The sequence below is a fragment of the Massilia sp. Root418 genome (assembly GCF_001425265.1).
Lineage (GTDB): Bacteria > Pseudomonadota > Gammaproteobacteria > Burkholderiales > Burkholderiaceae_D > Rugamonas.
Window position 1 is genome coordinate 1 of record NZ_LMEC01000002.1, and the last position, 111332, is coordinate 111332.

The following is a 111332-nucleotide window of genomic DNA, read 5'->3' on the forward strand; positions in this document are numbered from 1 at the left end:
AGTCGCCCATGATGAGGTCTTCAAGAAACTGCACGCAGTCGCTGATGATGCTCAAGCTTGCCCCCTTTCATACTCGGCGCGCGCCTGCTCGACGGCCAGGCGGCCCTGCTCGCGCACGTCGGCTTTCCTGTGCTCGGGTTCCGGCAGCGAAGGCGATTCCCAGTCGCGCGGGCCTACACCGAACTCCGCGGTGTATTCGCCCGGCGGCACGTTGGTGAGCTGGGCGTGGCCTTTGTCGTCGAGCTTGCTTTGCGGACGGTGGAGCCCTGCGCCTCCGCTTCACGCTCACAGGCTTCGACCGCTTCATCAATGTACGGCTGGCACCGCCTCCCCGAAAAATTCGCGTTCTACGATATAGCCCGCCGCGCATGTCTAGACACTAGGGCTCCACTGCCATATTGTCTGGCCGTACTCCGATGCATCGAACGATGGCATATGTTCGCCTTCGTTGAAATGGCGCGCGCTGTCCTCCTTGGCTGGACTAAACCAGTTCCCCGCCCGCGGACAGGTCTGGCCACCCGCGACACGGAGCAACTCTACGCCACCGTCAAGCCTCACTGGCCGACGTGGCATGCTACGGGCATAATCAACGAGATCCTTCGGATACACAACCTCATCCCGGTAACCGGTGTCGTCAATGTCGTAAAGATAAGTGAATGCGGCGGAGCACATTGCCCAGTATCCAGAGTAAGGCGAGAAGTCAGGCTCAATTTTCTCGTGTTTTCCCCAAAAATGCGCCTGCCCTTTCATGGCAGAGTACCACTTGGTGACGTATTTTTTCATGGCTTTAGCGCGGGCTACCGGGCTATCGCAGTCGATGACCTCCACCAGCATTCCATACGGCTTATCCCACAGCCACTCATCCCCAATCGGCCGATCAGGCAGATAGAACTTGAGCAGCTCTTCCACAATGAGGTCGGCGCCGTCGTAATCGGTACCCTCCAACAAAGAACAAATGCGCGGGACAAGCTCTTCCTTATGAAGCAGGATCGCGGCGCACAGAATACCCAAATAGTCGACGTACTCATCAATAGGCTCTCCCAGCGTAAACACAGGGAAGTATTGATCCTCCGGAAGTTCGTCTCCAGACTTCGCTTCGCGCTCGTACGCTTGCACGACAGCAGGCAGCATGACCGCCAGATTCTGAAGTGCAACGCCTGCGGTATATCGCAACTGAAACTCATTCCATAACTGCCCAGCCATGAATCCCAACGCTACAGTTCTTTCATATGGCTTGTCACGCCATTCCACCAAGTTAGCACTATAGATGGCATCATCCGCGCGGAAATGGGCAATGGTATTGGTGAAGCTTTGTTCGTCAATGTATGGCTGCCTACGATTCAAATCGAATTCCTTGCTCATTTTCTTTTTCCCGCTGCTGGTTTTCTTGGTGGTTTGCCATTTTGGCTATACGTTTTGTTCGCATCATCAAGTGCTGCTTCACCGAACTCAAGGGCAATATCGTGACTGGCGTGCTCTTCCGCATATACTTGTGCTCTAACAGGATTGCTTTCCATCTTGTCTTTCAAAATTTTCCCAAGCGCCACAACATGTGAATAGGCTTGGGGCGGAGTTACCACCATCACGTGCCTGGAATAGTTTCCGACTATGCGTGCGCGCAGGCGCTCGAAGTCCCTCTCGATCCGGGCTCGAATCCACTCGTGGCTCATCTGCATCACTTTGGGAGTAGGCGCCTTGGGCGCTTGGCCAGCAGCAGCAAGACGCGTCCCTTTCGTGCTGCTTCGCGAACCCGATACCCGCTGCCCGCCTTTTGGCGCGAAACTGGCATTAGCTTCCCCCAAGAGATTCAGCAACTGAGGGGCAGGATTCATACTGGCCTTCGCCTCGACAACGGCGTATTGCTTTGGCCTTGCGCGATCTGTGAACCAAAGTGAATCTATACCGCTAGTAAGGACATGTGCTTTAGGCGTGCATAAATATATGGGTATCTCATCGTCATTGATTTTCCTATACACTCCCTGCCATCCTGACTTTTTGCCGCCGCTCGCCCTTGCGATCATGTCATGCTTATTCCATTGCAGTCCCCAGCCCTTCTGCTCAATTACGTGGTGGTCAACGATATGCTCTCCCAGCAGTCCTTTAAGGGCGTAATCTAGTTGGGAATAAGCTGTGAAAGCTACTTTCTGTATCACATTGGCTGTGGCTCCCTGTTTCTGCCGCGCCTGCGTGCGAGGCGTTTCCAAATCTTTATGCTTCGGCGCATTAGGTATGTTGCGCGCACCGTTTGCACGTCTGGCGGGGGTACCGCCGCCGCGCGACATGGCAGCGTTCCCTGCCACCGACATCGCCACGGCAGCCGCATGCTCGCCCAGCAGGCCTTCCAGAAATTTGCGGATCTCGGCAGCCGCTTCGCGGATCGGGGCGGCGAGCTTGCCGCGCATGGCGCGCAGGCTGGGGGCGACGTCGCGCGCGAGCTGTTCGATGCGGTCGGGGCACCACCAGTGTTTCTGGCCCAGGTAGTCCAGCATGGCGATACAGCTTTCCAGCGCCATGTTGGCCTGGATGATGGCCGCTTGCGTGTTGCCCGCCCAGTCCAGCGCGCGCACCCAGCGCACGGCACCGCCCTTTTTTTTGCCGAGCATGGTTTCGATCATCGCCACGCCGCTATTGATGACGCCCTTGGCGCGCTTGCGCTGCCGGTACAGGGGCTTGAACACGGTCTTGAAGGCGCTGCCCACNCTTGCGTGTTGCCCGCCCAGTCCAGCGCGCGCACCCAGCGCACGGCACCGCCCTTTTTTTTTGCCGAGCATGGTTTCGATCATCGCCACGCCGCTATTGATGACGCCCTTGGCGCGCTTGCGCTGCCGGTACAGGGGCTTGAACACGGTCTTGAAGGCGCTGCCCACTTCGGGAACCACGCCGAAGGCGGCGAAGCCAAGGTCCACTTTCTGGTCCAGCGAGGCCTTGGCGAAGCCGCCGTGCTTGTTGATGCGGTACAGGGTGCCGGAGATGTCGCGCACGTCCATCACCTGGTCCATCACGGGTATCAGCGAGACCAGGCCGCCAATGATCTGCGCGGAGACCATTTGCTCGTCATTGAAGTCGCCCATGATGAGGTCTTCAAGAAACTGCACGCAGTCGCTGATGATGCTCAAGCTTGCCCCCTTTCATACTCGGCGCGCGCCTGCTCGACGGCCAGSCGGCCCTGCTCGCGCACGTCGGCTTTCCTGTGCTCGGGTTCCGGCAGCGAAGGCNGGTCTTGAAGGCGCTGCCCACTTCGGAACCACGCCGAAGGCGGCGAAGCCAAGGTCCACTTTCTGGTCCAGCGAGGCCTTGGCGAAGCCGCCGTGCTTGTTGATGCGGTACAGGGTGCCGGAGATGTCGCGCACGTCCATCACTTGGTCCATCACGGGAATCAGCGAGACCAGGCCGCCGATGATCTGCGCGGAGACCATTTGCTCGTCRTTGAAGTCGCCCATGATGAGGTCTTCAAGAAACTGCACGCAGTCGCTGATGATGCTCAAGCTTGCCCCCTTTCATACTCGGCGCGCGCCTGCTCGACGGCCAGCCGGCCCTGCTCGCGCACGTCGGCTTTCCTGTGCTCGGGTTCCGGCAGCGGCGGCGATTCCCAGTCGCGCGGGTCTTCACCGAACTCCACCGTGTATTCGCCCGGCGGCACGTTGGTGAGCTGGGCGTGGCCTTTGTCGTCCAGCTTGCCTTTGCGGACGGTACCGTTGGCGAAGGTGACCAGGAAAGGTGCGCCGGGCACGCCGTCCAGGTCGTCGTACTGGAAGCGCAGTTCGATGTCGTTGTTGATGTTGTCCGGGTGCGGCAGTGCGGGCAGTTCGGGACTGGCGCTGGACGGGCCGGTCAGGTCCTTCATGGCGGCCTTGAAGTCCATGGTGCCGGGGCCGTGCACCTCGATGTTGCCGCCTTCGAGCCGGATGTAGGCGCCCTGCGCCGTGAGCAGCACGTGCTGGCGCGCGGCGGCGGTGATGCTGCCGGCGGTGCTGGCCACGGTGATGGCCTTGTCGGCCGTAGCACGCGTGGGGCCGGACTGGCTCTGGCTGCTGAACTTGCCGCTGGCAGCGTGCAGGCGGATGCCGGTTTCCTGGTTGGGCTTGTCGGCGTTGCCGGCTTTGCCGTAGGTGAACAGGGTGATGCCGGATTTGACCTGGTGCAGCAGGTTGCCTTGCGCGGCCTGGTCGATGTCCTGGCCGGCGGTGATGGCGCTGTGGGCCGCTGCGGTGACGATGGCGGAGGCCGGCGTGAGCGCGGCAATGCCTGCGGGGCTGGACAGTTGCAGCAGCGGCTGGCTGTAGGCGACGGCATCGCCCAAGCCGCCTTCGCCCCCCTCGCTGCCGCCACTCATGGCGCTGCCGCCCGCCACCGCGCCCAATGCTTCGGCGTTCTGCGTGGTCTGTTTGATGGCGGGCAGCTCGGCCGGCGCGGGCTTGGCGCCGTTGGCGTCCGGCAGGCCGGCGTTGTGCTGCTGGGCGGTATCGGCCAGCTGGGTTTGCAGCTGGGCAGCGCTCTGCAGCTGGGTCTGCGCTTCGCGCGCGTCCATGTGGGCGCCGATGCCGCCGGCGCGGGCGTCGGCCGACAGCAGCATGCCGGCGCCGGCGCGCAACGCCGTGGCGTGCTCGGCCTTCAGCTCGGCGCCGAAGCCGGCCGGGGCCAGGCGCTGGTTGTCGGTCTGGTGGCGCAAATGGCCGAGGTTGAGTTCGGCCGTGCCGGTGTGCGGGCTGGCGTGGTGCTGCAGGGCCACGCGAGGCTGGCCGGGACTGTCGTCGAACACCAGCTGGCGGTAGCTGCCGTCGCCGCGCTGGCTCGCTTGCAGGGCCTGGCTCTTGATACCGGACAGCACTGCCGGATGCGCGTGGGCAGCGCCTTGGCCGGGGAACCAGGCGCTGGCGTTGCCGGTGGCGCTGCCGCCACCTTGCGCCACCTGGTTGCTTTGCGCGTCCGCAGCGCCTTTGCCGTTGTAGAGCACGCCGATCACGACGGGGCGGTCGATGTCGCCTTCGATGAAGTCCACCAGCACTTCCTGGCCCACGCGGGGCACGGCGTTGCTGCCCCAATTGGCGCCCGCCACGGGTGCCAGCGGCGTGGCGACGCGGACCCAGGTACCGGCCTGATCATCGGCTGGCGCGCCGGTGTGGCTGGCGGGGTCCGGGTGCGCCAGGCGGCTGTGGCTGGCGTCCCCGCGCTGCCAGTGGAACTGCACCTTGATGCGATGGTCGCGGTCGGTGTACACGGGCACGCCGGCCGGGCCCACCACCAGCGCGGTCTGCTGGCCGCGCACGGCGGGACGGGGACGCAGCAGGTGGCCCAGGCCATCGTCGCGCCGCGTGCGATAGGGCACGGCGGCGCGGATGGCGTCGATGCGGTTGCGGTACAGCGGGCGCTCGGCGATGCTGTCGCCGGCAGCGTGTACGCTGGCGGTGCTGTCGAGCAGGCCGGCAGCGCGCCCGGAGGCCCCGGCGGCGGCGGCAGTGGCACTGGCGGCAGCGGTTGGGGCTGCTACGGTGCTGCCGGCAGTACCGGCGCCAACGGCAGAAACGGCGGCGCTGTGCAGTACGGCGCCCAGTTCGCCGTCCAGCAAGGCTTGCAGCGGACTGGCGGGCAGCGCGCGGGCCACGGCGGCGCGCATGTCTGCCGCCAGGTTGTTGTGCATCAGGTGGACGGCGCGCACCACCAGCATGGCGCGGGCGTCGCCGCCGGCGGCGTCCAGCGTCGCTTCGCCGCTCAGGGTGAAGGTGGTGCCGGGGCTAAGGGTGCGCACGGTGCCGGCGCCCACGTGCACTTCCTGCTCCGCTTCCAGCGCCTCCAGCTGGCGCTGCGCGATGCGCTGGCCGTGCTCGCGGCTGACATAGGCGTACTGGCCGGGCGCGTCGCGGATGGCCAGCGGCGCGCCGTCACCGGCCGGGTCCACGCTGGCGGCGCTCACGCCGCGTTCGTCCACTACGCGGTAGTCCCAGCTGAGCAGCTCCACGGCGTTGGTGCCGAGCCGGAATTCGGTGCGCCAGCGGTCCATGCTGTCCTGCTGCATGACGGCGCCCGGCTGCGTGAACCGCACTTCGCCGCAGGGATTGGGCTGGAAGCTGCCGTTGTGGTCGGCGATCACCAGCGTGTGCACGCCCAGGCCCGGGCTGGCCGGGTCGCCGCTGTGCTCGTAGTAGTAGAACAGGCCCTCCTCGCTCATCAGCCGCTCGGCGAAGGCGAAGTCGCTTTCCTGGTACTGGGTGACCAGGCTGCGGCGCGGGTATTGCGCACGGTCCTGGATGTCGAAGCGCCAGGCCGGCGCCAGCTTGCCCTGGCCGTTCCAGCGGGCGAATACGGCGTCCAGGATGTCGAACACGGTGACGTCCTGGAATACGCGGCTGTCGCGGCCGTGGGCCAGGAAGGCGGTCCACGGCTGCACGGTCAGCGCGTAGCGGGCAAAGCCGCCTTCGGCACCGCTCAGCTCGGCTGCCGTGATGTGACCGTGGAAGGCGCGCGGCGCGCCGGCTTGCTGGGTGAGCAGCTGCAGCAGGGCCGGCTGGCCGATCAGCGCCCGCAGGCCCAGGCCGGCATCGGTGGAGAGTGCGTCGATCTGCAGGCGGAAGCCGGCGCCCAGCGCTTCCTCGGCGCGCACGCGCTCGGCCAGCAGCACGTCCGCCCCCAGCGGGGTGAACAATTGCAGCAAACGGCTTGCTTGAGTGAAGTCAGGCGCGGGCATCGGCGGCGTTGGAATGTTAGCGATTTTATATGTACGGCTGAGATTACAACCCAGAAGTACAGATCACGCAAGAACGATTCGATTGCCGCGTAGCAACCTAAAAACTTATTTGAGGGTCAGCTTGAGAGCGGGCTTTTCGCCGTAGTCTTCGTAGCGCTCGTTGATGCCGCCGATGCAGAAGGTGATCTCTTCGAGGATATCCGGCACCGCCGCTTTCATGGCGGCGGCGTCCTTGATGACGATCTCCAGCAGCTCGTTCGGCTTGAGGTGGAACTTCGTCATGCCGTCCTCATCGCGCACATAGCTCAGGCAGTCGATCCACGCGTCCATGGTGTTGCCGTAGCTGTCGGGAAAGCCGAAGGCGGCCTTGCATTCGGCGTGGAAGCTGTCGAAATCCTTGATCGCTGCGCCGTTCAGTTCTGCGGTAGCCATTATTTTTTTTCCTTCGGGTCGGTAACGAAACCCATCTTGCTCAGGCCGCGCGTTTGCGCGGCCGCCATCACTTGCGCCACGATTTCGTAGCGGGTGTCCTTGTCGGCCCGCAGCTGCAGCTCGGGCTGTGCGTCCAGCCTGGCCGCTTCGTCCAGGCGCTGCTCCAGTTCGGGCTGCGTGACCGCTTCATTGTTCCAGTACAGCTTGCCTGCGCCATCGATGGCCACTGTCACCGTGGCCGGCTGCTGCTGCGACTGCTGCGCCTGCGCCTTGGGCAAGTCCAGCTTGACGGCGCTGGTGAAGGCCGGCGCGCCCAGGATAAAAATCACCAGCAGCACCAACATCACGTCCACCATGGGTGTGACGTTGATGTCGGACATCGCTTCCTTCTGCCGGTGGTGGTTGAATGCGCCGAAGGCCATGGCGGTTTCGCTTCCTTCCTTAACGGGCTTTGGTCAGGTAGGCGTGCAGGTCGTGCGCGAACGCGTCCAGTTCGGACAGGGTGAGCCGGTTCACGCGGTTGAAACCATTGTAGGCCAGCACCGCCGGGATCGCCACCATGAGGCCGATACCGGTCATGATCAGCGCCTCGCCCACCGGGCCGGCGATCTTGTCGATCTGCACCGTGCCGTGGCTGGAGACGGCCGACAGCGCATGGTAGATGCCCCACACCGTGCCCAGCAGGCCGACAAAGGGCGCGGTGGAACCGATCGAGGCCAGCAGGGTCAGGCCGCTTTCCAGCTTGATGGTGGAGCGGTGGATGGCGCCGCGCAGCACGCGCGTGACCTGCCCGGCGTGGTCCATGTCGCCGGCCAGGGTGCGCTTGTTCACCACGTCCACCTGCGCCGCGCCCTGTTGCGCCAGCGGCAGGTAGATGCGTTCCGGATCGGCCGCTTCCAGCGCGGCCACGCCGTCGCCCATGGTGGGCGCGTTCCAGAAGGTTTCCACGGCAGCGGCGCTGCGCCGCACCCGCCACGAGGCATAGGCCTTGGACAGGATGAAGTACCAGCTCACCAGCGACATCGCCAGCAGCACGTAAGCCACCGCGTGGCTCAGCGCATCGCCCTGGGCCCAGTAGCGGGCCAGGCTGAAATGGTTCTCCAGGTCGTCCATCGTCAGTTCAGCGACAGCACGTCATTCATGTCGAACAGGCCCACGGACTTGTCGGCCAGGAAGCGCGCAGCGCGCACCGAACCGTTGGCGTAGGACACCCGGCTGCTGGACTTGTGGCTGATCTCGATGCGCTCACCGTCCGCCGCGAACAGCACGGTATGGTCGCCGATGATGTCGCCACCGCGGATGGTGGCAAAGCCGATGGAGGACGGGTCGCGCGGACCGGTCACGCCTTCGCGCGCGTAGACCGCGCAATCCTTCAGGTCGCGGCCCAGCGCTTCGGCCACCACTTCGCCCATCTTCAGCGCGGTGCCGGACGGCGCGTCCACCTTGTGGCGGTGGTGCGCTTCGATGATCTCGATGTCGTAGCCGACGTTCAGGTTCCTGGCCGCCAGCTGCAGCAGCTTGAGGGTGACGTTCACGCCCACGCTCATATTGGGCGCGAAGACGATCGCGGTTTTCTTGGCCGCCTCGGCGATGGCGGCCTTGCCGGCCTCGTCGAAACCGGTGGTGCCTATTACCATCTTGATGCCGTGCTCGGCGCAGTAGGCCAGGTGCTCCAGCGTGCCTTCGGGACGGGTAAAGTCGATCAGCACGTCGGCGCCGGCCAGGCCCTTGGCCAGGTCCGATTCGATGGCCACGCCGGCCGGTTTGCCGGAGAAGGCTGCCGCGTCCTGGCCCAGGCTGGGCGAACCTGCGCGGTCCAGCGCGCCGGCCAGGCGCACTTCCGGCGTGCCCTGCACGGCTTCGATCAGCATGCGGCCCATGCGGCCGCTCGCGCCCGCGATTGCAATGTTCAGTTCAGTCATCACTATTCCTGGCTGCTTATTTCGAGTCGTTTTTGGCTTTGATTTCCACGTCGATGGCGGACGGCGCCGGCTTGTCGGTGCCGGCCGGCAGCGGGTTCTGCTTGCCCGCGACGATCTTGTCCTTGTCCTGGTCCTTCAGCGCCTGCTTGGCGTTCTTGGCGGGACCCGCGATCAGGGCGATGTACTCCTGCTCGGTGGGCAGGTTGCCGCCTTCAAAGCGGTCGACCTTGCCTTCCTTGAAGTAGATCACCACCGTGGAATCGATGGTTTCGCCATTGCCGCGCGCCAGGCGGAAGGGATAGTCCCAGCGCTCGGCATGGAAGATGTCCTGCAGCAGCGGCGTGCCGAGGATGAAGCGGACCTGGTCGCGCGTCATGCCGGGTTTGAGCTGCTGCAGCATTTCCTGGGAAATGAAGTTGCCCTGCTGGATGTCCGGACGGTACGGCGAGAAGAACCACATGAACTTCTGCAGCTGCGAAATGCTGCGGACTTGCGCGCCCTTGCCGGCCACGACCGCATTGTCTTCGACTTTGAGGTCGCCCTTTTTCTCGCCCAGGGTGCTGAGCGAGGCGCAGCCGGAAACGGCCAGCGCGAGGCAAATCGCGCCCGCCATCAGGGGCGTGCGGCGTTTCATACTGTGCAACGTGGACTGCGGTGTAGCCTGGGTGATGCGCATAAATGACCTCAAATCGATTGAGCGGAAGTGCCAAAACACTATATGATAAAGCACATTGTCCCACACACGAGTAAGAAACATGAGCAACAACCCAACCGACCTGAAGGCGAGCGGCCTGAAAGCGACTTTGCCGCGCCTGAAGATCCTCGACATTTTCCAGAATAGCCCGGTGCGCCACCTGACTGCGGAGGATGTTTACAAGATCCTGCTGGCGGACAATATGGATGTTGGCCTGGCAACCGTCTACCGTGTGTTGACCCAGTTCGAGCAGGCCGGCCTGCTCAACCGCAACCACTTCGAAACCGGCAAGGCCATCTTCGAGCTGAACGCCGGCTCGCACCACGATCACCTGGTGTGCCTGGACTGCGGCCGTGTGGAAGAATTCTTCGACGAGGAAATCGAGCACCGCCAGCAAAGCATCGCCGAGGCGCGCGGCTTCAAGATCGCCGAGCACGCGCTGGCCATCTACGGCAACTGCGTCAAGGAAGCCTGCCCGCACAAGCCGTGATGCTGGCGGGTTACGTGCTCCGCACTAACCCGCCCTACGGCATGTCGGTGCCCGCGCTCGCGTAGGGCGGGTTAGCGTAGCGTAACCCGCCGCCTCAGTGCTTGCCTGGTGCTTGCCTGGTGCTTGCCTAGTGGTTGCCTGGTGCTTGCCTAGTGGTTGCTCAGCGCATTCGACAGCAGCTTGGCCGTAATATCCACAATCGGTATCACCCGCTCGTAAGCCATGCGGGTCGGCCCGATCACGCCCAGGGTGCCGACGATCTTGCCGTTGGCCGCGTACGGCGCGGTGACCACGCTCATCTCGTCCATCGGCACCAGGTTGGATTCGCCGCCGATAAAGATCTGCACGCCGGACGCCTTGCTCGACACGTCGAGCAGCTGCATCAGCCCGGTCTTCTGCTCGAACATGTCGAACATCTGGCGCAGCGAGCTCATGTTGGAAGACAGGTCGCTCACCGACAGCAAGTTGCGTTCGCCGGCGATCACCATGTCGTCCGCGCTGTCGGCCATGGCTTCGCTGCCGGCCTCCACCGCCGCCTGCATCAGGCGACCCATGTCGGTCTGCAGCTGGCGCAGCTCGCCCTGCATGCGGCCGCGCACTTCCTCCAGCGCCAGGCCGCTGTAATGCTGGTTGATGTAATTGGCCGACTGCACCAGCTGGGCCGGCGTGTAGTCCACGTCGGTCAGCAGCATGCGGTTCTGCACGTCGCCCGCCGGGCTGACGATCACCAGCAGGATGCGCTTTTCCGACAGGCGCAGGAATTCAATCTGCTGGAACACCGATTCATGGCGCGGCGCCATCACCACCCCGGCGAACTGGGACAGCGAGGACAGCATCTGCGCCGCGTTGGCGATCAGCTTTTGCGGCTGCTGGCTGGGCAGGCGCATGCGCGCTTCCACCGAGCTCTCGTCGATGTGCTGCACGGTGAGCAGGGTGTCGACGAAGATGCGGTAGCCGCGCGGCGTGGGGATGCGGCCGGCCGAGGTGTGCGGGCTGGCCACGTAGCCCAGCTCCTCCAGGTCCGCCATGATGTTGCGGATGGTGGCCGGCGACAGTTCCAGTCCCGAGATCTTCGACAGCGCGCGCGAGCCTACCGGCTGGCCGTCGGCGATGTAGCGCTCCACGAGCGCCTTGAGCAGAGTTTGAGCACGAATATCGAGTTGCATAGGCTTATTATGCACGCAGACGCGCGCCGGCAGTAATCAATCTGCCAGCTGGTTCTCCAGCCAGTCCAGAAGTTCGTCAAAAGTGGCGCAGATGGCGTCCGGCGCGATGCCCGCGTCCAGGTGGGCCGCGCTGCCGCTGCGGTTCATCCACACCGCGCGCAGGCCGGCGCGCTGCGCGCCCTCCACGTCCAGTTTCAAATCGTCGCCGACGTACACCGCTTCGGACGGGTCCACGTTCAGCGCCCGGCAGGCGGCCAGGAAAATGGCCGGATCAGGCTTGGCGCTGCCGAAATGCGCGGCCGCCAGCGACACCTTGAAATGGTGGGCCATGCCGACAACTTCAAGGTCCGCGTTGCCGTTGGTGATGGTGCCCAGCACCAGGCGATCCTTCAGCTTGAGCAGGCCGGGCAGCACGTCGTCGTACAGCTTGACGGCGTTGCGCGCGGCCGAGAAGTGGCGCATGGCGCCGTCCAGGTGGCGTTCGTCCTCGCCCAGCTCGGCGAACGCGGCCTGCAGGCCGGCACGGCGCAGGCTGGCCAGGTCCACGTGCAGCTCGGGCCGCGCCGCCAGCAGCGCCATGCGGCGCGCGCGCAGCTCGTCGATGGAAAATTGCTGCGCCACGCGCGGGGCGTGCTCGGCCAGCCAGGCATGCAGCGTGAGTTCGGCCTGGGCGATTACGGGTGCAATCGGCCACAGGGTGTCGTCCAGGTCGAACAGGATGGCTTTCGGAGGCTTACGGGCTGTCATGGAGATATTGTCGCACGGCTGCGGCTGGCGGGGCTACAGACGCGTGCACCGCGCCAGACACGTCGCACGCGGCACGCGGCACGGCCCGTGCATGTAAAATTGGCAGATCGTCTACAGGGAGTGTGCTTTGCCCCAATTGTTCCGCCTGCCCGCCCAGGCCAAACCGGCCCGACCGCTCAGCCTGTCTGCACTGCCTGCCTTGCGCACCCTGCCGCCGCTGGCCGTGCTTGCCCTGCTGGCGGCCTGTGCCGGCCAGCCCGGCCAGCCCTCGCCAGCGGCCGCGCAGCCCGCCCCGCCACCAGCCGGGGCCGCCATCCTGGCCGCGCCGGACGGCTTTGCCGCCTACGTGCTGATGGGCGAATCCGGCGCTGTGGCGCGCGTGGTGCTGGACGCGCCGGCCTGCCCCGCCATCACCGTGGACGGCGCCAGCCGCCCGATGGCGCTGCGCGCCGCACCCGCCACCCTGCCGCTGCGGCCGACCGCCGGCAAGGGCGACGCCAAGCCGTCCGCCTTCCCGCTGCGGGTGTGCGAAGCGGACCTGCCGCCGGCAGCCGCCAGCGCCAGCGTGCTGGGCCGCGCCTTGCCGCTGCCGCGCGCCGAACCGCAGCGCATTGTCGTCATCGGCGACACCGGCTGCCGCCTGAAAAAAAGCGGCAACGAATACCAGGACTGCAACGACCCGCAAGCCTATCCCTTCGCCACGGTTGCGGCGGCTGCTGCGGCCTGGCGGCCAGACCTGGTGGTGCACGTGGGCGACTACCACTACCGCGAAACCGCCTGCCCCGCCGGCAAGGCCGGCTGCGCCGGCAGCCCCTACGGCTACGGCTGGGACGCCTGGCGCGAGGACTTGTTCCGCCCCGCCGCCGCCCTGCTGTCGGCCGCGCCATGGGTGGTGGCGCGTGGCAACCACGAAAGCTGCGAACGCGCCGGCCAGGGCTGGTGGCGGCTGTTGGACCCGCGTCCCCTGCGCAGCGGCCGCGACTGCATCGACCCCGCCTCCGACAGCGCCGGCGACTACAGCGAACCGTACGCCGTGTCCCTGGGCGGCAACGCCCAGCTGCTGGTGGCCGACACCGCCGCCACGACGTGGAAAGGCCTGAAGCCGGGCGACACTGGCTACGAACAGTACCGCGCCACCTACCGCCGGCTGGACGCGCTGTCGCAGCAGGCCGACTGGAACATCGGCGTGATGCACCACCCCATCCTGGGCGTGGGCGCCGAGCTCAAACCGAATGGCCAGCTCGACTGGCACCTGGGCGACCTCGGCCTGCAGCAAAGTTTCGGCTCGCTCAACCCGCAGCTGCTGCCGGCGCGCGTGCAGGCGCTGCTGTCCGGCCATGTGCACCTGTGGCAGCAGCTGAGCTTTTCCAGCCCGCATCCCACCCAGTTCGTGGCCGGCTTCTCCGGCACCGCCGAAGACATGGCCCCGCTGCCGGCGCGCCTGCCGGCCGGCGTCAGCCCGGCGCCGGGCGCGGTGGCCGACCAGTTCAGTACCTGGATCGGCGGCTTCGGCTTCATGGCCATGGAGCGCGGCGGGCCGGGCGAATGGACGGTGACCGTGCACGACCGGCATGGCGCCGTAAAAAACCGCTGCCAGATCAGCGGCAGACGCTCCGTATGCAGCGTGACACAAGTACAATAGCCGGTTTCGCCATGCCAAAAGTCACAAGCTGTTACAAGTTGCCGGTTCCGGATGCACTAAAATAGGCGCCGATTGCGCCTATCGCCTCCGCAGCCGCAAGGCCCGGCCTTCCTTACCTTAAGTACTTACATCAGTATCTGGAGAGTTTTATGAAAAGTTTGACCTCGCGTTGCGGCGCAGCCCTGCTGTTGGCCAGTGCGCTGGCCGCTTGCGGCGGCAGCGGCAGCGGCAGCCTGCCGGTGAGCGGCAGCATTGTCGGCCTGAACCGTGCCGGCCTGATCCTCAGCAACGGCGGCAAACAGCTGGTGATCGACGGCGCACCGACCACCTTCTCCTTCCCCGACCTGCTGGCGCCGGACACCGCGTTTGAAGTCAAGGTGGACAAGAGCCCGGACGGCCAGCAGTGCACCCCAAGCAACAACAAGAACAAGATCAACTATTACACCTACAGCACCACGGTCATCACCTGCACCACCGACCCGTACCCGCTGGGTGGCAAGATCACTGGCCTGACCGGCTCCGGCCTGGTGCTGGCCAACGGCGACAACACCGTCGCCCCGCTGGCCGGCGCCGCCACGTTCGTGTTCCCCGGCCTGGTGCCCAACGGCGCCCCCTACGGCGTGACCGTGCTCAAGCAGCCGGCCGGCCAGACCTGCACCGTTGCCAACGGCACCGCCACGGCCATGCCGAAGGCTGCCGTCGATACCATCGCTGTTACCTGTAATTAAGCCCGGAGCCATTAATGAAAGCATTCCCTGTACGCACTACCGCCGCGGCGGCCCTGCTGCTGGCGCTGAGCGCCTGCGGCGGCAAAGCGTCGTTCGACGTGGCCGGCGTATTCGTCACCAGCCAAGGCGTGTCGCAGCCGATGGCCAACAGCGGCCTGGTGCTGCTGAACGGCAGCGACCAGTTGCCGGTAAATGTCGGCGCCACCAGCTTCAAGTTCAACAACAGCATTTCCTACGGCACGGCCTACGACATCAAGGTGCTCAAGCAGCCCAACCACATGACGTGCAGCGTGGTCAACGGCAGCGGTTCGGCCGGCCACACGGCCACCATCGCCGCCAGCGTGATCTGCAACCAGAACACCTACTCCATCGGCGGCACGGTGACCGGCATCACGGGCGACTACAACGTCAAGCTGACCAACGGCAGTACCGGCGGCCAGGTCGTGCTGACCAAGGACACGCCGAACTTCACCTTCAGCGTGCCAGTGGCGGACGGCCAGCCCTACGGCGTGACGGTGCTGGACATCACCTCGGCCACGGTCAATCCGGTCAAGCTGGGTTGCACGGTTGCCAATGGCACCGACGTGATGGGCGACGCCAACCGCGCCAACATCGTTGTCACCTGCGCACCGAAGTAAGAAGACATTCAGGAGGAGAATAACTGGTATCGCCAAAATAAATTGGCGATATATTCCGCGGCGCAGCATACTGCACCTGTCTCCTCCATTTCTTCCCAAAGAATTGGATTTAGCCCGCTCCCTGAGCGGGCTTTTTTTTGCCCTCGCAAAACAAAAAATGGGGTCAGGGTTAACTATTCGGGAAACATTTCCCGAATAATTAACCCTGACCCCATTTTCGCGGTGGCGCGGAGTGGCTTAGACTGGCTTGAGCAGGTTGGCGAGGGCGACGTAGCCTTCCAGCGCAACCGTCTCGGGACGGGCGGTGGGGTCGATGCCGGCGGCGCGGATCTGCTCTTCGGTGAACATGCCGGACAGGCAGTTGCGGATCACCTTGCGGCGCTGCGAGAACGCTTTCTGCACCACCGCTTCCAGCGTCTCGCGGTCGCACGGCAAGGGATTGGCGACCGGGATCATGCGCACGATGGCCGAGTCCACCTTGGGCGGCGGGTCGAACGCTTCCGGCGGCACCACGAACAGCAGGTCCATGTGGTAGCGCCATTGCAGCATCACCGACAGGCGGCCGTACACCTTGCTGCCCGGCTCGGCCACCATGCGCTCGACCACTTCTTTCTGCAGCATGAAGTGCTGGTCCTGCACCTGCGGCGCGAACTCGGCCAGGTGGAACAGCAGCGGGCTGGAGATGTTGTACGGCAGGTTGCCCACCACGCGCAGCTTCTGCCCTTCCGGCACCGGAATGCTGCCGAAGTCGAACTTGAGGGCGTCGCCGGAGTGGATGGTGAGCTTGTCGCGCGGGTATTTCTTTTCCAGGCGCGCCACCAGGTCACGGTCCAGCTCGACCACGTGCATGTGCGGCAGGGAACGCAGCAGCTGGTCCGTCATCGCCGCCAGGCCGGGCCCGATTTCCACCATGGCGTCGCCGGCGCGCGGGTTGATGGATTCGGTGATGCTGGACAGGACGTTGTCGTCGTGCAGGAAGTTCTGGCCGAAGCGTTTGCGTGCGATGTGTTTCATGGGTGTTCTTTTAAATGTTGTTGGCGGCGTTGGCCATGGCGGCGGCGGCGGCAATGGCCGCTTCCATGCTGCCGCATTCGGCCAGGCCCAGGCCTTGCGCGGCCAGGTCGAGCGCGGTGCCGTGGTCGACCGAGGTGCGGATCAGCGGCAGGCCGAGCGTGATGTTGATACCGCGCCCGAAGGTGGCGTACTTCAGCACCGGCAGGCCCTGGTCGTGGTACATGGCCAGCACGCAGTCGGCGTGCTGCAGGTATTTGGGCTGGAACAGGGTGTCGGCCGGATACGGGCCGCGCGCGTCGATGCCGCGCGCCTGCGCGGCGGCGATGGCCGGGGCCACCACGTCAATGTCTTCGCGGCCCAGGTAGCCGTTTTCGCCCGCGTGCGGGTTCAGGCCGGCCACCAGGATGCGCGGCGCGGCAATGCCGAATTTGGTCTTCAGGTCGTGCGCAATGATGTCCAGGGTGGTGCCCAGGCTGTCCACCGTAAGCGCGGCGGCGACGTCCTTGAGCGGCAAATGGGTGGTGGCCAGCGCCACCCGCAGCGGCGGCGGCGCGGGCGGCGCGGCTTCGCCGGCCGGCGGCAGGGCCTGCACCGGCTGGCCGGCCAGCATCATCACCACTTGCGCGGTGCCGGTTTTCTCAGCGTAGTATTCGGTGTGGCCGGAGAAGGCCACGCCGGCGTCGTTGATGGTGCTCTTTTGCAGCGGCGCGGTGGCCACCGCGTCGAACCAGCCGGCGGCGATGCCTTCGATGGAGGCGTCCAGGGTGGCCAGCACGGCGCGGCCGTTTTCCTTGTCCAGGGTGCCGGGCACCACGTGGGCCGCCAGCGGCACGTCGATCACGCTGATGGTGCCGGGGCCGAAGTGCGGCAGGCCGCCGTTGCGCACCGCCTGCAGCGACAGCGCGGACAGGCGGATGGCAGGGTCGATATAGCTGGCCGTCATGGCCAGGAAGGCGGCGTCGCCCAGCAGCACGCAATTGACTTCGTTGCGCAGCGCCCAGGCGGCGCGGATGGCGATTTCCGGGCCGATGCCGGCCGGTTCCCCGGCGGTCACGGCGATGGCCGGACGGCTGCCGGGGGGGCGCACTCTGGGGCGCCCGGATTGCAAAGTGGCGCTCATCGAGGCTCCCCTTCCTTTTCCGTTATTTCAGGTCGTCGCCGCGGTATTCCACGTAGGCGCGGTCGCGCACCTGGCGCTGCCAGTCTTCGGCCGCTTCCTCGGTCTTGCGTTCGCGGATGGCGTTGCGGGCGGCGGTGCGCTGCTTCTCTTTGGACAGGTCGTCGGTCTTGCGCTCCAGGACTTCGATCAGGTGGTAGCCGAAGCTGGTTTCCACCGGCGCGCTCACTTCGCCGATCTTCAGCCCATTCATGGCCGCTTCGAATTCCGGCAGCGTGTCGCCCGGCATCAGCCAGCCCAGGTCGCCGCCCTTGGCGGCCGAGGTGTCGTTCGACTGCAGGCGCGCCAGGTCTTCGAACTTGGCCGCCTTGTTGTCCAGGCGCTCCTTCAGTTCCAGCAGCTTGCGCTTGGCGTCGGCGGCGCTGGTGGTGGGCGTGACCTTGATCAGGATGTGGCGCGCGCGGGTCTGCGTGACGGCCGCTGCGGCCTGCGCTTCGGCCATGCTGCGCTTCTCGCTCAGCTTGAGGATGTGGAAGGCGCCCACGCTCTTCATCACCGGCGTGACCTGGCCCGGCTTCAGTTTTTCCAGCGCTTCGGCGAACAGCGGCGGCAGGCGGTCGGCGCTGCGCCAGCCCACTTCGCCGCCTTTGAGCGCGTCGCCGGCGTCGGAATAGGTGGCGGCCATCTTGGCGAAGTCGGCGCCGGTGCGCAGCTGGCGCATCACTTCGTCGGCGCGCGCCTTCTTCTGCGCGATCACTTCGGGCGAAGCGTTTTCCGGGATGCGGATCATGATCTGCGAGATGTTCATTTCGTACTGCTCGGCTGCCATGGCGGCTTCGGCGGCCAGGTGGGCGTCCACCTCGGCGTCCGAGATCTGCACCTTGGAATCGACCTCATGCTCGCGCAGGCGCTGCATGATGATCTCTTCGCGGATCTCTTCGCGGAAGGCGGCAAAAGTGATGCCTTCCTTTTCCATCTGGTTGCGCATGTCCTGCACGGTGAGCTTCTGCTGCTCGGCGATGCGGGCGATGGCGCGGTCGAGCTGGTTGTCGTCCACCCGCACGCCCATTTCCTTGGCCAGCTGCAGCTGCGCGCGTTCGACGATCATGCGCTCCAGGATCTGGCGCTGCAGGTCGGCGTCGCCGGGCAGCTGCACGTTCTGCGCCTTCATGCGCTGCACCACGGTCTTGACGCGGTCGGCCAGCTCGCGGCGGGTAATGACGTCTTCATTGACTACCACGGCGATCGAATCGATCGGCGTGTTGTTGGTCTGGCCCACCGGCACCGGCGGCGTGAAGCCTTTCACGGCAGCGGCCGGGGCAGCCGGTTTGGCTGGTGAAGCAGCCGCTGGCTTGGCGTCCTGCGCCAGGGCGTTGCCGCCGGCGGTGATGGCGCACAGCAGCAGGGCTGCGATCTTGAGTTGGTGCATACGGGCATTACGCATAGATGTGACGCTCATGAGTCAGTGGTGATGGATAAAGCCGGGTTAGCGGCGGGTGCTCTCGTTCAGGCGTTGGTAGCCTGGGATGCTGTTGCGCAGCACTTCCAGCGGATTGCCGACGCCGAACTTGGACAGGCCGTTCAGCTCCAGCTGGAAGAAGATCGGCGTGGACGCTTCCTTGGCGGTGGTCACGAAGCGCTGCGCGCCCATGCGGAATACCCAGCAGTCGTGCGCGTATTCCAGGCCCAGCAGGCCTTCCAGGATCTTCTTGTCCTGCAGCGAGTAGCTGATGCGGCCCACGCCGTACCAGCGCGCCGTCAGCGGCCATTGGCTGGACAGGTCCAGGTTCTTGAACACGTCCTTGTTGCTGACCGTGTCGCGCAGGTAGCGGTAGCCCAGGTTCAGCACCTTTTTCGGGCCGGGGCTCCAGCGCACGGCGTGGTTGGTGCTGACTACCTTGCTGTCGGACTGATTGTACTGCAGCGCGCTGTCGATGGCCCAGCTCTCGGAAATCACGCCGGTGGCCGCCAGCAGGATGTCCGACTTGGCGTCGCGCGTGGGCGTGCTGGCGTTGAGCTGCACGCGCTGGTCGCTGAAGTAGAAGCGCTGGCCAAAGGCCAGGCGCAGGCGCTCGGCGCCGCTGGCCTCCAGGAAGCGCGACACCACGGCTGCCGTGATCTGGTTGGCGTCGCCCACCCGGTCCGAGCCGACGAAGCGGTTCTCGTTGAAGATCTGCGAGAAATTGAAGGTGGCTGCCGCGGTGTCGAAGTTCGGGAACTCTTTCTGGTCGCGGTACGGGGTCTTCACGTAGAACAGGCGCGGCTCCAGCGTCTGCGTGGCGGCGCGCCCGAACAGGGTGGTGTCGCGCTCGAACACCAGGCCGGAATCGAGCGACATGGTGGGCACGGCGCGGGTGAGCGACTTGCCATCGGCGCCGTCGTGCGGATCGAGCTGGTACGCGGCCGCGTTCAGCATCAGCTTGGGCGTAATGAAGTAGCTGGGGCCGATGATGGGGTAGCTCACCTGCGGCACCGCCACCAGGCGGTTGCCGCGCGTCAGGGTCGGGTGCCAGAAGCTGGTCAGCTCGCTGCTCACCTGCCAGTCGAAGCCGGCCACGTCGTAGCGCGCCGCGTGGAAATTGATGGCCGGCAGGCGGTCGTACGGGCGCGACACGAACAGGCTCGGGTCGGTGACGGCGGCCGGGTCCTGCAGCACCTGGTATTTCTGCACCCGCGCCGACAGGCTCCAGTATTCGCCGCGGTAGTCGGTGCGCAGCTCGCGCAGCAGCTGGCGCTCGGCCGAGCCGGACACGGTCTTGGAGAAGTCGTTCGGGTAGTTGTTGTCCGACGCGGCGCGCACGTTCCAGCCGTAGGACCAGTCCTTGGCGATGGCCTGCGTGTGGTTGGACGTGATCATCCAGCGGTCGGCGTCGGCCAGCTTGTCGTTCGGCAGATACTCTATGAAGGTGTCGCCGGCGTAGCTGCCGGCGTCGGTTTCACCGATGTAGCGCGCGTGCGCGCCAAGCTGGATGCCGCGCTGCGCGATCAGGCGCGGGAACAAGGTCAGGTCGCGGTTGGGCGCGATGTTGAAGTAGTACGGCACCGTCAGCTCGGCGCGGCCCTTGGAGCCGAAGCCCGGAATCGGCGGCAGCCAGCCGGAGCGGCGCGCGCCCGAGAGCGAGAACGACATGGCCGGCGTGCCGATGATGGGCACGTCCTTGAAGTAGACGATGGTCTTGCCGGCGACGCCCACGTCGCGCCCGGTGTCCAGGTTCAGGGTGCTCGACTTCAGATACCAGTCCGGGTTCGGGCCCTGGCAGGTGCTGTAGGTGCCGTCGATGACCAGCGCCTCGTCCTCGTTGAGGAAGTTGATGCGCTGGGCCTTGCCCTGGGCCGCGTTCAGTTCCAGCTTGTAGGTCGGATTGAGCATATAGCCCTTGCCCGACTCCATGTTCAGCTTGACCTCGTCGCCCGTGTAGTAGTCGCCGTAGCGCCAGATCTTCACGCCGCCGCGCGCCTCGATCTCGTCCTCGACCTGGCGGAAGCAGGCCGTGTCGGCGGTGACGCGGGTCTTGTCGCGCACGATTTCGACGTCGCGCGCCAGGTTCAGCTCACGGTCGGGACGGCCGTCGAATTCCTCGGCGCGGACGATGGTGGGCGCTTCCGGGTCCGCCACGTGGCTGCGTTTGGGGGCGGTCTGGGCGTAGCCGGGCACCGCCGTGGCGGTGACGAGGGCTGTGAGCGCGAACGCCCAGCTGTGGGGGCTAGGAGGGACTGAGAACCGGCTCATGAAATGAAGGGACGAAACACCATAGACCAGGCGATTTTTTAAGTTGAATCCCTTATTATATGGGAATTGTTCACACCAACCGGATTCCACAGGCTGTTTCATGTCTTTATTGTCTAATTCATCACCCAACGGCGCTCCCACCGTCACCGACGGCGGCGCCGACGCTCGCCTGATCCTGTTGAAAGATTGGCTCGTTTCCCTCAACCTGGTCGATCCGGCTTCCGCGCGTCCCGCCTCGGCCGACGCCAGCTTCCGCCGCTACTTCCGCGTCGACGTGCTGCCCGCGCACCAGGCGGCCCACGGCGCCACCCTGATCGTAATGGACGCGCCGCCCGAACGCGAGAACGTGCCGGCCTTCGTCAAGGTTGACGCGCTGTTCGGCGCCGCCGGCGTGTCCGTGCCCGTCATCGTGGCGCAGGACGTCGAGCGCGGCCTGCTGCTGCTGCAAGACCTGGGCACCAGCACCTACCTGCAGGTGCTGGACCACGACAACGCCTCCACCATGTACGCCGAGGCGCTGGAAGCGCTGGTCAGGATCCAGAAAGCCAGCCAGCCCGGCGTGCTGCCCGAATTCGACCGCGCCTTCATGCTGCGCGAGCTGAACCTGTTCCCGGAATGGTACATCGCCAAGCACCTGGGCGCGGTGCTGACCGACGCCCAGGCGGCCGAGCTGCAAAAGGTGTTCGACGCCATCATCGCCAACTGCCTGGCGCAGCAGCAGGTCTTCATGCACCGCGATTTCCACTCGCGCAACCTGATGTGGATGGACGAGAAGAACCCCGGCATCCTGGACTTCCAGGATGCGGTGTACGGCCCCATCACCTACGACGTGGCCTCGCTGCTGCGCGACGCCTATATTTCGTGGGACGAGGAACTGGTGCTGGACTGGGCCATCCGCTACTGGCAGCACGCCAAGGCGGAAGGCCTGCCGGTCAACAAGGACATCGATTCCTTCTACAAGGACTTCGAGTACATGGCGCTGCAGCGCCACCTGAAAATCCTCGGCATCTTCTGCCGCCTGAACTACCGCGACGGCAAGCCGCTGTACCTGGGCGACCTGCCGACGGTGCTGGAATACGTGCGCAAGACGGCCGGCCGCTACAAGGACCTGAAACCGCTGCTGCGCCTGCTGGACGCGCTGGAAAACAAACAGCCCCAAGTCGGCTACACCTTCTGAGGACGGCGCCATGAAAGCCATGATACTGGCAGCCGGACGCGGCGAACGCATGCGCCCGCTGACCGACGACTGTCCCAAGCCGCTGCTGAAGGTGCGCGGCCGGCCGCTGATCGTCTGGCACATCCTGAACCTGGTGCGCGCCGGGATCACGGAGATCGTCATCAACCATTCCTGGCTCGGCCACATGATCGAGGATGCGCTGGGCGACGGCAGCCAGTTCGGCGCCCAGATCCGCTACTCGCCGGAGCCGGTGCCGCTGGAAACGGCGGGCGGCATCGCGCAGGCGCGCCACCTGCTGGGCGAAGAGCCCTTCGTGTGCCTGTCGGCCGACATCTACTGCCCGTATTTCGATTTCGAGCAGGTCTTGGATGTGCTGCACGATAAGGACATGTGGGGCAATCCCTACCCCAGGGACAAGCGCGACGCGGCCTGGATCTGGCTCACCAAGAACCCCTGGCACAACCCCAAGGGCGACTTTGCGCTGAACATGTACAGCGTGGCCAACGAGGGCGAACCGCTGTGGAACTTCGGGAACATCGGCGTGTACCGGCCCGAGATGTTCGACGGGATTGCACCGGGCCAGCACGCCCGCATGGGCAGCTTGATCCGCAAGTACGCGGACCTGGGCCAGGTGGGCGGCGAGCTGTATGAAGGCGACTGGGTCAACGTCGGCACCGTGGACCAGCTCAATGAGCTCAACGGCCTGAAGGCGGCGCCATGAACGCCCACGCCCTGCGCCGCAAGCGCCTGCTGGCGCTGATGGAGCCGGGCAGCGTGGCCGTGCTGGCCACCGCGCCCGAAGTGCCGCGCAACAGCGACAGCGACTACCCCTACCGCCACGACAGCCACTTCTACTACCTCACCGGCTTCACCGAGCCGGACGCGGTGCTGGTGCTGGTGGCGCCGCACCACGACACGCCGGCGCAGGCCATCCTGTTCTGCCGCGAGAAGAATGCCGAGCGCGAGATCTGGGACGGCTACCGCCACGGCCCGGAAGCGGCGCGCGAGGCCTTCGGTTTCGATGCCGCCTTCCCGGTCGCCGCGCTGGACACCGAGATGGCGCGCCTGCTGGCCAACGTGCCCACGCTGTACGCGCCGCACGGCCGCGCCGTGCAGCACGCACTGCTGGAGCCGCAGATCAAGCGCTGGATAGACGCGGTGCGCGCCCAGTCCCGCACCGGCGTCACGGCGCCCGAAACGCAGCACAACCTGCTGCCGCTGATCGACGAGATGCGCCTGATCAAGGACGAGGACGAGCAAGCCATCATGCTGCGCGCAGCCACCATTTCCGGCCAGGCCCACGCGCGCGCCATGCGCGCCTCGCGGCCCGGCATGCACGAATACGAAATCGAAGCGGAACTGCTGTACGAGTTCCGCCGCAATGGCGCGCAGGCGCCGGCCTACAACTCCATCGTCGCCAGCGGCGCCAATGCCTGCGTGCTGCACTACAGCGCCAACGATGCGCAGACCAGGGACGGCGACCTGGTGCTGATCGACGCCGGCTGCGAACTCGATGGCTACGCCTCCGACATCACGCGCACCTATCCGGTGAACGGCCGCTTCAGCGCGCCGCAGCGCACGCTGTACGAGCTGGTACTGGCGGCGCAGGCCGCCGCGCTGGAGGCGATCCGCCCCGGCCAGCCCTACCAGTCGGTGCACGACGCCGCCGTGCGCGTGCTGGCGCAGGGCATGCTGGACCTGGGCCTGCTGGACAAGGGCAAATACGCCAGCGCGGACGAAGCCATTGCCGCCAAGGCCTACACGCGCTTCTATATGCACGGCACCGGCCACTGGCTGGGCATGGACGTGCACGACGTTGGCCTGTACCGCGACGTGCGTACTGCCGGCACGCCATCGCGCCTGCTGCACGCGGGCATGGTGCTGACGGTGGAGCCGGGCATCTACGTGCGTCCGGGCGACGACGTGCCTGAGCAATACTGGAACATCGGCATCCGCATCGAGGACGACGTGCTGGTGACCAACGAGGGCTATACCGTCCTGAGCGCCGCCGCCCCCAAGACGGTGGACGAGATCGAGCTGCTGATGCGGCAGGCGGCATCGGTATGAGCAGCATGGGCGGCATGGACGGCATGGGCGGCATGGGCACGCGGAGCCGCAGCTACACGAGTACATACACCGGTGCCGCCGAGGCGCCGGCGCCGGACTACGACATCGCCATCTGCGGCGCGGGGCCGGCCGGCATGGCACTGGCGGCGCTGCTGGCCAAACGCGGCGTGGCGCCGCAGCGCATCGCGCTGATCGACGCGCGCACCCTGCAGCAGGCCAGCAACGATCCGCGCTCGCTGGCGCTGTCCTACGGCAGCCGACAGCTGCTGGAAGACATCGGCTGCTGGCCGGTGGCCGCCACCGCCATCCACCAGATCCACGTGTCGCGCCGCGGCCAATTCGGGCGCAGCATGATAGATCGCGAAGAGCACAAGCTGGAGGCGCTGGGCTACGTGAGCCGCTACGGCGCGCTGGTGACGGAGCTGGGCGCCGCCTGCGAGCGCGCCGGCATTGCCGCGCTGCGGCCGGCGCTGGTGACCGGCCTGGACGAGCAGCCGGACCTGGTTGCCGTCACCATCGAGGAAGACGGCAAGCCGCGCACGCTCACCGCCGCCATCGTGGTGCAGGCCGAGGGCGGACTGTTCGGCGAACAGCAGGCCAGGTCCATGCAGCGCGACTACGGCCAGACCGCCATCATCGCCCAGGTGCGCAGCAGCGCGCCGGTGCCGCACCGCGCCTACGAACGCTTCACGGAACAGGGGCCGTTGGCGCTGCTGCCGCAGGACGACGAGTATTCGCTGGTATGGTGCGTGCGGCCGGAGCTGGCGCAAGCCCTGCTCGGCCTGGACGACGCGGCCTTCCTGCAGCGGCTGGGCGAGGCTTTCGGCACGCGCCTGGGCAGCTTCACGGCCGTGTCGCGCCGCCTCGGCTTCCCGCTCGGCCTGAACGCCGGCAAGGCCGGCGATGCAGGATCGGCGCGCATGGCCGCCATCGGCAATGCCGCGCAGACCCTGCACCCGGTGGCAGGCCAGGGCCTGAACCTGGGCCTGCGCGACGCCGCCGTGCTGGCGCGCCTGCTGGCGCAAGGGGCCACGCCGGCCATGCTGGCGCAGTATGACAGCCTGCGCCGCAGCGACCGCAGCGTGACCGTGCACCTGACCGACACCATGGCGCGCGTATTCGCCAACGACTCGCCCGCGCAAGCCCTGCTGGGCGCTTCGCTGGCCGCCATCGACCTGTTCGGCCCCGCGCGCAGCGTGCTGGCCGAGCTGATGATGTACGGCCGGCGCTGAGCCCCCTGCCGGCCGCCACCTGCCCAGCCGCGATCCGCTTGCAGCCACCGCCCACCACCGCCGCCGCCACCGCCACCCCTTCCTGCGCCATGCAAACTTCCACCGCCCAAGCCCGCACCGCCCTTGCAGGGCCCCGGCGCGCGCTGGCCACGGCGCTGCTGGCCGCGGCGCCGCTGCTGGCTGCTCAGCCATCAGCGCGGGCGGGCGAGGTGATGACCTGGCTGATGCCGGACTTCGCGCCCGCCTCGATTCCCGTTGCCGGCAAGCCGGGCCAGGGCGTGGCAGACCAGGCCGTCAAGTTCGTCGTCGCCAGGTGGCCGCAAGCGGAGCACCGCTTCCTCTATGCCAACGCGAGCCGCACCTGGGAGATGCTGGCGCGCGGCGAGCAGGCCTGCTTTGCCGCAGCGCTGCGCACGCCGGACCGTGAGCGCGTCGCCTATTTCAGCAACGCCAACCGCCTGCCGCCGCCCAGCCTGGTCGTGCGCCGCGACGCACTGGCCTCGGTGCCGCTGAACAGTGCCGGCGAAGTGAACCTGGCCGCGCTGCTGGCGCAGCGTACGCTGCGCGGCCTGGTGGTGGAGAAGCGCAGTTACGGCACACTGGTGGACAAGGCCATCGCGCAGCGGCCGGCGCACTCCGCGCTGCACACCACCGCCACCGGCAGCTACGGCAAGAACATTTTCAGGATGATCGCCGCCGGGCGCACGGACTATACGCTGGACTATGATTTCGCCTTCGCCTACGAGCTGGCGCAAACGCCGGAACTGTCCGCGCTGGCTACCGTGCCCATCGCCGGCAGCGGTGCGCCCGTCACCGCCGGCTTTGCCTGCCCGCGCACGGCATGGGGCCGCGCCGCCATAGTCCGCATCGACCGCATACTGGGCACGCCGGAGGGGGCCGCGGCACTGGTGCGGGCGCAGTCGAGCTGGCAGACGGAATCGTCGCGCCGGCGTTACGCGGCCGACATGGCCGAATTTGCGCGGCAGCGCGCCAGGCCCAGCCCTGCTGCGGACTTCGAATAAAAAAAGGCGGGTTACGCGGCTTCGCCGCTAACCCGCCCTACGGTACATCGTTCCGTTTTATTCGACGGCTTTGACCATGTCTTCAATGACCTTCTTGGCGTCGCCGAATACCATCATGGTGTTGGCCTGGTAGAACAGGTCGTTGTCCAGGCCCGCATAGCCGGAGGCCATGGAGCGCTTGTTGACGATGATGCTCTTGGCTTTGTAGGCTTCCAGGATGGGCATGCCGGCGATCGGCGATTTCGGATCCTTGGCGGCGGGGTTGACCACGTCGTTCGCGCCCAGCACCAGCACCACGTCGGTCTGGCCGAACTCGCCATTGATGTCTTCCATCTCGAACACCTGGTCGTACGGCACCTCGGCTTCGGCCAGCAGCACGTTCATGTGGCCGGGCATGCGGCCTGCCACCGGATGGATCGCGTACTTCACGGTCACGCCCTTGTGCGTCAGCTTTTCGACCAGCTCTTTCAGCGAGTGCTGCGCGCGCGCCACCGCCAGGCCGTAGCCTGGCACGATGATCACGGTTTCCGCGTTGGCCATGATGAAGGCCGCGTCGTCGGCGGAACCGGATTTCACCGGACGCGCAGGCTGCGCGCCGCCGCCCGACGAGGCAGCCGCCGCGTCGCCGCCGAAGCCGCCCAGGATCACGTTGAAGAAGGAGCGGTTCATGGCCTTGCACATGATGTAGGACAGGATGGCGCCCGAGGAACCCACCAGCGAACCGGCGATGATCAGCATGGCGTTGTTCAGCGAGAAGCCGATGCCCGCCGCCGCCCAGCCGGAGTAGGAGTTCAGCATCGACACCACCACCGGCATGTCCGCGCCGCCGATGGGGATGATGATCAGCACGCCCAGCACGAAGGCGATGGCGGTCATGATGATGAACGGGGTCCACGCCGGCTCCACGCCGCCGGCGAACACGAAGGCCAGGCCCAGGCCCACCATCACCACGGCCAGCACCAGGTTCAGCATGTGCTGGCCCGCGAACACCACCGGCGCGCCCTGGAACAGGCGGAACTTGTATTTGCCCGCCAGCTTGCCGAAGGCGATCACCGATCCGGAGAAGGTGATGGCGCCGACGAAGGTGCCGATGAACAGTTCGATGCGGTTACCCCTCGGCAGCGCTTCGCCCACCTGGGCAATATTGAACGCGTGCGGCTCGGACACGGCAGCCACCGCGATGCAGACTGCGGCCAGGCCGATCAGCGAGTGCATGGCCGCGACCAGCTCCGGCATCTTGGTCATCTCGACGGTCTTGGCGAGATAGGCGCCGATGCCGCCGCCCACCACCACGCCCAGCGCCACCAGGCCGAGGCCCAGGCCGTTGCCGGCGCCGGCGCTGGCCGCGTCGGCCCGCAGTTTGAGGATCAGCGCCAGCGTGGTAACGGCCGCGATGGCCATGCCGGTCATGCCGAAGGCGTTGCCCTTGCGGGCGCTGGCCGGGGACGACAAGCCCTTGAGCGCCTGGATGAAGCACACCGAGGCGATCAGGTACATCATCGTAACGAGGTTCATGCTGATGAAGCTCATGCTTTGCCCCCCTCGATTGCAGCCGCCGGCTTGGCCTTCGGTTCCTTCTTCTTGAACATCTCCAGCATGCGCTGGGTGACCAGGAAGCCGCCGAACACGTTGACGGCGGCCAGCGCCACCGCGACGGTACCGGCGATCTGGCCGGTCAGGCCTTCGGTCAGGCCGGCCGCCAGCATGGCGCCGACGATGATGATGGCCGAGACCGCGTTGGTCACCGCCATCAGCGGCGTGTGCAGCGCGGGCGTGACGCCCCAGACCACGTGGTAGCCGACGTAGATGGCCAGCACGAAGATAATGAGATTGATGATGGTATGGCTAACTTCCATTTTTATTCTCCTTATTTGCGCAGGACCAGATTGTCGGCGCACACCAGGGTGGCCTTCAGGATCTCGTCTTCGCGGTCGATCACCAGCTTGTCTTCCTTGTCGATGATCAGTTTGAGGAAGTCCAGCACGTTGCGCGCGTACAGCGCGGACGCATCCGCCGCCACGTGGCAGGCCAGGTCCGGCTCGCCGACGATGTGCACGCCGTGCTTGATGACAGTCTTGTTCAGTTCCGACAGCGGGCAGTTGCCGCCCTGGCTGACGGCTAGGTCGACGATGACGGAGCCGGGCTTCATGGCTTTCACGGTCTCTTCCGAAATCAGCACCGGCGCGGCGCGGCCCGGGATCAGCGCGGTGGTGATGACGATGTCGGCCTGCTTGGCGCGCTCGTGCACCAGCGCCGCCTGGCGCTTCATCCAGTCGGCCGGCATGGAGCGGGCATAGCCGCCCACGCCCTGCGCGATCTCTTTTTCTTCATCCGTGAGGAAAGGCACGTCGATGAACTTGGCGCCCAGCGATTCCACCTGCTCCTTCACCGGCGGGCGCACGTCGGACGCTTCGATCACCGCGCCCAGGCGCTTGGCGGTCGCAATCGCCTGCAGGCCGGCCACGCCCACGCCCATGATCAGCACGCGCGCCGCTTTCACGGTGCCGGCTGCCGTCATCAGCATGGGCATGAAGCGCTGGTAGGTGTTGGCGCCCACCAGCACGGCCTTGTAGCCGGCGATGTTGGCCTGCGAGGACAGCACGTCCATCGACTGCGCGCGCGTGATGCGCGGCACCGCCTCCAGCGCGAAGGCTTGCAGCCCGGCCGCCGCCATGGCGGTGATGTTCTCCGCGTCGAAGGGATTGAGCATGCCGATCAACACCGTGCCCGGTTTCATCAGCACCCGTTCCTCCGCGCTCGGGGCGCGCACCTTCAGCACCACCTCGGCGCCGTAGGCGTCCGCCGCGGTGCCGATGGTGGCGCCGGCCGCCGCATAGGCCTCGTCGGTCACGGAAGCCGATACGCCGGCCCCGGACTGGACGATGATCTGATGCTTGGCAGCGAGCTTCTTTACTGTCTCTGGCGTGGCCGCGACCCGGGTTTCCCCAGGCCTCGTTTCCGCCGGTATGCCTATCCTCATGTTGCCTCCAGAAGTTGCTATTAAATTTCGCTATTAAATATTGCCAAATAATGTTGCAAATCTTGCTCTTCCAGAGAACATAGCACGGTTTTCAAGAAAGATAACCTTTTTGGCCGAGCAACAACCATAGCCTGTCGCGCATAAGATACCCCCGGTTTCATACCGTGAAAGCCATATCTCACGTGGTGCAAAACAAGTCCAACAAACCGGTTTTAATCGAAGTTTCCCTCTATTTAGTAGACATCGGAACGCAACACCCCGGAACAAGCTAAAATGGCGGCTCTTTCAAGGAAGAGACACATGCCGCGTACCTGGAGACCCTCTGTAACCGTTGCCGCTGTCATCGAACGCGATGGCAAATTCCTATTGATCGAGGAAGAGACCAGCGACGGGATACGCCTGAACCAGCCTGCGGGGCACCTGGATCCGTTCGAGTCGCTGGAACAGGCCGTGGTGCGCGAAGTGCTGGAGGAAACCGCCTACGATTTCACGCCCACCGGCCTGGTCGGCATGTATATGTCGCGCTACCGTTCGGCCCGCACCGGCGAGCCGGTGCAGTACCTGCGCTTCGCCTTCTGCGGCGTGGCCGGGGCCCTGCACGAGGGCCGCGCGCTGGACGAGGGCATCCTGCGCACCATGTGGCTCACGCGCGATGAAATCGCGGCCTGCGCCGACCGCCACCGCAGCCCTTTGCTGCTCACCTGCGTCGACGAGTATATTGCGGGCAAACGGGCGCCGCTGGACCTGTTGCATACACATGTCTCCGTGTTCGACGAGGTTTGATCGAATTTATGGCAAGTTAGAAGAAGTTTGACGGAAATCAAGAATGAGTAAGAAAAAAGTCGTTATCGGCATGTCCGGCGGGGTGGATTCCTCGGTCGCGGCGTGGATGCTCAAGGAACAGGGTTACGAGGTGATCGGCCTGTTCATGAAGAACTGGGAAGATGACGACGACTCGGAGTACTGCTCCACGCGCCAGGACTGGATCGACGCGGCCAGCGTGGCCGACGTGGTGGGCGTGGACATCGAGGCGGTCAACTTCGCCGCCGAATACAAGGACCGCGTGTTCGCCGAGTTCCTGCGCGAGTACCAGGCCGGCCGCACCCCGAACCCGGACGTGCTGTGCAACGCCGAAATCAAGTTCAAGGCCTTCCTCGACCACGCCATGCACCTGGGCGCGGACCTGATCGCCACCGGCCATTACGCGCGCGTGCGGCAGAACACGGAGCACGGCCGCTTCGAGCTGCTGAAAGCCTTCGACCACACCAAGGACCAGAGCTACTTCCTGCACCGCCTGAACCAGGCGCAGTTGTCGAAGACCCTGTTCCCGCTGGGCGAGATCCCGAAAACCGAAGTGCGCAAGATCGCGGAAAAGCTGCAGCTGCCGAACGCCGCCAAGAAGGATTCGACCGGCATCTGCTTTATCGGCGAGCGCCCTTTCCGCGAGTTCCTGGGCCGCTACCTGCAGCACAAGCCGGGGCCGATGAAGACGCCGGACGGCAAGGTGGTGGGCGAGCACGTGGGCCTGTCGTTCTACACGCTGGGCCAGCGCAAGGGCATCGGCATCGGCGGCGTGAAGACGTACCAGAACGCCGACGGCTCCAGCGACGCCTGGTACGTGGCGCGCAAGGACATCGAGAACAACACGCTGTGGGTGGTGCAGGGCCACGACCATCCGTGGCTGCTGTCGTCCGCGCTGACGGCGGACCAGGCCAGCTGGATCGCCGGCGCGGCGCCCGAGGCGGGCCGCATCTCGGCCAAGACCCGCTACCGCCAGGCCGACGTGCCGTGCGACGTGCAGGCCGGCGGCGCGCTTGAGTTTTCGCTGGGCTTCCCGGAAGCGCAGTGGGCGGTCACGCCGGGCCAGTCGGCCGTGCTGTATGACGGTGACGTCTGCCTGGGCGGCGGGATTATCGCTGGCTCGACCTTCTGATTGTGCGGCGGGTTGCGCGCTGCGCGCTAACCCGCCCTACACGGCCCACACGGCCCACACGGCTTACGCCGTACCTTCTCCGTTCTGATCCGCCAGCGCTTTCTGCTGGCGTTTTACCATGGCGATCACGGTATTGCGGATGGTGTTGAGCACCGTGCCGCCGTTGAAAGGCTTGACGATGAAGCCGTTGACGCCCATGGCGTGCGCCTTCTGCACGGTGGCCGCGTCGAACTCGCTCGACACCATGAAGATCAGCGCCTTCGGCCAGTTCTTGCGCAGCTCGGCGATGGAGGCCTCGTCGGCATCGAACACGTCGCGCGCGATGCAGACGATCTGCGGCTGGTATTTGACCATCAGCGCGATGGCGCTGGCGCCGGTGTGGCCCTGGCCGACCACGTCGTAGCCGCCGTCCAGCAGCACCGTATTGAGCAGGCCGCGCGCCACCGCGCTGGTGTCGACTATCACCGCTTTTAACATCTCTCACCCCATTTGTTCTTGGTTCTCACGCGGACTCCCAGGCCAGCATATTCCAGCTCACGCCGACCCGCACATCCGTCTTCAACTGCACCAGCTGACGAGAAAGATACAGCATCTCGCGCTCTTTTCGTAACGTTTCGCCCAGCGTGTCCTTGAGGATGCCGGCGCCGGCCATGATGGCGTCCAGGGTGCCGTAGGTGCGCAACAGCTTGGCGGCGGTCTTCAGGCCTACCTTGGACACGCCGGGAATGCTGTCGGTGGCGTCGCCCATCAGCGCCAGCAGGTCCGGCAGCTGCTCGGGCGGCACGCCCCACTTCTTCTCGCACCAGGCGTGGTCGTGCCACTCGCTCTTGAAATGGTCCCACACCAGCGCACCCTGGGCAACCAGGCAATGCAGGTCCTTGTCGGTGGTGGCCACCACCGCGGCCCCCCTGTCCTCGGCCAGCCAGCGCAGCACCACGGTGCCGATCACGTCGTCCGCCTCCACGTCGGGCAGGCTGACCACGCGCAGGCCGAAGCCGGCCAGGCGCTGGTAGAACTCCGGCAGCGCCTCGCGCAGCACGCCGGGCATGGGCGCGCGGCCCTCGCGGTAGCCGGCATAGAGCTGGTGGCGCCAGGTGGCGCCGCCGAAGTCGAAGGCCGGCAGCACGTGGGTGGGCTGGTGGTCGGTGATCAGGTTGCGGAACGAGGACAGCGCGTGGCGCAGCGCGATCTCAGCCTTGAGGTCCGAATCGGGTTCGGGGCTGGCTTCATACACGCGGCGCACAATGTTCAAGCCGTCGATGGCGAGGAGTCTACCCATGGGGCTCTGCGTTGCAAAAGCCACATTGTAACTGCGAGCGCCGTTGCAGACTACCCACGCAACTTGCGCAGGTTTTCGAGGAGTACAGGCACTTTAGCAATCGGAACCATCTGCGCCAGTTGCTCATCCGTCATGGGCCGGGCATCCGGATCGGCCAACGCTGCCGCCGTGATCTTCCGGTCTTCTTCCAGAGAAGGCAGGACAAATACCCGTTGCTTCTTAATAATTTTCAACATAGGCGATCGCCTCTCTTCTGGTTGCCAAACGCAGGCTTATGACACGGATGCCTGGACCGCGCTCCCGATCTTCATTCAGCGTAGTACAACGAATAGGCAGGTCAAGCCAGCTTATACGTTGAACTCGCCATCCCCCTTGTGTCAGCGCATGGTTCAGCGCAGCAGCTCGTACGGGCCGCCTTTTTCCAGGGCGCGCTGGTAGGCCGGGCGGGCGTGGATGCGTTCCAGGAAGGCCATCAGCTTGGGCCGGCTGCGCGCCAGGCCGCCGCGCGCGGCGGCGGCTTCGAGCGGGAAACTCATCTGCACGTCGGCCGCGCTGAACTCGGCGCCGGCAAACCATGGGCTCTTGCCCAGCTCGCCCTCCAGGTAATCCAGGTGCTGCTCGATCTGCGGCAGGATGTAGCTGCCCTTGACCTTGGCCGCGATGGCCTTGGCGATGGGCTTGACGAAGAACGGCGCCGGGCTGCTTTCCACCCGGTCGAACACCAATTTCATCAGCAGCGGCGCCATGGCCGAGCCCTCGGCGTAGTGCAGGAAATAGGTCCAGCGGCGCTTCTCGGCCGTGCCGGCCGGCGGCACCAGGCGGCCGTTGCCGTACTTCTCCACCAGGTATTCGATGATGGCGCCCGACTCGGCCACCGTGGCGTCGCCGTCGGTGATGACGGGCGACTTGCCCAGCGGGTGGATGGCGCGCAGCGACGGCGGCGCCAGCATGGTCTTGGGGTCGCGCTGGTAGCGCACGATGTCGTACTCCAGGCCCAACTCTTCAAGCAGCCACAGCACGCGCTGCGAACGCGAATTGTTCAGATGGTGGACCACGATCATGGCGCTTTCCTCATAGTGCGCGGGACGCGGCCCGCAATCCGCCAGCTTAGCATTCCCGCCACGTTTCGGCTGGAACTATCGCTCTAGTGGCGCATTAGTGAATGGGAATGATAACAATTCTCGTTTACATAGTGACTTGCAATTGCTATCATCCCGTTGATCTTTACAAACTTTTACCGAGAAGACACGACATGGCAATCAAAAGCCGCAAACACGCAACTCCAGCCGTCACTCCGATGAACACGCTCCTGGCCGCCATGCTGCTGCCGCTGGCTGCCACCGCGGCCCATGGAGCCGAGGCTGCCGCCGCCGGCAGCAGCGCCGCCGCCCCGATGGGCGAGGTGCAGGAAGTGCGCGTTGCGGGTGCCAAAGAGAACGAATTCAAGGCCGACCACGCCGCGTCCGGCAAGTACACGGAACTGCTGGTCAACACGCCGCAGACCATCACCGTCATCAAGCGCGAACTGATCGAACAGCAGGGCGCCGTCACCCTGACCGAGGCGCTGGCCAACACCCCGGGCGTGGGCGCCTTCTTCCTGGGCGAGAACGGCAACACCAACACCGGCGACGCCATCTTCATGCGCGGCTTCGACGCCTCCAGCAGCATCTACGTGGACGGCGTGCGCGACATGGGTTCCATCTCGCGCGACACCTTCAACGTCGAGCAGATCGACATCCTGAAGGGCCCGGCCGGCACCGACAGCGGCCGCGGCTCGCCGACCGGCTCGGTCAACCTGACCTCCAAGCAAGCCCAGATGCAGGACGCCTATTCCGGCCGCGTCACCGTGGGCAGCGCCAAGCAGAAGCGCGGCACGGTGGACGTGAACCAGGTGCTGAGCGCGGAAAAAGGCGTGGCCTTCCGCTTCAACGCGCTGGCCCAGGACAGCGGCAAGCCGGGCCGCGATGTGATCAAGAACAAGCGCTGGGCCATTGCCCCCACCGTGTCCTTCGGCCTGGGCAGCCCGACCCGCCTGACCCTGAGCTATCTGCACGTGGACCAGGACAACATCCCCGACGGCGGCGTGCCCACCATCGGCCTGCCCGGCTACAGCAGCCCGGACTCGAACTACAAGGACCCGGCCAAGCGCCGCCTGTACCTGAACAGCGCCGCCATGGTGGACCCGGAAGGCTTCTACGGTTCGACCAGCGACTACGACAAGGTAAAAGCCGACATGGCCACCGTGCGCGTGGACCACGACTTCTCGCCGGTGCTGAAGCTGCAGAACACCTCGCGCTTCGGCAAGACCAAGCAGGACTACCTGCTGACCGCCTTCATGGTGACCGGCCTGAACGCCACCACCGGCGCGCTCGGCAACCTGATCACCGAAACCCCGGCCGGCGCGGTGCTGCCTGCCTCGCAGTGGATGCTCAAGCGCAATACCCGCACCATCAAGGACCAGCGCAACGAAATCCTGACCAACCAGACCAACCTGACCGCTGAATTCGACGCCGCCGGCATGAAGCACACCGCCGTGGCCGGCCTGGAGTTCACCAACGAGAAGCAGCTCAGCTATAGCTACCTGGCCGCCAGCCTGGGCACCCTGGCCGACACCCCGCTGTACGCACCGGACCCGTCGGCGGCGCTCACCGGCCTGAACCCCGTCCGCAACGGCGCCTTCAGCGACGGCAGCACCAACACCCAGAGCCTGTACCTGTTCGACACCGCCAAGCTGGGCGAGCGCTGGATGTTCAGCGGCGGCGTCCGCGCCGACCACTACCGCACCACCTACAACGCCGTGGCGCTGTCGACCGCGACCTCGAATCCCACCCTGCCGGTGGGCACCCTGGTGCCGACCAACCTGAGCGTGTCCGACACCCTGGTCAACGGCAAACTGTCGGCGCTGTACAAGCCGACCGCCGACAGCAGCGTGTACGCCACCGTGGCCACCTCCAAGCAGCCGCCGGGCGGCAACAACTTCGCCCTGTCCACCAGCGCCAGCAGCGCGGCCAATCCGAAGTTCGACCCGCAGGAAACCACCACCCAGGAAATCGGCGGCAAGTGGGACCTGCTCAAGCAGAAGCTGGCCCTGACCGGCGCCATCTACCGCACCACCGTGAAAAACGAAGTGGAGCAGGACGCTACCGATTCGACCAAGTACTACCAGACCGGCAAAAAGCGCGTGGAAGGCATTGAAATCGGCGTCACCGGCGAGATCGCCCGCGGCTGGCTGGTCAGCGCAGGCTACGCCCACATGAAAACCGAAGTCCTGTCCGGCAAGACCATCAGCGCCAGCGGCGAGAACCAGCTCACCTACACGCCGAAAGATTCGTTCACCGCGTGGACCTCGTACACCCTGCCGATGGGCCTGAAGATCGGCGGCGGCCTGCGCTACTCCGGCGACATGCTGCGCGGCTCGGACGGCGCGGTCGGCACCCCCGCCTTCGTGGAAGGCTACTGGGTCGCCAATGCCATGGCCGCCTACAGCATCAACAAGAACGTGGACCTGCAGCTGAACATCAACAACATCACCGACGAAAGCTATGTCGCGGCGATCAACAAGTCCGGCTACCGCTACACCCCGAGCACCCCGCGCTCGGCCAGCCTGACCGCCAATATCCGCTTCTAAGCGCAGCGCAGCCCGGCGCTGCCTGCGCCGGCCTCCGCCCCAACGCCACCGCTAACGGTGGCGTTTTTTTTGCTTCGCCCCTACAATCGGCCCACCGTACCGAAACAGGAGCGTCCATGACCATGCTGCGTTATTCCGCATTCGCCGGCGCTGCCGCCGCCCTGCCGCTGTCGCTGGCCGTGGGCGCGCCGCTGTGGGTGCCGGCGGCGGCGGCCGCGCTGACCGCGGTCGGCATCGCCGACGTGCTGCAGACCAAGCGCGCGCTGCGGCGCAACTACCCCATCCTGGCGCACTTCCGCTTCATGTTCGAGGCCATCCGGCCCGAGATCCGGCAGTACCTGCTGGAGGACGACCAGTCGGCCGCGCCGTTCTCGCGCAACCAGCGCAGCATCGTCTACCAGCGCGCCAAGCTCGACACCGACAAGCGCCCCTTCGGCACCCAGCTCGACGTCTACCAGGCCGGCTACGAATGGATCAACCACTCGATCCAGCCGCTGCCGGTGAACGGCCACGACTTCCGCATCGAGATCGGCAACCACCCGGACTGCCCGCGCGCCCAGCCCTACAAGGCCAGCGTGTTCAACGTCTCGGCCATGAGCTTCGGTTCGCTGTCGGCCAACGCCATCCTGGCGCTGAACGGCGGCGCGCGCATCGGCGGCTTCATGCACGACACCGGCGAAGGCAGCATCAGCCCCTACCACCGCGAGAACGGCGGCGACCTGGTCTGGGAGATCGGCTCCGGCTACTTCGGCTGCCGCAATGAGGACGGCAGCTTCTCGGAGCAGAATTTCGTGGCCAACGCCTGCACGCCGCAGGTCAAGATGATAGAACTGAAGCTGTCGCAGGGCGCCAAGCCGGGCCATGGCGGCGTGCTGCCCGGGCCCAAGGTGAGCGCGGAGATCGCCGCCACGCGCGGCGTGATGGAAGGCGTGGACTGCATCTCGCCGGCCAACCACTCGGCCTTCTCCACGCCGCTGGAAATGCTGGCCTTCATCGAGCGGCTGCGCAAGCTATCCGGCGGCAAGCCGACCGGCTTCAAGCTGGCCATCGGCCACCCCTGGGAGTTTTTCGGCATCGTCAAGGCCATGCTGGCCAGCGGCATCACGCCGGACTTCATCGTGGTGGACGGCAGCGAAGGCGGCACCGGCGCGGCGCCGCTGGAGTTTACCGACCACGTCGGCACGCCGCTGCAGGAAGCGCTGCTGCTGGTGCACAACACGCTGGTGGGGGCGGGCCTGCGCGAGCGCATCAAGATCGGCGCCTCGGGCAAGATCATCACCGCCTTCGACATTGCGCGCACCTTGGCGCTGGGGGCCGACTGGTGCAACTCCGCGCGCGGCTTCATGTTCGCGCTGGGCTGCATCCAGAGCCAGAGCTGCCACACCGACCACTGCCCGACCGGCGTGGCCACGCAGGACAAGCTGCGCCAGCGCGCCCTGGTGGTGCCGGACAAGACGCAGCGGGTGGCGCACTTCCACCAGAACACCATGAAGGCGCTGGCCGAGCTGATTGCCGCCGCCGGGCTGACGCATCCGTCGCAGCTCAAGCCGCACCACATCGTGCGGCGCATCTCGCCCAACCAGGTCAAGCTCGCGTCGGCGCTGCTGCCCTACCTCGAACCCGGCCAGCTGCTCGACCCCAGCCTGCTGTCCAAGCTGCCGCCGGTGTTCGGCCTCTACTGGCCCGTCGCGCAGGCCGAGTCCTTCCACCCGCTGCAGTAAGTGGCGGCGCAGCGGCGGGTTACGGTGCTGCGCACCTAACCCGCCCTACGGAACCATGGACGCGCCCGTAGGGCGGGTTAGCGCGCAGCGCGTAACCCGCCAATACCATGGACGGGGCCGTAGGGCGGGTTAGTGCGCAGCACGTAACCCGCCGATGTCAGCGCTGGACGTGCAGCTTGATAACGCGGCGGGAGGCCGGCGGGGATGGCGGCGGGGCGGCGCTGTCCTTGCCGCTACTGCCTGTATCGCAGCTGCCGCACGAACCGCAGCCCGAGCCGCAGCTGTCCTGCACCTTGAAGAATCTGGCCAGCATGTCTTCGTCGAGGCCGCGCCGCGCCAGCGCGTAGACGATGCGCCGGCGCCAGGCCGCCGGCAGGTACTTGGTGCTGGCGTGCAGCAGCGCCGCTGCGACAATCAGGCCGACAATGATCTGCTGCCACATATCAGGCTCCCAGCATCAGGGCGATGCGGTAGGTGAGGAAGGACGCGGTGTAAGCCAGCGCGAACATATAGCCCGCCATGATGAAGGCGTACCGCACGCTGCCGGTCTCGCGCCGCACCACCGACAGGGTGGACAGGCACTGCGGCGCAAACACGTACCAGGCCAGCAGCGACAGCGCGGTGGCCATCGACCAGGTGTGCGCCAGGATGGGTTCCAGCTGCGAGGCCAGTTCGTCGCCGGTCTGCGACAGCGCATACACCGTGCCCAGCGCCCCCACCGCCACTTCGCGCGCGGCCATGCCCGGCACAAGCGCGATGCAGATCTGCCAGTTGAAGCCGATCGGCGCGAAGATGAATTCCAGGCCGCGTCCCAGCAGGCCGGCCAGGCTGTAGTAGATCGGCGGATGGGTGGCGCCTTCGGGTGCGCCGGGGAAGCTGCTCAGCGCCCACAGCAGCACCATCAGGGTCAGGATCACGGTGCCGACGCGGGTCAGGAAGATCTTGGCGCGCTCCCACAGGCCGATGGCCAGGTTGCGCAGGTGCGGCCAGTGGTAGCTGGGCAGTTCCAGCATCAGCGGCTGCTTGCTCTTGGCGCCCATGGCGCGCTTGAAGAACCACGCCACCGCCATGGCCGAGACGATGCCGGCCACGTACAGCGCAAACAGCACCAGGCCCTGCAGGCTGAGGAAGCCCCACACTTCGCGCTCGGGAATGAAGGCGGCGATCACCAGCGCGTACACCGGCAGGCGCGCCGAGCAGGTCATCAACGGGGCGATCATGATGGTGACCAGGCGGTCGCGCGGGTTCTGGATGGTGCGCGCGGCCATCACGCCGGGAATGGCGCAGGCAAAGCTCGACAGCAGCGGGATGAAGGCGCGGCCCGACAGGCCCACCCCGCCCATCAGGCGGTCCAGCAGGAAGGCCGCGCGCGGCAGGTAGCCGCAGTCCTCCAGCACCAGGATGAAGAAGAACAGGATCAAAATCTGCGGCAGGAACACCAGCACGCTGCCCACGCCGCTGATGATGCCGTCCACCAGCAGGCTGCGCAGCACGCCGTCGGCCATGTGCTCCTTGAGCAGGCCGCCGCCGCCGTCCACGGTGTCCTTGATCCATTCCATGACCGGCGCGGCCCAGGCGAACACCGCCTGGAACACCAGGAACATCAGCACCGCCAGGATGATGGGGCCGAGCACCGGGTGCAGCACCACGTCGTCGATCTTCTCGCTCAGGTTGCCCTTGTCGCGGCTGTCGTTGCTGACCACGGACAGGATGCGGCGCACTTCGCGCTGCGTCGCTTCCACCGGCACCGCGTCGATGGCGGCCAGCGGATTGGCCTTGGTGGCGGCCAGCGGCCACATCTGGTCGAGCGCGCGCAGCAGGGACTTCTCGCCGCCGGCCGCCACGGCCACGGTTTCCACCACGGTCATGCCCAGCTCCTGGGCCAGCTTGTCGGCGTCGATCTCGATGCCGCGCTTCTTCGCCACGTCCACCATGTTCAGCGCCAGCAGCATCGGCAGGCCGAGGCGCTTGATCTCCAGCACCAGGCGCAGGTTCAGGCGCAAATTGGTGGCGTCCACCACGCACACCACCACGTCCGGCGCGGCTTCGCCGGCGCGCAGGCCGGCCACCACGTCGCGCGTGATGGCTTCGTCCGGCGTGTGGGCCTTGAGCGAGTAGGCGCCCGGCAGGTCCAGCAGGCGGAAGCCGTGGCCGTCCGGCGACGTGAACTGGCCTTCCTTGCGTTCGATAGTCACGCCGGCGTAGTTGGCCACTTTCTGGCGCGCGCCGGTCAGGCGGTTGAACAGCGCGGTCTTGCCGCAATTCGGATTACCCAGCAGGGCCACCATCGGCGCCTGCGCAACGGCCTGCGCCGGTTTTTCTACTGCACCCATGGTTTATTCCGGTTGTATGGAGATCAGCGCGGCCTCGAAGCGGCGCAATGCGAAAGTGGAGTTGCCGACCTTGATGGCCAGCGGCTCGCCGCCCGGCATGCCGCGCTTCAGCATGCGGATGCGCTCGCCGGGCACGAAACCCAGCTCCATCAGGCGCCGCGCCAGGTCGGCGCCGTCTTCCACCTCCTCCGGGTTGCCGGGCGCCACGTGCACAACCACGGCGCTCTTGCCGGTCTCCAGCGTATCGAGTTGGGTCAGGGGGGGCGCTTGCGTCATGGGGCTTCCAGTCGGATCAGTGATGAATTTCTGTGCGGCCATTATAGAGCCAAATGAGAATGAGTTGGATTTGCAGGAACTTCTTGCATTGTACGCCGGCTTGCGGCAGAATAGGAAACGTAATGATAATGATTCTCATTAAGAAACAATTAAACATGACGAATCGGCATCGATTTAGACCGCACCATCCTAGCCAGAAGGTAACGCAATGATTGTTTGTATCTGCAACAACATCTCAGACCGCGAAATCCGTCAAGCCATCGAACTGGGCATCACTTCCATGGACGAACTGCGCGCCGACCTCGGCCTGGCCACTTGCTGCGGCCAATGCGCAGCGACCGCGGAAGAGATCCTGACCGCACACCAGGGCAGCGTCAACGAAACCGTCTTGAAGCGCCCCACCATGACAACTTGAGGATAGTATGCATGCGTTGACGATGGACGCGCCCGCCCCGTTCGGGCTGGCCAAGCTGGGCAAATTCACGGCGATCGTCGCCATTCACGCAGCGATGTTCTATATGCTGCAAACCGGCATGCTGCGCGACGCCGTGCATGCCGTGCTGCCGCAGGTAGTCAATGTCTCCTTCGTGGCGCCTGCCGCGCCGCAGCCGGAACCGCCGGCCCCCAAGACTGTCCCCGTACTGCAGCAGGCCCCGGCCATCACGCCGCCGCCCCTGCCGCTGCTGAACATCACCGTCGAGAACACCATTACCCCGCCGCCGGCCCAGCCGCGCAGCGAAACCCATGCCGCGCCCGCCCCCGCGCAGCCGCAGCAGGCCGTCGCCGCGCCGGCCCCGCCCGCGCAGCCCGCCGCCCCGCGCCTGGTGCAGGGTGTGGAATACGTGCGTCCGCCAGCCCCGGTCTACCCCACCATTTCGCGCCGCCTGGGCGAAACCGGCGTGGTGGTGCTGCGTGTGCTGATCAGCGAAAAAGGCTTGCCGGAGCAGGCCATCGTTGCCAAGTCGTCGGGCTACGGCAACCTGGACGAAGCGGGCCGCATGGCGGCGCTGCGCGCGCTGTTCAAACCCTATATGGAAGATGGCAAGCCGGCCGCCGTGTACGTGCTGGTGCCGATCAATTTCCAGCAGGCCTGACGCCGCCCTGCCTCGCCGGTTACGAGTACCACCCCTTCAGTCCCCGCCCGGCGCCGTCTTGCGCAGGGCGGGGATTTTTTTTCGTGCCTATACTTCTGCCCACATGCGCAGCAGGTTGTGGTAATGGCCGGTGAGGCCCACCGTGGCCTCGTTGTCGCCCAGCTGGGCGCGCAGCTTCTGGATGTTCTGGTCCAGTTCAAACAGCATGGTGCGGCGCGCATCCTCGCGCACCATGCTCTGGGTCCACAGGAAGGACGCCACGCGCTCGCCGCTGGTCACCGGCATCACGCGGTGCACGCTGCTGGAGGGGTAGACGATGGCGTCGCCAGCCGGCAGCTTCACCTCGTGCGCGCCGTACGCGTCCATCACCACCAGCTCGCCGCCCTCGTATTCTTCCGGTCCGCTCAGGAACACCGTGGTGGACACGTCCGCGCGCAGGGTTTGCAGGGTGCGGCCGTCGGTGCGCACGGCGCCGTCGATGTGCAGGCCGTACTGCTCGCCGCCCGCGTAGCTGTTGAAATACGGCGGCAGGATGCGCAGCGGCAGCGCCGAAGCGAAGAACAGGGGATGGGCGGTCAGCGCGCGGGCGATGATGTCGCCCAGCTCCCTGGCCAGCGGCGAGCCTTCAGGCAGCTGGCGGTTGCGCTTGACCTGCGCGCCTTGCGCGCCCACGCTTTCGCGGCCGTCCACCCAGTCTGCCTGGGACAGGCGTTGGCGGAAAAACAGTACCTGTTCCGGCGTCAGCACGCCGGGAATGTGCAGCATCATGTTGTGGTCCTATCGGTTCTCGCTTGAAGTGGAAGCGATATTATCCGCCAAGGCGCGCTTAACAGAAACGATAATTATTCGCACTTCCAACAGCGTTTTCACCACCACTATTATCTGAGCATTTTTTCATGTTTTCCTTACAGATATCAGCTTGTTCGTGGCAGAATGGCGGCATTTCCTGCTTCAACAACCAGACAAAAAGAGGTATCCCATGAAGGGTGATAACGACGTAATCCGCCTGCTGAACGCGCAGCTGACCAACGAGCTGACGGCCATCAACCAGTACTTCCTGCACGCGCGCATGTACCGCCACTGGGGCTTCGAAAAGATTGCGAAGAAAGAGTACGAAGAATCGATCGGCGAGATGAAGCATGCCGACAAACTGATCGACCGCATCCTGATGCTGGAAGGCCTGCCCAACCTGCAAGCCATGCACAAGGTGATGATCGGCGAGAACACCGAAGAGATGCTGGGCCTGGACCTGAAGCTGGAACTGGGCGCGCACATCATCATCAAGGAAGGCATCGCGCAGGCCGAGAAAGTGGGCGACTACGTTTCACGCGACCTGCTGCTGGCGATCCTGGACGACACCGAAGAGCACATCGAGTGGCTGGAAACCCAGATCGACCTGATCGCCAAAGTGGGCATCCAGAACTACCTGCAAAGCCAGATGGCTGAGTAAGCGCAGCGCTTAGCCCTTGGCCGCCGCCCCCGCTGCGGCGGCCAGCTCGCCCTCCGCCTCCCCTTCCCCCGCCTCACGGCTCCGCGCCGCCTTCACCTTCACCAGCAGCATCGCCGCCGCAGCGCACAGCAGCAGCGCGCCCGCCAGCCGTATCACGTTCTCCGGATGGCCGCCCAGCCAGGCGCGGTAGTACAGCGGCAGCGTGAGGATCTGGATAATCATCGGGATCACGATGAACATATTGAAGATGCCCATGTAGACGCCGGTGCGCTCGGGCGGAATGCTGCCCGCCAGGATCACGTAGGGATTGCCCATCATGCTGGCCCACGCCACGCCAATGCCCAGCATGGGCAGCAGCAGCAAGGCCGGGCTGTGGATCAGCGGGATGGCCAGCATGCCCAGGCCCGCCAGCGCCAGGCACACGCTGTGCATGGCCTTCGGCCCGTAGCGCCGCGTGAACGGCACCAGCGCGAAGGCGGCCAGGAAGGCGATGAAGTTGTAGAAGGCGCCGACCTGGCCGTTCAGCAGGCCTGCTTCGCGGAAGCCGGGCGAGGCCGGGTCGGTACTGTGGAACATGCTGGCCGCCAGCGCCAGCACGATGTACTGCCAGTAGCAGAACATGGCGTACCACTGGAATAGCTGCACCAGCGCCAGCTGGCGCATGGTGGACGGCATGTCGCGCACGGCCGCGCCGATTTCCGCCAGCGTGCTGCGCCAGCCGACCGGTGCGGCACGGATGCGGCGCAGCTCTTCTTCGTCCAGCGGCAGCTCGGGCGTGGTCTTCAGGGTCCACAGCACGCTGCCCAGCGAGAACACGGCGCCGATCAGGAAGGCCGCAATCACCACGTGCGGAATGTGGCTGCCGCTGACCGCGTCCCGGCTCATGCCGAGGAACACCAGCAGCGACGGCGTGAGGTAGGCCAGCGTCTGCCCCAGTCCCGTGAAGGCGCTCTGGGTGAGGAAGCCCAGCGAATGCTGGGCCGGCGCCAGGCGGTCGCTGACGAAGGCGCGGTACGGCTCCATGGTCACGTTGTTGGCCGCGTCCAGTATCCACAGCAGGCTGGCGGCCATCCACAGCGCGGAGCTGAAGGGCATGGCCAGCAGGCCCAGGCTGCACAGGATGGCGCCGATCAGGAAGTAAGGACGGCGCCGTCCCCAGCGGCTCAGGGTGCGGTCGCTGAAGGCGCCCACCAGGGGCTGCACCAGCAGTCCGGTGACGGGACCGGCCAGCCACAGATAGGGCAGGCTGGCCTCGTGGGCGCCGAGGTAGCTGTAGATGGGGCTCATGCTGCTTTGCTGCAGGCCGAAACTGAACTGGATGCCGAAGAATCCGACGTTCATGTTGACGATCTGCCAGAACGAAAGGCGGGGCTTGTGCAGCGCCATGGCGTGCTCCGGTAGGGGTTTCGTATGGAATCTCAGGCGGCGCTGTGCCAGCGCGCGGTCCAGGTTTGGTAGAAGGCGGTGTCCTGCGGGACGGCGCCTGCGATGCCGCAGATGGCACCGGCGAAGGCATTGGCGCGCGCCATGGTGAGCGCGAGCGGCCAGCCCTGCGCGCTGCCGTACAGGTAGACGGCGGAGAAGGCGTCGCCCGCGCCGACCGTGTCCACCATGCGCGGCACCTCGGCCGGGCCGCTGGCGGTGACTTCGCCGCCGGCGCCGTAGTGCACCGCGCCGCGCGGGCCGAGCGTAACGATGATGCTGGCCAACGAGAACCTGGTGATCAGTTCCGCACACGCCAGGCGCACGTCCAGGCTGTCCATGTCCGCAGTGCCCGGGCTGATGTGGGCATACCAGTCGAACAGCTGGACCAGTTCTTCTTCGTTCACCTTGAGCGTGTCGGCCTGGCATAGCGAATCGAATACGGTGGTTTCGGTGGCTTGGCCGTCGCGCAGGTTCAGGTCGAGGTAGCGCGGCGCCTTGCAGGCTTGCAGCAGGGCTTGCAGGGCGGCGCGGCCCTGTGGGGTGCGCTGGGCCAGGGTGCCGAAGTAGACTGCGGCGGGGCCCGGCGCCTGGGTGCCGGAGGCAGCCTCCCGCCGATCCTTCCAGCCGGCCAGTGCCGACAGCATGGGTTCGGGCTGCACCTTGTCGTAGGCCTGGTCCGGCAGGATATGGAAGCGGTGGCTGCCGTCGCCGGTGCGTTCGACCTGCACGCGGCCGGTGGCTTCGCCCGGGCCTTCCTGCAGGCCGGCCTGGCTCATGCCGAAGCGCTGGAACTCGCTGCGCAGCTGGGCGCCGAGCGTGTCGCCGCCGATGCGGGTGACCATCAGCGGCGGCATGCCGAAACCGGCCAGGTTGCGCGCCACGTTGAAGGGCGCGCCGCCAATCACTTGCAGGTCGCCGAAGTCATCCACCAGCGCTTCGCCGAATACCACGGCCGTAGCGGCCACGCGTGCTTGTTTCATCGCTGCTCCTTCTGTGTTTTTCATGGCGCAGCCTCCAGCCACAGCATGGCCCAGGGCGCGAGCTCCACTACACCCGAGCGGGCCTGGCCTGTCAAGCTGTCGCGCCACTCGCCGGGGATGCCGGGCGGAGCGGCGTGCACGCCTGGCTGCGGCAGCGTGTGCTGCTGCGCCGTGCCGGAAAAATTGAACAGTGCCAGGAAGCGCGGGCCGCGCGCCAGCGCCAGCACGGCCGGCGCCGATGCCAGTACGCTGCGCGGAGCACCCGCCGCCAGGGCGTCCAGGCGGGTCCTGGCGGCCAGCAGCGCGCGCAGGCCGCCGTACGCCACGCCGGCCGGCGTGGACGGGTCGTGGCGCTGCGCGAAAGCGTGTTCGTCGAAGACCGGGCGCTGCAGCCAGCGGCTGTCCATGGCGTGCTCCGGCCGGGCGCGGTAGCTGTCGTCGTTGCGCTGGGCCAGTTCGTCGCCCATGTAGAGTACCGGCAGCGCGCCCGCGCTCAAGGCCAGGCCGTGCAGCAGGAGAACACGGCGCAGCGCAGCCTCCTGCCGCGCGTCTTTCTGCCGCACGTATTCTTGCGCAGGCAGTTGCCCCGGCCCCGGGGCCGGCAACCCGGCCAGCGATGCGGCCATGCCGTTGCTGCCGTGCGCCGCTGTCGGGTCGCTGCTCTGGAAGGCGGCGCCGCCCGGCAGCGCGCCGTCCGCATAGGTGCCAGCCGTACCGCTGTAGAAGTTGGCGATGGCGGCCAGCCGCGCGCGGGCGTGCTCCGGGCCGCCCTCCTCGCCCGCCTCCGCGCGCAGCACATTCCAGCCGATGTCGTCATGGCAGCGCACATAGCTCAACCACGACGTGTGCGGCGGCAGCCCGGGGGTGCGGGCCAGCACGGCGCGCAGCAGCGACGCCTCCTGCTCGGCCAGCGCGCCCCACCCTGCCGCCATCAGGCTGCTGTGGTAGGCGATATGGCATTCCGGCGCGGCCGCGTCGCCGAAGTAGGCGGGCAGCTCGCGCATCGGCACGATGGCTTCGGCCTTGAGCAGCACGCCCGGCGCGGCAATGGCAACGATGGCGCGCAGCGCCTGCAGCAGCGCGTGCGCCTCCGGCTGGTTCATGCAGTTGGTGCCCTCGCGCTTCCACAGGAAGGCTGTGGAATCGAGCCTGAACACTTCGATGCCCCGGTTGGCCAGCCGCAGCAGGGCCGCCGCCATCTCCGCGAACACCGCCGGATTGGCGTAGTTCAGGTCCCACTGGTAAGGGTAAAAGGTGGTCCAGACCCAGCCGCCCATCTCTTCCACGTGGCTGAAATTGCCCGGCGCGACCTGCGGGAACACCTGGCCCAGGGTTTGCTCGTAGCGGTCCGGCGCGCTGCGGTCCGGGAACACATGGAAATAGCCGCGCAAGGCTGCGTCGCCGTGGCGCGCGCCTTTCGCCCACGGGTGGTCGTCCGCCACGTGGTTGAGGATGAAGTCCGAACACAGGCTGATGCCGGCGGCGCGCAGCTGCGCTGTCAGCGCGTCCAGGTCGGCATTGCCGCCCAGCCTGGGGTCCACGTCGTCGAAGCTGGCGACGGCGAAGCCGCCATCGTTCTCGCCGGCGCGCGGGCGCAGGAAAGGCAGCAGGTGCAGATAGCGCACACCCAGTTCGCGCAGGTGCGGAATGCGCCCCGCCACGCCGGACAGGGTGCCGCCGAAGCGGTCCGCGTAGGCGCAGTAGCCCAGCATGGACTGGTGCTGGAACCAGTCCGGCCGCGCCAGGCGCTGCGCATCCTGCGCTTGCAGTTCGGCCGGCCGCGCAGCGGCCAGCCGGCCCACCTGCGCCAGCAGGCCGGCATACCACTGCGCGAAGCCGGGCTGCTGCCCGTACAGGCCGGACAGGCGCTGGTGCAGCACGCCCTCCTGCTCGCCGTAGCGGCGCGCAAACTCGGCGCGCCGCGCTGCGGGCAACGCCGGCATGGCGGCCAGCAGGGATGGTAGCGGCGGCAAAGGCTGGGACATCTCGGTCATCTTCTTGTGCTTTTCGGGTGGATCAGAAGCTGTAGCTCAGGCTGGCCTTGACGGCGCGGCCGGTGATGGCGCGCGCGGCGTGGCCGTCGCCTTCCACCTCGGTGTAGCCCAGCTTGTTGAACAGGTTGTTGGCGGTCAGCGACAGCACGGTCTGCGGGTTGACTTGGTACTTCACGAAGGCGTGCACCACGCGGTAGGCCGGCATGTTGATGGTGTTCGCGTCGTCCGCCCACGAGCGGCCGGTGCCGATGATGCTGGCGCCGACAGTGACGTCGCCGATTTCATAGCTAGGCGCCAGCTGGTACACCACCTTGGCCTGGCGGCGCGGCGTATGGCCGATCACCGACTCCTGGCCGGGCGCGGTGCCCGTGATTTCCGCGTCGGTGTAGGTCAGGCCGCCGTTCACGCGGAAGCCGCCCATGCTCCATGCCGCTTCCAGCTCGGCGCCCTTGGCCTCGTAGCGGTTGGCGGTGCTGAGCTGCGTGGTCGCCTCGTAGTTGCTTTCGTTGGTCTTGGCCTGGAACAGCGTGAGGAAGGCGCTGGCGCCGCCCTGGCGCCATTTCACGCCGCCCTCCACCTGCTTCACCGTGTTCAGGCTGATGGGCGCACTGCCATCCAGCGGGCTGCCGAACAGGATGCGGTCGGCGTTGAAGGACACCCCGTCGCTGACGCGGGCGAACAGGGCCAGGTTGCGCTGCAGCTGGTAGTTGCCGCCCACCGAGTAGGAGGTGTGGTCCACCTTGTAGTTCACCAGCTGCTGCGTGGCCGCGTCGTAGCGCAGGCCCGCCGTGGCTATATTGGCGCTGCCGCTGGCGCGCTGGTTGTCCTTGCGTACGCTGGCGTCGATGTTCAGCGGGCCGCTTTCCCAGCCCAGGTTCACGTAGGGCGAGGTGAGCTTGTATTCCATGTCCACGGCGCGCGAGCAGCAGGCGCCGAAGGCTGGGCCGATCAGGCCTGGCGTGGCATTGGCCGTCTGCAGCAGCGCCGGGCTGTCCGCCTTGGCCTGCACCAGGTACTCGTTGAAGTTCCAGGTCAGGCCCAGCTTCTGCAGCGAGTTGTACAGGCCGGCCGTGCCGGTCAGCTTGCCGCCGCCGGCCGTCAGGGACTTGGACAGCTTGACGTCGTTCAGGGTATTGCCCGCGTCGTCGATGGAAGTGTTGAACACCACGGCGTTGAAGGCGCGGCCGTTGTAGGCCTGGCCCTTCTGCGGACCGGTGGCGATGGTGTACGCGCCCATGGCGCCGTTATTGGACGGGAACACGCCGATGAAGCGGCCGCTGTTGTCGCTCTTGCGGAAGTTCTCGCTCAGCGTGACGCCATTGCCCAGGTCCAGCTGCAGGGCCACGCCGAAGCTGTCGCTCTTCACGGCCAGGCCGTCGTTGACGTTGCTGGACACATGGCCGTTGCCCTTGTCCAGCGACACGTCGCGCACCCAGTATGGCGAGTAGAAGCTGACGCTGCGCGGGTCGAGGCCCGGAATCTCTGCGATGCGGCCGTTGTTGACCTGCACCGGCACCGGCAGCGCCGTGGGCGACTTATCGTCCAGGTGCTTGAAGGACAGGCGCAGGTAGCCGCGCTCGAATTCGTGCGTGAGGTTGCCGCGGATCTGGCCGCCCTCTTCCGTGCTCATGCCGGTGCGGCGGATGCCTTCGCCGGTGCGGTAGTGGCCGCCGATGAAGAAGCGGGTCTTGTCGGTGAGCGGGGCGCCGTAGCTGAAGTCGTAGCGGGTCTGGTCGTAGCCCAGGCCGCGCGAGATGCCGATGCTGCCGCCCTTGGTCTCGCCGGTCTTGCTGATGAAGTTGATGATGCCGCCCGGCGAGTTGCTGGCCAGGGTGGAGGCCGAACCGCCGCGCACCACTTCCAGGTGGTCCAGCGTGCCGTCGATCTTCACATAGCTGTCCGGCGTGATGAAGTTGAAGTCGCCCGATTGCAGGATGGGCAGGCCGTCTTCCTGCATCTGCACGTAGCGCGAGCCGCCGGCCGAAATCGGCACGCCGCGCACGGTGATGTTGGCGTTGCCTTCGCCGCCGGACGACTCCGAGCGCAGGCCCGGCACCGAGCGCAGCACCTCGGCGGCGCTGGTGGGCGCGGCCAGGGCGATGGTGTCGGGGTCCATGGTGCTGACGGATACGCTGGACTTCATCTTGGAACTGCCGCGCGCGGTGCCGGTGACCACCACGCGCTCCATGTTCAGGCCGTCGGTGGCGGTGGTGGCGGTGGCGGTGGCTTCGGGAGCGGCAGCGGACTGCGCGGCGGCGCTCAGGTGCATCAGGGCGGCTGCGACGGCCGCAGCCATGCAACCCGGTTTGGCGGGATGGTTTTGCATCGTGTCTCCTGGTTTTCTCGGTGGCGCCGCATCGTTGGCGGCAGGTCTGCGGTGTGCAGTTGCCTCATTATTCACCAGTTCCAAATTTATTGCAATCGATTGCAATAAATATTTGAAAGACACGCAGCAGCTCGGCAAGCATCAGTTGCAAACGGTTGCATTCGCGCCAGGGCGGCGCCGGGAAAGATCAGGCGCTGGCGCGCCGCACCAGCTCGGTAGGAAGTTGCTGAGACACAGCGTCGTGTCCATCGGCCAGGGCCAGCAGCGCGCCCACCAGCGCGCGCCCGGCGGCGGCGATGGGCTGGCGCACCGTGCTCAGCGGCGGATGGAAGTAGGACGCCAGCTCGATATCGTCATAGCCGACCACGGCCACGTCGTCGGGCACGCCGCGTCCCAGGGCGCGCAAGGTATTGATGGCGGCCATGGCCAGCAGGTCGCTGCAGGCGAACAGGCCGTCGAACTGCGCGCCGCGGCGCTGCAGTTCGCGCACGCCCTCTTCGCCGCCGCCCGGCAGGAAGGACACCGGCACCATCAGTTGCGGATCGGCCTGCAGTCCCTGCGCGGCCAGCGCGTTGCAATAGCCCAGGTAGCGCTGCGCCACCTCGGGCAGGTTGGTGTCGCCGAGGAAGGCGATGCGCTTGCGGCCCTGCCCCAGCAGGTGGGCCGTGGCCAGGGCGCCGCCGGCCACATTGTCGCCGCCCACGGTGCAGTACAGCTGCTGCGGCAGCTGCGCACCCCACACCACGATGGGCACGCGGCGCGCGGCCAGCTGGTTCAGCTGGTCATGGTGGCGCCACTGGCCGATCAGGATCACGCCGATCACGCGGCCGCTGTCGAAGGGCTGCGCGGCGGCATCCAGCGTGCCGGCGTCCACCCGCGTGAGCAGCATGTCCAGGCCCTGCTCGGTGAGCGCGTCGGCCAGGCTGCCCAGCATGGCCAGGAAGAAGGGATCGGTGAGCTGCTGGCGGGTGTCCGGATCGTACGGCACCACCACGCCCACGGTGCGGTTCTGCTTCAGGCGCAAATTCTGCGCGCCGATGTTGATGGAATAGTTGAGCGAGCGCGCCAGCTCCATCACGCGCTGGCGCGTTTCGTCGTTGACCAGCTTGCTGCCCGCCAGCGCGCGCGACACGGTGGACGTGGACACGCCCGCCAGGCGCGCGATGTCGGCCATCTGCAGGCGGCGCTGCTGGGCGCTGGGCGCGTCCGGCTTGGTGGGCGGCATGGGTGGGAGGCGAAGCGTGATGGCGAAGCGTTACTGCGGCGCGGTATCGCGGAACGACGGCCGCTCGGACAGCTTGTCGTACAGGCGCGCCAGGTTGGGGTGGGCGCCGCGCCAGTCGATTTCCGGGAAGCGGAACGACAGCCAGCCCAGGGTGCAGCCCACGGCCACGTCGGCCAGCGTGTAATGGATGCCTGCGCAGTACGGCGAATCGTCCAGCTTGCGCGACAGTTCGGCCAGGCCCAGCTCCACCTTCTTCAGCTGGCGCGCGATCCAGTCCGCGCTCTGCTGCTCGGGCGGACGCTGGGTGCGCTCCAGGCGCACCAGCACGCCGGCGTCGGTGACGCCGTCCGCCAGGGCTTCCCAGCACTTGATGTCGGCGCGGTCGCGGCCATTGGGCGGCAACAGCTTGCAGACCGGGGTCAGCGTATCGAGGTACTCGACCATGACGCGCGAATCGATCATCGCCTGGCCGTCTTCCATGATCAAGCAGGGTACCTTGCCGAGCGGATTGACTTCATTGATGCGGGTTTCGGACACCCACACGTTTTCCAGCTCGAACTGGTAATCCAGCTTCTTTTCTGCCAACACAACACGGACTTTGCGTACATAAGGACTGGCGAGGGAACCGATTAGTTTCATAGGGGCCAACAGGGTAGGAGTAGCTGGCAGTATAACATCGACAATCCGGGCCGAGGCGCTGCGGTGGTAGAATGGCGGCCTGCTGCGTCTTCATTAGCTCCGTCTTCCTTAACTTGTTTCCCGCCTCCATGACTACTACGCCCTACTCCACTCTGTCGGCCCTGTCTCCCCTCGATGGCCGCTACGCTTCCAAGACCGACAAGCTGCGCCCCATCCTGTCCGAGTCCGGTTTCATGCACAACCGCGTGAAGGTTGAAATCAACTGGCTGCAAGCGCTGTCGCAAGCCGGTTTCGCCGAGATCAAGCCGTTCTCCGCCGAGGCCACCGCGCTGCTGGACAAGCTGGTATCGGGCTTCACGGAAGCCGATGCGGCCCGCATCAAGGAAATCGAAGCGGTCACCAACCACGACGTGAAAGCCGTGGAATACTGGCTGAAAGAGCAAGTGAAGGACGTGCCGGAGCTGGTGGCCGCCACCGAGTTCATCCACTTCGCCTGCACCTCGGAAGACATCAACAACACCTCGCACGGCATGATGCTGAAAGCGGCGCGCGACAGCGTGATGGTGCCGGCCCTGCAAGGCCTGGTGGCCAAGCTGACCGAGATCGCCCACGTGAACGCCGAGCTGCCGATGCTGTCGCGCACGCACGGCCAGACCGCCTCGCCGACCACCCTGGGCAAGGAGTTCGCCAACGTGGTGGCCCGCCTGCAGCGCGCCGTCAAGCGCATCGAGCAGGTGGAAATCCTGGGCAAGATGAACGGCGCCGTGGGCAACTACAACGCCCACCTGTCGGCCTACCCGTCGTTCGACTGGCCGGCCTTCTCGCAAGCGGTGATCGAGCAGCGCCTGGGCCTGGTGTTCAACCCGTACACCATCCAGATCGAACCGCACGACTACATGGCCGAGCTGTTCGACGCCTTCGCGCGCGCCAACACCATCCTGCTGGACCTGAACCGCGACATCTGGACCTACGTCTCGCTGGGCTACTTCAAGCAAAAGCTGAAGGCCGGCGAAATCGGCTCGTCCACCATGCCGCACAAGGTCAACCCGATCGACTTCGAAAACTCGGAAGGCAACCTGGGCCTGGCCAACGCCGTGCTCAAGCACCTGTCCGAGAAGCTGCCGGTATCGCGCATGCAGCGCGACCTGACCGACTCCACCGTGCTGCGCAACATCGGCGTGGGCCTGGGCTACACCCTGCTGGCCTACGACAGCTGCCTGCGCGGCCTGAACAAGCTGGAAGTGAACCCGGCGCGCCTGGCGGCCGACCTGGACGCCAGCTGGGAAGTGCTGGCCGAGCCGGTGCAGACCGTGATGCGCCGCTATGGCATCGAGAACCCGTACGAGCAGCTGAAGGAGCTGACCCGCGGCAAGGGCATCTCCAAAGACGCGCTGCGCGACTTCATCACCGGCCTGGCGATCCCGCAGGAAGCCAAGGACCTGCTGCTGGCCATGACCCCGTCCAATTACATCGGCATTGCCGACAAGCTGGCGAAGGCCATCTAAACGCCGGCATGGCGGGTTACGGCGTGCCGCCTGACCCGCCCTACGATTTCCGGACGCTGCAACGTAGGGCGGGTTAGCGAAGCGTAACCCGCCAATCGCAATCTAAGGGAGTCTTAAGCACGTTTGGTTTTTCTTTGGTATATTAGTCCTAACACGTACTAATTTCCGAAAGACGCCGATGCAACGCTATTCCAAAACCGCCATGCTGTTGCATTGGCTGGTCGCCATCCTGATCATTGCCGCCTTCTTCCTGGGGCTGACCATGGTCGACATCAAAGGCTTCTCGCCGACCAAGCTCAAGTACTACTCCTGGCACAAGTGGATGGGCGTGACCGTCCTGCTGCTGGCTACCGTGCGCATCCTGTGGCGCAAGGCCAATGTGCCGCCGCCACCGCCGGCCAGCCTGCCGCAATGGCAAGCCAGGGCGGCCGACGCCATGCACTACGCGCTGTACTTCTTCATGTTCGCCGTGCCGGTCTCCGGCTACCTGTACACCACGGCCGCCAACGTGCCGGTGGTCTACCTCGGCCTGTGGCAAATTCCCGCCCTGTTCGAAGGCACGCCCGAGCTGAAGGAATTCTTCAAGCCCATCCATTACTGGCTGAACATGGCCATGGCCGCCTGCGTGCTGGCCCATGCCGGCGCGGCCCTGAAGCACCATTTCCTCGACCGCGACGACGTCCTCAAGCGCATGCTGCCCAAGCTCGGCTGAGTACCGGCCCACCCACCTTTCATTTACCCGGAGTCCCCATGAACACCACGCACCGCGCCGTACTCGTTTCCCTGCTGGGCCTGACCCTGGCCGCCAGCGCCGCCGTCTTGAAAACCGATCCGGCCAAGTCCACCGTCTCGGCCACCTTCAAGCAGATGAACGTGCCGATCGAATCCAAATTCAAGAAGCACAACATCGTCATCGACTACAACGCGGCCGCGCCGGAAAGCTCCAAGGCCACCGTGGAAATCGAGACCGCCAGCATGGACCTGGGCGACGCCGACATGAACAAGGAAGTGGCCAAGAAAGAATGGTTCAACTCGGCCCAGTTCCCGAAAGCCACCTTCACGTCCACCGCCATCAAGAGCGCCGGCCCCGGCAAGCTGACCGTCACCGGCAAGCTGACCATCAAGGGCAAGGCCGCCGACGTCAGCTTCCCGCTGACCGTCAAGGCCGACGGCAAGAACCAGGTGTTCGACGGCGCTCTGCCGATCAAGCGCCTGGCCTTCAACATCGGCGAAGGCGAATGGAAGGACACCGGCATGGTGGCCGATGATGTTACGATCAAGTTCCACGTAGTAGCCCAGTAAAAATCCCCCTTTGCACGGAGACACAATGAAATTCAAGTTCCTGATCGCCGCCCTGATCGCCGCCACCGCCGGTTCGTCCATGGCTGCCGAAACCTTCAACATCGACCCGAACCACACCTTCCCGAGCTTCGAGGCCGACCACATGGGCCTGTCCGTATGGCGCGGCAAGTTCGGCAAGACCACCGGCACCGTGGAACTGGACCGTGCAGCCAAGAAGGGCAGCCTGGACATCGTGATCGACGCCAAGTCCATCGACTTCGGCCTGGAAGCGATGAACGCCCACGCACGCAAGCCTGAAATGTTCAACGTCGAGCAGTTCCCGCAGGTGAGCTACAAGAGCACGTCGATGAAGTTTGACGGCGACAAGCTGGTGGCGGTGGAAGGCAACCTGACCCTGCTGGGCGTGACCAAGCCGGTGACCCTGAACGTGAGCAAATTCAAGTGCATCATGCATCCGCGCTACAAGCGTGAGGTGTGCGGCGCCGATGCGACCGCTGAATTCAAGCGCAGCGACTTCGGCCTGAACTACGGCCTGCCGAACTTCTCGCCGGAAGTGAAACTGGCGATCCAGGTGGAGGCGATCAAGGCCGATTAAGCCTGGGCGCTCCACTCAAAAGCCTCCGCTGCCTTGTGCTGCGGGGGCTTTTTTTATGGGCCGCCGTGCTGCACGCAATGGCGGGTTACGCTGAGCTAACCCGCCCTACACGCCCTGCCCGCCCTATTTTTGCGCCAGCAGGGACTGGATGGCGGCCTCGGTCTGGCCGTACTGGCCTTCGCCGAAGTGGGTGTAGACCACCTTGCCGCTGCGGTCGATCAGGTACAGCGCCGGCCAGTATTGGTTGTGGTAGGCGCCCCAGGTGGCGTAGCGGTTGTCCTGCGCCACCGGGTAGCGGATGTCGAAGCGCTTGATGGCGGTCTGCACGTTGGCGGTGCTGCGCTCGAAGGGAAATTCGGGCGTGTGCACGCCCACCACCACCAGGCCCTGGTCCTTGTACTTGTCGTGCCAGGACTTCACGTGCGGCAGCACGTTGATGCAGTTGATGCAGGTGTAGGTCCAGAAGTCGACCAGCACCACCTTGCCGCGCAGCTGCTGCACCGTCAGCGCGTCGCTGTTGAGCCATTTCTCGATGCCGGTGAATTCGGGTGCTGGCGTGGGGTTTTTCAGCGGTCCGGCCAGGGCACCGCCGCTGGCAATCGCGATGGCGGCGGAAGCGGCGGCCAGCGCCAGGGTGCGTGGGATGTTCATGTCACAGTCCTTTCAGGGTAGGGAAAACGGAAGCGAGTTTGGCGTAGAACAGGATGTCGTATTGCAGGTAGATGGCCGCGGCGGTGGCGATCACCAGCACGCCGAATAGCTGCTGCAGGCGGCCGGCGTGGCGCGCCACGAAGCGCACCTTGGCGGTGGCGTACTGGCCGCCGTAGATGATGCCGAGCATGGGGATGGCGGCGCCCACGGCGTACAGCGTGACCAGCAGCGCCGACCAGGCCAGGTCCTGCGAGCGCACCACCAGCGCCAGGATGGAGGCCAGCACCGGCCCGGCGCACGGGGTCCACACCGCACCCAGCGACATGCCCAGCACGAAGCCGCCGGCGTTGCCGTCGCGCGGGCCGGAGCCGGAGCCCGTGCCGGGCAGGGCATGCTGCAGGCGCGCCACCAGCCAGTCGTAGGGACGCGGCCAGAGGCGCAGCAGGCCGGAGATGGCCAGCATGGCGATGGCGGTGTTGCGCAGCGCTTCCTGCGCCGCATGCACAGCCGACGACACGGCGCCCAGCAGCATGGCGAAGGAAGCGAAGGTAAGGATGAAGCCGGCGATGATGTAGAGCGGCCGCCTGTTGCCGCTGCGGTTACCACTGCCACTGCCGCTGCCGGCGGCGGGCTGGCCGGCCGCGCTGCCCAGCAGGATGGGCATCACCGGCAGCACGCAGGGCGAGGCGATGGTGGCCACACCGGCCAGCAGGGCCAGGGGCGTTTCGAGCAGGTTGTACATGGCGCCGCCTTCAGGATGAGTTTCGATAGGCTCCATTGGACCCGCCGCAGGTATCCTGCTTGTGTCCTGCGCGCCGCGCCGCTGCAATGTAGTGTGTACGGCGCAGCAGCGGATACAGAGGGATACAAAGGAGCAAATCGGCTGGGTTATCATGGCTGCATGGAAAATACCGACCACGTACTCATCGTCGACGACGACCGGGGCATCCGCGAACTGCTGGCTGCCTACCTTGAAAAGAACGGCATGCGCGTGTCGCTGGCGGCCAACGGGCGCCAGATGCGCGCGGTGCTGGAACAGGGCGAGCCCGACCTGATCGTGCTGGACCTGATGCTGCCCGGCGAGGACGGCCTGCTGCTGTGCCGCGAACTGCGCGCCGGCAAGCACCGCACCGTGCCGGTGCTGATGCTCACCGCGCTCAGCGAAGAAGCCGACCGCATCGTGGGCTTGGAAATGGGCGCGGACGATTACCTGTCCAAGCCTTTCGCCTCGCGCGAGCTGCTGGCGCGCATCCGCGCCGTGCTGCGCCGCGCGCGCATGCTGCCCAAGAATATGCAGGTGACGGAAGCGGCCCATGTGCTGGGCTTCGGCGACTGGAAGCTGGACACGGTGGCGCGCCACCTGCTCGACGCGGACGGCACCATGGTGGCGCTGAGCGGCGCCGAATACCGCCTGCTGCGCGTGTTCCTCGACCATCCGCAGCGCGTGCTCACGCGCGACCAGCTGCTGAACCTGACCCAGGGCCGCCAGGCCGACGCCTTCGACCGCTCCATCGACCTGCTGGTGAGCCGCCTGCGCCAGACCCTGAAGGACGTGGCGCGCGAGCCGCGCTACATCAAGACGCTGCGCAGCGAAGGCTATGTGTTCTCGGCCGCCGTGACGGTGCTGGAGGGGCGCGAATGACAGCGGCGGCCAAGGCCCAGGCCGACGCCCCCGGCACCGGCGCCGGCTCGCGGCTGCGCTGGCCGCGCTCCCTGTTCGCGCGCCTGGCGCTGATCCTGTTCGTGGGCCTGGCGGCCGGCAACGCCGCCTCCTTCTGGCTCACCATGACCGAGCGCAACCAGGCCACCATGAACGTCATGGTGGGCTACATCGAACGCGAGGTGGCCAGCTCGGTGGCCCTGCTCGACCGCCTGCCCGCCGCCGAGCGCCCGGCCTGGCTGCCGCGCCTGGCGCGCCGCAGCTACCACTTCATGCTGGAACCGGGCGTGTCCGGCGTGGCGCCGGACGCCACGCTGTCGGCACGCGTGGCGGCTTCCATCAAGGACGGCATCGGCACCGACTATGCGCTGACCGCCAACGCCGTGCCGGGCGAGCGCGAGCGCCTGCAGGTGCACCTGCGCCTGAGCGACGGCGCACCGCTCACCATCGACATCACGCCCATGCCCGGCATACCGCTGTCGCGCTGGCTGCCGCTGCTGCTGGCCTTGCAGCTGGCGGTGCTGGCGGGCTGCTGCTGGGCCGCCGTGCGCCTGGCCACCCGGCCGCTGCACCAGCTGGCGCAGGCCGCCGACACGCTGGGGCCGGACCTGAAAGCCGAACGGCTGGCGGAAGACGGCCCGTCCGAAGTGGCGCGCGCGGCACGCGCCTTCAACGCCATGCAGGACCGCATCGCCGGCTACATGACCGAGCGCCTGCAGATCCTGGCCGCCATCTCGCACGACCTGCAAACCCCGATCACGCGCATGCGCCTGCGAGTGGACATGATGGACGACGCGCCGCAGCACGCCAAGCTGCAGCAGGACCTGCAGGAGATGGAAACGCTGGTCAAGGAAGGCGTGGCCTACGCGCGCACGCTGCACGGCACCGGCGAAGAGCCGCGCCGCATCGATCCCGACGCCCTGCTCGACAGCATGCTGGCCGACTATCGCGACGCGGGCCACGACGTAAGCCTGCACGGCAAGGCCGGCGCGGCGCTCACGGCGCGGCCGCAGGCGTTGCGCCGCGTGCTGGGCAACCTGGTGGACAACGCGCTCAAGTTCGGCGGCGCGGCGGAAATCCAGGTGGCGCCGCAGGCGGGCGAGCTGGCGATTTCCGTGCTGGACCGCGGTCCCGGCATTCCGGCCGAGTCGCTGGAGGCGGTGTTCGAGCCCTTCGTGCGGCTGGAGACGTCGCGCAACCGGGGCACCGGCGGCACGGGACTGGGACTGGCGATCGCGCGCCAGCTGGCGCGCGCCATGGACGCCAAGCTGACCCTGCACCAGCGCCCCGGCGGCGGCCTGGAGGCGCGCCTGGTTTTGCGCTCCTGATTGCGTGCCTGAATGCGTGCCTGGCCGCGTGCCTGACTGCCTGCCTGGCTGCGCCTAGGGCGGCGGCACGGCGGGACGGAAGTGGCTGGGCGGCGCCCCCGCCCACGAAACAAAGGCGCGCCTGAAATTGGTGGCGTCGCTATAACCGAGCCGCGCCGCGATTTCATTATTATTCAGGTCGCTGGTCTTTAAATAACTGAGCGCCAGTTGCATGCGGTGGCGCGACAGGATCTCGCTATAACTGGTGCCCTCCGCTTCCAGCCGGCGGCGCAAGGTACGGGCATTCACAGCCAGTTCCCGCGCGATCTCCTCAATATTGGGATATACGCCCGAACAGCCCAGCAATATCATCAGCACCGCCCCGGCCGCCGTGGCATTGCGCGTCATCTTCTGCAGGGACTGCTCACACAATTCCAGCATCATCGCGTGCGTGATAGCGTCGGCTTCCGGCCGGTCTTTTCCAGCTAGTATTTCCTTGAAAACGATTTCATTTTTTGGCTGATTAAACAAAATATCGCAGTTAAATATCGCCATATAATCGCCCGCATGCGGCGGCGCCGGAAAGCGCAAGCTGATTCTCTTGAATTGAAAATCGTCCCCATATAAATCCCGGGTCATCGCACGGAAACACGACATTTTTAATTCGACAACAAAGCGGTATAAAGGATCGGTGGGCGCGCAAGCGAGATTGGGTTCCACCTCCCATATTGCCCAGCCTTCCCTGCCGGCATAGCGCAGCTTGGTCAGCGGGTCGATCAGGCAGTTGTATTTCAGGATGGTGTGCAGCAGCGCTGTGCGGTTGGGACTGCTGAGAATGGCAAAGCCCAGGATGCCGCAGGCGGACGCGTTGAAGCAAGTGCCCACTTGCAGCGAGATGGCTGGCGCGTGCAGGATCGCGTTGCGGATCACCGCCAGGATCTGCAGCACGGAAAAGCGGGTCGACGCCACGCCGATCTCTTCGGCGCTGATGCCGCTGCCTGCCAGGGCCTGCTGCGACGGCACGCCGCGCAGCGCCAGCTGGTTCAGCAGGAACACCACCGCGTGAGCCGGGTAGAACCGCACGCCGTGGCTGTAAGGGGCGGCACCTGCGGGGGACGGGCTGGAGTCCTGAAGCAATTGGCTTGACTTGACTGACTGATTCATCTCTCTATACCTGTCCTGAATTGACCTGAAGAATGTCCGGCTATGACCTATGAACGTTTCCCAAAAGGAAGTATATTGGTCATTTTGCAATTCAGCGCCAACTGATTCAGGAAAAAATTATATCACCCGCGCTTAACAAGTTCATAAATTGTAAGCCGCATTTTACATTTCTCATTAAATCGCTAAGTAGTATTCCACTCTGACGCTTTAGCAATAGATCAATTCGATGATTTTTATCAGAGGCTGCCTTTGGGCCTTGCTTGTGATCGCCTTGATTCTGATCTGATGCCTGAAAGATCCCGGATATGTTCAAGAAAATCACGCGCGGGCAGGCCCGCGTCGGCATGTACGTGCAGGAACTGTGCGGCAGCTGGTACCACCATCCATTCTGGGCCCGCTCATTCCTGATACGCGACGCCGCCATGCTGGCCAAACTGCAGGCCAGCGCGGTGGAAGAATTGTGGATCGACACCGCCAAGGGCGTTGCCGGCGGCGGCGAGCTGGCCGAAGCCGCCGCGCTGGTGGAGCGCTCGCGCGCCGCCGTGCTGGCCCTGTTCAAGCAGGTGCGTGCTGGCGACGCGGCCGCCCTGCCCGCCGCGCTGTCGGCCACGCTGCCGCTGGTGGACGACATCGTCGCTTCGGTGGCGCACAACCCGGGCGCGATGCTGGGCCTGGTGCGCCTGCGCAGCAGCGACGACTACACCTACAGCCACTCTGTGGCCGTGTGCGCGCTGATGGTGGCGCTGGCGCAGCACATGGGCATGGACCGCGCCGCGGTGCGCGAGTGCGGCCTGGCCGGCCTGCTGCACGACATCGGCAAGGCCACGGTGCCGGCCGAGATCCTCAACAAGCCCGACCGCCTGAGCGCCGCCGAATTCGAAGCGGTCAAGCTGCACCCGGTGGCCGGGCACGCCCTGCTGAACGCGGCCGGCGGCCTGTCCGCCGTGGTTGCCGACGTGTGCCTGCACCACCACGAGCGCTACGACGGCATGGGCTACCCGTCCCGCTTGCGCGGCGACGCCATCAGCCTGCAGGCGCGCATGGGCGCCGTGTGCGACGTGTATGACGCCATCACCTCGCAGCGCCCCTACAAGGCGCCGTGGAGCCCGCCGGACGCGCTGCGCCGCATGGCCGCCTGGACCCGCGAAGGCCATTTCGACCCCGCCGTGTTCGCCGCCTTCGTGCGTTGCCTGGGCATCACGCCTGCCGCAAATTTCACTTGCGTTACCGAAGTGAATTTACTATAGTCGTTGTCAATTCACCAAACAAAGCGCCAAGCAAAGCGCCAAGCAAAGCGCCAGACATGCCACCACCATGAGCAAAACCTCCTTCGCCGACAAGAACTGTCCCATCGCCCAGACGCTGGAGCAGGTGGGCGAATGGTGGACCTTCGTCATCCTGCGCAACGCCTTCTGCGGCATGCGCCGCTTCCAGGAATTCCAGCAGCACCTGGGCATCAGCACCAGCATCCTCACCCAGCGCCTGAACCGCCTGGTCGACAACGGCATCATGCTGCGCCAGCCGGCGCCGGACGATGGCCGCGTGATCCACTATCTGCTTACCGACAAGGGCCGCACGCTCTACCCCATCCTGGCCGCGATGACGCTGTGGGGCGAGCAGTGGGCGCCCAATCCCAAGGGCGCGCGCCTGACCATGGTGGAACGCGCCACCGGGCTGCCGGTGGCTGGGGTGGGCATCCTGTCGGCCGGCGGACACCAGCTGATGCCGGACCAGATCGATACGGTGGCCGGCCCCGGAGCCGATGACAGCACGCACGCATTGATGCGGATACGAGAGGAGACGATAAAAAATGCATCCTGAACTGCACGCCCGGCACTGGCTCAAGTCCTACCCCGACGGCGTTCCCGCCACCATCGACCCGGCCCAATACAGCTCGCTGGTGCAGCTTTTCGACGAATCCTTCAGCCGGTTCGCCGCGCGCAAAGCCTACCTGTGCATGGGCAGCGCCATGACGTACGCGCAGATGGACACCTATTCGCGCAGCCTGGCCGCGTGGCTGCAGCAGCGCGGCCTGGGCAAGGGCGCGCGGGTGGCGGTGATGATGCCCAATGTGCCGCAGTACCCGGTGGCGGTGGCCGCCATCCTGCGCGCCGGCTGCACGGTGGTCAACGTCAACCCGCTGTACACGCCGCGCGAGCTGGCGCACCAGCTCAAGGACTCGGGCGCCGAAGCCATCATCATCCTGGAAAACTTCGCGGTGACGCTGGAACAGGTGCTGGCCGGCATGCCGCCTGGCGCCATCCGGCACGTGGTGGTGGCCGCCATGGGCGACCTGCTCGGCACACTCAAGGGCACACTGGTCAACCTGGTGCTGCGCAAGGTGAAGAAGATGGTGCCGGCCTTCCGCCTGCCCGGCGCCGTGCCCTTCCGCCAAGCGCTCAGGGAGGGCGCGCGGACGGCGCTGCGGCCGGTGCAGCTGGGCCACAGCGACATCGCCTTCCTGCAGTACACCGGCGGCACCACCGGCCTGTCCAAGGGCGCTACGCTCACGCATCGCAACGTGATCGCCAACATGCTGCAGAACGATGCCTGGGCCGGCCCGGCGCTGCGCCAGGCGCAGGCGGACGGCGAACTGGTGACCGTGTGCGCGCTGCCGCTGTACCATATCCTGGCGCTGAACGCCTGCATGCTGATGGGCGCGCGCTGGGGCGCTACCAATCTGCTGATTCCCAACCCGCGCGACATGGCCGGCTTCGTGAAGGAACTGGCCACGGTGCGCGTGAACTTCTTCCCCGGCGTGAACACGCTGTTCAACGGCCTGCTGAACCAGCCCGGCTTTTCACAGCTGGATTTTTCCGGCCTGCGCATTACGCTGGGCGGCGGCATGGCGGTGCAGAAGGCGGTGAGCGACCGCTGGCGCAGCGTGACCGGGGTGGCCATCCTGGAAGGCTACGGCCTGTCCGAAACCTCGCCCACTGCCACCCTCTGCCCGCCCGGCCAGGCGGAGTTTTCCGGCACCATCGGCCTGCCGGTGCCGTCCACCGACGTTGTCATCCTGGACGACGACGGCCAGCCCCTGCCGCACGGCCAGCCGGGCGAAATCGCGATACGCGGCCCACAGGTGATGGCGGGCTACTGGAACCGTCCCGACGACACGGCGCAGGTGATGACGGCGGCCGGCTACTTCAAATCGGGCGACGTGGGCGTGATGGACGAACGCGGCTACGTGAAGATCGTCGACCGCAAGAAGGACATGATCCTGGTGTCCGGCTTCAACGTCTATCCCAACGAAGTGGAAGGCGTGGTGGCGGCGCACCCGGACGTGCTGGAATGCGCCTGCATCGGCGTGCCGGACGCGGTCTCGGGCGAGGCGGTCAAGCTGTTCGTGGTGCGCCGCCATGCCTCGCTCACGCGGGAGCAGCTGATGGACTACTGCAAGGCGCAGCTGACCGCCTACAAGAAGCCCAAGCACATCGAGTTCCGCGACGCGCTGCCGAAATCGAACGTCGGCAAGATCCTGCGCCGCGAGCTGCGCGCCGGGGAAGCGGTGGCCGACGCATAAATATGTTTGACAACATCTAAATTCCTGGCGTACTATCGCCGCACTATCTACCTATCGATAGATAGACAACCTAGGAGTGAATGATGAAACTGTATGACCGTTCCGGCTTCCCCAATGCCGCCCGTATCCGCATCGTCCTGGCCGAGAAAGGCCTGGAGCACCTGGTGGAGTTTGTCAGCGTGGATCTGATCGGCGCCGAACACAAAAGCCCCGCCTACCTGGCCAAGAACCCGCTGGGCGTGATCCCGGCGCTGGAACTGGACGACGGCACCGTGCTGTCCGAATCGACGGCCATCACCGAGTACCTGGACAATCTCGACGGCAAGCCGGTGCTCACCGGCGCAACGCCGCGTGAAAAAGGGCTGATCCACATGATGCAGCGGCGCGCGGAATCCGAGCTGCTCGACCCGGTGGGGATTTACTTCCACCACGCCACGCCGGGCCTGGGCGCGGCGCTGCAGGCGCACAAGCGCCCGCAATGGGGGGCGCGCGCCGAATGGGGCCAGCAGGAGGGCGAACGCGCGCTGCGCGGCATGCACTACTTCGACGGCGTGCTGCGCGCGCAGCCCTTCGTTGCGGGCGAGCGCTTCTCCATGGCCGACATCACCGTGGCAGCGGGCCTGATGTTCGCCGGCGCGGCGGGCCTGGCGGTGCCGGCGGAATGCACCGCACTGCTGGCCTGGCAGGCCAGGGTGCACGAGCTGCCAAGCGTGAAGCAGCGCAGCGGCCAGGGCTTCGAAGCGGAAGACCTGAAGCGCCTGGGCTTCTGAACGTGCCTTGGCTCAGGCCTTAGTTCAGGCCTTGGCTCGGTCCTTAGCTGAACAGCCCGGCCTGTTCGTAGCCGTCCAGGATGGCGTCGAACACGGCCGGGCTGCCGCGTCCGCGCGCCACCAGCTGCGCCCCCTCCACGGCGGCGAAGATCGCCATGGCGCGCTGCTGCGCCATGGCGGCGCTGGTGCGCGGCCGGCGCGTCGCAAGCAGGCGCGCCAGCCAGGCCAGGTTGGCCTCGGTGAACGCGTCCACTTCCTGCCGTACCTCGGGCGGCAGGTCTTCATTTTCCGCACTCATGATGCCGCACAAGCACATGCGGTTGCCATCCTCCAGCGCGGCCCGGAAGATGCCGGTGTACTGACGCAGGATGGCGCGCCAGTCCGCGCCGGATGCCAGCAGTTCGTCCAGGTAAGCCACGCCGTCCGCCGTGTAGCGGCGCGCCAGCTCGGCGCCCAGGTCGCCCTTGGTGGGGAAGTGGTAATGCACGCTGGCGCTCTTGACGCCGACGCTGGCGGCGATATCGCGGAAGCTCAGTGCATTGTACCCGCGCGCCTGCACCATCTTGCGCGCCGCCGCCATGATCTGTTCACGCGTATCCATCAGCCGCCTTCCGTCAGGTGCAAGCGCATTTGCTTGAGGATGTCCCTGGAGCGCTTGTCGTCGGTGACAATGCGCGACAGCACCAGCGCACCGATCATGGACGACAAGGCCAGCATCGCCTCGGTGGAGGCTTGCGCGGAACCGGGCTCCGCGTGGCGCGCTGCGAACTGCGCAATCAACTCTTCCAGGCCGGCGCTGGCGGTGTCGCGCACGGCTTCGCTGCCGCGCGCCAGCTCGGCCCCCAGCGCCGCGAAAGGGCAGCCGCCGGCGGCGTTATCGCGGTGCTCGACCGACAGGTAGGCATTGATGGCGCCATGCAGCGCCGGCCTGGCGCCGCGCTTGTCCATGGCCGCACCCAGTTTCTCGCCGATTTCCCCGATGGCATAGGCGCACGCCTCCGCCACCGCCTGCTCCTTCGACGCGAAGTGCTTGTAAAAGCCGCCGTGCGTCAGCCCGGCGGCACCCATCAGATTGCTCAACCCGGTGGCGCCGATGCCGTTGCGGCGGAATTCCCCGGCCGCCGCCTCCACGATGCGCTCGCGCGTGGCCGCCGTTTCCGCTCTCGATTTCCTCATTGCCTGTGCATCTTTCAAAAACCGCGGCAGACCCGCCGCTTGACATTTAGATGTTACCTGATATCTAATTGGATTTCACGCGACATCTAAATTTCACGATGGCGGTGCTTGATAAAGGAACAGCAATGAACGCAAAAAAATACCTGGTGACCGGCGCGACCGGCCACACCGGCGGCTACACCGTGGACGCGCTGCTGGCGCGCGGCCTGGCGGTGCGGGCCTTTGTACACAACGACGGCGAGCGCGCCGCCGCGCTGCGCGCGCGTGGCGTGGAAGTGGTGCTGGGCGACCTGCTCGATATCGGCAGCGTGCGCGCTGCGCTGGACGGCATCGCCGGCGCCTATTTCATCTATCCGATCAAGCACGGGCTGGTGCAGGCCACGGCCTACTTTGCGCAGGCCATGCGGGAAGCGGGCGTGGAGGCCGTGGTCAACATGTCGCAGATATCGGCGCGCCGCGACTCCCTCAGCAACGCGGCGCGCGACCACTGGATTGCCGAGCGCGTGTTCGACTGGTCCGGCGCGGGCGTGACGCACATCCGGCCGACCTACTTCGCCGAGTGGCTGCTGTACCCGCACGTGCGGGCCGAGCTGCGCAGCGACGGCATAATCAAGCTGCCGTTCGGCGCCGGCCGCCACGCGCCCATTGCGGCCGAGGACCAGGGCCGCGTTATCGCGGCCATCCTGGCCGATCCCGCGCCGCACCGGGGGCAGACTTATGTGCTCAACGGGCCGGTAGAAATGGATGAACACGGCATTGCCGCGGCAGTCGGGGAGGTGCTGGGGCGCGACGTGCGCTACCAGCCCATCGGCATGGAGGAATACAGCCGGCGCCTGGCCGCCAGCGGGCTGTGGCCGCACATCATCCAGCACCTGTGCGAGGTGGCGGCCGACTGCAGCAACGGCGTGTTCGAAGGCGAGGACAGCGTGATCGGCAAGCTCACCGGCATGCCGCCGATGACGGTGCAGCAGTTCGTTGCGAAGCACCGCGCCGCATTCGACTGAACGACGCAGGCGCGTTTCAGTCTCAGGGCAGCAGCAGCGAATGCTGGCTGGCGGTGTGGAAGTCGCGCCAGACGCGGTTGATGTCGCTTGCTTCGTGGGCGGCGTACAGGCCGCAGTAGGGATACAGCTCGTCCACCGCCTGGCGCGATGCGGCCACCAGCGCCAGCGAGGTGGCCTGCAGGCCGGCGATGTCGGCCGCGCCCAGCTGCGCGCCGGCCGCCACCAGTGCCCAGGCGCGGTCCAGCCCCGCGTAGAACTGCCTGCGCGCGGCGGCGAAGGCATGCTCTCTCGCTGCCAGCAGCGCCGCCACGCCGGGCGCTTCCAGCAGCGGCAGGCCGGACATCGAATGCTTGCGGCGGCTGATGGCCGGCCGCGCCAGTTGCAGGAAGTGTGCCGCCATGCCCGCCATGTTGGCGGCCAGCGTGACGAACGCCAGCGAATAGAACGGGAAGCGGTACAGCGGGCCGTCCGCCGTGGCGGTGGCCGGGCTGATGGTAAAGCCGTGGTCGCGGTGCAGCCACTGGCCGTCGATGCGGTAGCTGTGCGAGGCGCTGGCGCGCATGCCGACGCTGCCCCACGATGGCACCATGCGCACCCGCGCGGCCGGCACGATGAAGGCGCGGATGCGCGGCGCGCCCTGCGCGTCGAGCAGCGGCTGGCCGTGCTCGCGCAGCACCGCGTTCAGGGTGAAATGGGTGGCCATGGGCGCGCCGCTGGCGTAGTCCCAGCGGCCGCTGATGCGGTAGCCGTCGCCTTCCAGGTCGGCATGACCGGTGGGGGCGCCGCTGCCGCCAACGCAGACACGCCGGGTGCCGACAATGGCGCGCGCGGTGGCCGGCGGCAGGAAGCCGGCGAACCAGCCGGCGCCTGCGCACAGGGTCAGCACCCAGCCCATGCTGCCGTCGACGGCGGCCACCGCTTCCTCCAGGCGCACCGCGTCCGGCAAGGCCAGTTCGGCGCCGCCGCAGGCGCGCGGCGCCAGCATCTTCAGCCAGCCGCGCCGGTGCAGCAAGGCTTGCTGGACGGGATGCAGGAAGCGCGCCGCGTCCGCGGCGGCGGCGTGGCGCGCGATGCGGTGCGCGTCGCGCGCGGCCAGGGGTACGCTGTGGCGGCCGTCCGCAGCCGAAGGGGATGCGGAGGGTGCAACTGGAGGTGCGGCGGAATCGGTCATGCTGGGCCAGGCGCAGTAGCTAAGCCCAGCATTCTCGCATTATTTCTGCTCGGGCGCCGGGGCGGCCTGGTTGCGTTTGGCGATCTCGTTGCCGATGTAGCCGCCGCCGATGGCGCCGGCCACCGTGGCCAGCGTGCGGCCTTTGCCGCCGCCCACCTGGTTGCCCACCAGGCCGCCCACCACGGCGCCGATACCGATGCCCACTGCGCTATTCTGCGGCGCCGCAGCCGGGGCCGGCGCCTGCTGCTGAGCTACCTGCGGTGCCGGCTGCGCGGCGGGGGCCGGCTTCTCGTACTCGTGGTGCACCACGGTCTTGTGATGCACGACCTGCTTGGGGGCCGGGGCCGGGGCAGGCGCGGGAGCAGGAGTGGGAGCAGAAACTGCGGGCTGCGCGGCCAGCGCATTGGCGGCGGGCATGGCACCCGGGGCGGTGGTGCTCAGTTCGGCCGGCGCGCTGCCCTGCACGGCCGTGGCCGCTGCTGTTTCCACACTGCTTTTCGAACCGGGCAGCAAGCCGGCAAAGGCGGCAGCGCCAACCAGGCTGGCGATGGTGACGGACGCGGCGGCGACTGCCATCAGCGGGTGGATGCGGTTGCTGGTCGAGGTGTTTTCCATTTTTGTTCTCCGTAAGGTAGGCGCTCAGGTGCGCCGATACTGGAGATAACGCGCCAGAAACGCAGCCGGCTGTTGGAAAAGTGTTTCCTGAGTAATCAAATGTAAGCGCGGCAATGTTGCGCGCAGGCGGCGCCCCGTTACGGCCTGCGTACGCTGGCGCACGGACTGCCCTTCCCTTCCCACCGAGAATAGCCCCAAGGGTCAGCCCGGCCGGGCTAGCCTGTCAGTCAACTGTAAAGGGGGATCAACATGAACTTCATTATCTGGATCGTGATCGGCGGTATTATCGGCTGGCTTGCCAGCATGGTCATGAAGACCGACGCACAGCAAGGCATCTTGCTCAACATGGTAGTTGGTATCGTCGGCGCCCTGCTGGGCGGCTGGCTGCTCTCGCCGCTGTTCGGCGCAGGCACCATCAATGCGGACGATTTCAGCGCCCTGTCGCTGCTGGTCTCGTTCCTGGGCGCAGTTATTTTGCTGGGGGTCGTCAACCTGATATTCAGGGGCCGTTTGCGCTAAGGTCCTCCCGCTACACGCAGTAGCTACACGTAGTAGCCACGAGTAGTAGCCACCAGCAGGAATTATCAAAAAGCCAACGTCAGACGTTGGCTTTTTGTGCACAGCAACTAAGAATACCGTTGACGTAATTGCACACCGACAGGATACTCGGCATTTTTCCGCCCCTTGAGTGTCCTATTCAATGAACAAAACCCTGATCGCGCTCGCCATCCTGAGCACCGCAGCCCACGCCGACGAAGGCATGTGGATGCCGCAACAGCTGCCACAAGTAGCCAAGCAACTGAAAGCCGCCGGCCTGAAGCTGGATCCATCCAAACTGACCCAGCTGACCGAGTTCCCGATGGGCGCCATCGTCAGCCTGGGCGGCTGCTCGGCTTCCTTCGTGTCGCCGCAAGGCCTGGTCGCCACCAACCACCACTGCGTGTACAACAGCGTGGCGCACAACTCCACGCCGCAGAACGACCTGCTGGCCAACGGTTTCCTGGCCAAGAACTTCGCCGATGAAGTGCCGGCCACGCCCGGCACGCGCATCTTCGTGACCAAGGAAGTGGTGGACGTCACCGCCAAGATCATCACCCCGGAAGTGGCCAGGCTGAACGGCAAGAAGCGCAGCGACGCGATCGAGAAGAACCAGAAGGCCATGGTGGCCGAGTGCGAAAAGGACGAGGGCCACCGCTGCACCGTGTCCGCCTACTACGGCAGCCTGGAATACTACAAGATCAAGCAACTGGAAATCCGCGACGTGCGCCTGGTGCACGCGCCGCCGGCCGGCGTGGGCAAGTTCGGCGGCGACACCGACAACTGGATGTGGCCGCGCCACACCGGCGACTACGGCTTCTACCGCGCCTACGTGAGCAAGGACGGCAAGGCCGCCGACTTCAGCAAGGACAACGTGCCTTACGTGCCCAAGCACGTGCTGAAGCTGGCCAAGGAAGGCGTGAAGGAAGGCGACTTCATCATGGTGGCCGGCTATCCGGGCCGCACCAACCGCCACCGCCTGCCGTCGGAAGTGGACTTCACCTTCGGCTGGAACTATCCGCAGTTCGTGAAGGCGTCGGGCGACAACCTGGCCATCATCGCCGCAGAGACCAAGGACAACAAGGACAGCGCACTGAAATACGCCGGCCAGGTTGCCAACATCAACAACTACTACAAGAACCGCCAGGGCATGCTGGACTCCTACGCCGGCAGCGACTTCCTGGCCCGCAAGACCAAGGAGCATGAAGAGCTGAAAGCCTGGGTCAACAGCGACGCCAAGCGCAAGGCCGAATACGCGGCCGGCATCGCCCAGGTGGAAGAGCTGATCGCCAAGCGCGACGCCAACGTCAAGCGCGAGTTCGAACTGAGCTATTCGCAGCCGCGCCTGCTGAACACGGCGCGCACCCTGTACCGCCTGGCCAATGAAACGCAAAAGCCGGACGTGGAGCGCAAGGCCGGCTACCAGGAACGCGACCTGAAGCGCATTGAAGCGTCGGTGGCCGCGCTGGTGCGCAACTACGACGAGAAGGTGGACAAGGCGCTGGTACTGCACCACCTGGCCAAGTACGCCGCCATGCCGAAGGCCGAGCGCAATGCCAACTGGGACGCCGCCATCGGCATCGTGGACGGCATGGACGCCGCCGCGCTGAAGGCAGCGGTGGACAAGCTGTACGCCGGCAGCAAGCTGGGCGACGCGGCCGAGCGCAAGGCATGGCTGGGCAAGAAGCCGGCCGACTTCCAGGCGTCGAACGACAGCTTCATCAAGGCCGCCGTGGCCATGTATGAGGTGGCGATGAAGGAAGAAGCGGAAGAGGAAGAGCTGGCGGGCAGCCTGCAGCAAGCCTATTCGAGCTACATGAAGGCCAAGATCGCCTACATGAAGACCAAGGGCCAGGCCGTCTACCCTGACGCCAACAGCACCCTGCGCGTCACCTTCGGCAAGATCGCCGGCCGCCCATGGGGTACCGCCGACGGCACCGCCTGGACCGCGTTCACCACCGTCAAAGGCGTGGCCGCCAAAGCCACCGGCGAAGGCGAGTTCAACGCGCCGAAAGCCCAGCTGGACGCGATCAAGAACAAGGACTTCGGCAAGTACGTCGATCCGGTGCTGAAATCGGTGCCGGTGAACTACCTGGCCACGCTGGACATCACCGGCGGCAACTCCGGGTCGGCCGCCCTGAACGCCAAGGGCGAGTTCATCGGCCTGGCCTTCGACGGCACGCTGGACTCCATCATTTCGGACTGGGACTTCAACAACGCCAACACCCGCGACATCCAGGTCGACCTGCGCTATATGCTGTGGAACATGAAGCACGTGGACAAGGCTGACAACCTGTTGAAAGAAATGGGCGCCGAGTAAACATCGGCGTCTAACTCAGGGCGGTCACTCCCCGCCTTTTGAAAGCCACGCGCGCCCGACTGCCCGCGTGGCTTTTTTTCGCCTGCTCGATCAGGAAGGCGCCAATGCATCAGGCAGGTGCCAGCTTCAGCCCGGCGATGCAGGCGATGATGGCGGCGATCAGCAGCAGGCGCAGGGGGCTGGCGCTTTCGCCGAAGGCGGCGATGCCGATCAGCGCGGCGCCGGCCGCACCCAGCCCGGTGAAAACCGCAAACGCCGTGCCCACCGGGAGCTGCTTGAGTGCTATCGTCAGCAGGGCGATGGCGCCGTTGGCGAACACCAGCCCCGCCACGCTGGGCCAGAAACGGGTCCAGCCGTCGGCGTATTTCAGGGCCACCGCCATGGCGATATCGACCACCGCGGCAGCCAGCAGGATCGCCCAGGCCATGTCACTGCCCTTTCGCTTGCGCCATGCCGCGCTTGGTGGCGGGACGCTGCGCTATGCGCTCCAGCCACGCCGACACCGCCGGGTAGTCCGCCATGTCCAGCCCCAGTTCGTGGTGCGAGGCCAGCCACGGCCAGGTGGCGATGTCGGCGATGCTGTAGTCCTCACCCGCCAGCCAGGCGCCGGCGGCCAGCCGCTGCTCATACACGCCGTACAGGCGCCGCGTTTCGCGGCCGTAGCGCTCCAGCGCCTGCTCGTTGCGCGGCTCGCCGCAAGACCCATGGCGGAACCACCACAGCTGGCCCAGCATCGGCCCTACGCTGGCCACTTGCAGGAACAGCCATTGCAGTACCGTGCTGCGCGCCGCGCCATCTTTCGGCAGCAGGCGTCCGGCCTTGTCGGCCAGGTGGATCAGGATGGCGCCGGATTCGAAGATGGCCTGCCCCCCGTCCACCAGCAACGGGATCTTGTGGTTGGGGCTCATGGCCGCGAAGTCCGGCTGGTGCTGCTGGCCGGCGCTCAGGTCCAGCAGGCGGACTTCATGCGGCAGTTCCAGCTCCTGCAAGGCGATGGTGATCTTCTGGCCGTTCGGGGTGTCGGCGGTGTACAGCGTCATCATGGTGCGGCTCCTGGTGAATTGATGGAGCCAGTATAGGTTCTGCGAAAACGCATTAAAATTGGCAAAAACTGCCAAATGGTTCTGCAAAAATGCACAACATGGATTGGGAAGACCTGCGCTATTTCATCGCCCTGAGCGGCGCCATGGGCCGGGGCGGCGGCGTGTCGGCCGCTGCGCGCGAACTGGGCGTGAACCACTCCACCGTGCTGCGCCGCCTGGACAGCCTGGAGCGCGCGCTCGGCGTGCGCCTGTTCGAGCGGTTCCAGTCCGGCTACACGATGACGCAAGCGGGCGAAACGCTGCAGGCCCGCTTGTCCGGCGTGGAGGAGCAGATCGCCTCGGCCCGCAGCGCCGTGGGTGGCCAGGACCAGGCGCTGGAGGGCGAAATCCGCATCACCACCACGGACACGCTGGCGCGCAGCCTGCTCATGCCCAGCCTGGCGCGCTTCCAGCAGCGCCACCCCGGCGTGCGCTTCCAGCTGGTGCTGAACAACGCCTTCCTCAACCTGAACCGGCGCGAGGCCGACGTGGCGCTGCGCCCGTCCAACAGCCCGCCGGATACGCTGGTGGGCCGCCGCCTCGGCGCGCTGTCCAGCGCCATCTATGCGTCGCACAGCTACCTGAAGGCTGCTGCCAGGCGCGGTCTGGGCGGCGGCGTCGGCATGGGCGCTTCCAGCGCCGCCCCGGAGGACTGGGCCGCGCACGACTGGATCGGCCTGGACGACTCACTGGCCCACCTGGAGCAGGCGCGCTGGCTGGCGCGCAAGGTACCGCCCGAGCGCGTGCGCCTGCGGGTGGACAGCCTGCTGGCCATGGTGGACGCGGCGCGCGACGGCATCGGCATGGCGCCCCTGCTGTGCCACCTGGCAGACCCGGAGCGCCGCCTGCAGCGCGTTGCCGACCCCGATCCGCGTTTCGACACCGGCCTGTGGGTGCTGACGCACCGCGACCTGAAAGACACCGCGCGCATCAAGGCGCTGACCCAGTTCCTGTACGAGGACCTGGGTGCAGCGCTGGGGTAGATCTATTTACTTCAGGCGGGCCTTGAGCTCCTGCGACGCCTGGCTCATCGCCGCACGCACCCCATCCACATCGCTCAGGGGATTGAGCAGGCCGAAGTCGTGGATCATGCCGTTGTAGCGCACCGTGGTCACGGTCACGCCGGCTGCGTCCAGCTTGCGGCCGTAGGCTTCGCCCTCGTCACGCAGCACGTCGAATTCGGCGGTCTGGATCAGGGTCGGCGGCAGGCCTTGCAGCTGCGGCAGCGTGGCTTGCAGCGGCGACGCGTAGATCTCCTTGCGCTTGGCGGCGTCCCTGGTGTAGCTGTCCCAGAACCAGACCATCATGTTTTTGGTAAGGAAGTGATTGTCGGCGAACTGCTGGTAGGACGGCGTGTCGAAATTGGCGTCCGTCACGGGCCACAGCAGCACCTGCGAGCGCAGTTTCGGTTCGCCTTTATCCTTGGACATCAGCGCCACCACCGCCGCCATGTTGCCGCCCACGCTGTTGCCGGCCACCGCCAGGCGGCTGCCGTCCACCTGGATTTCCTTGCCGTGTGCGGCCACCCATTTGGTGGCGGCGTAGGCCTGCTTGATGGCCACGCCGTAGCCTGCTTCCGGCGAACGGGTGTAGTCGACGTAGACGGCAGCTGCGCCGGAGCCCGACACCAGGTCGCGGATCAGCCGTTCATGGGTGGGGAAGTCGCCCAGCACCCAGCCACCGCCGTGGAAGAACATGAAGGCGGGCAGCGTGCCCTTGCTGCCGGCGGGGCGCACGATCACCAGCTTGATCTCCTCGCCGTCCACCGTGATGGTCTTGCGCGACACGTCGGCGGCCGGCAGCTTGGCGCCCTTCTGCGCGCCTTCCAGAACCGCGCGGGCAGCGGCCGGGGTCATGGTCTCCAGCGGCTGGCCGCCTTCCAGGGCGGTCAGGAACTTGGCGGTCTTGGCTTCCACGCCCGGCAGGCCGCCGGCGAAGGCGCTCGAAGCGATCAGGGTGGCCAGGGAAGCTGCGATCAGGGATTTGGTGGCGCGCATGATATTTCCTTTAGTTGGTTTTTGGTTGGCTATATTGCTAGCTATTAGATAGTGCACTACTTGCTCAGTAAGGCTAGGCAACGTTGTTGTCGCTGCATGGGATGAATAATACATAGCGCGCGATTTAATAGCAAGCTATTTTTATCATCTGCCTGAAGCTGGGCACTTGCGCTAAAGTCAGGCTTGCCTATTCACCAATCAAAGGAAAGCTCCATGTCCACCAAGAAAATCGCCGTCCTGATCGGCAGCCTGCGCAAGGATTCCATCAACCGCAAGTTCGCCCACGAGCTGATCGCCCTGGCGCCCACTTCGCTGGCATTCGAGGTCGTCGACATCGGCGGCCTGGCCCTGTACAACCAGGACCTGGACGACGAAGGCCAGCCGCCCGCCGCCTGGACCACGTTCCGCGACACGCTGGCCAGGGTGGACGGGGTGCTGATCGTCTCCCCGGAGTACAACCGCTCCATGCCGGCAGCCGTGAAAAACGCACTGGACGTGGGCTCGCGCCCGCCCGGCAAGAGCATCTGGAGCGGCAAGGCCGGCGGCGTGGTGACGGTGTCGCCGGGCGGCGTGGGCGGCTTCGGCGCCAACCACGCCATCCGCCAGTCGCTGGTGGCACTCAACGTGGCCACCATGCCCGCGCCGGAAGCCTATATCGGCGGCGCCACCAAGATGCTGGGCGAGGACGGCAAAGTCAACAACGACCAGACCCGCGAAGTGCTGCGCAAGTTCATCACCGCCTACGCGGCCTGGGTGGACAAGAACGCCCCCGCGTAACGCGCAGCCGGGGCGGGCCCCGCCGCCCCGGTGCTACAATTCGGCTCTGATCCAGCGCCTACCCGGCGCGCCTTCACCACCATACCTCTGAGATCCAGACGCCATGCACCCAGAAATGCTCACGCCCTACGAACGGGGCAACCGTAACCAGACCACCCTTTGGACCGATTGCATCGCCTTCTACGAGGAGCTGGCGCGCCGCTTCCCGCAGGTGCTGCGCTTCGAGCAGATCGGCGTATCTGACGGCGGCATTCCCGTGCATCGCGGCGTGGTGAGCGCGGACGGCGTGTTCGGCCGCGAGGAGATCAAGGCCGCCGGCCGCACCGTGTTCTTCAACAATAACGGCATCCACCCGGGCGAGCCGGAAGGCGTGGACAGCTGCATGGCCATGGTGCGCGACTTCTGCTACGACCCGGCCAGGCTGGCCGCGCTGGGCGAGACCGTGTTCCTGTTCATCCCCGTGTACAACGTGGACGGCTGCCTGAACCGCGCCAACACCTCGCGCGTGAACCAGGACGGCCCGGAGCAATTCGGCTTCCGCGGCAACAGCCGCCACCTGGACCTGAACCGCGACTTCGTCAAGTGCGACAGCCTGAACGCGAAGCTGTTCAACCAGCTGATCGCCACCTGGCAGCCGGATGTAATGGTGGACACCCACACCTCCAACGGTGCCGACTACCCGTACACCATGACCTTGATCCACACCCAGGCCGACAAGCTGGGTTACGGCCTCGGCCCCTTCCTGCGCAACACCATGCTGCCCGCGATCTACGCGGAGATGGACAAGCGCGGCTGGCCCACCTGCCCTTACGTCAACCCGGTGCAGGACACGCCGGACGACGGCATCGCCGAGTTCCTGGAGATTCCGCGCTTCTCCACCGGCTTCGCGGCCCTGCACCACGTGATCGGCTTCATGCCGGAGACGCACATGCTCAAGCCTTTCGCGGACCGCTACGAATCCATGCGCGCACTGGTGGAAACCACGCTGGCCTTCACCGTGCAGCACGGCGCCGAGATCAAGCGCCTGCGCGCCGAAGCCAAGGCCGAAGGCCGCAAGCAGGCCGCCTGGCCGGTGATGTGGCAAATGGACGAGAACAATCCCGCCACCTTCCGCTTCAAGGGCTACGCCGCCAGGCGCCACCCCAGCGTGATCGGCAACTACACCCGTTTGTCCTACGACCGCAGCCAGGCGTGGGAAAAGGATATCGCCTACTACAACAGCTTCCCCGCCAGCGTTACGGTGCGCGCGCCCAAGGCCTACGTGGTGCCGCAGCAGTGGCGCGAAGCCATCGAGCGCCTGCAGTGGAACGGCGTGCAGATGACCCGCGTCGACGCTGCCAGGACGGTGGAAGCGCAGTACTACCACATCGCCTCCGTGCAATCGCGCCCCACCGCCTACGAAGGCCATATGTTCCATGACGGCGTGGAAGTGGAAGCGCGCACCGGCACCTTCCAGCTCAACGTGGGCGACTACATCGTGCCGCTGGACCAGGACCATGCCCGCTACGCGGTGGAGACGCTGGAGCCGCAAGGCCACGACAGCTTCTTCCGCTGGGGCTTCTTCAACAGCGTGCTGGAAAAGAAGGAAGCCTTCTCGGACTACGTCTTCGAGGACCTGGCGCTGGAGATGCTGGAGACCGAACCGGAACTGAAGGCGAAGTTCGAGGCGTGGAAGCTGGCCAATCCGGCCCTGCTGTCCGACCAGGACGCGGTGCTGCACTTCATCTTCCACAATGGCAAGCGGCACGCCGAACCGGAATGGCGCCGCTATCCTGTGCTGTCGATCCTGTAAGCGATCGATGCACTACGCACTGAACCTGCGGACCTTCTTCTACAGCCATTACTTCCACCTGGGCCTGCGGTTCGCGGCAGGCCTGGTCGGCGTTACCATCATCGCGCAGCAGTTCGCCGGCCTGGCAGTCGCCATGACGGTGTGCATCGGCGCGCTGTGCACCGCGCTGATGGACATGCCCAGCCCCTTGAAGCACAAGTTCAACGAGATGCTGGCGTCCGTCCTGCTGTGCACCTCGGTGACGCTGATCATCAGCCTGTGCGGCCCGGTACCGTGGCTGCTGATGACCATGCTAGTGCTGGTGAGTTTCTTCGCCAGCATGATGGTGGTGTACGGGAAGAAGTCCATGCCCCTGCAACTCGCCACGCTGTTCATCATGACCATGTCCATGGAACATGTGATGACGGCGCGCGAGTCCTTTATCCACGCCGGCCTGTTCCTGCTGGGCAGCGTGGCCTATCTCGCCTACGCCATGGCGCTGGCCTGGCTGCTGCGCCACCGCATCAAGCAGCAGGTGCTGGCCGAGGCGCTGTTCGAGCTGGCGGCCTACATCGACATCAAGGCCGACTTCTACGACACGCGCTACAACCTCACCGAGCAATTCAACAAGCTGGTGCGGCACCAGGCCTTGCTGGCGGACCGCCAGCAGGCCTCGCGCGACCTGATACTGCGCAGCCACCAGAACCGCAAGGATGCTATCGTGGTGCAGATCCACGTGTGCATGCTGGACCTGTACGAGCAGATCCTGTCCACCCACACGGACTATGCGCTGCTGCGCGCCCACCTGGCCGATGCGCCTGTGCTCGGGACGCTGCACGACCTGGCCTACAAGGCGGCGCGCGATATCGAGTCGGTCGGCTATGCGGTCACGCGCAAGCTGCCCTCGCATGCCGCCATCAGCTACGCGCCGGAGCTGGAGGCGATGGAAGCGGCCATCGCGCGCCTGCAGGCCGACGCCGACGCGGGCAAGCCGGCCGGCGAAGCGCTGGCGGTGCTGCGCGCGCAGCGCAACAAGATCCGCGCCATCATCCGCACGATAGGCGAGCTGCACGTGGCCAGCCAGAAGGCGTATGAAGGCACGCCGTTCTGGGTGGATGCCGACATGCAGCCTTTCCTGTCGCAGCAGAAGTACGAGCTGCAGCTGATGCTGTCGCACTTCCGCATGGACTCGCCCATTTTCCGCTTCTCGCTGCGGGTGGCGATGGCGATTGCGGCCGGGCTGGCGGTGGGCCATCTGCTGCCGTATGCGGCGCACAGCTACTGGATCGTGCTCACCATCGTGATTATCCTGAAGCCCAGCTTCAGCATGACCAAGCAGCGCCGCAGCGACCGCATCATCGGCACCATCATCGGCTGCGTGGTCACGGCGCTGATCCTGAAGTTCGTGGACTACACGCCGGCCATCGTCGGCATCCTGATCCTGGCGACGGTGGCCACGCCCACCTTCATCTACCTGCGCTACCGCTACGCGGCGATTGCGGTGTCCATCATGATCCTTCTGCAGATGCACCTGATCTCGCCGGGCAACACCAGCCTGATCACCGAGCGCCTGGTGGACACCTTCATCGGCGCGGCGGTGGCCACCGTGTTCAGCTTCGTGCTGGCCAACTGGGAATACCAGACCTTGCCGCGCCTGATACGGCAGGTGCTGGACGTGAACCTGCGCTACATGCAGGCCTCGTTCGAACTGCTGCAGGGCCGAAGCCGCAACGACTTCCCCTACCGCATCGAGCGCAAGCGCCTGATGGACAGCCTGGCCGGCCTGAGCGCGGCCCTGGTGCGGATGCTCGACGAGCCGGCCAGCAAGCAGCGCGCGGCCGAGGACATCAACCTCTTCATCGTGCAGAACTACCTGCTGGTGGCACATGTGGCGGCCTTGCGCGCCATCCTGCGGCGGCACGTGAAGGACATCCCTGCGGACGCGGTGAACGCCATGCTGGCGCAAAGCCACGCGCAGGTGTACCAGACCCTGTCGCGCGCGCTGGCGCAGCACGGCCAGCCGGTCGTACCGCTGCCGGCGCAGGCGGCCGCGCAGACAGCCATGCAACCGAACGCGGGTGCGGAAACGGGAACAGAATCGGGCGTAGCAACGGGCACAGAAGCGGGCGCAGAGGCGGGCACAGAGCCGGCGGTCGCCTGGTCCGGCTGGCCGGTGGTGCAGCGGCGCATCCGGCTGCTGCAGGCGGATGCGGATAAAATCGTGGTTCACAGCGAGGCGATCGTCCACAACGTCTCCCCCAACTAGCCACAGGAGACAGCATGAGCGACCACGCCCCCTTGAGCGGCCGCGACTTGATCGCCGCGCTGTGCGTGGTCCTCATCTGGGGCACCAACTTCGTGGCCATGAAATTCGGCCTGCGCGACTTCACACCCTTCCAGCTGGGCGCCGGGCGCTTCCTGTTCGCCATCCTGCCGCTGGTGTTCTTCATCCGCCCGCCCAAGCTGTCGTGGCGCATCGTGCTGCTGTACGGGCTGTGCCAGGGCGTGGGGCAATTCGGACTGCTTTTCCTGTCGCTGCGGGCCGGCATGAGCGCAGCGCTAGCCTCCGTGATCCTGCAGACGCAAGTCTTCTTCACCGCCATCTTCAGCTACGCCTTGCTGAGCGAGCGCCCCAGCCGCGCGCTGCTGGCCGGCCTGGCGCTGGCGGCCTGCGGACTGGGGTGCTTCGGGCTGAATTACGTGGGCGGTGCCGGGGCTGCTGGCGCTGCCGGCTCTGCAGCCGCAGCAGGTCCGGCGGGCGGCACCACGCTGGCCGGCTTCCTGCTATGCCTGTGCGCCGCCGCCATGTGGGCTGCGTCCAATATCGTGGTGCGGCGCGCGCAGCGCAGCACGCCGCAATTCGACGTGCTGGCCTTCATGGTGTGGAGCAGCCTGGCGCCCATCGTGCCTTTCATCTGCCTGTCGCTGCTGTTCGACGATCCGGCCACGCGCTGGCGCTGGACCGGCGCGCCGCCCAGCACCTGGGCTTCGCTGGCCTACCTGGGCTGGATGGCCACCATCCTCGGCTACGCCATGTGGACCGGCCTGCTCAAGCGCCATCCCGTCAACCGCGTGGCGCCATTCAGCCTGGGCGTGCCGGTGGTTGGCATCGCGGCAGGCATGCTGGTGCTGGGCGACACCATCAACGGCCTGCAATGGGCCGGCATCGCGCTCATCGTCGCCGCCCTGGCCTGCGTGCTGTGGGGCGGCCGCCTGCTGGACCGTGCGCGCGCCCGGCTATAAGCGGCATATGATGTGTGGCGCACATTGCGCGCCTGCGGCCCGCTCTACAATACAGGCACCGCAACAAGTCGGAGCCCACCCTCATGAAACAGCTGATGCTGGTCTGCAGCGCCCTACACGCCCTGATAGCGCTGCTGTTCGGCGCCGGCGCGCTGCTGCTGGTCGCCATTGCCGCCCGCATGGGCTGGCATGCTGCGGGCGCTGAACTCGGCCTGGCGGCGGCGCAGGAAGTGATCGAAGCGATCGGCATCCTGGCCGCTGCCGTGGTAGCGCTGCAAATCGCCGAGACCATCATTGAGGAAGAAGTCGTGCGCGACGCCGACATCAGCGCCCCCACCCGCGTGCGGCGCTTCCTGTCCCGATTCTTCGTGGTCGTGGTGGTGGCGCTGGCGATCGAAGGCCTGGTGGCCACCTTCCGCGCCGTCCACGACGATGCCGAAGACCTGCTCTACGTGGCCGCGCTGGTCGCAAGCGTGGGTGTGCTGCTGGCCGCCTGGGGCATCTTCGTGCACCTCAACCGGTCGGCGGAAGAACTCGAACCGGACGCCATGGAGAAGGCGCAAGCCGAAGACCACAAGGTACAGCCTTAAGCAGCCGCCAGCGCCACGCGGGCGGCGGCGAGGTCCCAGGCGGCGCAGCCGACGGTTTTGAAGAGCACGGGCTCGGTGTCCGCCATCGGGGCGGCGCCCAGGGCCTGGGCAATTCCCTGGACTTGCGACCAGTCGGCACCGGCTTGCAGCAGATCGCCGGCTTCGTGGCGGGCGCCTTCGGGGTCGTCGACGTAGATGCGGCTGGCCAGCACCGTGGCGGGTGCGATTTCGGCGGCGTCGGGCTTGAAGGCGCCCACTGCGATGATGAGCCGCCCGGCGCGTGCGGGGTGCAGGTAGACCGGCTGCTTGCTGGTGGTGCCGGTGATGACGACGTCCACGTCGTCGGCCAGCGCGCCGATGTCGGCGGCTGCCGCGTGGCGCGCGGCGGCGACGGGACTCCCCGGGCCGGGATGCGCGGCGCCGGAAGGGTGCAGGTGCTCGGCGATGAAGCGCTCTGCGGACGCGCCGCTGCGCCCGCCTATGCTGATGGCCGCCTGCGGGTACATGACGGACAGCGCCTGGGCGTGGTTCAGCGCTTGCGTGCCGGTGCCGACCAGCAGCACGTGGCGCGGCGCGCGGCCCAGCAACGTGGCGATGCCGAGCATGGACAGCGCGGCCGTGCGCCGGCCCGTGACGGTGGCGCCGTCCAGCGTGAGGACGACAGCGCCGGTGGCCGCGTCGAGCACGCTGACCTGGCCCGCAATGGTGGGCAGGCCGCGTGCGCTGTTGGCCGGCACGACGGTGATCAGTTTGTGGACGGCGATGTCGGGCGCGGTGGCGACCATGGACAGGATCACGCCGCCGCCAGCCAGCGGCACCACCTGCCGCGCCGGGCAGGCGATGACGCCTTGCGCCGCTTGCGCCACCGCCAGGCGCAGGGCGTCGGCCAGCGCGGGGACCGGGATCAGCGCGGCGGTGTCGGCAGCGCTAAGCGCGTGCGGAGGCGGGTGCGGTGGCTGGGACTGCGGCATGGCGTCTCCAAGTGCGGCGCGCGCTTGATCGCGTGCGGCGTCCTGTTATCATAGCAGCCAACATTGTTTCATTGCCATGGAATATGTCGTCATACTGTCAGAGCTGTGGCGCATGCTGCGCCAAATTCCGGGTATCGTTTTATTGGGGCGAAACAGATGCGCATCCGGGCGGCACCGTGCCTCAGCGCATGGTGGTTCCGATTTCGCCGCACCTGGTGGCGATGCGCGGCACCGAGCACCGCCCTTCCCGCTGCTCGGCGCTGGAAGGCGTGGTCGGCCGGGACGTCGGCTGTTCCATTTATCCCCTGCGCTCCAGCACCTGCCGCGAATTCGAGGCGGGCACGCCGGCTTGCAACGCGGCGCGCGCCCACTACGGCTTGCCCGAGATCGAAGCCGGCGTCGAAGCCGAACCCGCCTAGGCGTGGCAGACCCGGTTGCGGCCGGTTTCCTTGGCCTGGTACAGCAGCGCGTCTGCCTTCTGCAGCATCGCTTCCGCCGTGCCCACCGCATAGTCGGCAAATACGCCCATGCTCATGGTGACCTTCAAGCCCGGCTCCACTTCGTGCCACGGGTGCTGCTCGATGATCTGGCGCAGCTTGTCGCACAAGGCGGCGGCTTGCGGCAAATCGGTTTCCGGTAGCGCCAGCACAAACTCCTCGCCGCCGTAACGCGCCACCAGGTCGCTCAGCCGCACGTGCTGGCGCAGGATGGCGCCCACCTGGCGCAGCACCGCGTCGCCGGTGGCGTGCGAGTAGTTGTCGTTGATCTTCTTGAAGAAGTCGATGTCGCCGATCACCAGGCTCAAAGGGCGCTTGTGGCGCACGGCCTGGTTGTACAGGGTATTGGCCTGCTCGTCGAAGTGGCGGCGGTTGTACAGATTGGTGAGCGCGTCACGGATGCTGAGTTCGCGCAGCTGGTCGGCCTGCTGCAAGATGGTCTGGTGCGACGCCTGCAGTTCTTCGTGGCTGCGCGCCAACTGCTCGCTCATTTCGTTGAATGCGCTGGCCAGGGTGGCCACTTCGTCCTTGCCCTGCACGGGAACTTCCTGGCGCAGCGAGCCGCCGTGCATGGCGCGCACGGCGCCGGTGAGGCGGCTCAGGCGGCTGCTCAGGCCCCGGCTGAGCGCGAGGCCGAGGCCCAGCGCCAGCACGGCGGCGCCCGCAGCGCCGGCCGCCAGCGAGGAGCGCATGGCGGCCAGGAATTCCAGTTCCTGGCGGGTGGGCGTGACCACGCCTTCGGGCGATACGTAGGCTGCAACCTTGCCGTTCACTTCGATCGGGCGCGCCCTGAGGCGGGCGTCCGCAGGCAGGATGGAGTCGCGCGTGTACTGGCCGGCGCCCAGCAGGACTTTGTAGTCCGGGTCGGTCAGCACGAAGCGGAACGGGGGCGCCTGGCGCCGGCGGTCGGGTCCGCCAGGGCCGCGATCACCGTCCTGGTCCGGGCCGCGCGGACGCAGGTCGTCGGGGCGGGGCTCGTCTGGACGTTCGTCACGCTCGGGAGGGCGCGCGGTGTCAGGCTGCTGCGGCGCGTATGCCGGCTGCTGCGGCGTGTAGCCCGGCTGCTGCGCGTCGGCCGCCGACGGCTGGCGTGCCGTGGCGCGCCATACCTTGGGCGCGCCTTGCGGCCCATCCGCTTGCGTCGAACGCTCGGCCGGCGGCTGCGGGCGGCCATCTGGAGTGGCACGGCGGCCGTCGGCATCGGGACGGCGGCCAGTGGGCGCGCCACGGCGATCGTCGGCTTCGGGGCGGCGGCCGTCGGGCGGCGCGCGGCGCTCATCGAATTCGGGGCGGCGGCCATCCGGCGGGCCACGGCGGTCGTCGAACCCGGGGCGTTGGCCATCCGGCGGGCCACGGCGGTCGTCGAGCTCGGGGCGGCGGCCATCAGGCGGGCCACGACGGTCATCGAACTCGGGGCGGTGGCCATCGGGCGGGCTGCGGCGATCGACGTCGTCCGGGCGGCGGCCGTCGGGCGGGCCACGGCGGTCATCGAACTCGGGGTGGCGGCCGTCCGGCGAGCTACGGCGGTCGTCGAACCCGGGGCGCTGGCCGTCCGGCGCACCACGGCGGCCGTCGAATTGCGGACGCTGGCCGTCGCCGGGCTGGCGCGCGCTGTCCTCGCGCAGCGGGCGGGGCGACCCGGGCGCATCTGCGGGCGGGGCGGGCCGTTGCGGACGGCCATAGGCGCCGCCTGACGGACGGCCTGCCGCCGCGTCATCGCCGCCGGGAGCGGCCATGCCATCCATCTCCGGCGCGGGCCTGCCGCGCGACTGGCGGTCGATATTGGGCGGCATGCGCTCCAGCAGCTCGCTAGGGCGCTCGCCGTCCTGCGGTCCCTGGCGGCGTTCGGTGCGCTGCACGAACCGGTCGAACGATTCGGTGGCGATCGCGGTCTTCCAGTCGCCGTATTGCGTCAGGTAGGCCGTCATATAGGTATGAAAGTGCTCGGCGGCCTGCTTGCTGCGGATGGTGTCGAACTTCCGGTTGACGCTGGAATAGGTCAACCCGCCCACCACCGCCACCGACGCCAGTCCGGTCAGCAGCAAGGCGAGCATTAATTTAATACGCAAAGACATCCCTATCCCCTGTTTTTACTTGCTTATAGGCTATCAATGATACAGCAGAGCCACAGCCCCGCGCCTATCCCTGCGGCACTGTTATATGCATTTTTTATGGCATACATCACAAATGAAAAGTTTATTTATGGATGCAAGGCACATATACTGCACTGCAACATCGCACACATTGGAGCACATCATGACCACCGCAAGCAACCTGACGTTCAACAGCTACAACGAAACCACCTATTTCGCCAACGTTGGCCGCGCAGTACGCGGTCTGATCGCGGCGCTGCTGGCGCAGAAGCCTGCCGCCGCCCCTGTGCAGCGTAGCAAGCCGCAAGCGACGCTGTTCGAGCTGGCCAGCCGCCCGGACGCGAACATGCCCAACCTGATGGCCGAACTGCACTTCATGGCTTCGCGGGGTTAATCATGGAACTGATCGCACTGTTCACCACCGTTATCGCCGCCGCCGCCATCGCCGCCCGCATCTGCCTGCAACCCGTGGTGGACCGCTCGCTGGCCGAGCTGGAATCGCTGGCCAAGGCGCACTAAGCCGCAGCAGCACACGCGTCAAAGAAAAACCCGGTCGAGGCCGGGTTTTGTCATTCCAGGGCAGCGCCGCGCAGGCTTATGCCTTCTTCAGGCGCGAGTTGTGCATGCTGTAGCCGAAGTAGGTCACCACCGCCACCAGCATCCAGATGGTGAAGATCACCTTGGTGGCATGCGACAGGTTCACCATCAGGTAGGCGCAGGCGCCGATGCTCAGGGCCGGCACGAAGAAGGGGCCGAAAGGCACGCGGAAACCGCCCTTGGTGGGAATGCCTGCCGCGCGGTCCTTGCGGCGCAGCACCGGCACGGCCACCGAGACGATGATGAAGGCGGTCAGCGTGCCCATCGACACCATATCCCACAGGAAGGTGGAGTCGACCAGGCCCGCCACCACGCCCACCACCAGGCAGACGATCAGCGTATTGCTGACCGGCGAATGGGTTTTCGGATTCACGGTCTGGAAGGTTTTCGGCATCAGGCCGTCCTTCGAGATGGCGTACAGGATGCGGGTCTGGCCGTAGATGGTTACCAGCGTCACCGAGAACACCGAGATCACGGCGCCGGCGGACAGCACCAGCGCGGGCCAGGCCTTGCCGGTGACGTTCTGCAGGATCACCGCCAGGCCGGCGGCCTGGCCTTCAAACTTGTGGGCCGGCTGCGCGCCCATGGCGGCCACCGCCACCAGCAGGTAGAACACGGTGACGATCACCAATGCGCTCAGGATGCCGATGGGGACGTTGCGCTTGGGGTTGCGCACCTCTTCGCCCGCGGTGGCGATAGTGTCCAGGCCAATGAAGGAGAAGAACACCGTGCCCGCCGCCGCCGCGATGCCGGTGGCGCCCGGCAGCCATTCGCCGCTTACGGGCTTCAGGAAGGGCGTGAAATTGTTGGCGTCGAATCCGCCCAGCGCAATGGCCGCGAAGAAGACCAGGATCACCAGCTTGACCATCACCATGATGGCGTTGGTGGTGGCCGATTCCTTGGTGCCGCGCACCAGCAGGATGCAGCACATGGCCACCAGTATCATGGGCGGCAGGTTGAAGTGGCCGACGTTCCATGCCCATCCGGTGGGCGTGGCCAGGATCAGCGGCGTGCGCAGCGTCTCGGGGATTTGCCAGCCGATGGCGTTGACGAGGAAGTTGTTCAGATAGTCGGACCAGCCGATCGCCGTGGCGCTGGCCGCCAGCCCGTATTCCAGCAGCAGGCAGAAGGCTACGATGAAGGCCAGGAACTCCCCCACCGTGCTGTAGGCGAAGGAATAGGCGGAACCGGAAGCGGGAATGCGGAACGACAGTTCGGCGTAGCACAGCGCCGTCAGGCCGGCGGTGATGGCCGCCAGCAGGAAGGACAGGATCACCGAGGGGCCGGCCTTGGGCACCGCTTCCACCATGGTGAAGAAAATGCCGGTCCCGATGGTGGCGCCCACGCCTATCATGGTCAGCGAGAACAAGCCCATGGAACGGGCCAGGCCTCCGGTGTGGGTATCGCCATGTTCGGCGTGCAGACCGACCGGCTTGGTACGGGTCAGTTTCTGGGCCAGCGTTTGAGTCACAGGCATTCCTTGTATGGTATGTAGCCGCCGCGCCGGTTGTGCCGCCGCGTTCTGCTGATGGGTACGGTCAAAAACAAGCGATTATAGGGCTTTACGCCGCGCCCGCCACGAGGAATTTTGTACAAGAATGACAACTGTGTTGTTGCGTTAAGACGCGAGCCACGCGCCCTGTCAGCGCTGGCCCAGCCGCGTGCTGCCGAACAAATCCTTGAGTTCACGCGGCTGCGAGCGCCAGTACTGCGGCGGCGCCTGCACCTGCGCGCCCAGTTCGGCGGCCGCATGCCACGGCCAGCGCGGGTCGTACAGCATGGCGCGCGCCAGCGCCACCACGTCCGCGTCTTCCTGCGCCACGATGGATTCGGCGTGCGCAGCTTCGGTCACCAGGCCCACGCCGATGGTGGGCAGCCCGGTGGCGTGCTTGATGCGGCGCGCAAAGTGGATCTGGTAGCCCGGTCCCAGCGGAATCTGCTGCAGCGGCGAGACGCCGCCGCTGGACACGTGGATGAAATGGGCGCCCGCCTTCTCCAGTTCGTGCGCGAAGGCCACGCTCTGCTCGATGTCCCAGCCGCCCGCCACCCAGTCCGACGCCGAGATGCGCATGCCCACGCATACCGATTCCGGCACCGCGGCCTTCACCGCGCGCAGCACCTCCAGCGGGAAGCGCATGCGGTTCTCCAGCGCGCCGCCGTATTGGTCCGTGCGCTGGTTGGACAGCGGCGACAGGAACTGGTGCAGCAGGTAGCCGTGGGCGCCGTGCAGTTCGATGGCCTCGATGCCCAGCGCGTGCACGCGGCGCGCGGCGGCCACGAAATCGTCCTTCACTTGCTGCAGGCCGGCCGCGTCCAGCGCCAGCGGGGGATGCTCGCCCGGCGCGTGCGGCACGGCGGACGGCGCCACGGTCTGCCAGCCGCCATGCGACGGCGGCACGCTGGCGCCGCCCTCCCACGGCCGCTGGCTGGAGGCCTTGCGGCCGGCGTGCCCCAGCTGTACCGCCAGCGGCATGGCCGAATAGTTGCGGATGGCCTGCACCACCGGCGCCAGCGCGGCCTGGTGCGCGTCCGACCACAGGCCCAGGTCCCAGGCCGAGATGCGCCCCTCGGGCGACACGGCGGTGGCCTCCGTCATCAGCAGCCCGGCGCCGGACAAGGCCAGCTGGCCGAGGTGGATCATGTGCCAGTCAGTGGCCAGGCCGTCCTGCGCCGAGTACTGGCACATGGGTGCGATGGCGATGCGGTTGGCCAGCGTCAGCGGGCCGAGTGCATAAGGGGTAAACAGCTGGCTCATGGCGCTCTCCGGAGGCAAAAGACGCCAGTGTAACGCCACTTCAAGGGCACCGTTACAGTTGCTTACTTTTGATACAGGCCCGTGTATAGCTTGCGGCGTGCCGGATCGTTAATCTTGAGGCTCAGCAAAATATACAAAGGAGATCATCATGGCGATCATCAAAAAAATCCCCACTGTCAGCAACCGCTTCTCGCCCCTGAGTGCTGTTGCCGCGATCTCCGTCATCATCCTGTGCATGGCTGGCACCGCTGCCATCGCCGGCTGGCTGCCCGCCCACCCGCGCGCGGCCACGCCGGACCCGCAGGACAATGATTTGCCTCCGCTTTCCTCCGCTCCCCAAGCGTCGCCGATTGCGGCTCCGGTTGCAGCACCCGTTGCTGCCCCTGCGCCCGACCGTTCCATGCAGCCGCGCGTGCGCCGCGCGGCGCATGTGACGTCGTCCACCTGAGCACGAAAACAACAGCACGCCAGAGCAACTTTCAATTGAAAAGGGGGCGCTGCCATAGGGCGGCGCCCCCTTTTTCTCATCCGGGCATTCCTGCCCATTTTTTGTGCTTTGTTTTACCTATGAAACGCTGATTTTTATTTGAGACGAAAAGCTGGATTTTGAAAAAATCTCTGCTATATTTCAATCACATTACAACCCACATACGAAGCACTGTTTTATATGTGGAACACATGATTGTGAGAGAAATGATGATCGAAATCGAATTCCGCAACGTCGGCAAGAGTTTCATCGACCGGCAAACCTCACAGCCGCGTTCTGCGGTTAACAACGTCAACATTTCCATCCGCAGCGGGGAAGTCGTCTCCATCATCGGCCCGTCCGGCTGCGGCAAAAGCACCCTGCTGAACATGGGCGCGGGCTTGTACCTGCCGACGGTGGGCGAGGTGTACGTCAGCGGCGAACTGGTGACCAAGCCGGTGAAGAAAGTGGCCTTCATGCTGCAGAAGGATTTGCTGATGCCCTGGCGCACCATCCGCGCCAACGTGGGCCTGGGCCTGGAGATCGACGGCGTGTCCTTAAAGGAGCGCGACCAGGCGGCCAATGCGCTATTGGCCAAGTGCCACCTGAAAGGCTTTGAAGGCCATTACCCCTACCAGCTGTCCGGCGGCATGCGCCAGCGCGCCGCGCTGGCCCGCACCCTGGCGGTGGACCCGCATGTGCTGCTGCTGGACGAACCTTTCTCGGCGCTGGACGCGCAGACCAAGATGATCCTGCAGCAGGACCTGGCGCAGATGCTGTACGAGAAGCAGCGCACCGCGCTGTTCATCACGCACGACCTGATTGAAGCCATCGCCCTGTCCGACCGCCTGCTGGTGATGAGCGAACGCCCCGGCACCGTGATCGAGGAAATCGTGGTCGATCTGCCGCACCGCAACGATCCGCTGGCGCGCCGCAAGCTGCCCGAAATCGGCCCCCTGGCGGGACGCCTGATGGAGCTGCTGAAAGTGGGCAAGGACCAGGAAGCCGAACTGCATTAATCCATGGCGAACGCCGTTTCGCTACTAATCAGGAGTGTATATGAGCATGCATAAAATCCTCGCCTCGGCCGCCTGCGCCGTGGCCATGGCCTTCGCCGCCGCACCCGTGCTGGCGGCACCTGAAGAAGTGACCTACCTGTTGCCGGCGCCGCCGAACACCCCGGCCTTCGCGCCCTGGATGATCGCGCAGCAGAAAGGCTACTACGCGGAAGAGAACCTGAAAGTGAGCTTCGTGGCGGCCAAGGGCGGCGTGGACGTGGCCAAGCAGATCGGCGCCGGCAACGCGGTGATCGGCGGCGCCATCGGCGACACCCCCATTATCGTGCGCGCCAACGGCGTGCCGGTGAAAGCCATCGCGGTGCTGGGCGCCGGCTCGCTGACCATGGTGGGCGTGCACCAGGGCGGCGGTATCAAGTCGCTGGCGGACCTGAAGGGCAAGACCATCACCGTCATGTCCTACACCGACACCACCTACTACGCGCTGCTGGGCAATATGAAGCACGTGGACCTGGGCAAGAGCGACGCCGCGATCCAGGCCGCCGGCCCGTCCGGCGTATGGCAGGTATTCGCGGCCGGAAAATCGCAGGCGCTGGCCGGCGTGCCGGACTGGATCGTCAGCGCCACCGACGCCGGCGCCAAGGTGGACATCATCGAAACCAACGGCTTCAAGTCCATGGCGCAGGCCATCCTGGCGTCCGACGACACCATCAAGAACAAGCCGGAACTGCTCAAGCGCCTGGTGCGCGCCACGCTGCGCGGCATGGAAGACATCATGAAGGACCCGAAGGCCGCCACCGCCGTCTACGTCGAAGCCATCCCTTCCTACAAGGGCAAGGAAGCGAGCATCGAGCAGATCTTCAATATGTACCGCAAATACGTGTACGCCAACCAGAAGCCGCTGGGCCAGATCGACGGCGCGCGCATGGAAAGCGTGCAGAAGTTCTATGTCAGCGAAGGCATCGTCTCGAAGGCGTCCGCCGTCAACGACCTGTTCACCAACCAGTTCATCGGGACGGCGCGCTAAATGGATACCGCAACTTCTGTCAACCCAGCCGCCCCCGCCATCATGACCACGCCCGCCAAGACCGCCCCGCTGCTGAGCGAGAAAACGCGCACCGTGCTGGGCAGCCTGCTGGTGCTGGCGATCTTCCTGGCGGCCTGGGAATGGGGTCCCGGCGCGCTGGGCATGCCCGAGTTCATCCTGCCGCGCTTCTCGCGCGTGCTGCAGGAGTCGGTCTTCATGTGGAAGAACAGCGACCTGCTGGGTCACTTCGGCATCACCGCGATGGAAGTGGTGATCGGCTTCGCGCTCGGCTCCCTGCTCGGCCTCGCGGTCGGCGTGGCGCTGGGCCTGTCGCCGCGCGCCGAAGCCATGCTGTCGCCCTACATCCTGGCGCTGCAGATCGCGCCGAAGGTGGCCTTCGCGCCGCTGTTCGTGATGTGGCTGGGCTACACCATCTACCCGAAGATCATTGTGGCGGTGCTGATCGTGTTCTTCCCGGTGATGATCAACGTGCTGTCGGCCATCCGCACGGTGGACCCGGACATGGTGAACCTGGTGCGCACGCTGAACGCGTCGCGCTGGCAGATCTTCTGCCTGGTGGAGTTCCGCTCCGCCATGCCGGCCCTGTTCTCCGGCCTGCGCATCGCTTCCACGCTGGCCGTGATCGGCGTGACCGTGGGCGAACTGGTGGGCGGCAACCAGGGCCTGGGCTTCCTGCTGGTGGACGGCGAGGGCCAGGGCAACACGGCCGCCGTGTTCGTGGCCATCTGCGCGCTGACGCTGACCGGCATCGTGACCTACGGCGCAGTGGTATGGGCCGAGCGGCGCGTGCTGCACTACCTGCCCAAGGCAGCAACCAGCACTAAATAAGGAGACGCCATGACTACGACTCAACTCCTGGCCGGCCGCAAAGTGCTGGTCACCGGCGCGGCGCGCGGCCTGGGCCTGGCCTTCGCCACCGCCATCGCCGAAGCCGGCGCCACGGTGGCGCTGGCCGACATCCTGCAGGACACGCTGGCCGCCTCGGTGGCGGCGCTGCGCGAACGCGGCCTGCAGGTGCACGGCTTCCCGCTCGACATGGCCGTTCCGGCTTCCATCGACGCCTGCGCCGCGGCGGCGGTGGCCCGGCTGGGTGGCCTCGATGGCCTGGTCAATAACGCGGCCATCACTAACTCCGGCGGCAAGTCGTCCGAGCAGATCGAGATCGGCATGTGGGACAAGGTGATGGAAGTGAATGTGCGCGGCACCTGGCTGATGACCAACGCCTGCCTGCCCGCGCTGCGCGCCTCCGGCAGCGGCGCCATCGTCAACCTGGCTTCGGACACGCCGCTGTGGGGCGCGCCCAACCTGATGGCCTACGTGGCCAGCAAGGGCGCCATCATGGGCATGACCCGTTCGCTGGCGCGCGAGGAAGGCGCCCACAACATCACCGTCAACGCGGTGGCGCCGGGGCTGACCAAGGTGGAGGCCACCGAGTACGTGCCGGCCCAGCGCTACCAGACCTACCAGGACGGCCGCGCGCTGCAGCGCCTGCAGCTGCCGGAAGACGTGACCGGCGCGGTGCTGTTTGCGCTGTCCGGCCTGTCCCGCTTCGTTACCGGCCAAGTCCTCGCCGTCAACGGCGGCTTTGTTATGAACTGAGAATGAACCAAATCAGGAGCTGATAAATGAACGACGTATCCGAACAAAAGCAGATCCAGCGCAGCTGGGACCAGCCGCAAGGCGCCTCCTTCGAGGAATGGATGAACACGCGCGTGGCGCGCTTCTCCACCCGCAAGTACGACTGGAACGCGCTGAAGTTCCAGGCCGACTACGATCCGAAATACCGCCGTGCGCAGATGCGCTACATCGGCACCGGCGGCACCGGCGTGGCCAACGACAGCAGCGTGATCCCGTCCGAGCACTTCACTTTCTCCACCATGATCATCCCGGCCGGCCATGAAGGCCCGCCGCACCTGCACGTGGACGTGGAAGAAGTGTTTTTCGTCCTGCGCGGCAAGCTGAAGCTGGTGCTGGAAAAGGACGGCGAGCGTTTCGAAACCATCCTGACCGACCGCGACGTAGTGTCGATTCCGCCCGGCGTGTACCGCGAGGAGATCAACATCGGCGAGGAAGACGCGCTGATGTGCGTGATGCTGGGCGCGCAGAAGCCCATCACGCCAACCTATCCGCCAGAGCACCCGCTGGCCAGCATCAAGCGAGGCTGAGATGAACTATGCCGGCATCAGCGCCATGGCACCGGAAGCGGACGGCTTGCAGTACGCCCTGTCCCTGCTGGAGCGCCATTTCGCGGAACGCAGCGTGGCCGTCGACGGCGGCGTGGTGAGCTACCGCGAGATCGCCGCAGCGCCGGGTGCGCCGGGCGTGGCAAGCGTGTCCGCTGCGACCGCCGCGCAGCCGGCCGCGCAGCCTGCCGTGCAGCCTACATTCGTGCTGCTGCACGGCATAGGCTCGGGCGCCGCTTCCTGGCTGCCCTGTGCGCTGGAGCTGGCCGCTGCCGCACCCGGCAGCCGCATCATCGCCTGGAATGCGCCCGGCTACGGCGGTTCCACCGCGCTGGCCGCAGCGCGCCCCGGAGCCCAAGCCTACGCCGCCCGCCTGCGGCAGCTGCTGCAGGCCGTGGGCGTACTGGATAGCGGCCGCTTCGTGCTGGTGGGCCACTCGCTGGGCGCCATGATGGCCTCCGCCTACGCCGCCGCCTACCCGGCCACGCTGGACAAGCTGGTACTGCTCAGCCCAGCGCGCGGCTACGGCCAGGCGGCACGGCTAGAGCAAGGCGCACAAGTGGCGCGCGAGCGCCTGTCCACGGTCGGCGAACTGGGCGTACACGGCATGGCCACGCAACGCTCCAGCCGCCTGCTGTCGGACGGCGCCAGCACCGCGCAGCGCGACTGGGTGCGCTGGAATATGGCGCAGCTCAAGCTGCCGGGCTACACGCAGGCCGTGCATCTGCTGTGCGGCGACGCCATCGAGAACTACGCCCTGTCCGGCGCCGTGTGCGCAGTGGCCTCGGTCCACTGCGGCAGCGCCGACAACGTCACCACGCCGGCCGACTGCCGCCTGGTGGCCGAACACCACGGATTGCCGTTCTCCCTGATCGGCCAGGCTGGCCACGCCTGCTACGTGGAGCAGCCGCTGGCTGCCGCAGCGGCCATCCTGAACTAAACCATGACAACTACAGGACCAAACATGAACAACAAGCCTGAACAAGCGGAAGACGACAGCGCCGACAAATACACCGTGCCCGGCCTGGAGCGCGGCCTGCGCCTGCTGTGCGAATTCAGCCGCCACGAGAAGACCCTGTCGGCGCCGGAACTGGCCAAGCGCCTGGACGTGCCGCGTTCCACCGTGTTCCGCCTGCTGACCACCCTGGAGCGCATGGGCTTCGTCGAGCGCGCCGAAGGCGGCCGCGATTACCGCCTCGGCATGGCCGTGCTGCGCATGGGCTTTGAATACCTCGCTTCGCTGGAACTGACCGAGATCGGCCGCCCGCTGCTGGAACGCCTGCGCGACGAAATCGGCTACTCCACCACGCTGGTGGTGCGCGATGCGCGCAACATCGTCTACGTGGCCAAGTCCAGCACGCCGGCGCCGTTCGTCAGCACGGTCAACGTCGGCACCCGCCTGCCCGCGCACGCCACCGTGCTGGGCCGCGTGCTGCTGCAGGACCTGACCTTGCCGCAGCTGCGCGAGCTGTATCCGGAAGAGCACCTGAAAGTGTACTCGGACAGCACGCCGCACACGGTGCTGGACCTGTTCAACATGCTGCAGCAGGACCGCGAACGCGGCTACGTGTGGGAGCAGGGCTTCTTCGAGCGCGGCATTTCCACCATGGCCGCACCGGTGCGCGACCACAGCGGCAAAGTGGTCGCCGCGCTGGGCGCCACCATCCCCGACCAGCAGATCGGCACCGATCACCTGGAGCGCATCGTGGCCCAGGTGCGCGGCAGCGCGGACGAGCTTTCCCGCCTGCTGGACCATGCGCCGACGGAAACCGCGCAGATCGTCAATCTTTGGCAGCGCTAAGCAGCCCGCAGATCTCACGGAGCACATCATGAGCATGACCAATCTTGCAGGCCGGGTAGCAGTGGTGACGGGCGGTTCGTCCGGCATCGGCTACGCCACCGTGCAGCTGCTGCTGGAAGCCGGCGCCGCCGTGGCCCTGTGCGGCCGCGACGCCGCCCGCCTCGAAACGGCCACCGCCAGGCTGCGCGCGCAATTCCCCGCCGCGCGCCTGCTGGCGCAAACCTGCGACGTGCTGGCGCCGGAACAGGTGGCCGCCTTTGCCGCCCGCGTGCAGCAGGAGCTGGGCGCCGCGTCCATCCTGGTCAATAACGCCGGCCAGGGCCGCGTCTCGACCTTTGCCGACACCACCGACGAAGCGTGGATGGAAGAACTGCGCCTGAAGTTCTTCTCCATCATCCACCCTACCCGCGCCTTCCTGCCACAACTGAAGAGCGAGGCCGAGGCAGCAGTGGTGTGCGTCAACTCGCTGCTGGCGGTGCAGCCGGAACCGCATATGGTGGCCACGTCCGCCGCGCGCGCCGGCGTGCACAACCTGGTGCGCTCGCTGGCCACGGAATTCGCGCCGGACGGCGTGCGCGTGAACGGCATCCTGATCGGCCTGGTGGAATCGGGCCAGTGGAAGCGCCGCTTCGACGCCCGTCCGGAAGAAGACCAGCACCTGGACTGGGCCGCGTGGACGCGCCGCCTGGCACAGAAAAAACACATACAAATCGGCCGTCTCGGCCTCCCCGAAGAAGCAGCGCGCGCCATCCTGTTCCTGGCGTCGCCTCTATCTTCCTACACTACCGGCAGCCACATCGACGTCTCTGGAGGACTTTCACGCCATGTCTAATACCAATCAAATCACCGTCGGCGGCGCCATCGCCGCTTTCCTCGAACAGTGCGGCGTCAAAGCTGCCTTCGGCGTGATCTCCATCCACAACATGCCTATCCTGGACGCCTTCGGCGAACGCGGCCAGATCCGCTTCGTGCCGGCACGCGGCGAAGCGGGCGGCGCCAACATGGCCGACGCGTACGCCCGCAGCACCGGCGGCCTGGGCGTGTGCCTGACCTCCACCGGCACGGCAGCGGGCAACGCCGCCGGCGCCATGGTGGAAGCGCTCACCGCCGGCACGCCGCTGCTGCACCTGACCGGCCAGATCGAAACGCCGTACCTGGACCAGAGCCTGTCCTATATCCACGAAGCGCCGGACCAGCTGACCATGCTGAAGGCCGTGTCGAAAGCCGCCTTCCGCATCCGCAGCACGGACACCGCGCTGAGCACCGTCAAGCAGGCGGTCCAGATTGCGCTGACGCCGCCGATGGGGCCAGTCAGTGTGGAAATTCCGATCGACATCCAGGCCGCGCTGATCGACATGCCGTCCGACTTCAAGCCGCTGCCTATCCAGCGCAACGAACCTTCCGTGCACGCGCTGGACGAACTGGCCGCGCAACTGAAGAATGCCAAGCGCCCCATGCTGTGGCTGGGCGGCGGCAGCCGTGGCGCCTCGAAGCAGGTGCAGCGCCTGCTGGACATGGGCTTCGGCGTGGTCACCACCACCCAGGGCCGTGGCGTGGTGCCGGAAGACGACCCGCGTTCGCTGGGCGCCTTCAACCTGCACAAGCCGGTGGAAAACTTCTACCAGACCTGCGACGCCATGCTGGTGGTGGGTTCCCGCCTGCGCGGCAATGAAACGCTGAAGTACGAACTGAAGCTGCCGCGCGCGCTGTACCGCATCGACGCCGACCCGGCTGCCGAAGGCCGCTGCTACAAGAGCGACTACTTCGTCTGCGGCGACGCCGAACTGGCGCTGGAAGCGCTGGCGGACCGCCTGGAAGGCAAGATGAGCATCGACCCGGCCTTCATCGCCGACCTGCAGGACGCCCGCGCGGTGGCGGTGGCCGGCCTGGTCGACGGCCTCGGTCCCTACAGCGCGCTGGTGGACCAGCTGCAGGAAGCGGCCGGCCGCCGCTTCAACTGGGTGCGCGACGTGACGGTGTCGAACTCCACCTGGGGCAACCGCTACCTGCGCATCTTCGATCCGCTGGCCGGCGTGCATGCGCTGGGCGGCGGCATCGGCCAGGGCCTGGCCATGGGCATCGGCGCGGCTATCGGCGCAGCGGTGACCAACTCCGGCAAGAAGACTTTCACGCTGGCCGGCGACGGCGGCTTCATCCTGAACCTGGGCGAGCTGGCCACTGCGGTGCAGGAAAAAGCCGACATGGTGATTGTGCTGATGAACGACAAGGGCTACGGCGTGATCAAGAACATCCAGGACGTGCAGTACGGCGGCCGCCGCCACTACGTGGACCTGCACACGCCGGACTACGCCGAGCTGTCGCACTCGCTGCAGTTGCGCCACGCCCGCGTAAGCAACCTGGCAGACGCTGGCCAGGCGCTGCGCACTGCGCTGTCCGAAGCTGGCCCGTTCCTGCTGGAGATCGACATGCTGTCCATCGGCAGTTTCAAGACCGCCTTCGCGGGTCCTCCGGTCAAAGCCGCCGAACCAGCCGCCGCACCAGCCGAAGCCACCGCCTAAGGAGCCTGCCATGCTGCATGTATCGATGATAGGTTGCGGCGCCATCGGCGTCGGCGTGATGGAGCTGCTGAAAAGCGATCCCGAGGTGGTGTTCGACCTGGTGATCGTGCCGGAGTCCGGCCTGGAACACGCCGGTGCTACCGTGCGTGAGCTGTGCCCGCACACCAAGGTGGGGGTGGGCCTGAACGGCAGCCGTCCCGACCTGCTGATCGAATGCGCCGGCCACCGCGCCATCGAAGAGCACATCATCCCGGCGCTGGAGAGCGGCATTCCGTGCATGGTGGTGTCGGTCGGCGCGCTGTCCGAGGAAGGCCTGGCCGACAAGCTGGAACAGGCTGCGCAGCGCGGCAAGACCCAGGTGCAGCTGCTGTCCGGCGCCATCGGCGCGATCGACGCGCTGGCTGCGGCCCGCATCGGCGGCCTGGACTCGGTGGTGTACACCGGCCGCAAGCCGCCCGGCGCGTGGAAGGACACGCCCGCCGAGAAACTGGTGGACCTGGACGCGCTGACGCAGGCCACGGTGATCTTTGAAGGCACGGCGCGCGAAGCGGCGCGCCTGTATCCGAAGAACGCCAACGTGGCGGCCACGCTGTCGCTGGCCGGCCTGGGCCTGGATCACACGCAGGTGCGCCTGCTGGCCGACCCCGGCGTGGCGGAAAACGTGCACCACGTGGAAGCCAGCGGCGCCTTCGGCGGCTTCGAGCTGACCATGCGCGGGAAGCCGCTGGCGGCCAACCCCAAGACCTCCGCGCTGACGGTATTCAGCGTGGTGCGCGCGCTGAACAACCGCGCGCACGCACTTTCGATTTGAGGACCGCAGCAATGAATCCCAACATCACACAACAGATCTGCGTCGCGGGCGAATGGCGCCTCGGCGGCGGCGACAAGTACGCCACGCTGTATCCCGCCACCGGCGAACCGGTGGCCTACCTGAACGCGGCCAGCGTGGCCGACGTGAACGAAGCCATCGCGCGCGCCGACCTGGCCTTCCGCACCAGCGGCTGGGCGCAGCGCAAGCCGCACGAGCGCGCCGCCGTGCTGAACAAGGTGGCGCAGCTGATCCGCGAACGCGGGGAGGAACTGGCGCAGCTGCAGCGCATGGACAACGGCAAGCCGATCACCGAAACGCGCAACCTGGTGGCCAGCGCCGCCGCCACCTTCCAGTTCTTCGCCGCAGCCTGCGAAACGCTGGAGGAAACCATCACCCCGGCGCGCGGCGACAATCTCACCATGAGCGTGTATGAGCCCATGGGCGTGGTGGCCGCCATCACGCCGTGGAACTCGCCCATCGCCAGCGAGGCGCAGAAGATGGCGCCGGCGCTGGCCGCCGGCAACGCGGTGGTGGTCAAGCCGGCCGAAGTAACGCCGCTGGCCGCACTGGAACTGGCACGCATCTGCATCGAGGCGGGCGTGCCGGCAGGCCTGATCAGCGTGTTGCCGGGCAAAGGCTCCGTCATCGGCGACGCCATCACCCTGCATCCGCTGGTCAAGCGCGTGTCATTCACCGGCGGCACCAGCACCGGCAAGCATATCGCCCACATCGCGGCCGACAAGATGATGCCGGTATCGCTGGAGCTGGGCGGCAAGTCGCCCACCATCGTGTTCGAGGACGCGGACCTGGACCACGCCGTGGCCGGCGTGCTGTACGGGATCTTCAGCAGCTCGGGCGAATCGTGCATCGCCGGCTCGCGCCTGTTCGTGGCGCACAGCATTTATGACAGCTTCATGGAACGCCTGGCCGCAGGCGCCGCCGCGCTGCGCGTGGGCGATCCGGCCGACGAGAAAACGCAATTGGGCCCGCTGATCACCGCGCGCCACCGCGACAGTATCGAATCCTACGTGGCGCTGGGCGTGGCCGAGGGCGGCCGCATACGCACCGGCGGCATGCGCCCGCAAGGCGCGCAGTTCGAAAAGGGCAACTACTACCTGCCGACCATTATCGAAGGCGTGAAGAACGACTGGCGCATCTGCCAGGAAGAGATCTTCGGGCCGGTGCTGGTGGCCATGCCCTTCACCGACGAGGCGGACCTGATCGCCCAGGCCAACGACAGCGTGTACGCGCTGGCCGCCGGCATCTGGACCCAGGACTACAAGAAGGCCTGGCGCTATGCCCGCGCGGTGCAGGCCGGGAACGTGTGGATCAACACCTATAAGCAGTTTTCGATTTCGACCCCGTTCGGCGGCTGGCGCGACAGCGGCCTGGGACGCGAAAAGGGCCGCCTCGGCATTCTGCAATACATGGAACAGAAAAGCGTCTACTGGGGCATGAACGACATGCCGCTGCCGTGGGCGCAGGGAGCGAAATAATGGATGTCCTTGGCATTGATGAAATCACCTACGGCGCGGACGACCTGCCCGCGTGCAAAACCTTCTTCTCCGACTGGGGGCTCAAGCTGGTGGAAGAAACCGAAGGCCTGCTGGCATTCGAGACGCTGAACGGCTGCCGCGTGCTGGTGCGCCGCTCGGACGACCCGGCGCTGCCGCCGGCCATCGAGGCGGGTCCGACCCTGCGCGAGGTGGTGTGGGGCGTGTCGACGGCGGAAGTGATGGACCGCTTCGGCGCCATCGTGCGCGGCCTGCCCGGCGCCTATGCCGACGTAAGCGCCGGCCGCATCGGCTGCACCGATCCGAACGGCCTGGCCGTGCGTTTCCAGGTGACCCGCAAGCAGGACGTGGACGTGGAATGCGCCGAGATGAACACCTGGTCGCACCGCCCGCGCGTGAACCAGCGCAGCCCGGCCTACGAGCGCGCCACGCCGATCGAAGTCGGCCACGTGGTGTTCTTCGTGAAGGACGTGGCGGCCTGCGAAGCCTTCTACCGCGAGCACTTCGGCTTTGTGCAGTCGGACAGCTACCCGGGCCGCGGCGCCTTCCTGCGCTGCGCCGACGTGGGCGGCCACCACGACATCTTCCTGCTGCAGACGCCCGATCCGAAGGCCGGCCTGAACCACGTGGCGTTCACCGTGCGCGACATCCACGAAGTGTTCGGCGGCGGCATGCACATGTCGCGCCAGGGCTGGGACACGCAGCTGGGCCCGGGCCGCCATCCGATTTCGTCGGCCTACTTCTGGTACTTCAAGAATCCGGCCGGCGGCCTGATCGAATACTACGCCGACGAAGACCAGCTGGACGAGCACTGGGAGCCGCGCGAATTCGAACCCGGCCCCACCGTGTTCGCGGAGTGGGCCATTGAAGGCGGCCTCGATGGCAACACGCGCAGGCAGCGCAGCGCCAAGGCCCCCGAAGGCAAATTCCTGACCGACAAACCAAAGTCCTGATCGGAGAAACATCATGCAACAACGTTACCTGACCGTACACCAGACCCGCCGCCGTGAACCCACCGGCTACGAGGACCTGCTGGGCGATTCCATCGAGCGCGCGTTCGCGTCCGGCATCGCCGACCTCACCGCGCTGGTGGCGCACCTGAACCGCACCGGCCCCGGCTTCCCCGGCGGCGGCGCATGGACCGAAGAAGGCTACCAGGCCGAAGTTGCACGCCTGGCCGCTGAATGCTGAACAAGGAAGGACAAGCCATGAGAACCGTAGCCAACGACCCAGTAGAAGCCGTCCTCGCCGCCGGCCTGAAAGACCTGTGGTATCCGATCTGCCCGTCCGGCTTCGTCGCCGAGCGCCCCGTCTCGCTGCGCCGCCTGGGCCGCAAGTTCGTGCTGTGGCGCGAAGCAAACGGCACCCTGCACGCGCTGGAAGACCACTGCCCGCACCGTGGCGCGCCGCTGTCGAAAGGCATCGTGCTGGGCGACCGCATCGCCTGCGGCTACCACGGCGTGCAGGTGCGCTTCGACGGCGTAGTGACCAGCGTTCCGGGCAGCCCTGGCTGCAAGCTGGAAGGCGCCAGGGCCACGCGCTCCTTCCACGTGCAGGAAGCGGCTGGCGCCATCTTCCTCTACAACGCCAGCAAGGACGTGGACCAGCCGCCGCCGCTGGAACTGCCGCCGGAACTGACCTCGCCCGAGTACTCGAACTTCCTGTGCTATGCCGAATGGAACGGCGACTACCGCTATGTGCTGGACAACGTGCTCGACCCGATGCACGGCACCTTCCTGCACAAGCAGTCGCATTCGATGGCCGAAGGCGAGTCCACCGCCGCCTTCCGCGTGCGCGACACCGACACCGGCTTCGTATTCGAGAAGGAAGGCCAGCGCGGAGTGAACTTCGACTGGACCGAGTACGCCGAAACCGGCATCCAGTGGATGCGGCTTGAGATCCCGTATCCGAAGACCGGCGGCCCGGGCGGCAACTTCATCATCATCGGCGGCTACGCGCCGATGGAAGAAGGCGCCACCGCCGTGTTCTTCTGGCGCGCGCGCAAGGTGGAAGGCTGGCAGCGCGATACCTGGCGCTTCCTGTACAAGAACCGCCTGGAAGCGCGCCACTGGCACGTGCTGGAGCAGGACCGCGAGATCCTGGAAGCGATGGAGCCGGACGCCAACCAGCGCGAGATGCTGTACCAGCACGACATGGGCATCGTGCGCCTGCGCCGCCACCTGCGCGGCCTGGCCAAGGCGCAGATTGCCGCCGCCGAGGAAAAGACGGCATAAATCATCAAGAGTATCGGGAGCCATTGTCATGAGTAACAGCCAACAGATCACCGTGCGCGTGCAGGCCATGCGCTTCGAAGCACAAGGCATCGTCAGCGTGGAGCTGGTGTCGCCGGAAGGCGCAGAGCTGCCCGCCTTCGCGGCCGGGTCGCACATCGACCTGCACCTGCCGAACGGCGTGGTGCGCAGCTACTCGCTGTCGAATTCGCCGCTGGAACGGCGCCGCTACGTGATCGGCGTGCTGCATGACCGGAACTCGCGCGGCGGCTCGCGCTATGTGCACGAACAGCTGCGGGTGGGCTCCACGATACGGATCGGCGCGCCGCGCAACAACTTCCCGCTCGACGAGACGGCCGCGCACACGGTGCTGATTGCCGGCGGCATCGGCATCACACCCATCTACAGCATGCTCAATGAGCTGCGCCGCATGGGCAAGTCGGTGGAGCTGCTGTATTGCGCTCGCAGCCGCAGCGAGGCGGCCTTTGTCGACCAGCTGGTGGCCGATGGCCGCGCGCAGACCCACTTCGACCAGGAAGCCGGCGGCCCGCCGGACCTGCGCGGCTACCTGGCCGGCAAGTCGCCCGCCGCGCACTTCTACTGCTGCGGGCCGACGCCGATGCTGAATGCGTTTGAAAGCATCTGCGCGGAGCTGAAGCTGCCCAATGTGCACATCGAACGCTTCGCCCCGGCCGAACCGGTGGTGGCGATGCAGGGCAGCGAGTACGAATGCCAGCTGGCCCGCTCGCAGAAGATGGTAATGGTCCCGGCCGGGAAGTCGCTGCTCGACGCGTTGCTGGAAGCCGGCGTGGACGTGGACCACAGCTGCCGCGAAGGCGTGTGCGGCTCGTGCGAAACGGCGGTGATCGACGGCGTGCCGGAACACCGCGACGGCGTGCTGACCAAGGCCGAGCGCGAGTCGGGCAAGACCATGATGGTCTGCGTCTCCGGCTGCAAGGGGAACCGCCTCGTGCTCGACCTGTGACGGCGGGTTACGCGCTGCGCGCTAACCCGCCCTACGGTGATTTCGCCATTCCGTAGGGCGGGTTAGCGGCGAAGCCGCGTAACCCGCCAAGCCATGCATCCCGGCATAGCCCGGTTTTTTTTGCGCCCAATTCAAGCTTGAAACGACGTTTTATCCATGAAACGCGGCTCGTGCCGCCTATAACAAAGGGGAGTTCCGATGAAGAAGCACATCTACGCCGCAGCAGCCGCCATCGCCACCAGCGCCATCACCGGCGGCGCAGCCCAGGCGCAAAGCAACGTCACCATCTACGGCAGCCTGGATGCGGGCGTGGCTTACGTCAGCAACCTGAATGGCAAGTCCACCGTGCGCGTCGACCAGGGCACCATGCAGCCGGACCGCTTCGGCTTCCGTGGCGTGGAAGACCTGGGCGGCGGCCTGAAAGCGGTGTTCCAGCTGGAAGGCGGCTTCGCCACCGACACCGGCGCCAGCGTCAACGCCACCAAGCTGTTCAACCGCACCACCATGGTCGGCCTGTCCGGCAATTTCGGCAGCGTCACGCTCGGCAATATGCCGGACATCGTGTTCGACTACGCGGGCAAATTGAGCAACGGCTTCCAGCTCACGAACTTCTACCTTTTCCACCCCGGTAACCTGGACACGCTGGCCAACACCTACCAGTACAACAACGTGGTGCGCTACACCTCGCCGACGATGCAAGGACTGACCGTGAGCGCCATGGTGGGCATGGGCGAACAGGCCGGCGACAGCAGCAAGGGCCGCAACGTCAGCGCGGGCGCCAACTACGTGAACGGCCCGATGCGCCTGGCCCTGGCCTACAGCAAGCAGAACGACCGCGCCGCCGGCTACGCGGGCGCCTTCCTCTCCACGCTCAACCTGGGCAACGCCGGCACCGTGTTCGACAGCCTGACCACCTGGGCGGCAGGCGGCGGCTACAAGGTTGGCGACTGGCGCCTGAACGCGCTGTACACGCAAAGCACGGTGGACCTGCCGGCCTCCAGCTTCAAGCAGAAGAACGTGGACCTGGGCGCAGCCTGGAACTACACCCCATTGAACACCCTGAACATCGGCTTCACCAACTCCAAGCTGGGCGGCGCCAAGTACAACCAGTTCAGCATCGGCAACGCCTACGCCTTCTCCAAACGCACCGAGTTTTATGTGCAGGCGGCCTACCAGAAGGCCAGCGGCTCGGCGCGATTCGCGCTGCAGAACAACACCGGCGCGGCCGATGGCCGCAACCAGCTGGTGACCACGGTGGGCGTACACCACTCGTTCTAAGCTGATCGCAGTGCCACGCCGCGCCGCCCCGCACCATTCCGGTCCGGGCCGCGCGGCGTTCTCTATGGAGTTCACCATGTTTGCACATCTTAAAATCGGCACCCGGCTGGCGGCAGGCTTCGGCATCATCATCGCGCTACTGGGCGGCATCGTGCTGGTGGCGGTACAAAGCCTGGCCAGCCTGAATCAGGCCACCAGCCAGATAGTCGACGACCGCTATCCGCAAGTGGTGCTGACCACCAGCCTGCTGATGCAGGTGAACGAAAACGCCATCTCCATGCGCAACATGCTGCTGGCCGATAACCCGGACATGCTGAAGGCGGAAACCGCCGCCATCGCCGCCGGCGAGAAGGCTATCGCCGAAGGGCTGGACAAGCTGCAGGGCATGCTGTCCAGCGAAGCGGGCCGCAAGGCTTACGCCGACATGCAGGTGCTGCGCGCGAAATACCAGGCCGGCCAGGCGGAGTTCATGAAACTGGCAGGCAGCGGCGGCACCATCGACGCCTCCGCGCTGCTCATGACCACGCTGCGCGAGGACCAGCTGGCCTACACTGCGCGCATGAAGGGCTTCCTGGCCGGCGGCGGCAAGCTGATGGAAAAGAGCGGGCGCGAGGCGGCCGAACTGTACGCCGCCAAGCGCCTGCACATCCTGCTGCTGGCCGCTGCCGCCTGCTTGCTGGCGGTCGGCTTCGGGCTGTGGATCACGCGCAGCATCACCGGCCCGCTGGGCGAGGCGGTGCGGGTGGCGCGCACCGTCGCCGGCGGGGATCTGAGCAGCGAAATCGACGTGCGCTCGCAGGACGAGGTAGGCCAGCTGCTGCAGGCGCTGAAGGAGATGAACGGCAGCCTGCGCAACATCGTCAGGGAGGTGCGCAGCGGCACCGACGCGATTGCCGGCGCCGCCAGCGAGATCGCGCAGGGCAACCTGGACCTGTCCGGCCGCACCGAGCAGCAGGCCAGCGCGCTGGAGGAAACCGCCTCCGCCATGGAAGAGCTGTCGGCCACCGTGAGCCAGAACGCGGAGCACGCGCGGCAGGCGCGCGAGCGGGCGCAGGACGCGTCCGGCGTGGCCACCGGCAGCAGCTCGGTGGTGGAGCAGGTGGTGGCGACCATGGATGCAATCAGCGCATCGTCGCGCCAGATCGGCGATATCATCGGGGTCATCGACGGCATCGCGTTCCAGACCAATATCCTGGCGTTGAACGCAGCGGTGGAGGCGGCGCGCGCGGGCGAGCAGGGGCGCGGCTTCGCAGTGGTGGCGTCCGAAGTGCGCACGCTGGCGCAGCGCTCGGCAGCAGCGGCCAAGGACATCAAGCACCTGATCGACGCCTCCACCGCCAGCGTGGCGAGCGGCGGCAAGCTTGCGCAGCAGGCCGGGGCGACGATGCATAATGTGGTCAGCAGCGTGGCGCAGGTGGCGGTATCGATCAGCGAGATCGCGTCGGCCAGCGCGGAGCAGAGCAGCGGCCTGGCGCAGGTGAACCAGGCGGTGGTGCAAATGGATGAGACCACGCAGCAGAACGCCGCGCTGGTGGAGCAGGCGGCAGCGGCGGCGCAGGCGCTGCAGGACCGCGCCGCAGAGCTGGCGCGGCTGGTAAGCGTATTCCGCCTGAACGCCGGCGACGGCGTGCCGAAGCCGGCCCCTCGCCCGGCGGGTCACGTAGGGCGGGTTAGCGCATTGCGCGTAACCCGCCAACCCGCGGCATGAACAAACGGAGAGCAACGATGGAACAAATCTGCGTCAACAACTGGAACGAGTTCATGGACCTGAGCGCGGATCTGGACGGCTGGGCTTTCCGTGGCCAGCAGGATGTGCGCTGGCCGCTGATGACTTCCCTGTCGCGCTACCTGAGCGCCTACATCCCGGACCAGGCCAGCTGGCGCGTGCGCGAAGAGCGCGCCATCCGCATCTTCCGCCGCAAGGCGCACAACTACCTCAGCGACCCGACAGTGCTGGACAGCGCGCTGCGCTGCCTGGCGCTGATGCAGCACCACGGCGCGCCCACCCGCCTGCTCGATTTCACCAAGTCGCCCTTCGTGGCGGCCTTCTTCGCGCTGGAGCGCGCCACCGGGGACGCCGCCGTCTACGCCCTGAACACGCCGCGCCTGTGGACCGCCGCGCCGCAGAACGATCCGGCCATGGACCGCGACCATATCGACCCGCGCGAGGGCGGCAACTTCACGCGCTTCTACCTGCCCAACAGCCACGCCATCATCTGGATCGGCGAGCCGACCGAGATGGACCGGCGCCTGGTTGCCCAATCTGGCACGCTGGTGGTGCCCGGCATGCTGGACAAGCCGCTGGACGAGATCCTGCCGGCCTACGGCGACAGCGACGCCCTGCTCAAGCAAATCGTGCTGCCGCTGGCCATGCGCGACGAGGCGATGAAAGCCCTGTACCGCATGAACATCACCAACGCCACGCTGTTCCCCGACCTGGAAGGGCTGGCGCGTTCCATCGGCATGGAGCTGGAGATGGTGTGGCCGGTGGCCACCGGCGGGCTGGCGCGCCTTTAGCTCTTAGCCCTTAGAACGGTCCGAGGAAATCCAGCTTGCCCAGTTTCACGCCCTGCGCGCGCAAAATGCCGTAGGCGGTGGTGATGTGGAAGTAGAAGTTCGGCAGCGCGAAAGTCAGCAGGTAGCCCGAGCCGGTGAAGGCCTGGCTGAAGGCGCCGAAGGTCAGCGTCACATCGCGCGCTTCGGCGCCGTCGAACTGCGCCTGCGGCACGCTTTCCAGGAAGGCGATGGTGCTGGCGATGCGTTCCTGCAGCTGCTGGAAGCTGGCCTCGTTGTCGTCGAACTTGGGCGCGTCCACGCCGCACAGGCGGGCCACGCAGAACTTGGACGCGTCGCTGGCGCGCTGCACTTGCGCCGAGAGCGGCAGCATGTCGTCTGCCAGGCGCGCGCCCAGCAGCACGTCCGGCACGGCGCCGGTGGCGGCGGCGTGTTCCTCGCCTTTCTTCAGCAGCGCGGACAGCACATTGAGCCCACGCACAAACGCCGGTACAGAGACCTGATACATGGATAGGGACATGGCTTTTCTTTCGGTGGTAGGAAGGTGGAAATCATACGTGTATTATCTGGTTTTCGCTCGCAGAAGCGTAATTATAGGAATGATAATGAAGCTCCCTTCGATTTTTAAGGCTGCCGGCGTTGCCGCCGCCGCCACCCTGGCGCTGAACGCCCAGGCCGACAGCTTCACCTCGTCCGCGTCGAGCGCCGGCTCGGCCTCCAGCGGCAGCATTTCCACCTCGCTCAACGGTTCCAGCAACAGCTCCAGCGGCGACAAGAAAACCGCCGGCGGCCCGTACCACATCATCCAGATGGCGGCCGCGCCGGGCAAGGCGAACACCACCCGCCTGACCATGGAACACGACGCCAGCAAGCAGCTGCTGGTGCTGGACCTGCCGGCGGCCATCGCCGCCAAGGAAGGCCTGGAACTGGGCGGCGTGGTGCTGACGCAGCCGCGCTCCTACGGCTTCGAGTTCGCCCACGCGGACACGCAAAAGCCCTTCTTCCTGGTGCTGGAAGACGACTGGCATAGCGAACTGGCTGCGCGTCCGGTCAGCCTGTGATTTTCCGCCGCCTGGCGGCATGCGCGCTAAGCGCCTGCTCGCTGAGCATGGCCGCGCTGCCGCTGACCGCCCTGCCTTTGAACGAGGTCCAGGCGGCCACCTTCTGCGACCGGGCCAACGCCCTTACCGCAGCCGAGCAGGACACCCTGCTGCGCTTTGCCGCCGTGGTGCGCGAAGCGCTGGCCGAACCGGGCGGCAGCGCCGCCCTGGTGAGCCGCTCCGGCCTCGACCTGTCCCGCTTCAACATCCGCTATTCGCACGCAGCCCTGGGCTGGCGCGGCGAGAGCGGCGCCTGGACCACGCGCCAGCTTTACTACTCCTGCGACGAAAGCCGTCCACGCATCTTCGACCAGGGCGTGGCCGGCTTCGTCATGGGCACGGACGATCCCAAGCTGGGCTACATCTCGGTGCTGCGCCTGCCTGCGGAGGCGGCCAACGCGGTGCGGCTGGCGTCGCTGGACGGCGAGATCGCGCTTGGGCTGCTGGCGGCTACCTACAGCGCCAATGCCTATGCCTTCAGCCTGCAATACCAGAACTGCAACCAGTGGGTAGCCGAGCTGCTGGCGGCGGCCTGGGGAAACCTGGCCAACGGCAGTGATGTGCGCGGACGTGCGCAGGCCTGGCTGCGCGATGCAGGCTATGCGCCGCAAGGTGTGGAGGTGAATTCTCCCTTGCTGATGCTGGCGTCCTACTTCGTGCCGCATGTGCACCTGGACGACCATCCGGCGCAGGACCGCTACGACATGAAATTGAAGGTCAGCCTGCCGTCCACGCTGGAGGAATTTGTGCAGCAGCGCTACCCGGCCAGCGAGCGCACGGAGATCTGCCACAACGCGCGGCAGATCGTGGTGCACAAGGGCTGGACGCCGGCCGCCGCGGGATGCGAGGCCGGACCGGGCGACCGTGTGATCGCCCTGGACTAGAACCGATCAGGAGAGCCGCACCACCATCAGGCCTGCGCGCAGGCCCACGCGGACGTCCGGATTCGGAAACACAACCATTTCTTCCGGGTGCTGCACGGTGTAGACCGTGTCGCCGTCGCGGGCGATTTCCTCGCCCTGCTTGAGCGGCGTGAAGTTCCAGGTGTCTTTGCCGAAGGCCATCTGGAACTGGTCGCTCAGCTTGATGATCTGGCGCGCCGTGGCGTACACGTGGGGCGCCTGCTTCGCTTCCTTGGGCGCCGCGCCGCGCAGCAGGTCGTCCAGCGCTTGCGACGCGTCGGTGAACTGCGCCAGGTCGTTCTCGCCCAGGGTGCCGATGCGGCCCAGCTCTATCGTGGTGCCCGCCGCCGCGTGGTGCTCGGCGGAGTAGTAGCTGTAGGTTCCCACGGAGGCGGGATTCATGATGACGGCCCCTATCGCCGCCTGCCCCAGCCAGCCGATCAGCTTTTTGCGCGCGCCGTCCTCGATGATTTCGGGGACGATGGCGAAGGTCGGGTAGACCGACGGTCGGATGGCGGTGTGCAGGTCCAGGTGCCAGCGCACCGGGCCGGCGCCGCTGAAGAAGACGCTGGTGGCAGCCACCATCTCGTCGGCGCGCGCGGCTTCGGCGGTGCCTGCCAGCGCGCCGCGCTCGGCGCGGAACATGCGGTTCAGGTCCGCGTCGATGAAGCGCTTGCCGGCGCGGATGGCGCCGATGTTGCCGACGCAGAGCATCAGGTCCACCGCCAATGCGGAAGGCTGGTGTGATAGCGCGTCCAGCAGATAGGCCACCACTTCGATGGGGCCGGTCTCGTCGCCGTGCACGCCGACGGAGACCAGCACCGCCGGGCGCGCGCCGGCACCGACCGGGGCCGGACGCTTCACCGTCAGGATGCCGTCGGCCGGCTGCGTTACCGCAAAGCCGGCCGCCGCGAAGCGGGCCGCGACGGCACTGAAGTCCGCCTCGGCCAGCGCGCGCACGGCGTCCGGCAGCGCGCCGGAAGGCGCTGCCGCTGCATCCACGGCGGCTCGCGCCGTCTTGTCGTCTGCAACCGCCATGCGCTTACGCCGCCAGCGGCACGGCGTTGGCCGCTTCGGACAGCGCCCACACGTCCAGCATGGCCTGCTCCAGGTCTGCCGAGGTGGCGTAGCCGGACAGGCCCAGCGTGTTGGTCACCACTTCCACGGCCTCGGTGGCGTCGTGGCCGTTGGTGGCGCGGGCCAGCACTTGCGACAGCAGGCGCTGCTGGGTGCGGCGCAGTGCGTGCTGCGCGTAGCTGCGCAGCTGCTCTTGCGAGCGCGTTTGCGCCGGCAGCTTCAGGCCGCGTTCCAGCGTGTCGATGCCGGCCTGTGCGCGCAGGGCCATGCCCACTTGCAGGAAGGCCGGCAGGTCCATGCCGCCAGGACGCTTGACCGACAGCGCCGCGAACACGAAGACCGCCACGGCTTCAATCGCGTCCACCGCCTTCCACGCATGCACAAACTCCGGACGCAGGCCCGGCGTGGTGTCGGCTTCGGACTGGCCATCGGCCGGCACCAGTTTTTTCAGCATGTCCGGCTGGGCGAACAAGCGGGTCAGCTCGTCCACGCCGCCGGCTGCGCGCAGCTGCTCGCCCGGCACGGCCAGCACGCCCTGGATCACGGCGCGCTGCAGGCTGCGGGTGCGGCTGTCGACCTTGATCGATACGGCGCGCGGCACCTTCAGCGCGTCCGCGTCCAGCGCCTCGAACACCGGCGCCAGGTTCAGCGCGGACCATGCCTGGCCCCAGGCCAGGATCACGTCGGCTTCATCGACGCTGTGCTCGGCGGCCAGCTCGCGCAGCATCAGCGGACCGCAGCGGTTCACCGATTCGTTGGCCAGCACGGTAGCCAGGATGGCGTTGGCCAGCGGGTGCGCCAATGCAGGACGGGTGGCCACCAGCAGGTCCGGGAAGTAGGGCTTGAGCACCGACTCGGCCCAGCTTTCCTCCGTCAGCGGCAGCGCCGACAGCAGGCGCTTGTAGCGGTTCTTCACGTTGGCGATCACCACCGCCAGTTCCGGCGTGGTCAAGCCACGGCCATCGAGCTTGCGGCGCGCCAGTTCAGCCACGGTGGGCAGCTGCTCCAGTTCGCGCGACAGCGCGCCCTCTTCCTCCAGGCTGGCGATCAGCGCGGCGTAGCCGTCCTGCACCGCGGCGTCGGCCTGGGCTTGCTGCTCGCGCACCAGCAGGTGGGTCTGCAGCGTGTTGTCGCGCAGGACCAGGCGTTCGATGTCGCCGGTCATTTCGTTCAGGATGCGGTTGCGGTCCGCTTCGGACAGCTTGCCGGCGTTCATTTCCACGTCCAGCCACATCTTCGCGTTCACTTCATGGTCCGAGCAATCCACGCCGGCCGAGTTGTCGATCGCATCGGTGAAGATGCGGCCGCCGGACAGCGCGAACTCGATGCGGCCGGCCTGGGTGGCGCCCAGGTTGCCGCCTTCGGCGACGATCTTGCAGCGCAGCTCATTGCCGTTGACGCGGATGTTGTCGTTGGCGCGGTCCTTCACCTGCGCGTGCGTTTCGGTGGACGACTTGATATAGGTGCCGATGCCGCCGTTGTAGAACAGGTCCACCGGCGCCAGCAGGATGCGGTGCATCAGCTCTTCCGGCGACAGCGCGGTTTCCGCGATGTCCAGCGCGGCGCGGATCTGGGGCGACAGTTCGATCGAGCGGGCGCTGCGCGGGAACACGCCGCCGCCCTGCGAGATCAGGTCCTTGTTGTAATCTTCCCACGAGGAGCGCGGCAGCGCGAACATGCGCTCGCGTTCGGCGAAGGAAACGGCGGTGTCCGGGTTCGGGTCCAGGAAGATGTGGCGGTGGTCGAACGCGGCCAGCAGCTTGATCTGGTTCGACAGCAGCACGCCGTTGCCGAACACGTCGCCCGACATGTCGCCCACGCCCACCACGGTGAACGGGGTGGTGTCCATGTTGTGGTCCATCTCGTAGAAGTGGCGCTTCACGGCTTCGAAGGCGCCCTTGGCGGTGATGCCCATCTTCTTGTGGTCGTAGCCGTTCGAACCGCCCGATGCGAAAGCGTCGCCCAGCCAGAAGCCGCGCTGCACGGCGATGCCGTTGGCGATGTCGGAGAAGGTCGCGGTGCCCTTGTCGGCCGCCACCACCAGGTAGGGGTCGGCGCTGTCGTAGCAGACCGTGTCGGCCGGCGCAACGATGTTGCCCAGCACGCGGTTGTCGGTCACTTCCAGCAGGCTGGCGATGAACAGGCGGTAGACTGCTTCGCCTTCAGCGGCGATGGTCTCGCGCACGGCGTCCTTCGGCATCATCTTGCAGACAAAGCCGCCCTTGGCGCCGGCCGGCACGATGACGGCGTTCTTCACCATCTGCGCTTTCACCAGGCCCAGCACCTCGGTGCGGTAGTCTTCCATGCGGTCCGACCAGCGCAGGCCGCCGCGTGCCACGGGGCCGCCGCGCAGGTGCACGCCTTCGAAGCGGCGCGAGAACACGAAGATCTCGCGGAACGGGCGCGGTTCCGGCACCAGCGCCAGGTGGCT

The 111332-nt window shown here is 66.4% G+C and carries 106 protein-coding genes and 1 pseudogene (1 of these 107 running past the window's edge); 59 read left to right on the plus strand and 48 right to left on the minus strand.

The features are described from left to right. Positions 1-372: 372 nt before the first annotated feature. The 8 genes and pseudogenes from ASC94_RS05730 to ASC94_RS05770 form a co-directional block, all read right to left on the minus strand. A complete protein-coding gene (locus tag ASC94_RS05730; protein WP_056392208.1) occupies positions 373-1362 on the minus strand; it encodes a PoNe immunity protein domain-containing protein in 990 nt (329 codons plus the stop codon). Continuing rightward, positions 1359-2699, minus strand: a pseudogene (locus tag ASC94_RS05735) (hypothetical protein); the annotation flags it as partial. The gene ASC94_RS05730 and the pseudogene ASC94_RS05735, both read right to left, overlap by 4 nt. Before the next feature lie 782 nt (positions 2700-3481). Continuing rightward, on the minus strand, positions 3482-6682 hold the full coding sequence (gene tssI / locus ASC94_RS05745; RefSeq protein ID WP_082616275.1) for a type VI secretion system Vgr family protein: 3201 nt from the start codon (positions 6680-6682) through the stop codon (positions 3482-3484). A 105-nt stretch (positions 6683-6787) separates the two neighbouring features. Continuing rightward, entirely contained in the window at positions 6788-7114 is a 327-nt protein-coding gene (locus ASC94_RS05750) for a barstar family protein (RefSeq protein WP_056392215.1), read from the minus strand. Next, complete coding sequence (locus ASC94_RS05755) at positions 7114-7536, minus strand: biopolymer transporter ExbD (protein WP_056392217.1); 423 nt, start codon at positions 7534-7536, stop codon at positions 7114-7116. The genes ASC94_RS05750 and ASC94_RS05755 overlap by 1 nt, the downstream gene beginning before the upstream one ends. A 19-nt stretch (positions 7537-7555) precedes the next feature. Beyond that, the gene (locus ASC94_RS05760) at positions 7556-8227 is read right to left on the minus strand and encodes a MotA/TolQ/ExbB proton channel family protein (RefSeq protein WP_056392218.1); all 672 of its coding nucleotides are present in this window, start codon (positions 8225-8227) and stop codon (positions 7556-7558) included. 2 nt (positions 8228-8229) lie between these two features. Further along, on the minus strand, positions 8230-9036 hold the full coding sequence (gene dapB / locus ASC94_RS05765; protein ID WP_056392221.1) for a 4-hydroxy-tetrahydrodipicolinate reductase: 807 nt from the start codon (positions 9034-9036) through the stop codon (positions 8230-8232). A gap of 16 nt (positions 9037-9052) precedes the next feature. Then, positions 9053-9670 carry an outer membrane protein assembly factor BamE gene (locus ASC94_RS05770; protein WP_229417182.1) on the minus strand — a complete coding sequence of 206 codons (618 nt, stop codon included), beginning with the start codon at positions 9668-9670 and terminating at the stop codon, positions 9053-9055. 121 nt (positions 9671-9791) lie between these two features. Here ASC94_RS05770 and fur point away from each other — a divergent pair, with 121 nt between their 5' ends. Further along, positions 9792-10220, plus strand: coding sequence for a ferric iron uptake transcriptional regulator (gene fur, locus ASC94_RS05775; RefSeq protein WP_056392224.1), 429 nt, complete (start codon positions 9792-9794; stop codon positions 10218-10220). Positions 10221-10369: 149 nt separating this feature from the next. Here fur and hrcA read toward each other — a convergent pair whose 3' ends face one another. Then, positions 10370-11386, minus strand: a complete 1017-nt coding sequence (hrcA, locus tag ASC94_RS05780) for a heat-inducible transcriptional repressor HrcA (protein WP_056392226.1) — start codon at positions 11384-11386, stop codon at positions 10370-10372. Positions 11387-11422: 36 nt separating this feature from the next. Next, entirely contained in the window at positions 11423-12133 is a 711-nt protein-coding gene (locus ASC94_RS05785) for an HAD family hydrolase (protein WP_056392228.1), read from the minus strand. A gap of 127 nt (positions 12134-12260) precedes the next feature. Between ASC94_RS05785 and ASC94_RS05790 the strand changes: the two genes are divergently transcribed. The 3 genes from ASC94_RS05790 (at position 12261) to ASC94_RS05800 (ending at position 15141) form a co-directional block, all read left to right on the plus strand. Further along, entirely contained in the window at positions 12261-13775 is a 1515-nt protein-coding gene (locus tag ASC94_RS05790; RefSeq protein WP_229417183.1) for a metallophosphoesterase, read from the plus strand. A gap of 149 nt (positions 13776-13924) precedes the next feature. Next, positions 13925-14503, plus strand: coding sequence for a hypothetical protein (locus ASC94_RS05795; protein WP_056392230.1), 579 nt, complete (start codon positions 13925-13927; stop codon positions 14501-14503). A gap of 14 nt (positions 14504-14517) precedes the next feature. Next, positions 14518-15141 carry a hypothetical protein gene (locus ASC94_RS05800; protein WP_056392233.1) on the plus strand — a complete coding sequence of 208 codons (624 nt, stop codon included), beginning with the start codon at positions 14518-14520 and terminating at the stop codon, positions 15139-15141. Between the two features lie 237 nt (positions 15142-15378). On the opposite strand, the gene rsmA is transcribed toward ASC94_RS05800, so the two are convergent. From rsmA to ASC94_RS05820, 4 genes are read right to left on the minus strand one after another with little or no spacing between them, the layout of a single operon-like run. Continuing rightward, entirely contained in the window at positions 15379-16155 is a 777-nt protein-coding gene (rsmA, locus tag ASC94_RS05805) for a 16S rRNA (adenine(1518)-N(6)/adenine(1519)-N(6))-dimethyltransferase RsmA (RefSeq protein WP_056392234.1), read from the minus strand. 10 nt (positions 16156-16165) lie between these two features. Continuing rightward, on the minus strand, positions 16166-17275 hold the full coding sequence (pdxA, locus tag ASC94_RS05810) for a 4-hydroxythreonine-4-phosphate dehydrogenase PdxA (protein ID WP_056392236.1): 1110 nt from the start codon (positions 17273-17275) through the stop codon (positions 16166-16168). Between the two features lie 22 nt (positions 17276-17297). After that, on the minus strand, positions 17298-18701 hold the full coding sequence (locus tag ASC94_RS05815; protein ID WP_082616277.1) for a peptidylprolyl isomerase: 1404 nt from the start codon (positions 18699-18701) through the stop codon (positions 17298-17300). Positions 18702-18758: 57 nt separating this feature from the next. Next, positions 18759-21002 carry an LPS-assembly protein LptD gene (locus ASC94_RS05820; RefSeq protein WP_056392238.1) on the minus strand — a complete coding sequence of 748 codons (2244 nt, stop codon included), beginning with the start codon at positions 21000-21002 and terminating at the stop codon, positions 18759-18761. Positions 21003-21102: 100 nt separating this feature from the next. Here ASC94_RS05820 and ASC94_RS05825 point away from each other — a divergent pair, with 100 nt between their 5' ends. The 5 genes from ASC94_RS05825 to ASC94_RS05845 are packed head-to-tail and all read left to right on the plus strand — an operon-like array spanning position 21103 to position 26500. Further along, positions 21103-22179, plus strand: coding sequence for an aminoglycoside phosphotransferase family protein (locus ASC94_RS05825; protein WP_056392239.1), 1077 nt, complete (start codon positions 21103-21105; stop codon positions 22177-22179). A 10-nt stretch (positions 22180-22189) separates the two neighbouring features. Next, positions 22190-22900: an N-acetylmuramate alpha-1-phosphate uridylyltransferase MurU gene (gene murU / locus ASC94_RS05830; RefSeq protein ID WP_082616279.1), complete on the plus strand. Its 711-nt coding sequence runs from the start codon at positions 22190-22192 to the stop codon at positions 22898-22900. Then, positions 22897-24246 (plus strand): Xaa-Pro aminopeptidase, encoded by a 1350-nt coding sequence (gene pepP / locus ASC94_RS05835; RefSeq protein WP_056392245.1) that lies wholly within the window; start codon positions 22897-22899, stop codon positions 24244-24246. The genes murU and pepP overlap by 4 nt, the downstream gene beginning before the upstream one ends. After that, the gene (locus ASC94_RS05840; RefSeq protein WP_267875088.1) at positions 24243-25478 is read left to right on the plus strand and encodes a UbiH/UbiF/VisC/COQ6 family ubiquinone biosynthesis hydroxylase; all 1236 of its coding nucleotides are present in this window, start codon (positions 24243-24245) and stop codon (positions 25476-25478) included. The genes pepP and ASC94_RS05840 overlap by 4 nt, the downstream gene beginning before the upstream one ends. Before the next feature lie 38 nt (positions 25479-25516). Further along, positions 25517-26500, plus strand: coding sequence for a TIGR02285 family protein (locus ASC94_RS05845; RefSeq protein WP_056392247.1), 984 nt, complete (start codon positions 25517-25519; stop codon positions 26498-26500). Positions 26501-26557: 57 nt separating this feature from the next. Here ASC94_RS05845 and ASC94_RS05850 read toward each other — a convergent pair whose 3' ends face one another. From ASC94_RS05850 to ASC94_RS05860, 3 genes are read right to left on the minus strand one after another with little or no spacing between them, the layout of a single operon-like run. After that, positions 26558-28030, minus strand: a complete 1473-nt coding sequence (locus ASC94_RS05850; RefSeq protein WP_056392249.1) for an NAD(P)(+) transhydrogenase (Re/Si-specific) subunit beta — start codon at positions 28028-28030, stop codon at positions 26558-26560. Beyond that, entirely contained in the window at positions 28027-28356 is a 330-nt protein-coding gene (locus ASC94_RS05855; RefSeq protein WP_056392251.1) for an NAD(P) transhydrogenase subunit alpha, read from the minus strand. The genes ASC94_RS05850 and ASC94_RS05855 overlap by 4 nt, the downstream gene beginning before the upstream one ends. 11 nt (positions 28357-28367) lie before the next feature. Then, positions 28368-29480 (minus strand): Re/Si-specific NAD(P)(+) transhydrogenase subunit alpha, encoded by a 1113-nt coding sequence (locus ASC94_RS05860; protein WP_056392253.1) that lies wholly within the window; start codon positions 29478-29480, stop codon positions 28368-28370. A gap of 300 nt (positions 29481-29780) precedes the next feature. Between ASC94_RS05860 and ASC94_RS05865 the strand changes: the two genes are divergently transcribed. Next, the gene (locus tag ASC94_RS05865; protein WP_056392255.1) at positions 29781-30263 is read left to right on the plus strand and encodes an NUDIX hydrolase; all 483 of its coding nucleotides are present in this window, start codon (positions 29781-29783) and stop codon (positions 30261-30263) included. Positions 30264-30306: 43 nt separating this feature from the next. Continuing rightward, entirely contained in the window at positions 30307-31413 is a 1107-nt protein-coding gene (gene mnmA / locus ASC94_RS05870) for a tRNA 2-thiouridine(34) synthase MnmA (RefSeq protein ID WP_056392257.1), read from the plus strand. Between the two features lie 63 nt (positions 31414-31476). On the opposite strand, the gene ASC94_RS05875 is transcribed toward mnmA, so the two are convergent. The 4 genes from ASC94_RS05875 to ASC94_RS05890 all read right to left on the minus strand — a co-directional run bounded on the left by ASC94_RS05875 (position 31477) and on the right by ASC94_RS05890 (position 33753). Continuing rightward, positions 31477-31890 carry a response regulator gene (locus ASC94_RS05875; protein ID WP_056392259.1) on the minus strand — a complete coding sequence of 138 codons (414 nt, stop codon included), beginning with the start codon at positions 31888-31890 and terminating at the stop codon, positions 31477-31479. Between the two features lie 25 nt (positions 31891-31915). After that, positions 31916-32692, minus strand: coding sequence for a 5'-3' exonuclease (locus tag ASC94_RS05880; RefSeq protein ID WP_056392261.1), 777 nt, complete (start codon positions 32690-32692; stop codon positions 31916-31918). Between the two features lie 50 nt (positions 32693-32742). Beyond that, positions 32743-32928 carry a hypothetical protein gene (locus tag ASC94_RS05885; RefSeq protein ID WP_056392263.1) on the minus strand — a complete coding sequence of 62 codons (186 nt, stop codon included), beginning with the start codon at positions 32926-32928 and terminating at the stop codon, positions 32743-32745. 153 nt (positions 32929-33081) lie between these two features. Then, positions 33082-33753 carry a glutathione S-transferase gene (locus ASC94_RS05890; RefSeq protein ID WP_056392265.1) on the minus strand — a complete coding sequence of 224 codons (672 nt, stop codon included), beginning with the start codon at positions 33751-33753 and terminating at the stop codon, positions 33082-33084. Between the two features lie 191 nt (positions 33754-33944). Between ASC94_RS05890 and ASC94_RS05895 the strand changes: the two genes are divergently transcribed. Next, the gene (locus tag ASC94_RS05895; protein WP_056392267.1) at positions 33945-36320 is read left to right on the plus strand and encodes a catecholate siderophore receptor Fiu; all 2376 of its coding nucleotides are present in this window, start codon (positions 33945-33947) and stop codon (positions 36318-36320) included. A 116-nt stretch (positions 36321-36436) separates the two neighbouring features. After that, positions 36437-38041, plus strand: coding sequence for an FMN-binding glutamate synthase family protein (locus tag ASC94_RS05900; protein WP_056392269.1), 1605 nt, complete (start codon positions 36437-36439; stop codon positions 38039-38041). A gap of 157 nt (positions 38042-38198) precedes the next feature. On the opposite strand, the gene ASC94_RS05905 is transcribed toward ASC94_RS05900, so the two are convergent. From ASC94_RS05905 to ASC94_RS05915, 3 genes are read right to left on the minus strand one after another with little or no spacing between them, the layout of a single operon-like run. Continuing rightward, on the minus strand, positions 38199-38483 hold the full coding sequence (locus tag ASC94_RS05905) for a DUF6587 family protein (protein WP_056392271.1): 285 nt from the start codon (positions 38481-38483) through the stop codon (positions 38199-38201). A gap of 1 nt (position 38484) precedes the next feature. Continuing rightward, positions 38485-40374 carry a ferrous iron transporter B gene (locus tag ASC94_RS05910; RefSeq protein ID WP_056392272.1) on the minus strand — a complete coding sequence of 630 codons (1890 nt, stop codon included), beginning with the start codon at positions 40372-40374 and terminating at the stop codon, positions 38485-38487. A gap of 3 nt (positions 40375-40377) precedes the next feature. After that, positions 40378-40650 carry a FeoA family protein gene (locus tag ASC94_RS05915; RefSeq protein ID WP_056392275.1) on the minus strand — a complete coding sequence of 91 codons (273 nt, stop codon included), beginning with the start codon at positions 40648-40650 and terminating at the stop codon, positions 40378-40380. A 208-nt stretch (positions 40651-40858) separates the two neighbouring features. Here ASC94_RS05915 and ASC94_RS05920 point away from each other — a divergent pair, with 208 nt between their 5' ends. After that, positions 40859-41065 (plus strand): bacterioferritin-associated ferredoxin, encoded by a 207-nt coding sequence (locus ASC94_RS05920; RefSeq protein WP_056392277.1) that lies wholly within the window; start codon positions 40859-40861, stop codon positions 41063-41065. Positions 41066-41072: 7 nt separating this feature from the next. Further along, the gene (locus ASC94_RS05925) at positions 41073-41744 is read left to right on the plus strand and encodes an energy transducer TonB (protein WP_082616281.1); all 672 of its coding nucleotides are present in this window, start codon (positions 41073-41075) and stop codon (positions 41742-41744) included. Positions 41745-41831: 87 nt separating this feature from the next. Here the strand turns inward: ASC94_RS05925 and ASC94_RS05930 are convergent, their stop codons facing one another. Continuing rightward, complete coding sequence (locus tag ASC94_RS05930; protein WP_056392282.1) at positions 41832-42512, minus strand: Fe2+-dependent dioxygenase; 681 nt, start codon at positions 42510-42512, stop codon at positions 41832-41834. Between the two features lie 211 nt (positions 42513-42723). Here ASC94_RS05930 and bfr point away from each other — a divergent pair, with 211 nt between their 5' ends. Next, complete coding sequence (bfr, locus tag ASC94_RS05935) at positions 42724-43194, plus strand: bacterioferritin (RefSeq protein ID WP_056392284.1); 471 nt, start codon at positions 42724-42726, stop codon at positions 43192-43194. 9 nt (positions 43195-43203) lie between these two features. On the opposite strand, the gene ASC94_RS05940 is transcribed toward bfr, so the two are convergent. The 6 genes from ASC94_RS05940 to ASC94_RS05965 all read right to left on the minus strand — a co-directional run bounded on the left by ASC94_RS05940 (position 43204) and on the right by ASC94_RS05965 (position 51783). Further along, the gene (locus ASC94_RS05940) at positions 43204-44580 is read right to left on the minus strand and encodes an MFS transporter (protein ID WP_056392286.1); all 1377 of its coding nucleotides are present in this window, start codon (positions 44578-44580) and stop codon (positions 43204-43206) included. 32 nt (positions 44581-44612) lie between these two features. After that, complete coding sequence (locus tag ASC94_RS05945; protein ID WP_056392287.1) at positions 44613-45599, minus strand: PfkB family carbohydrate kinase; 987 nt, start codon at positions 45597-45599, stop codon at positions 44613-44615. Between the two features lie 20 nt (positions 45600-45619). Beyond that, entirely contained in the window at positions 45620-47593 is a 1974-nt protein-coding gene (locus ASC94_RS05950; protein WP_229417184.1) for an alpha-amylase family protein, read from the minus strand. Between the two features lie 22 nt (positions 47594-47615). Continuing rightward, the gene (locus ASC94_RS05955) at positions 47616-49919 is read right to left on the minus strand and encodes a TonB-dependent receptor domain-containing protein (RefSeq protein WP_056392289.1); all 2304 of its coding nucleotides are present in this window, start codon (positions 49917-49919) and stop codon (positions 47616-47618) included. A 187-nt stretch (positions 49920-50106) separates the two neighbouring features. After that, on the minus strand, positions 50107-51144 hold the full coding sequence (locus tag ASC94_RS05960; protein WP_056392292.1) for a LacI family DNA-binding transcriptional regulator: 1038 nt from the start codon (positions 51142-51144) through the stop codon (positions 50107-50109). Between the two features lie 30 nt (positions 51145-51174). After that, positions 51175-51783: a glutathione S-transferase family protein gene (locus tag ASC94_RS05965; protein WP_056392294.1), complete on the minus strand. Its 609-nt coding sequence runs from the start codon at positions 51781-51783 to the stop codon at positions 51175-51177. A gap of 128 nt (positions 51784-51911) precedes the next feature. Here ASC94_RS05965 and purB point away from each other — a divergent pair, with 128 nt between their 5' ends. The 4 genes from purB to ASC94_RS05985 all read left to right on the plus strand — a co-directional run bounded on the left by purB (position 51912) and on the right by ASC94_RS05985 (position 55185). Then, positions 51912-53288 (plus strand): adenylosuccinate lyase, encoded by a 1377-nt coding sequence (gene purB / locus ASC94_RS05970; RefSeq protein WP_056392296.1) that lies wholly within the window; start codon positions 51912-51914, stop codon positions 53286-53288. 178 nt (positions 53289-53466) lie between these two features. Continuing rightward, positions 53467-54000, plus strand: coding sequence for a cytochrome b (locus tag ASC94_RS05975; protein ID WP_056392298.1), 534 nt, complete (start codon positions 53467-53469; stop codon positions 53998-54000). Between the two features lie 38 nt (positions 54001-54038). After that, entirely contained in the window at positions 54039-54590 is a 552-nt protein-coding gene (locus ASC94_RS05980) for a YceI family protein (protein ID WP_056392299.1), read from the plus strand. Positions 54591-54615: 25 nt separating this feature from the next. Continuing rightward, on the plus strand, positions 54616-55185 hold the full coding sequence (locus ASC94_RS05985) for a YceI family protein (protein ID WP_056392302.1): 570 nt from the start codon (positions 54616-54618) through the stop codon (positions 55183-55185). A gap of 123 nt (positions 55186-55308) precedes the next feature. Here ASC94_RS05985 and ASC94_RS05990 read toward each other — a convergent pair whose 3' ends face one another. Next, the gene (locus tag ASC94_RS05990) at positions 55309-55836 is read right to left on the minus strand and encodes a thioredoxin family protein (protein ID WP_056392306.1); all 528 of its coding nucleotides are present in this window, start codon (positions 55834-55836) and stop codon (positions 55309-55311) included. 1 nt (position 55837) lies between these two features. Then, positions 55838-56578, minus strand: a complete 741-nt coding sequence (locus ASC94_RS05995) for a cytochrome c biogenesis CcdA family protein (protein ID WP_056392308.1) — start codon at positions 56576-56578, stop codon at positions 55838-55840. 159 nt (positions 56579-56737) lie between these two features. Between ASC94_RS05995 and ASC94_RS06000 the strand changes: the two genes are divergently transcribed. Continuing rightward, positions 56738-57478, plus strand: a complete 741-nt coding sequence (locus ASC94_RS06000; RefSeq protein ID WP_056392310.1) for a response regulator — start codon at positions 56738-56740, stop codon at positions 57476-57478. After that, positions 57475-58824: an ATP-binding protein gene (locus ASC94_RS06005; protein ID WP_056392313.1), complete on the plus strand. Its 1350-nt coding sequence runs from the start codon at positions 57475-57477 to the stop codon at positions 58822-58824. Before ASC94_RS06000 ends, ASC94_RS06005 begins: the two co-directional genes overlap by 4 nt. A gap of 54 nt (positions 58825-58878) precedes the next feature. On the opposite strand, the gene ASC94_RS06010 is transcribed toward ASC94_RS06005, so the two are convergent. After that, on the minus strand, positions 58879-59967 hold the full coding sequence (locus ASC94_RS06010; RefSeq protein WP_082616283.1) for an AraC family transcriptional regulator: 1089 nt from the start codon (positions 59965-59967) through the stop codon (positions 58879-58881). A 305-nt stretch (positions 59968-60272) separates the two neighbouring features. On the opposite strand from ASC94_RS06010, the gene ASC94_RS06015 reads away from it, so the two are divergent. From ASC94_RS06015 to ASC94_RS06030, 4 genes are all read left to right on the plus strand, one after another. After that, a complete protein-coding gene (locus ASC94_RS06015; protein WP_056392316.1) occupies positions 60273-61214 on the plus strand; it encodes an HD-GYP domain-containing protein in 942 nt (313 codons plus the stop codon). 67 nt (positions 61215-61281) lie between these two features. Next, complete coding sequence (locus ASC94_RS06020) at positions 61282-61788, plus strand: helix-turn-helix domain-containing protein (protein WP_056392319.1); 507 nt, start codon at positions 61282-61284, stop codon at positions 61786-61788. After that, positions 61778-63490 carry a long-chain-fatty-acid--CoA ligase gene (locus ASC94_RS06025; RefSeq protein ID WP_056392321.1) on the plus strand — a complete coding sequence of 571 codons (1713 nt, stop codon included), beginning with the start codon at positions 61778-61780 and terminating at the stop codon, positions 63488-63490. Before ASC94_RS06020 ends, ASC94_RS06025 begins: the two co-directional genes overlap by 11 nt. Positions 63491-63573: 83 nt before the next feature. After that, positions 63574-64260, plus strand: a complete 687-nt coding sequence (locus ASC94_RS06030; RefSeq protein WP_056392322.1) for a glutathione S-transferase family protein — start codon at positions 63574-63576, stop codon at positions 64258-64260. Between the two features lie 43 nt (positions 64261-64303). On the opposite strand, the gene ASC94_RS06035 is transcribed toward ASC94_RS06030, so the two are convergent. Then, positions 64304-64861, minus strand: coding sequence for a TetR/AcrR family transcriptional regulator (locus ASC94_RS06035; RefSeq protein WP_056392324.1), 558 nt, complete (start codon positions 64859-64861; stop codon positions 64304-64306). Continuing rightward, positions 64861-65436, minus strand: coding sequence for a TetR/AcrR family transcriptional regulator (locus tag ASC94_RS06040; protein WP_056392327.1), 576 nt, complete (start codon positions 65434-65436; stop codon positions 64861-64863). Before ASC94_RS06040 ends, ASC94_RS06035 begins: the two co-directional genes overlap by 1 nt. 125 nt (positions 65437-65561) lie before the next feature. Here ASC94_RS06040 and ASC94_RS06045 point away from each other — a divergent pair, with 125 nt between their 5' ends. After that, on the plus strand, positions 65562-66440 hold the full coding sequence (locus ASC94_RS06045) for an NmrA family NAD(P)-binding protein (RefSeq protein WP_056392329.1): 879 nt from the start codon (positions 65562-65564) through the stop codon (positions 66438-66440). Positions 66441-66462: 22 nt separating this feature from the next. Here ASC94_RS06045 and ASC94_RS06050 read toward each other — a convergent pair whose 3' ends face one another. Then, the gene (locus ASC94_RS06050; RefSeq protein ID WP_082616284.1) at positions 66463-67611 is read right to left on the minus strand and encodes an acyl-CoA dehydrogenase; all 1149 of its coding nucleotides are present in this window, start codon (positions 67609-67611) and stop codon (positions 66463-66465) included. Positions 67612-67650: 39 nt separating this feature from the next. After that, positions 67651-68226: a glycine zipper 2TM domain-containing protein gene (locus tag ASC94_RS33980; RefSeq protein WP_056392330.1), complete on the minus strand. Its 576-nt coding sequence runs from the start codon at positions 68224-68226 to the stop codon at positions 67651-67653. A 249-nt stretch (positions 68227-68475) separates the two neighbouring features. Here ASC94_RS33980 and ASC94_RS06060 point away from each other — a divergent pair, with 249 nt between their 5' ends. Further along, positions 68476-68745 (plus strand): GlsB/YeaQ/YmgE family stress response membrane protein, encoded by a 270-nt coding sequence (locus tag ASC94_RS06060; RefSeq protein WP_056392331.1) that lies wholly within the window; start codon positions 68476-68478, stop codon positions 68743-68745. Between the two features lie 181 nt (positions 68746-68926). Further along, complete coding sequence (locus ASC94_RS06065; protein WP_056392333.1) at positions 68927-71083, plus strand: S46 family peptidase; 2157 nt, start codon at positions 68927-68929, stop codon at positions 71081-71083. Between the two features lie 109 nt (positions 71084-71192). On the opposite strand, the gene ASC94_RS06070 is transcribed toward ASC94_RS06065, so the two are convergent. Together ASC94_RS06070 and ASC94_RS06075 are read right to left on the minus strand one after the other, a co-directional pair. Beyond that, a complete protein-coding gene (locus ASC94_RS06070; protein ID WP_056392335.1) occupies positions 71193-71510 on the minus strand; it encodes a multidrug efflux SMR transporter in 318 nt (105 codons plus the stop codon). 1 nt (position 71511) lies between these two features. Then, positions 71512-72126: a glutathione S-transferase family protein gene (locus ASC94_RS06075; protein WP_056392487.1), complete on the minus strand. Its 615-nt coding sequence runs from the start codon at positions 72124-72126 to the stop codon at positions 71512-71514. Positions 72127-72215: 89 nt separating this feature from the next. Between ASC94_RS06075 and ASC94_RS06080 the strand changes: the two genes are divergently transcribed. Continuing rightward, complete coding sequence (locus ASC94_RS06080; protein ID WP_056392337.1) at positions 72216-73148, plus strand: LysR family transcriptional regulator; 933 nt, start codon at positions 72216-72218, stop codon at positions 73146-73148. 6 nt (positions 73149-73154) lie between these two features. On the opposite strand, the gene ASC94_RS06085 is transcribed toward ASC94_RS06080, so the two are convergent. Further along, on the minus strand, positions 73155-74162 hold the full coding sequence (locus ASC94_RS06085) for an alpha/beta hydrolase (RefSeq protein ID WP_056392339.1): 1008 nt from the start codon (positions 74160-74162) through the stop codon (positions 73155-73157). 213 nt (positions 74163-74375) lie between these two features. Here ASC94_RS06085 and ASC94_RS06090 point away from each other — a divergent pair, with 213 nt between their 5' ends. From ASC94_RS06090 to ASC94_RS06110, 5 genes are all read left to right on the plus strand, one after another. After that, positions 74376-74939, plus strand: coding sequence for an NADPH-dependent FMN reductase (locus ASC94_RS06090; protein ID WP_056392340.1), 564 nt, complete (start codon positions 74376-74378; stop codon positions 74937-74939). 103 nt (positions 74940-75042) lie between these two features. Next, positions 75043-76731 carry a M14 family zinc carboxypeptidase gene (locus ASC94_RS06095; protein WP_056392344.1) on the plus strand — a complete coding sequence of 563 codons (1689 nt, stop codon included), beginning with the start codon at positions 75043-75045 and terminating at the stop codon, positions 76729-76731. Positions 76732-76738: 7 nt separating this feature from the next. Further along, complete coding sequence (locus tag ASC94_RS06100; protein ID WP_056392346.1) at positions 76739-78976, plus strand: FUSC family membrane protein; 2238 nt, start codon at positions 76739-76741, stop codon at positions 78974-78976. A gap of 14 nt (positions 78977-78990) precedes the next feature. After that, positions 78991-79953 (plus strand): EamA family transporter, encoded by a 963-nt coding sequence (locus ASC94_RS06105; RefSeq protein WP_056392348.1) that lies wholly within the window; start codon positions 78991-78993, stop codon positions 79951-79953. Positions 79954-80036: 83 nt separating this feature from the next. Then, positions 80037-80543 carry a hypothetical protein gene (locus ASC94_RS06110; RefSeq protein WP_056392350.1) on the plus strand — a complete coding sequence of 169 codons (507 nt, stop codon included), beginning with the start codon at positions 80037-80039 and terminating at the stop codon, positions 80541-80543. On the opposite strand, the gene lhpI is transcribed toward ASC94_RS06110, so the two are convergent. Beyond that, on the minus strand, positions 80540-81514 hold the full coding sequence (gene lhpI, locus ASC94_RS06115; RefSeq protein WP_056392352.1) for a bifunctional Delta(1)-pyrroline-2-carboxylate/Delta(1)-piperideine-2-carboxylate reductase: 975 nt from the start codon (positions 81512-81514) through the stop codon (positions 80540-80542). The two genes, ASC94_RS06110 and lhpI, sit on opposite strands and share 4 nt — an antisense overlap. Positions 81515-81597: 83 nt before the next feature. On the opposite strand from lhpI, the gene ASC94_RS06120 reads away from it, so the two are divergent. Further along, complete coding sequence (locus ASC94_RS06120; protein WP_056392353.1) at positions 81598-81933, plus strand: YkgJ family cysteine cluster protein; 336 nt, start codon at positions 81598-81600, stop codon at positions 81931-81933. Here ASC94_RS06120 and ASC94_RS33520 read toward each other — a convergent pair. After that, positions 81930-84086: a diguanylate cyclase gene (locus ASC94_RS33520; protein WP_229417185.1), complete on the minus strand. Its 2157-nt coding sequence runs from the start codon at positions 84084-84086 to the stop codon at positions 81930-81932. The two genes, ASC94_RS06120 and ASC94_RS33520, sit on opposite strands and share 4 nt — an antisense overlap. A gap of 181 nt (positions 84087-84267) precedes the next feature. Between ASC94_RS33520 and ASC94_RS06130 the strand changes: the two genes are divergently transcribed. Further along, positions 84268-84498 carry a hypothetical protein gene (locus ASC94_RS06130; RefSeq protein ID WP_157201314.1) on the plus strand — a complete coding sequence of 77 codons (231 nt, stop codon included), beginning with the start codon at positions 84268-84270 and terminating at the stop codon, positions 84496-84498. A gap of 2 nt (positions 84499-84500) precedes the next feature. Further along, positions 84501-84623, plus strand: coding sequence for a hypothetical protein (locus ASC94_RS33985; protein WP_267875089.1), 123 nt, complete (start codon positions 84501-84503; stop codon positions 84621-84623). 76 nt (positions 84624-84699) lie between these two features. Here ASC94_RS33985 and ASC94_RS06135 read toward each other — a convergent pair whose 3' ends face one another. Together ASC94_RS06135 and ASC94_RS06140 are read right to left on the minus strand one after the other, a co-directional pair. Then, positions 84700-86172 (minus strand): APC family permease, encoded by a 1473-nt coding sequence (locus ASC94_RS06135; RefSeq protein WP_157201315.1) that lies wholly within the window; start codon positions 86170-86172, stop codon positions 84700-84702. 171 nt (positions 86173-86343) lie between these two features. After that, positions 86344-87456 (minus strand): NADH:flavin oxidoreductase/NADH oxidase, encoded by a 1113-nt coding sequence (locus ASC94_RS06140; RefSeq protein ID WP_056392360.1) that lies wholly within the window; start codon positions 87454-87456, stop codon positions 86344-86346. Between the two features lie 148 nt (positions 87457-87604). Here ASC94_RS06140 and ASC94_RS32310 point away from each other — a divergent pair, with 148 nt between their 5' ends. From ASC94_RS32310 to ASC94_RS06235, 19 genes are all read left to right on the plus strand, one after another. After that, positions 87605-87904 (plus strand): hypothetical protein, encoded by a 300-nt coding sequence (locus ASC94_RS32310; protein WP_157201316.1) that lies wholly within the window; start codon positions 87605-87607, stop codon positions 87902-87904. 245 nt (positions 87905-88149) lie between these two features. Beyond that, positions 88150-88941 (plus strand): ABC transporter ATP-binding protein, encoded by a 792-nt coding sequence (locus tag ASC94_RS06150; protein WP_229417186.1) that lies wholly within the window; start codon positions 88150-88152, stop codon positions 88939-88941. 46 nt (positions 88942-88987) lie between these two features. Beyond that, on the plus strand, positions 88988-89965 hold the full coding sequence (locus ASC94_RS06155; protein ID WP_056392491.1) for an ABC transporter substrate-binding protein: 978 nt from the start codon (positions 88988-88990) through the stop codon (positions 89963-89965). Continuing rightward, positions 89966-90814, plus strand: a complete 849-nt coding sequence (locus tag ASC94_RS06160; RefSeq protein ID WP_082616285.1) for an ABC transporter permease — start codon at positions 89966-89968, stop codon at positions 90812-90814. It begins immediately after the preceding gene. Positions 90815-90823: 9 nt separating this feature from the next. Continuing rightward, entirely contained in the window at positions 90824-91585 is a 762-nt protein-coding gene (locus tag ASC94_RS06165; RefSeq protein ID WP_056392364.1) for an SDR family oxidoreductase, read from the plus strand. 26 nt (positions 91586-91611) lie between these two features. Beyond that, positions 91612-92151, plus strand: coding sequence for a cupin domain-containing protein (locus ASC94_RS06170; RefSeq protein WP_056392366.1), 540 nt, complete (start codon positions 91612-91614; stop codon positions 92149-92151). 1 nt (position 92152) lies between these two features. After that, a complete protein-coding gene (locus ASC94_RS06175) occupies positions 92153-93109 on the plus strand; it encodes an alpha/beta fold hydrolase (protein WP_056392369.1) in 957 nt (318 codons plus the stop codon). A 24-nt stretch (positions 93110-93133) separates the two neighbouring features. Continuing rightward, positions 93134-93970 carry an IclR family transcriptional regulator gene (locus ASC94_RS06180; protein WP_056392371.1) on the plus strand — a complete coding sequence of 279 codons (837 nt, stop codon included), beginning with the start codon at positions 93134-93136 and terminating at the stop codon, positions 93968-93970. Between the two features lie 28 nt (positions 93971-93998). Next, positions 93999-94802: an SDR family oxidoreductase gene (locus ASC94_RS06185; RefSeq protein WP_056392373.1), complete on the plus strand. Its 804-nt coding sequence runs from the start codon at positions 93999-94001 to the stop codon at positions 94800-94802. Next, positions 94795-96489: a thiamine pyrophosphate-binding protein gene (locus tag ASC94_RS06190; RefSeq protein ID WP_056392375.1), complete on the plus strand. Its 1695-nt coding sequence runs from the start codon at positions 94795-94797 to the stop codon at positions 96487-96489. The genes ASC94_RS06185 and ASC94_RS06190 overlap by 8 nt, the downstream gene beginning before the upstream one ends. A gap of 58 nt (positions 96490-96547) precedes the next feature. Further along, positions 96548-97300 (plus strand): aspartate dehydrogenase, encoded by a 753-nt coding sequence (locus ASC94_RS06195; RefSeq protein ID WP_373888100.1) that lies wholly within the window; start codon positions 96548-96550, stop codon positions 97298-97300. Positions 97301-97311: 11 nt separating this feature from the next. Beyond that, on the plus strand, positions 97312-98796 hold the full coding sequence (locus ASC94_RS06200; RefSeq protein WP_056392379.1) for an aldehyde dehydrogenase: 1485 nt from the start codon (positions 97312-97314) through the stop codon (positions 98794-98796). Beyond that, complete coding sequence (locus ASC94_RS06205) at positions 98796-99767, plus strand: VOC family protein (protein WP_056392383.1); 972 nt, start codon at positions 98796-98798, stop codon at positions 99765-99767. Before ASC94_RS06200 ends, ASC94_RS06205 begins: the two co-directional genes overlap by 1 nt. Before the next feature lie 13 nt (positions 99768-99780). Further along, positions 99781-100005: a recombinase-like helix-turn-helix domain-containing protein gene (locus tag ASC94_RS06210; protein ID WP_056392384.1), complete on the plus strand. Its 225-nt coding sequence runs from the start codon at positions 99781-99783 to the stop codon at positions 100003-100005. A gap of 17 nt (positions 100006-100022) precedes the next feature. Then, complete coding sequence (locus ASC94_RS06215) at positions 100023-101048, plus strand: aromatic ring-hydroxylating dioxygenase subunit alpha (protein WP_056392495.1); 1026 nt, start codon at positions 100023-100025, stop codon at positions 101046-101048. A gap of 28 nt (positions 101049-101076) precedes the next feature. Beyond that, a complete protein-coding gene (locus tag ASC94_RS06220) occupies positions 101077-102030 on the plus strand; it encodes a PDR/VanB family oxidoreductase (RefSeq protein WP_056392386.1) in 954 nt (317 codons plus the stop codon). A 198-nt stretch (positions 102031-102228) separates the two neighbouring features. After that, on the plus strand, positions 102229-103308 hold the full coding sequence (locus tag ASC94_RS06225; RefSeq protein WP_056392388.1) for a porin: 1080 nt from the start codon (positions 102229-102231) through the stop codon (positions 103306-103308). Between the two features lie 76 nt (positions 103309-103384). Further along, positions 103385-105016: a methyl-accepting chemotaxis protein gene (locus ASC94_RS34145; RefSeq protein ID WP_082616303.1), complete on the plus strand. Its 1632-nt coding sequence runs from the start codon at positions 103385-103387 to the stop codon at positions 105014-105016. Positions 105017-105033: 17 nt separating this feature from the next. Further along, entirely contained in the window at positions 105034-105825 is a 792-nt protein-coding gene (locus ASC94_RS06235) for an FRG domain-containing protein (RefSeq protein ID WP_056392390.1), read from the plus strand. Positions 105826-105835: 10 nt separating this feature from the next. Here ASC94_RS06235 and ASC94_RS06240 read toward each other — a convergent pair whose 3' ends face one another. Then, positions 105836-106342, minus strand: a complete 507-nt coding sequence (locus ASC94_RS06240) for a DUF1993 family protein (protein ID WP_056392392.1) — start codon at positions 106340-106342, stop codon at positions 105836-105838. An 85-nt stretch (positions 106343-106427) separates the two neighbouring features. Here ASC94_RS06240 and ASC94_RS06245 point away from each other — a divergent pair, with 85 nt between their 5' ends. Both ASC94_RS06245 and ASC94_RS06250 read left to right on the plus strand, forming a co-directional pair. Beyond that, positions 106428-106883 carry a hypothetical protein gene (locus ASC94_RS06245; RefSeq protein WP_056392394.1) on the plus strand — a complete coding sequence of 152 codons (456 nt, stop codon included), beginning with the start codon at positions 106428-106430 and terminating at the stop codon, positions 106881-106883. Positions 106884-106930: 47 nt separating this feature from the next. Next, complete coding sequence (locus ASC94_RS06250; RefSeq protein ID WP_082616305.1) at positions 106931-107806, plus strand: DUF2145 domain-containing protein; 876 nt, start codon at positions 106931-106933, stop codon at positions 107804-107806. A gap of 6 nt (positions 107807-107812) precedes the next feature. Here the strand turns inward: ASC94_RS06250 and ASC94_RS06255 are convergent, their stop codons facing one another. Together ASC94_RS06255 and ASC94_RS06260 are read right to left on the minus strand one after the other, a co-directional pair. Next, complete coding sequence (locus ASC94_RS06255; RefSeq protein WP_082616288.1) at positions 107813-108862, minus strand: succinylglutamate desuccinylase; 1050 nt, start codon at positions 108860-108862, stop codon at positions 107813-107815. 4 nt (positions 108863-108866) lie between these two features. Continuing rightward, positions 108867-111332, minus strand: partial view of an NAD-glutamate dehydrogenase domain-containing protein gene (locus tag ASC94_RS06260; RefSeq protein ID WP_056392397.1) — the 3' portion only. Its footprint extends 2271 nt past the window's final position; only the last 2466 of its 4737 coding nucleotides appear in the window; its start codon lies off the right edge, out of view; the stop codon is at positions 108867-108869.

What these genes read in the sequence shown, in the direction of transcription:
- ASC94_RS05730 (WP_056392208.1), bottom strand. Translation starts at nt 1,362, where the DNA reads ATGAGCAAGGAATTCGATTTGAATCGTAGGCAGCCATACATTGACGAA.
- tssI (WP_082616275.1), bottom strand. Translation starts at nt 6,682, where the DNA reads ATGCCCGCGCCTGACTTCACTCAAGCAAGCCGTTTGCTGCAATTGTTC.
- ASC94_RS05750 (WP_056392215.1), bottom strand. Translation starts at nt 7,114, where the DNA reads ATGGCTACCGCAGAACTGAACGGCGCAGCGATCAAGGATTTCGACAGC.
- ASC94_RS05755 (WP_056392217.1), bottom strand. Translation starts at nt 7,536, where the DNA reads ATGGCCTTCGGCGCATTCAACCACCACCGGCAGAAGGAAGCGATGTCC.
- ASC94_RS05760 (WP_056392218.1), bottom strand. Translation starts at nt 8,227, where the DNA reads ATGGACGACCTGGAGAACCATTTCAGCCTGGCCCGCTACTGGGCCCAG.
- dapB (WP_056392221.1), bottom strand. Translation starts at nt 9,036, where the DNA reads ATGACTGAACTGAACATTGCAATCGCGGGCGCGAGCGGCCGCATGGGC.
- ASC94_RS05770 (WP_229417182.1), bottom strand. Translation starts at nt 9,670, where the DNA reads ATGAAACGCCGCACGCCCCTGATGGCGGGCGCGATTTGCCTCGCGCTG.
- fur (WP_056392224.1), top strand. Translation starts at nt 9,792, where the DNA reads ATGAGCAACAACCCAACCGACCTGAAGGCGAGCGGCCTGAAAGCGACT.
- hrcA (WP_056392226.1), bottom strand. Translation starts at nt 11,386, where the DNA reads ATGCAACTCGATATTCGTGCTCAAACTCTGCTCAAGGCGCTCGTGGAG.
- ASC94_RS05785 (WP_056392228.1), bottom strand. Translation starts at nt 12,133, where the DNA reads ATGACAGCCCGTAAGCCTCCGAAAGCCATCCTGTTCGACCTGGACGAC.
- ASC94_RS05795 (WP_056392230.1), top strand. Translation starts at nt 13,925, where the DNA reads ATGAAAAGTTTGACCTCGCGTTGCGGCGCAGCCCTGCTGTTGGCCAGT.
- ASC94_RS05800 (WP_056392233.1), top strand. Translation starts at nt 14,518, where the DNA reads ATGAAAGCATTCCCTGTACGCACTACCGCCGCGGCGGCCCTGCTGCTG.
- rsmA (WP_056392234.1), bottom strand. Translation starts at nt 16,155, where the DNA reads ATGAAACACATCGCACGCAAACGCTTCGGCCAGAACTTCCTGCACGAC.
- pdxA (WP_056392236.1), bottom strand. Translation starts at nt 17,275, where the DNA reads ATGAGCGCCACTTTGCAATCCGGGCGCCCCAGAGTGCGCCCCCCCGGC.
- ASC94_RS05815 (WP_082616277.1), bottom strand. Translation starts at nt 18,701, where the DNA reads ATGCACCAACTCAAGATCGCAGCCCTGCTGCTGTGCGCCATCACCGCC.
- ASC94_RS05820 (WP_056392238.1), bottom strand. Translation starts at nt 21,002, where the DNA reads ATGAGCCGGTTCTCAGTCCCTCCTAGCCCCCACAGCTGGGCGTTCGCG.
- ASC94_RS05825 (WP_056392239.1), top strand. Translation starts at nt 21,103, where the DNA reads ATGTCTTTATTGTCTAATTCATCACCCAACGGCGCTCCCACCGTCACC.
- murU (WP_082616279.1), top strand. Translation starts at nt 22,190, where the DNA reads ATGAAAGCCATGATACTGGCAGCCGGACGCGGCGAACGCATGCGCCCG.
- pepP (WP_056392245.1), top strand. Translation starts at nt 22,897, where the DNA reads ATGAACGCCCACGCCCTGCGCCGCAAGCGCCTGCTGGCGCTGATGGAG.
- ASC94_RS05840 (WP_267875088.1), top strand. Translation starts at nt 24,243, where the DNA reads ATGAGCAGCATGGGCGGCATGGACGGCATGGGCGGCATGGGCACGCGG.
- ASC94_RS05850 (WP_056392249.1), bottom strand. Translation starts at nt 28,030, where the DNA reads ATGAGCTTCATCAGCATGAACCTCGTTACGATGATGTACCTGATCGCC.
- ASC94_RS05855 (WP_056392251.1), bottom strand. Translation starts at nt 28,356, where the DNA reads ATGGAAGTTAGCCATACCATCATCAATCTCATTATCTTCGTGCTGGCC.
- ASC94_RS05860 (WP_056392253.1), bottom strand. Translation starts at nt 29,480, where the DNA reads ATGAGGATAGGCATACCGGCGGAAACGAGGCCTGGGGAAACCCGGGTC.
- ASC94_RS05865 (WP_056392255.1), top strand. Translation starts at nt 29,781, where the DNA reads ATGCCGCGTACCTGGAGACCCTCTGTAACCGTTGCCGCTGTCATCGAA.
- mnmA (WP_056392257.1), top strand. Translation starts at nt 30,307, where the DNA reads ATGAGTAAGAAAAAAGTCGTTATCGGCATGTCCGGCGGGGTGGATTCC.
- ASC94_RS05875 (WP_056392259.1), bottom strand. Translation starts at nt 31,890, where the DNA reads ATGTTAAAAGCGGTGATAGTCGACACCAGCGCGGTGGCGCGCGGCCTG.
- ASC94_RS05880 (WP_056392261.1), bottom strand. Translation starts at nt 32,692, where the DNA reads ATGGGTAGACTCCTCGCCATCGACGGCTTGAACATTGTGCGCCGCGTG.
- ASC94_RS05885 (WP_056392263.1), bottom strand. Translation starts at nt 32,928, where the DNA reads ATGTTGAAAATTATTAAGAAGCAACGGGTATTTGTCCTGCCTTCTCTG.
- ASC94_RS05890 (WP_056392265.1), bottom strand. Translation starts at nt 33,753, where the DNA reads ATGATCGTGGTCCACCATCTGAACAATTCGCGTTCGCAGCGCGTGCTG.
- ASC94_RS05895 (WP_056392267.1), top strand. Translation starts at nt 33,945, where the DNA reads ATGGCAATCAAAAGCCGCAAACACGCAACTCCAGCCGTCACTCCGATG.
- ASC94_RS05900 (WP_056392269.1), top strand. Translation starts at nt 36,437, where the DNA reads ATGACCATGCTGCGTTATTCCGCATTCGCCGGCGCTGCCGCCGCCCTG.
- ASC94_RS05905 (WP_056392271.1), bottom strand. Translation starts at nt 38,483, where the DNA reads ATGTGGCAGCAGATCATTGTCGGCCTGATTGTCGCAGCGGCGCTGCTG.
- ASC94_RS05910 (WP_056392272.1), bottom strand. Translation starts at nt 40,374, where the DNA reads ATGGGTGCAGTAGAAAAACCGGCGCAGGCCGTTGCGCAGGCGCCGATG.
- ASC94_RS05915 (WP_056392275.1), bottom strand. Translation starts at nt 40,650, where the DNA reads ATGACGCAAGCGCCCCCCCTGACCCAACTCGATACGCTGGAGACCGGC.
- ASC94_RS05920 (WP_056392277.1), top strand. Translation starts at nt 40,859, where the DNA reads ATGATTGTTTGTATCTGCAACAACATCTCAGACCGCGAAATCCGTCAA.
- ASC94_RS05925 (WP_082616281.1), top strand. Translation starts at nt 41,073, where the DNA reads ATGCATGCGTTGACGATGGACGCGCCCGCCCCGTTCGGGCTGGCCAAG.
- ASC94_RS05930 (WP_056392282.1), bottom strand. Translation starts at nt 42,512, where the DNA reads ATGATGCTGCACATTCCCGGCGTGCTGACGCCGGAACAGGTACTGTTT.
- bfr (WP_056392284.1), top strand. Translation starts at nt 42,724, where the DNA reads ATGAAGGGTGATAACGACGTAATCCGCCTGCTGAACGCGCAGCTGACC.
- ASC94_RS05940 (WP_056392286.1), bottom strand. Translation starts at nt 44,580, where the DNA reads ATGGCGCTGCACAAGCCCCGCCTTTCGTTCTGGCAGATCGTCAACATG.
- ASC94_RS05945 (WP_056392287.1), bottom strand. Translation starts at nt 45,599, where the DNA reads ATGAAACAAGCACGCGTGGCCGCTACGGCCGTGGTATTCGGCGAAGCG.
- ASC94_RS05950 (WP_229417184.1), bottom strand. Translation starts at nt 47,593, where the DNA reads ATGACCGAGATGTCCCAGCCTTTGCCGCCGCTACCATCCCTGCTGGCC.
- ASC94_RS05955 (WP_056392289.1), bottom strand. Translation starts at nt 49,919, where the DNA reads ATGCAAAACCATCCCGCCAAACCGGGTTGCATGGCTGCGGCCGTCGCA.
- ASC94_RS05960 (WP_056392292.1), bottom strand. Translation starts at nt 51,144, where the DNA reads ATGCCGCCCACCAAGCCGGACGCGCCCAGCGCCCAGCAGCGCCGCCTG.
- ASC94_RS05965 (WP_056392294.1), bottom strand. Translation starts at nt 51,783, where the DNA reads ATGAAACTAATCGGTTCCCTCGCCAGTCCTTATGTACGCAAAGTCCGT.
- purB (WP_056392296.1), top strand. Translation starts at nt 51,912, where the DNA reads ATGACTACTACGCCCTACTCCACTCTGTCGGCCCTGTCTCCCCTCGAT.
- ASC94_RS05975 (WP_056392298.1), top strand. Translation starts at nt 53,467, where the DNA reads ATGCAACGCTATTCCAAAACCGCCATGCTGTTGCATTGGCTGGTCGCC.
- ASC94_RS05980 (WP_056392299.1), top strand. Translation starts at nt 54,039, where the DNA reads ATGAACACCACGCACCGCGCCGTACTCGTTTCCCTGCTGGGCCTGACC.
- ASC94_RS05985 (WP_056392302.1), top strand. Translation starts at nt 54,616, where the DNA reads ATGAAATTCAAGTTCCTGATCGCCGCCCTGATCGCCGCCACCGCCGGT.
- ASC94_RS05990 (WP_056392306.1), bottom strand. Translation starts at nt 55,836, where the DNA reads ATGAACATCCCACGCACCCTGGCGCTGGCCGCCGCTTCCGCCGCCATC.
- ASC94_RS05995 (WP_056392308.1), bottom strand. Translation starts at nt 56,578, where the DNA reads ATGTACAACCTGCTCGAAACGCCCCTGGCCCTGCTGGCCGGTGTGGCC.
- ASC94_RS06000 (WP_056392310.1), top strand. Translation starts at nt 56,738, where the DNA reads ATGGAAAATACCGACCACGTACTCATCGTCGACGACGACCGGGGCATC.
- ASC94_RS06005 (WP_056392313.1), top strand. Translation starts at nt 57,475, where the DNA reads ATGACAGCGGCGGCCAAGGCCCAGGCCGACGCCCCCGGCACCGGCGCC.
- ASC94_RS06010 (WP_082616283.1), bottom strand. Translation starts at nt 59,967, where the DNA reads ATGAATCAGTCAGTCAAGTCAAGCCAATTGCTTCAGGACTCCAGCCCG.
- ASC94_RS06015 (WP_056392316.1), top strand. Translation starts at nt 60,273, where the DNA reads ATGTTCAAGAAAATCACGCGCGGGCAGGCCCGCGTCGGCATGTACGTG.
- ASC94_RS06020 (WP_056392319.1), top strand. Translation starts at nt 61,282, where the DNA reads ATGAGCAAAACCTCCTTCGCCGACAAGAACTGTCCCATCGCCCAGACG.
- ASC94_RS06025 (WP_056392321.1), top strand. Translation starts at nt 61,778, where the DNA reads ATGCATCCTGAACTGCACGCCCGGCACTGGCTCAAGTCCTACCCCGAC.
- ASC94_RS06030 (WP_056392322.1), top strand. Translation starts at nt 63,574, where the DNA reads ATGAAACTGTATGACCGTTCCGGCTTCCCCAATGCCGCCCGTATCCGC.
- ASC94_RS06035 (WP_056392324.1), bottom strand. Translation starts at nt 64,861, where the DNA reads ATGGATACGCGTGAACAGATCATGGCGGCGGCGCGCAAGATGGTGCAG.
- ASC94_RS06040 (WP_056392327.1), bottom strand. Translation starts at nt 65,436, where the DNA reads ATGAGGAAATCGAGAGCGGAAACGGCGGCCACGCGCGAGCGCATCGTG.
- ASC94_RS06045 (WP_056392329.1), top strand. Translation starts at nt 65,562, where the DNA reads ATGAACGCAAAAAAATACCTGGTGACCGGCGCGACCGGCCACACCGGC.
- ASC94_RS06050 (WP_082616284.1), bottom strand. Translation starts at nt 67,611, where the DNA reads ATGACCGATTCCGCCGCACCTCCAGTTGCACCCTCCGCATCCCCTTCG.
- ASC94_RS33980 (WP_056392330.1), bottom strand. Translation starts at nt 68,226, where the DNA reads ATGGAAAACACCTCGACCAGCAACCGCATCCACCCGCTGATGGCAGTC.
- ASC94_RS06060 (WP_056392331.1), top strand. Translation starts at nt 68,476, where the DNA reads ATGAACTTCATTATCTGGATCGTGATCGGCGGTATTATCGGCTGGCTT.
- ASC94_RS06065 (WP_056392333.1), top strand. Translation starts at nt 68,927, where the DNA reads ATGAACAAAACCCTGATCGCGCTCGCCATCCTGAGCACCGCAGCCCAC.
- ASC94_RS06070 (WP_056392335.1), bottom strand. Translation starts at nt 71,510, where the DNA reads ATGGCCTGGGCGATCCTGCTGGCTGCCGCGGTGGTCGATATCGCCATG.
- ASC94_RS06075 (WP_056392487.1), bottom strand. Translation starts at nt 72,126, where the DNA reads ATGATGACGCTGTACACCGCCGACACCCCGAACGGCCAGAAGATCACC.
- ASC94_RS06080 (WP_056392337.1), top strand. Translation starts at nt 72,216, where the DNA reads ATGCACAACATGGATTGGGAAGACCTGCGCTATTTCATCGCCCTGAGC.
- ASC94_RS06085 (WP_056392339.1), bottom strand. Translation starts at nt 74,162, where the DNA reads ATGCGCGCCACCAAATCCCTGATCGCAGCTTCCCTGGCCACCCTGATC.
- ASC94_RS06090 (WP_056392340.1), top strand. Translation starts at nt 74,376, where the DNA reads ATGTCCACCAAGAAAATCGCCGTCCTGATCGGCAGCCTGCGCAAGGAT.
- ASC94_RS06095 (WP_056392344.1), top strand. Translation starts at nt 75,043, where the DNA reads ATGCACCCAGAAATGCTCACGCCCTACGAACGGGGCAACCGTAACCAG.
- ASC94_RS06100 (WP_056392346.1), top strand. Translation starts at nt 76,739, where the DNA reads ATGCACTACGCACTGAACCTGCGGACCTTCTTCTACAGCCATTACTTC.
- ASC94_RS06105 (WP_056392348.1), top strand. Translation starts at nt 78,991, where the DNA reads ATGAGCGACCACGCCCCCTTGAGCGGCCGCGACTTGATCGCCGCGCTG.
- ASC94_RS06110 (WP_056392350.1), top strand. Translation starts at nt 80,037, where the DNA reads ATGAAACAGCTGATGCTGGTCTGCAGCGCCCTACACGCCCTGATAGCG.
- lhpI (WP_056392352.1), bottom strand. Translation starts at nt 81,514, where the DNA reads ATGCCGCAGTCCCAGCCACCGCACCCGCCTCCGCACGCGCTTAGCGCT.
- ASC94_RS06120 (WP_056392353.1), top strand. Translation starts at nt 81,598, where the DNA reads ATGTCGTCATACTGTCAGAGCTGTGGCGCATGCTGCGCCAAATTCCGG.
- ASC94_RS33520 (WP_229417185.1), bottom strand. Translation starts at nt 84,086, where the DNA reads ATGTCTTTGCGTATTAAATTAATGCTCGCCTTGCTGCTGACCGGACTG.
- ASC94_RS06130 (WP_157201314.1), top strand. Translation starts at nt 84,268, where the DNA reads ATGACCACCGCAAGCAACCTGACGTTCAACAGCTACAACGAAACCACC.
- ASC94_RS33985 (WP_267875089.1), top strand. Translation starts at nt 84,501, where the DNA reads ATGGAACTGATCGCACTGTTCACCACCGTTATCGCCGCCGCCGCCATC.
- ASC94_RS06140 (WP_056392360.1), bottom strand. Translation starts at nt 87,456, where the DNA reads ATGAGCCAGCTGTTTACCCCTTATGCACTCGGCCCGCTGACGCTGGCC.
- ASC94_RS32310 (WP_157201316.1), top strand. Translation starts at nt 87,605, where the DNA reads ATGGCGATCATCAAAAAAATCCCCACTGTCAGCAACCGCTTCTCGCCC.
- ASC94_RS06150 (WP_229417186.1), top strand. Translation starts at nt 88,150, where the DNA reads ATGATGATCGAAATCGAATTCCGCAACGTCGGCAAGAGTTTCATCGAC.
- ASC94_RS06155 (WP_056392491.1), top strand. Translation starts at nt 88,988, where the DNA reads ATGCATAAAATCCTCGCCTCGGCCGCCTGCGCCGTGGCCATGGCCTTC.
- ASC94_RS06160 (WP_082616285.1), top strand. Translation starts at nt 89,966, where the DNA reads ATGGATACCGCAACTTCTGTCAACCCAGCCGCCCCCGCCATCATGACC.
- ASC94_RS06165 (WP_056392364.1), top strand. Translation starts at nt 90,824, where the DNA reads ATGACTACGACTCAACTCCTGGCCGGCCGCAAAGTGCTGGTCACCGGC.
- ASC94_RS06170 (WP_056392366.1), top strand. Translation starts at nt 91,612, where the DNA reads ATGAACGACGTATCCGAACAAAAGCAGATCCAGCGCAGCTGGGACCAG.
- ASC94_RS06175 (WP_056392369.1), top strand. Translation starts at nt 92,153, where the DNA reads ATGAACTATGCCGGCATCAGCGCCATGGCACCGGAAGCGGACGGCTTG.
- ASC94_RS06180 (WP_056392371.1), top strand. Translation starts at nt 93,134, where the DNA reads ATGAACAACAAGCCTGAACAAGCGGAAGACGACAGCGCCGACAAATAC.
- ASC94_RS06185 (WP_056392373.1), top strand. Translation starts at nt 93,999, where the DNA reads ATGAGCATGACCAATCTTGCAGGCCGGGTAGCAGTGGTGACGGGCGGT.
- ASC94_RS06190 (WP_056392375.1), top strand. Translation starts at nt 94,795, where the DNA reads ATGTCTAATACCAATCAAATCACCGTCGGCGGCGCCATCGCCGCTTTC.
- ASC94_RS06195 (WP_373888100.1), top strand. Translation starts at nt 96,548, where the DNA reads ATGGAGCTGCTGAAAAGCGATCCCGAGGTGGTGTTCGACCTGGTGATC.
- ASC94_RS06200 (WP_056392379.1), top strand. Translation starts at nt 97,312, where the DNA reads ATGAATCCCAACATCACACAACAGATCTGCGTCGCGGGCGAATGGCGC.
- ASC94_RS06205 (WP_056392383.1), top strand. Translation starts at nt 98,796, where the DNA reads ATGGATGTCCTTGGCATTGATGAAATCACCTACGGCGCGGACGACCTG.
- ASC94_RS06210 (WP_056392384.1), top strand. Translation starts at nt 99,781, where the DNA reads ATGCAACAACGTTACCTGACCGTACACCAGACCCGCCGCCGTGAACCC.
- ASC94_RS06215 (WP_056392495.1), top strand. Translation starts at nt 100,023, where the DNA reads ATGAGAACCGTAGCCAACGACCCAGTAGAAGCCGTCCTCGCCGCCGGC.
- ASC94_RS06220 (WP_056392386.1), top strand. Translation starts at nt 101,077, where the DNA reads ATGAGTAACAGCCAACAGATCACCGTGCGCGTGCAGGCCATGCGCTTC.
- ASC94_RS06225 (WP_056392388.1), top strand. Translation starts at nt 102,229, where the DNA reads ATGAAGAAGCACATCTACGCCGCAGCAGCCGCCATCGCCACCAGCGCC.
- ASC94_RS34145 (WP_082616303.1), top strand. Translation starts at nt 103,385, where the DNA reads ATGTTTGCACATCTTAAAATCGGCACCCGGCTGGCGGCAGGCTTCGGC.
- ASC94_RS06235 (WP_056392390.1), top strand. Translation starts at nt 105,034, where the DNA reads ATGGAACAAATCTGCGTCAACAACTGGAACGAGTTCATGGACCTGAGC.
- ASC94_RS06240 (WP_056392392.1), bottom strand. Translation starts at nt 106,342, where the DNA reads ATGTCCCTATCCATGTATCAGGTCTCTGTACCGGCGTTTGTGCGTGGG.
- ASC94_RS06245 (WP_056392394.1), top strand. Translation starts at nt 106,428, where the DNA reads ATGAAGCTCCCTTCGATTTTTAAGGCTGCCGGCGTTGCCGCCGCCGCC.
- ASC94_RS06250 (WP_082616305.1), top strand. Translation starts at nt 106,931, where the DNA reads ATGGCCGCGCTGCCGCTGACCGCCCTGCCTTTGAACGAGGTCCAGGCG.
- ASC94_RS06255 (WP_082616288.1), bottom strand. Translation starts at nt 108,862, where the DNA reads ATGGCGGTTGCAGACGACAAGACGGCGCGAGCCGCCGTGGATGCAGCG.